Raw genomic sequence first — 111,670 nt, 5'->3', positions numbered from 1 at the left:
GACCGCCTGGGTTCCCGACGCGGTGCCCGAGCCGCCGTCCGTCTCCGCAGCGGGTGCGGGAGCCGGAGCGGGGGCCGGTGCCGGAGCGGGGGCCGGGGCCGGAGCCGGGGCCGGTGCGGGAGCCACCGCATCGCCGAGCACGGAGATCGCGTTGTCCACGACCGTGATCGGCGCCGTGATGGGTGCCACCGCCTGGGTGCCGGAGAGCAGTCCGTCGTCTCCGGATGTCTCGGCCGCATTGGCGGCCGTCGCGCCGAGCAGGGTGATCCCGCCGGCGAGGAGCGCGCCCCACAGGGCTCGCTTCGCGTAAGTACGCATGATGGTTCTCCTGACATGACTGGGGTGTCTGATGGGTGCACGCGATGAGGTGCGCGCGCAGCACGGCATCTGCCATCCGCGGGGATGGCGCGACGGTCAGTCAGTCAGGAGAGACGTCGGTGTCGGCGACGGGCGAGCCGGGGAGGGCATCGTCCGAGGCGCCGGCAACCCGCTCCCAGGCACGGAGCGGGAGCACGCCGTCGTCGCCGAGGCGAGCGTGGGCGTACGGGGTGCCTCCGCCGGAGGTGGCGGAGGAAGACGGGGCGGCGGGGGCACCGGGGGGTGCGTTGCCGGGCGTGGGGGTGTGATCGCCCTCGGCAGGGTCGGCGGGCGGCGTGGCCCCCTCGGCGCGTTCGTCGGAGGCGCCGGAGATCGCGGCGGACACGCCGGGCGTCGTCGCGCCGGGCAGCGCGGACGCGGGCGCGGAGGTGAGAGCCACCGCGGCGGCGGGGAGCGATCCGTCGCTCACCGGCGGAATTCCGGGCTGGAGGCCGTCGATCACGGGCGGCACGGTCTCGTCGACGGTGCCGCCGATCACGCCGGTCACGTCATCGACCACGCCCACCACCTCGGTCACGAGGTCGGACGCGCCGGAGTCCACGACGATCCCGCCGACGATCGGAAGGCGGCCGACGGCGTCGAGGATCGGTGCGGTCACGCGCGAGATGGGCGAGTCCGCGAGGAGGTCGGTGGTGGTGTCGACGACCGACGAGGTCGCGTCCGTCACCGTGCCGAGCACGGGCGCCGCGACCGACCCCACGACCGGCACGCTCTCGACCGTCTCCGTGACCGTCTCGACGACGGCGGGCGCGGCCTGCACGGGGGCGACCGCCTGCGAGACGACGGGGGCGACCACCTGCGTCACCACCGGGGCGACCACCTGCGTGACGACGGGCGCGGCCACCTGGGTCACGACCGGGGCGACGACCTCGTTCACGACGGGTGCCGTCACGGCGGTCACCGTCTGCGTGACCGCGGTGGTCAGGGAGTCGAGCGGGCCGGGCTTCTGCTCGTCCGCGTGAGCGGATCCGCCACCGGTGAGCACCGTGAGTGCGGCCCACGCGAGCGCGCCGAGGCCACCCCAGAGAACGACGGCGGGTACGCCGCGTCGGGTCGCTCGAGCGCTCACGTCGTCCTCCCCCTCTGAAGGCAACGCCATATCGATACGGGTGTGTCGATGGGGAGCAGAATACTCGCGGGGTCCCACCCTGTCCAGGCCCATTTACAACCGCGACGGGTGGTGTCAGATCGTGACGCGCCCGGCGGATTTCCGGCTTGACTTTCCCCAAGTTCTACACATGTCGCTCCGGCAGGGGAAACCTTCAACGCGCGATTTAAGCTCGTTTCCATCCACAGGGTGGGGAAACGAGAAATCCCAGTTCAAGCGTCATAAAAAAGTTCTTCTTCACCACACTCCACCGGGTTATCCACACCCGTTCTGCACAGACACTCCGCGTTTCTCCGCACGCTCTCCACATGGTTATCCACAGGCTGTGTTGCACCGTGTGGAGACCGCTCATAGCGTGGTCGAGCGACCGAATGTCGGGGGCCCCTGTTTGTCTGGAACCGGCCGCCGCGCGGGCGTGGAACCACCGACGACCACTCGTCATCCGCTGTCGGAGTTCCGCATCGGAACCGTCGCATCGAAGGGAACACTGTGTCGATCGCCGACATCTCGGAGGAGCGCCTGGGAGGGCAGCGTCCGCCCGAGCGCACCCCGCCGCACGACCTCCTCGCCGAGCAGAGCGCCCTGGGCGGCATGCTGCTGTCGAAGGACGCGGTGGCCGACGTGATCGAGACCCTCAAGGGCGCCGACTTCTACATCCCGAAGCACGAGCTGATCTTCGAGGCGATCCTGTCGCTCTACTCGCACGGCGAGCCGACCGACGTGGTCGCCGTCACCGACGAGCTCATCAAGACAGGCGAGCTGAGCAAGGCCGGCGGCGCCGACTACCTGCACACGCTCACCTCGATCGTGCCGACTGCCGCGAACGCAGGCTACTACGCGGGCATCGTGTCGGAGCGGGCCATCCTCCGCCGGCTGGTCGACGCGGGCACCCGCATCGTGCAGCTCGGCTACGACGGCCAGGGCGACGCGACCGACATCGTCAACAACGCGCAGGCCGAGATCTACTCCGTCACCGGTTCGGAGACCGCCGAGGACTACGTGCCGCTGACGGTCGCGGTCGACGCGGCGGTCGAGGAGATCGAGGCGGCGAACGGCCGCGACGGCTCCATGACGGGCATCCCGACCGGTTTCCGTGAGCTCGACGAGCTGACCAACGGCCTGCACGGCGGCCAGATGATCGTCGTCGCCGCCCGACCGGCCATGGGAAAGTCGACGCTCGCGCTCGACTTCGCGCGCGCCGCCTCCATCGGCCATGACTTCCCCTCCATCTTCTTCTCGCTCGAGATGGGCAAGAGCGAGATCGCGATGCGTCTGCTCAGCGCCGAGGGAGCCATCCCGCTGCAGAACATGCGCAAGGGAACGCTCGACCCGCGCGACTGGACCACGGTCGCCGCGACCCGCGGCCGCATCAACGACGCGCCCCTCTACATCGACGACAGCCCGAACATGACGCTCGTCGAGATCCGCGCCAAGTGCCGGCGGCTCAAGCAGCGTGCCGGGCTGCGCATGGTCATCATCGACTACCTGCAGCTGATGACCTCGGGCAAGCGCGTCGAGTCCCGTCAGCAGGAGGTCTCGGAGTTCTCGCGAAGCCTCAAGCTCATCGCCAAGGAACTGCAGGTGCCGGTGATCGCGCTGTCGCAGCTGAACCGTGGTCCCGAGCAGCGGCAGGACAAGAAGCCCGCCATCAGCGACCTGCGTGAGTCGGGCTCGATCGAGCAGGACGCCGACATGGTGATCCTGCTGCACCGCGACTCCGTGTACGACAAGGACGTGCGTCCGGGCGAGGCCGACCTGATCGTGGCCAAGCACCGTAACGGCCCGACGGCCACCATCACGGTCGCGTTCCAGGGCCACTACTCCCGCTTCGCCGACATGGCCCCCGGCGGCGACTTCAACTGATCTGCGCACGGAACGCCGGTCGCCCGGGCCCGTCGCGCTGGCGCGGGCGGGCGCATCCTGACAAGCTGACGGGATGAACCGCACCCGCGCCATCGTCGCCGTCGTCGCGGGGGTGGCGGTCGCCGGTGTCGCGGCCCTCGCCGTCCCGGCTGTCGTCTCCGCCGTCTCCGCGCCATCCGAGACGTTCACGCACGCGCCGGCACCGGCCCCCGCCGCGGTCGACGAGTCGGAGTCCGCACCGGGCGAGGGCGACCTGGTCGATCTCGGCGACGGCGTCTCCGTGCCCGCGGGCGGTCCGGGGGAGTGCACCACGAACTCGCTCATCAACATCGTCGCCCAGGACGGAGAGGCACCGCATGCGAAGCTGCTCGGCGACCTCGTCGAGATGGGGGCGTCCGACCTCGCGAACGGCACCCCCGTGCTCGGCGGCGACGGCACGGTCGTCGCCTACGAGGTCGCCCCGGGCGACAGCCTGATCGCGATCGGCCAGCGGTTCTGCATCGACTACGTCACCGTCTCGATGTACAACCACGTCGACGGCATGACCGTGCACCCGGGCGACGTGCTGATCCTCCGACCCGACCCCGCCCTCCCGTGGATCGACCAGTACGGGCCGTTCCAGGCGGAGGCTGGCACCTCCACCATCCCCTACGCCAACGCGTTCATCGAGTTCTCGAACGCGATCGCCGCGGGCGACCTGGGCGCGGCGCGCGTCGTGTGGCAGCGCCTCGGCCCCGACGTCTCGCCGGAGGGGCAGGCCGTGGTCACGCAGGCCCTCGCCGACGAGGACTGGGACGTGCTGCACCAGCTCTTCCCGTGACCTCGCGCCACAGGCCCTTGTGGCTCCCGCCCCGGCGGGTGTAAGACGGAGCCAGTCGATGGACTGGGGTTCGACATGGGGACGTGGACGCGCGCACGGCGTCGTGCGCTGGCGGTGGTCGGAGCGACCGTGATGCTGGTCGGCGCGCTCGTGCCCGCCGTCGCCTCCGCCGCCGACGAGACCTTCACGATCGTGGTGCTGCCCGACACACAGGGCTACACCGTGTCGAGCACGTACGAGCAGACGATGGCCGCGCAGACGCAGTGGATCGTCGACTCCCGCGCGCAGCTCAACACGAAGTTCGTGATCCAGGTGGGCGACCTCGTCGAGTCGTGGCCGAACGTGAACCACTGGGAGCGCGCGAGCCGGTACATGAAGACGCTCGACGACGCGGGCGTGCCGAACTCGGTGCTGCCGGGCAACCACGACCTCGACATCACGACCGGCGAGTCGAGCACGTACGACAGCTACTTCCCGCCGAGCCGGTACTCCGCCGCCTCGTGGAACAGCCCGACGGTGTCGTACGGCGGATACCTGGGGCAGAACCAGTTCGGGCCCGACGGCATCGACCGCAAGAACAAGGACAGCTACAGCCTGCTCACGGTCGGCGACACGAAGCTGCTGCTGCTGAGCCTCGAATTCGAGTCGCCCGCCTACACCCTCGCGTGGGCCCAGCGCGTGCTCGACGCCCACCCCGACCGCAAGGTCATCCTCGCCACGCACGGCTTCATCAACACGGGGGGCACGCGCGCCACGCACGTCATCCGCACCGACGTCACCCCGGTGTCCGCGGTGACGCTGTGGAACGACTTCGTGTCGCAGAACTGCTCCATCTTCCTTGTCGTCAACGGCCACTGGCACGACGGCGACATCGGCGAGGCGCGACGCACCGACCCGAACTCCTGCGGCACGCCCGTGCACCAGATCCTGTCGAACTACCAGAGCCGCGCGAACGGGGGCAACGGCTGGCTGCGGTACTACACGTTCGATCCCGCCGCGGGCACGGTCGACGCCTTCACCTACTCGCCGACCCTCCAGCAGTACGAGACCGACGCCGGGAGCCGCTTCACCCTCCCGGTCGACCTGGAACCCGGCACGGACGAGGTGCTGCTCGCGGGCGGGTCGACGTGGAAGTGGCGCAACTCGACGCAGGCGTGGCCGACGGGGTGGACGACCCTCGGCTTCGATGATTCCGGGTGGGGTTCGGGGAGGGCCCCACTCGGATGGGGCACCGGTGCCGTCACCTCGATCGACCTCGGGCCGCCGAGCACCAACCGCGCCCGCGCGATGCTCTTCCGCACCACCGTGACCCTCGCCGACATCGACGAGCTCAGTGGCGTGACCGTGAGCACCCGGGCCGACGACGGGGTGGCGGTGTGGGTCAACGGCACGCTGCTGGGCACCTCGCACCTGCAGTCGACCGCGCCGACCAGCGCGACCTATGCCGACGCGGTGCGCTCGACGAGTGTCGCGACCGCCGACCCCGCCGTGTTCGCGGTGCCGTCCGGACTGCTGCGCGAGGGGGCGAACGTGATCGCCGCCTCGGCCCACGTGAACTACCGCGGCACGCCGGACAGCACGTTCGACCTGGTGATGACCGCACGCCGCACGACCGTCGACCCCCCGCAGGACCCTCCGGGCGCCCCCGCGGCCACCGCGACCGCCACGTCTCCCACGAGCGTGGACATCGCGTGGTCGCCGGGCCCCGGAGGTGCGGTGAGCGGTGTGGAGGTGTCGCGCCCTGGCATGACGACGCTCACGGGGACAGGGGCGACGGGGGTGGTGACGGACGCGGCGGCACCGGCGGGGAGTGCGGTGTCGTACGCGGTGGTCGCGATCGGGCCGGACGGTGCGCGGTCCGCCGCGACCACGGTCTCCGTCACCACACCTCCCGCGGCGACGCCCGTGCCGGTCACGCTCGTGCGCAGCGACGCCGCCTGGCGCTTCCGCTACGCGGCCGGAGCCTGGCCGACCGGATGGACGGGCGTCGCGTTCGACGACACGGCGTGGGGGCAGGGCGCCGCACCGCTGGGCTTCGGCAGCGGCATCACGACGGTCGTCGACGTGCCACCCCCCACCACGCAGCGCCCCATCAGCATGCTGTTCCGCACGTCGTTCACGGTCACCGACCCCGCGAAGCTCTCCGAGCTGGTGCTCACGGCGCGCGCGGACGACGGGGCGGTGGTGACGGTCAACGGCGTCGAGGTCGGCCGGCTCCGCATGCCGACGACGACCGTCACCTCGACCACGTACGCCACCGCGGCGCCGAACACGGCCGCCGCGGTCGCCTCACCGCTCGTGATCCCGATCCCCGCGTCGTCGCTGCGCGCCGGCGTCAACGTGATCGCCGTGTCGACGCACCTGAACTACCGCTCGACTCCCGGCGTCTCGTTCGTCGCGACGCTGGAGGGCAAGACCCTTCCCTGAGCCGCGTGCTCGCGCAGGGCGAGGTGCACGCGACAGGAATGCGCGTCGGTGAACGGCAGCACGCGATCGATCACGACCGGTCCGCCCGCGCGCTCCAGCAGTGAGCGCAGCAGCTCCTCGTGCACGCGGCAGGCGACCGGTCCGTCGTCGGCGAGCAGGGCGTGGAAGCGGCACGGTGCGAGCTCGATCGTCAGCGCCTCCTCGTCGACCTCGGGCTCCAGCCCCACCTCGTCCAGGTGGTGGTAGAGCGCGTCGAGCTGGTGCGTCGCGTCGGTCGGCAGGGTGGACTCGGTCGCCGGGAGCACCGCGCGCATGAGATCGCCGTGCCGGATCGCCTCACGCAGATGCCGCTCCGCGACCTCGTTGCGATCGGTCGCTGTCACCACCGCGAAGCGCAGCCGGGGTCGTCCACGGCGGCCGGTGTGCTCGACCTCGGAGCGCACGTGCCCCTCCTTCTCGAGGATCCGGAGGTGATCGCGGAGGGTGTTGACGTGCAGGCCGGTGATGGCGGACAACTCGGCGAGACCGATCCCCGGGGTGTCGAGCAGGGCGTCGAGGACCCGCAGGCGACTCGACTGGGCAAGACCGCGGTAGGCGTCGATAGGACGTGGCATGTTACCTATTATCCGCGCAGGTCGGAAAACCGGCGAATTGCACGGCCCGCGTCTGCGCAGGCTCCCGGCCGCCTGGGTAGCGTGGGGCCATGACCGGCGGACGTCTGACCACAGCACTGCGACTGCTGCTGCCCGCGTTCCTGCTCGGCGCGATGGTCGCCATCTCGTTCCTCGAGGCGCCGCTCAAGTTCCTGGCGCCGGGCGTGACCATCCCGATCGGACTCGGCATCGGGCGCCTGGTCTTCACCGCGCTCAACGTGCTCGCGGGTGTCGTGCTCCTCGTGCTGACGGTCGTCACGGTGCGGGCGCGCGCCGGGCGCACCGTCGGGGTGCTGCTCACCGCGATCTGGGTCGTGTTCGCCGTCGAGGTCGCGGTGATCCGTCCCGTGCTCAACCGCCGCAGTGATCTGGTGATCGCGGGGTCTGCCGCTCCCGGGACCGACGGGGCGCACTATGCCTACATCGCGGCCGACACGGTCCTGGTCGTGCTGCTCGTGGCGCTCACGATCGTCACCGTGCGCTCGGTGCTGCCCGATCCTGCGGCGACGCCGGCTCCAGGAGCGTCCGCGCGCAGTCCCGGGCCACGAGGAACGGACCGTTGAACGTCCCCATCCCGACCGTGACGATCGCCCCTTCGTAGAGCAGCATCATCGCCTCGGCACGCCGGTCCGGATGGTCGAAGCCCGCCTCGGCGAGCAGCTCGTGGAACAGCGACAGCAGCCACGTCTTCTGCCGCGACGCCTCGGCGAGCACGAGGCGCTCGTCGTCTCCGCCGTCGATCTCCGCACGGGCGTTGATCGCGCTGCACCCCTTGGGGCTGTTCTCGTCGGACCAGGTGATGGCGGCATCGAACACGGCGAGCACGCGGTCGACGCCCGGTTCCGGCACGCGGGCGAGGTGCGCGGCGACGTGATCGCGCCAGCGGGCGTCTCGGTGCTGGAGGTAGGAGACGACGAGCGCCTCCTTCGAGCCGAACCGGTCGTACAGCGTCTTCTTCGTCACTCCGGCGGCCGCCGCGATGGTGTCGACGCCGACGGTGTGGATCCCCCGTTCGTAGAACAGCCGGGACGCCGCGTCGAGCACGCGCTGTGCTCCCGGGGTCAGGGGGACGAGTTGCGGGGTCTCCTGGGGCATGACACGAGTATACCGCCCTGTATAGTCAGGATCATGAGTAAACAGATCGGTGTACTTCACGGGGCGTTGACCGTCGCCGCCGCCGTCGCCTTCGTCGCCACGTGGAGCTCGGGTTTCGTGATCGCCGCCTTCGCCACGGCCGATACCTCCGCCCTCACCCTTCTCGTCTGGCGGTTCGTCCTCCTCGCGATCGTGCTGCTCCTTCTCGTCGGCGCGACCCGGGCGGCACGGGGTGTCACGCCGCGCGAACTCGGCGTCCAGGCCGCGATCGGGTTGTTCGCGCAGTTCGGCTACTGCGCCGCCGTGTGGGGCGCCGTCGCGGCCGGCATCGCCACCGGGACGGTCGCCCTCATCGACGCCGTGCAGCCGCTCGTCGTCGCCGCCCTGGTCGGCCCCCTCCTCGGCCTGCGCGTGCGCGGCGCCCAGTGGGCGGGGCTCGGGGTGGGTGCCATCGGCGTGGCCCTCGTCGTGCACTCCCAGCTCGGCTCCGCCGCGGCCACTCCCGCGGCCTACCTGCTGCCCGTGACCGCGATGGTGTGCCTCGTGATCGGCACGTTCCTCCAGCGGCGGTCGTCCGCGCACACGGGGGTCCTCGTGACCCTCGCCGTGCAGGTCACCGTCACGGCCGTCGTGCTGCTCGTGATCGCCCTGCTCGCCGGAGCGCTCGTCCCTCCGGCCACGGCGGGGTTCTGGACCTCGGTCGCGCTCGCCGCCGTGTTCCCGACGCTCGGCGCCTACGGCCTGTACTGGTGGCTGCTGCGTCGCGTGGGCATCACCGCACTGCAGGCACTGCTGTTCCTCATCGCACCGGCCACCGCACTCGCCGGGGCACTGCTGCTGGGCGAGCCGTTGACCGTGCTCACCGCCGCCGGCTTCGTCCTGTGCGCCGGGGGTGTGACGCTCGTGCTCGCGGGCGAGCGGGAGGCGCGGACCGAGGGGGCGGAGGCTCAGGGCCGGACGCGCACCGCCCGGCCCTCGAACGCGACCACGTCGCCATCGTGCAGTTGACGACCACGGCGGCGGTCGACCTCACCGTTCACGGTCACGAAGCCGTCGATGATGACCTCCTTCGCGTCGCCGCCCGAATCGAGCAGACCGGCGAACTTGAGGAACTGGCCGAGGCGGATGACCTCACCGCCGATGGAGACCTCGTCGATCGGATCGGAGTTCGTCATGCCTGCATCGTATCGGCCGCCCGCCGCGTCTCAGTCGTCGAGGTCCGTGCCGACCACGGCGAAGGAGGCATCGAACTCGATGTCGACCGAGCGGTTGTCCGCCGTGAGCACGGAGGCGTCGTAGGGGCTCACATCGTCGGCGTCGACGTCGAGGTCGGTGATCATGCCGTCGGCCTCCGCGAGCGCGGCCTCGACCAGCGCCCGGATGGTCTCGTCGTCGAGCGTGAGCGTCGGCCCCGTGTCGTCGTCGTCCGCCTTCTCGGTCGCCACGACGGACGCCTTCAGGTCGTCGTCCACGCGCACGTCGCTCTCGTCGCCCGTGGCCGTGGTCAGCTGCACCTCCCACGTGCCGTCGCGCTTCGCGTCGATCGAGGTCACCTCGCCGTCCGCGGCTCCACGCGCCGCCTCGGCGATGTCGAGCAGCTCGTCGATCGAGGCCGTGCCGATACCGGTCACCGGTCCACCCGCACCGGCCGGCCGGTCGTCGCGGTCGCCCTCGCGCGGACCGTCGTCGTCGCGGGGGCCGTGGTCGCCGTCGCGGTGGTCGCCGTGGCGCGGTCCCTCCATCGACGGGTGGTCGTCGTCGCCGAACTCATCGCCGATCGCCGCGCCGACAGCCACTCCGCCACCCGCGAGCAGCACGGCCGCGGCGATGCCACCGCCGATGAGCAAGGCGCGCTTGCGTCCGGGCTTCGCCGGGGGAGTCGCCTCGCCTGCGGGCGCCGTGGAAGCGGGGGCGGGCTGTGCGGCGGCGGGCGCGGTCGGCTCGACCGGAACGGTGGGGGCGTCGGCGGCGGGGGTCGCGTCGGGCTGCGCGGGGGCCGGGCTCTGCGCGGCGGCGGGCTGCTCCGGGGTGCCGGGCTGCTCCGGGGTGGGGTTCTCGGGGGTGGGGTTCTTGTCGTCCATGTCCCGATGGTCTCGCGGGGGCGCTGAAGCCACCCTGAAGCGTCCTGAAGCGCTCTTCAGGAATGCCGTGCGGCGTCTCAGTCCGCGGAGGGCAGGGTCACGACGAACCGCGCCCCGCCCCATCGCGAGTCGTCCACCGTGACGGTGCCGTGCGCCGCGGTCGCGATGCTGCGGGCGATCGCCAGGCCCAGACCGCTGCCGCCCGCATCACGGCTGCGCGCCTCGTCGAGTCGCACGAACCGCTCGAAGATCCGCTCCCGCTCGGCCGCCGGCACGCCCGACCCGTCGTCCTCCACGGTCAGGAACACGTGCTGCTGCACCGTGGTGACCCCGATCGCCAGACGACCGCGGGCGTGGCGGGCGGCGTTGTCGGCGAGGTTGCGCACGAGCTGCGCGAGCAGCCGGGGGTCGCCCGACACCCGGGCGGCGCCGATGCCCGACCCGTCCACGTCGAGCCCCGCCGCGCGCAGGCGTCGCACCTCGGTGAGGGCGATGTCGTCGAGGTCCACCGGCTCCGCGGCACCCGCCACCCCCTCGTCGAGGCGGGCCAGCAGCAGGAGTGACTCGACGATGCCCTGCAGGCGCAGGCCCTCCTCCGACGCCACGTCGGCGAGCTCGCGGATGCTCGTGACCTCGGGGTGCGACTGTGCCAGCTCGGCGTGCTGACGGATGGTCGCGAGCGGCGACCGCAGCTCGTGCGAGGCGTCGGACACGAAGCGGCGCTGGGCGGTCGCGGCGGCGTCGAGCCGGTCGAGCATGCCGTTCATCGTGGTCGCGAGGGACGCGATCTCGTCGCCCGTGTCGGGCACGGGCACGCGGCGGTCGAGGCGCTCCGCCGTGATGCCGTCGACCTCCGTGCGGATGCGCGAGACCGGACGCAGGGCCCGCCCCGTGACGAGCCAGGTGGTCGCGGCGACGAGCACCAGCAAAGCGGGGACGGCGACGGCCAACAGCGTCGCGACCGTGGCGAGCGTCTCCGCGTCGTCCTCCATCGGCACCGCCAGCACCAGGCTCTCACCGTCGTCGAGGTCGTCCGACACGACCACCATCCGCTCGCCGTCGATCACGAAGCTGCGCGGGTCGTCGTGCACGGGCAGCGACCCCGATCCGAGGAGCTCCTGCGCCTCCTCGCTCGCGCGACGCACGGTCCCGTCGCGTCCGATCAGCTGCACGATGTCGTCGTCGAGCAGCTCGGGACCGGGGCGCCCCGGACCCTCGAAGCGCTGCACCAGCTCCTCCAGGCGCTGCTCGGCGGCGCGCTCCCTGGCGCCGTGGATGCTCGCGCTGAGCACGCCGTAGAAGGAGAAGGCGCCGATCAGCAGGGCCACCGCCACGACTACCGTCGCGCCGAGCGTCGTCCGGCCGCGCACCGAACGGAGGAACCGGCTAGCCACCGTCGGCCGCCAGCCGGTAGCCCGCCCCGCGGATGGTCTCGATAGCCGCGCGCCCGAACGGCTTGTCCACCTTGCGCCGCAGATGGCCGACGTACACCTCGACGATGTTCGGGTCGCCGTCGAAGTCGTCGTCCCAGACCCCCGCGATCAGGTCGCGCTTGGAGAGCACCTGGCCGCGGTGCCGCATCAGGTGCTCGAGCACCGCGAACTCCCTGGCCGTGAGGCTGATCGGCGTGTCGCCGCGCCATACGTGATGCGCCGCGGGATCCAGGCGCAGATCCCCGGCCTCCAGCACGGTGGGACGGGCAACGGCCCCGCGGCGCACCAGGGCCCGCAGCCGTGCGACCAGGATCGCGAACGAGAACGGCTTCGTGACGTAGTCGTCGGCGCCGGTCTCGAGGGCCTCGACCTGATCCCACTCGCCGTCCTTCGCGGTGAGCATGAGCACGGGCGTCCAGTTCTCCTCCGCCCGCAGCGCCTCGCACACCTTCCAGCCGCTCATGCCGGGCATCATCAGGTCGAGCACGATCGCGTCGTACCGCGTCTCCCGTGCCCGCCACAGTCCGTCGACCCCGTTGTGTGCCACGTCGACCGCGAAGCCCTCGGCCTCGAGCCCCCGACGCACGCCCTCCGCCAGGCGCACCTCGTCGTCCACCACCAGGATCCGCATCACCCCAGTGTGGCGGCTCGACGCTGAATCGCCGCTGAAGCGCGGCGTGCAGCGGGGTCAGGCGAGTGCGGCCTGCACCCGCCGGATCACCGCGCCGAGGTCGCCCGCGGCCAGCAGCCCGGGGCCGAGCGGTCCGACGGTGTCGGTGCCGAGGAGGGGCAGGGAGCGCAGGGCCGAGGCTGCGGCGGGGGAGAGGAGGGCGAGCTGCTGCGTCACCTCCCGGTCGCGGGCGCGGGGGTCGTCGGGATGCGCGAGCCCCACGGCGACCGCGGCATACGCGGCCGCCCCGAGTGCATGCGCTCCCATGTGCGCCACCCCCGCGGCCTGGGCGGCGGCACGCGCGGCCGCTCGTCCGGCCGGGGTCGCGGCACTCCCCGCCGCCCGGCCTGCCACGAACCGCCGCCGGATCTCACCCGCGGCGGAGAGCTCCCCGCGTGCGAAGGCCCTGGTCCTGGCGATGGCGTCGCGTGGGCGGTCATCGCCGGGGGCGTCCGCCTCGAACAACGGCAGCACGCGGTCGGCGCAGTCCGCGGCCCACACGGCGACGGTCCGGCGCTGCCCCTCGGTCATGCCCTGAGCGGTGCCCACGGTCACCGCCCTCGGCCCCACGACAGCTCAGGGAACTCGCTCCCCGGCTGCGGTGTCATGGCGAGCGCGCCGTCGAACGATCGCACGGCCTCGATGATCTGCTGTCTGTCCATGCTTCAATGGTCCGGTTGCAGTGCCTATGGAGTCTTGGCTGCGGAGAACAGGGGGTTACGGGTGAGCAACCCTCCAGAGCGGGTCAGGAGCACGGCGGAGATCGGTCGGAGCGTCGGCTACTCGGTGCAGCAGGTCCGCGACCTGGAGCGGCTCGGCATCATTCCCCCGGCGGTCCGCGCGGCGAACGGCTACCGGCGCTACGGTGCACGGCACGAGACCGCGGCGCGGGCGTACCGGGAGCTGGCCGCGGCCATCGGTCCGGTGGCGGCCCGCGCGCTCATGCCGATGCTCATCCGGTCCTCGGTCGAACGGGCCGCCGAGCGCGTCGACGCCCTCCACGCCGACCTCGCCGACGAGCGCAGCCGGCTGCGGGAGGCGCTGCGCGGTCTGGAGGTCGCGGTGTCCGACGCCGACGACGTGTTCGACGACGCCGACGAGATGACGGTCGGTGAGCTCGCCCAGGCCCTCGGCGTGCGGACCTCGGCGCTGCGCCACTGGGAGCACGAGGGGCTCATCCGCCCGATGCGCGACGGCAGGAGCGCCCGCCGCTACGGCTCGGGCGCGATCACCGAGGCCCGCGTGGTCGCCGCACTCCGGTCGGGCGGCTACGGGATCCCGGCCATCACCCGGATCCTGGAGGAGCTGCGGACGCACGGCGAGAACGGAGGGCTGCAGAGCATCCTCGCCGCCCGGCTCGACGCCCTCACCCGCCGCAGCGTCGCGCTGCTGGCGGCGGCGGGCAGCCTGCATGCACTGCTCGCCGACACCGACCGCGCGGGCGGCGCGGACACCGCGACGCCCGCCGGAGCCGGCGGTCCGGGAGGGGAGGATCCCGCGGCCCGCGCCCCTAGGCTGGACGTATGACCAAGAACATCTGGACCGTGCTCGGCGTGATCCTCGCTGTCGTGATCGCGTGGTGGATCGTCAGCGCCCTGTTCTCGGTGCTGTGGTTCATCGCGAAGCTCGCGATCGTCGCGGTCGTGGCCGTCGTGGTGTTCCTCGTGCTGCGGAACCTGTTCTCCCGCGACGCCGACTGACGCCGCTCAGGCCCGCGCCGCCGCCCCCACGCGGTACTGCGCGGCGCGGTGCGTGTCCTGCACGCGGTCGCCGCGCCCGTGGAGCTTGTGGCGCAGCGTGCCGGGCGTGTACTCCTCGGGGTACGCGCCGCGCTCGCGCAGCACCGGGATCACGTGCTCGATCACGTCCTGCCACGTGCCGGGCGTGACCGCGTAGGCGAGGTTGAAGCCGTCGATGTCGGTCTGCTCCACCCACGACTGCAGTTCGTCGGCGATCTCCTCGCCCGAGCCGACGACCGTGGGTCCGAGTCCGCCGATGGCGTTGTGTCGCCCGAAGTCGCCGACCGTCCACTCCCGGCCGAGATCCGCCTCCTCCTTCAGGTGCTGGAGCACCGACTGGATCGCGTTGGACTCCACGTTCCCCACGGGTTCGTCTTCGCCGTACTGCGACAGGTCGACGCCCATCCAGCCCGACATGAACGTGAGGGCACCCTCGGGACTCGCATACGACAGGTACTCCGCGTGCTTCGCGGTCGCCTCCTCGCTCGTGGCCGCGGTGATCACGGTCAACAGCGTGTAGATGCGGGCGTCGTAGCGGTCGCGTCCCGCCGCCTCGAGGGCGTCGCGGATGCGCTTCACGGTGCCGGCCAGCACCTCCTTCGACGGGGCGGCGACGAAGATCGCCTCGGCGTTCTCGGCCGCGAACCGCACGCCGCGGGGGCTCGCACCGGCCTGGTAGATGACGGGGGTGCGCTGCGGCGACGGCTCGGAGATGTGGATGCCCGGCACGCGGAAGTGCGTGCCCTCGTGCCGGATCGGGTGCACCTTGGCGGGGTCGGTGAAGATGCCGCGCTCGCGGTCCTCGACCACGGCGTCGTCCTCCCACGACCCCTCCCACAGCTTGTACAGCACCTCGACGTACTCGTCGGCGTGGTCGTAGCGGTCGTCATGACCGAGCTGATCCTCCTGGCCCATGTTGCGGGCGGCGCTGGGCAGGTAGCCGGTGACGACGTTCCAGCCGATGCGGCCCTGCGTGAGGTGGTCGAGCGTGCTGAGCCGCCGTGCGAACGGGTAGGGGTGCTCGAACGCCGTGCCGGCCGTGATGCCGAAGCCGAGGTGCTCGGTCACCGCGGCCATCGCGCTCACGAGCAGGATCGGGTCGTTCACCGGCACCTGGGCGCCGTTGCGGATCGCGGCCTCGTTGGTGCCGCCGTACACGTCGTAGGTGCCGAGCACGTCGGCGATGAAGATGCCGTCGAAGGTCGCGCTCTCCAGCAGTGTCGCCAGCTCGGTCCAGTACGAGATCGTGTTGTACTGCCGCGACCGGTCGTCGGGGTGCCGCCACAGCCCGGACGACTGGTGGGCGACGCAGTTCATGTCGAAGGCGTTGAAGCGGATCTGTCGGGTCATGCGACCCATGAAACGGGACACACGGGGCCGCGGTCGAGCACCGCCGACACGCACCGAAACAATCGCGAGGGCGGCGGGCGGGGTCAGCGGTCGTAGACGTCGCGGCGGGTCAGGGGGCGTCCTCGTCGAGGCGTCGGGGGCTGGGGTCGGGAGGCAGGATCTCGATCCCGTGGTCGGCACGGCGCTGCGCCCGCCACCAGATCACGAACCCGACCGCGGTGAACACGCCGTAGAACACGTACATGAGGCCGGTCGCGTAGTAGCCGGAGCTGAACAGCAGCGGCACGCCGACCACGTCCACGGCGATCCAGATGAGCCAGAACTCCGTCCACCCCTTCGCCATGCCGTACGTGGCCAGGAGCGAGCCGACGAACGTCCAGGCGTCGGCCCACACCGGCTCCCACGACCCGAGCGCGCGGAACACCGGGGTGAGCGCGACCGTGCCGGCGATCATCACCAGCACGATTCCGACGCGGGCGCTCGTCGGCGCCCACCGCGGCACCACGCGGCCGCCCTCGGCGTTGCGCCAGCGGATCCAGCCGTACACCGCGACGGCGATGAACATGACCTGCCGGCCGGCCTGGCCGAGCAGGTGGGGGAGCGAGGGGTCGGGGCTGAGCGCCGAACCGAGGAACACGGTCAGCAGCAGCAGGTTGCCGACGATGCCGACCGGCCACGCCCACACCTTGCGCCGCATGCCGCCGAGCGCGCTCGCCAGCCCGAACGCGTTGCCCACCACTTCGCGCACCAGCAGGGTCTGCCCGCCCGGCAGCAGCCACTGCGAATTGAAGGCGTCGACGAGCCACTGCAGCAGGTCCACCGGCGTCAGTCCTCGGTGCCGGGGCGCGCGTCGGGCGAGGGGCGGTCGTCGAGCACGAGCTGCAGCATGCTGAGGTCGAGCCAGCGGCCGAACTTCGCGCCCACCTGCGGCATGCGTCCGACCTCGCGGAAGCCGAGGCGCTCGTGCAGGGCGATCGACGCCGCGTTCCCGCTCTCCACCCCGCCGATCATCACGTGCATCCCGGCGGTGCGCGCGTGTGCGATGAGCTCCTCCATGAGCGCTCGGCCGATGCCGCGGCCGCGCTGATCACCCCGCACGTAGACGGAGTGCTCGACCGTGAGCCGGTAGCCGCTGTGCGGCCGCCACTGCGCGTACGACGCGTAGCCGAGCACGCCGGTGTCGTCGGCGGCGACGATCACCGGGTATCCGCGGGCGGTCCGGTCGGCGAGCCACGCGGCGCGGTCGGCGCGGTCCACCGCCTCCTCGTTCCAGATCGCCGTGGTGTGCACGACGGCGTGGTTGTGGATCTCGGTGATCGTGTCGAGGTCGGCATCGTGGGCTGGCCTGAGCTGCACGGCGGTCATGGGGCGCTCACCAGCAGGGTCGAGACGGGGATGCAGTCACGTTCCGCACTCTATCGGGGGTGACCAGCGCGTCGCGTCATGGACAGGGTGGGGAACAGGCCCGCGGGGTCGAGGCCGACCGATTCGGCGCGGCCCGCCGGGGGTGAAGCGCAGCGCCCGGGCTGGTCGGGCGACCCGCCGTGGCCCCGGCGGTCAGCCGATGCGCTCGGAGTCGGACAGCGCAGCGCGGACGAGGATCGCGCGTCGTATGTCGGCCACGATCGGTTCCGAGAAGCGGGCGCGGTAGCGGCTCTCGCTCACGGCCGAGAACACGAACGGCAGCGCCGAGACGATGGCGACCAGCGTCGCCGCCTTGAGGAGGTTGACCGTGAGCGGAAGTGCCACGCCCTGCACCACGAGCGGCTGCACCACGAGCGCATGCACCGACGTGGGATCACCCAGCCAGGTCTGCGCGAGATCCGGAGGAACGGCGATCACCCCGATGAGAACGAGCAGCACGGCGAGCAGCAGAGCGAAGACGGCCGCCTGGACGAGGTGCGCGAGGGTCATCGCGAGCAGCATGTTGATCCGCTGCGGATGGCCGACGGTCGACGCCGGATCCGTCGACGCCGGGCGACCCTCGGCCGGTGTGCCCCGCAGCAGGTCGCGCTCCTCGTCGACGGTGAGCGCGAGCGTCGCCGGGTCGACCTCGGTCGCGCTCACCTGCAGCACGACCGCGCCGGCGAGCGCGGCCACCACCAGTGCCAGGAGCCCGAGCGCGGACCACGACAGCACGGATGCCATCTGCCAGACCTCGACCGAGAAGAACGCGAACAGCACGAGCATGAGGATGACGGGAAGTGCGATGGTCGCCATGTGCCCGATCGCGGCGAGGTTGCGGGCTGCGAGCCTCGTGGCCCACGACAGCAGCGCGCCGCCGCCGAACGCGACCAGCAGCACGCTCCCCGCGACGATCGAGAGGGATTCCGCGACCGGCGCTGCGGGCGCGCCCTCGGTGACGCCTCCTTCGAGCATCATGCCGGCAGCGCAGAGAGCGATGACCACCATCGCGGCCGCCGTGCGTCGAACCCCGCGCAGGTGGCGGAGCGTGACGCGCACCACGGCGAACCCGGCCCAGGCGAGGACGAGACTGGTCAGCAGCGCGGCGAGGATCGCGAACGCGAGGCCCGTGCCGTCCTTGGTCTCCACGAGCAGGTGCAGGGCGAACGAGAAGTCGTCGATCCCGTCGCCCGCGAGGGTCCAGTAGACGGACGCGGCGGCGATGAGCGGCGCCGACCGCGGCACGATGTCATGGAACCAGCGACGCCAGGGCACGAAGGTCGGGAGCCCCTGCGCCCGGAACCACCGGTCTGCAGCGAAGGAGGTGACGGTGATCGGCGACGGCGGACGTGGGCGCATCGGTGAAATCTAACATTTCACCCCTGCCATCCCCTGGTACGACCGGTCTCCCCGGGTGCGATCCGCTCAGGCGTGGACGTCGGCGGGGGAGGTCTCGCCCTCGTGGAAGCTCGGCTTCTTGCCGAAGAGGCGCGCGATGCCCAGCACGATCCCGACGATCACGAGGCCCCACACGAGGCCGGCGATCGCGGAGATGAGGGTGTCGACGATCCACACCACGACGCCGCCGAGGGGTTCGAGCGCGTGCTCGACCGCGTGCAGCAGATCGGCGGGGGCGTGCAGGCCGACCTCGCCGAGGTTGATCAGCACCAGGTGACCGCCGACCCAGAGCATCGCGACCGTGCCCAGCACGCTGATGAAGCGGAACACCGCCGGCATCGACCGCACGATCCGGGTGCCGGTGTGGCGCACCCGCTGCACCGGGTTCTTCGCCATCTTCAGGCCGATGTCGTCGATCTTCACCAGCAGCGCGACCACCCCGTACACGGCCACCGTCATCAGCAGCGCGATCACGGCGAGGATCGCCAGTGTCGACCAGACGTCGAGGCCCTTGTCGAGGCTGGCCAGCGAGATGAGCATGATCTCGGTTGACAGGATGAGGTCGGTGCGGATGGCGCCGAACACGAGCTTGCGCTCGTCGCGCGCGCCCTCGTCGGCATGACCGTGCTGCACCCCGAACCACTCGAGCACCTTCTCGGCGCCCTCGAAGCACAGGTACGAGCCCCCCAGGATCAGCAGGTACGGGAGCACCCACGGGGCGAACGCCGTGAGCAGCAGCGCGATCGGGATGATGATGACGAACTTGTTCACCAGCGACCCGAGCGCGATCTTCCCCACCACCGGGAGCTCACGCGCCGGCGTGATGCCCTGCACGTACTGCGGGGTGACGGCGGCGTCGTCGATCACGACGCCGGCGGCCTTGGCGGAGGCCTTCATGGCCGCGCTCAGGATGTCGTCGACGACGGCGAGCAGTCCAACGGACATGGCAGTCCTCTTTCCGGTGGGGGGAAGGTCAGACTACCGACTCCCGGGGTCAGGCCCGTGCGTCCTCCGCGGTGGCGAGTACGCGCTGCAGCGGCTGGTAGTGCTCGATCACGGCCCGGCGGTACCGCTCCACGTCGCCGGCGCGTGCCGCGTCGAGCATGTCGCCGTGCGCCTGGGCGGTCTGGGTGATGTCGTCGGGCTGGGCGATGCCGAGCTGCGGGAGCACCGCGGTGTGCACGTCCCAGAACGCGCCGACGAGCTGTCCGACCAGGCGGTTGTCGATCGCGCCGAACAGCCGGGTGTGGAAAGCCCTGTCCTCTTCGAGGAAGTACTCGCCGCGCCCGGCCTTGTCGACCATGTCGGCCACGAGCTCGTCCAGCTCCGGATCCTCCTGTGCCTGGGCGGCCTCGACCACGCGCTCGGCCATCGACAGGTCGAGGGCGAGGCGCACCTCCACCACCTCGCGCAGCGCCTGCAGCGACCCCTCGGGCGAGAGCACGCCGCGGAACACGAGCGCCTCCACCATCGGGTCGAGCGACATCGGGCCGACGTAGGTGCCGTGGCCGTGGCGGACGTCGACGATGTCGAGCGTGGAGAGCGTGCGGATGGCCTCGCGGACGGAGGAGCGCGACACGTCGAGCTCCTCGCACAGCTCGGCCTCGGTGGGCAGCGGGTCGCCGGGGGTGAGCCCGCGCGTGAGGATGAGCTGCTTGATCTGGTCGGCCGTCGTGGCACGGCGCATGCGCGATGCCCTCCCCGTGGTGGACTTCATGGGGCCCCTCTCGTGCCTGACAGAAAACGCTCCGATCATCTCACTCTTGTGATCTGATCGAACGTGTGTTTAGAGTACATCAGACATCAGATGTCCTCAAGATGTCCCCCCTTCACCCTGGAGCACACATGAACCGACACATCACCCGCCGCCGCGCGGGTCGATTCGCGATGGCGGTCGCCGGCACGGTCGCCGCGTCCCTCGCCCTCGCCGGCTGCGGCGGCGGCGCCGCCAGCACGCCGGACGAGAGCCCCGCCGCGAGCGAGGTCGACCCCGACGGCATCATCGAGGCCGGCATCTCCTACACGCTCAACGGCAGCTTCGACCCGATGGTCGCCTCCGGCGCGGTCACGGTCTCCGCCAACTGGCACATCTTCGAGGGCCTCGTCGACCTCGACCCGGTCACGCAGGAGGCCGCCCCCGCGCTCGCCGCCGACTTCCCGACCAAGGTCGACGACACCACCTACGAGATCGACCTCCGCGAGGGCGCCACGTTCCAGAACGGCGACCCGGTCACCGCCGACGACGTGGTCTTCAGCTACGAGCGCGTGCTCGACCCGGCCAACAACTCGCTGTTCCGCTCGTTCGTCGACTTCATCGACACCGTCACCGCCGTCGACGAGGACACCGTCCGCATCACCACCGACTACCCGTTCTCGCTGATCGACGACCGCCTCGGCGTCGTCAAGATCGTGCCGAAGGCCGTGGTCGAGGCCGACCCCGAGGACTTCGGTGCGAACCCCGTCGGATCCGGCCCGTACTCCCTGGTGTCCGCGGTGCCCGAGGACAAGCTCGTCTTCGAGCGCTACGACGACTACAACGGCCCGCGCCCCGCGCTCGCCGCCGGCATGAACTGGAACCTGCTCGCCGACGCCTCCGCCCGCGTCACCGCGATGTCGACCGGCACCGTGCAGGCCATCGAGGACGTGCCCTACATCGACGCCGACGCGCTCGCCGCCTCCGCCGACGTGGAGAGCGTGCAGTCGTTCGGCCTGCTGTTCATGATGTTCAACACGAAGGCCGCGCCCTTCGACGACGTGCGCGTGCGCCAGGCGCTGCACTACGCGCTCGACATGGACAAGATCATCGAGACCGGCATGCTCGGCAACGCCACCCCCGCCACCTCGTTCCTGCCCGAGGACTACCCGAACTACCACGAGGCGTCCACCGTCTACACCTACGACCCCGACAAGGCGAAGGAGCTGCTCGACGAGGCCGGGGTCTCCGACCTCGCCATCACGCTCCGCATGACCGACACCGGCTGGGTCAAGGAGGTCGCCCCGCTCATCAAGGAGTCGCTCGACGCGATCGGCATCGACACCACGCTCGACATCAGCCAGTCCGCGTCGATGTACGAGAAGATCGACTCCGGCGACTACACCGTCGCCATCGCCCCCGGTGACCCGTCGGTGTTCGGCGTCGACCCCGACCTGCTCATGAACTGGTGGTACGGCGAGAACGTCTGGACCCAGACGCGCACCGCCTGGGCCGACTCGCCCGAGTACGCCGAGCTGCGCACGCTGCTCGACACCGCCGTGACCCAGGAGGGCGACGAGCAGCAGAAGACCTGGGACCAGGCGTTCGACCTGATCTCCGACCAGGCCGTGCTGTACCCGCTGTTCCACCGCAAGCTGCCCACCGCCTGGAGCAGCCAGGAGCTCGTCGGCTTCCAGCCCGTCCCCACCACCGGCCTGTCGTTCCTCGACGTCGGCGTGGCGGCGAAGTAGCCCCGGCCCCACCCCGCGGGGGCGCGCTCGCCCGAAGAGCGCGTCCCCGCCACCACCCCCACCCGGAAGGAGCGGCACGTGTCCAACACGCTCCGCCTCATCGGCCGGCGACTGCTGCAGCTGCCGCTGATGATCCTCGGCATCACGTTCCTGGTCTTCTTCGTGATGTCGTTCTCGCCCGTCGACCCGGCGCGCACCGCGCTCGGCGAGACCGCGTCCCCCGAAGCCCTCGAGGCCTACCGCGAAGAGCACGGACTGAACCTTCCGCTGTTCGTGCGCTACGTGAACTTCCTGTTCGGCCTCGTGCAGGGCGACCTCGGCACCTACTCCGCCCGCAGCCTGCCCGTGATCGACGAGGTGGCCCGCGCGTTCCCCGTGACCCTGGCGCTGACCTTCCTCGGCCTGCTCATCGCGGTGATCGTGGCGTTCGCGATCGGTGTGCTCGCCGCCGTCTACCGCGACCGCTGGCCCGACCAGGTCATCCGCGTGTTCGGCGTCGCCGCCCTCTCCACGCCCTCGTTCTGGCTCGCGATCCTGCTCATCCAGCTCTTCACGCTCGGGCTCGGACTGCTGCCGGCGTCCGGCCCCCTGCCCGACTTCTGGACCGATCCGTCGGGCTGGCTCGCCCGCATGACGCTCCCCGCCGTCGCCCTCGCCGTCCCCGTGATCGGCCAGCTCTCGCGCGTCGTACGCACCTCGATGGTCGAGGAGCTCGACCGCGACTACGTGCGCACCGCGCTCGGCGCCGGGATCCCCCGCGTGATCGTGGTCGGCCGCAATGTGCTGCGCAACGCCCTCATCACCCCCGTCACCGTGCTCGGCCTGCGCATCGGCTACCTGCTCGGCGGGGCCGTGGTGATCGAGATCATCTTCGCGATCCCCGGCATGGGAACGCTGATCCTCAACGGCGTCACCAACAACGAACCCAACCTCGTGCAGGGAGTGACGCTCGCGGTCGCCCTCGCGTTCGTCGTGATCAACATCATCGTCGACCTCCTGTACGTGCTCATCAATCCTCGAATCCGGGCGGTGTGACATGCGACGCAGACTCACGGAACGACTCTCCGTCCCCGGCCTCCGCTGGGGCCGCCTCTCCCTCGGCTCGATCATCTGCCTGACGGTGCTCGCGCTCATCGCGCTGGCCGCCGTCCTGGCGCCGCTGATCTCGCCCTACGACCCGCTGGCCTCGGGCACCCCCGTGCAGCCGCCGAGCCCCGAGCACTGGTTCGGCACCGACCGTCAGGGCCGCGACATCTTCTCGCGCCTGGTCTACGGCGCCCGCTACTCGCTCGTGATCGGCCTGGGCGCGACCCTCGTGGCCCTCGCCGTCGCCTGTGTGCTCGGCACGATCGCCGCGACCGCGCCCAAGTGGATCTCCGAGACGCTGATGCGCGTCATGGACGTCATCATGTCGTTCCCCGGCATCGCGCTCGCCGCCGTGTTCGTGGCCGTGTTCGGCAAGTCCCTCCCGGTGCTGGTCCTCACCATCGCGTTCCTCTATGTGCCCCAGTTGACCCGCATCGTGCGCGCCAACATCCTCGACCAGTACGGCGAGGACTACGTCTCCGCCGTGCGGGTGATGGGAGCGGGCACCCCGCGCATCATCGTGCGGCACGTCGCCCGCAACGCGATGGCCCCCGTGCTCGTGTTCGCCACGGTGCTCGTCGCCGACGCGATCGTGTTCGAGGCATCGCTGTCGTTCCTCCAGGCCGGGGTGCCCGACCCCGAGCCGTCCTGGGGCAACGTGATCGCCGCCGGCCGCAACCTCCTCATGAGCGGTGCGTGGTGGGCGACCTTCTTCCCCGGCATCCTCATCATGATCACGGTCCTGTGCCTCAACATCCTGTCCGAGGGCATGACCGACGCGATGGTGTCGCCGCGCGCCCGCAAGGTCACCGCGGACGCCGCGAACACCGAGGAGTCGACGCAGGAGCTGGAGGCCGCGGCCGCCCCCGACGACACGCACGTGATCCCCACCGTCGACACGTCCGTGAACCTGTCCGTGCCCAGCGGCGTGCCCGACGTGCTCGTGCCCACCGCCGAGGCCGTGCCGCTCGCCGCGCGCCTGGCCGAGCTGCGCGCCCGCGAGCTCGACCGCACCGACCGCCTCGTCTACACGGGCGACCAGGCCCCGCTGCTCGAGGTGCAGGACCTGTGCATCTCCTTCCCGCGACACGGCGACGTGAACGTGGTCGACCACGTCAGCTTCACCGTGCGCCCCGGCGAGACGATGTCGCTCGTGGGCGAGTCGGGCTGCGGCAAGTCCATCACCTCGCTCGCGATCATGGGCCTGCTCGACCCGAAGGCCGACCTCCGCGGACGCATCCTGTTCGACGGCAAGGACCTGCTGCAGATGTCCCCGAGGGAGCGCAACGCCCTCCGCGGACACGACATCGCGATGGTCTACCAGGACGCACTGAGCTCGCTGAACCCGGCGATGCTGATCCGCTCGCAGATGAAGCAGCTGACCTCGCGCGGCGGCACCCGCACCGCCGAGGAGCTGCTGGAGCTGGTCGGGCTCGATCCGCAGCGCACCCTCGCCTCGTACCCGCACGAGCTGTCGGGCGGTCAGCGGCAGCGCGTGCTGATCGCCATGGCCCTCACGCGCGACCCGCGCCTGGTGATCGCCGACGAGCCCACCACGGCCCTCGACGTGACCGTGCAGGCCCAGGTCGTGGAACTGCTGATGCGGCTGCAGCGCGAGCTCGGCTTCGCGCTCGTGTTCGTATCCCACGACCTCGCCCTGGTCGCGGAGCTGTCGCACCGCATCACCGTCATGTACGCGGGGCAGGTGGTCGAGCAGGGCACCACGCGCGAGGTGCTCACGCAGCCGGTGCACGAGTACACGCAGGGCCTCCTGGGGGCCGTGCTGTCGATCGAGGCCGGATCCGACCGGCTGCACCAGGTGTCGGGCGTCGTGCCGTCGCCACGCGACTTCCCCGCAGGCGACCGCTTCGCGCCGCGCTCGTCCGACCCCGCCCGGTACGCGGGTGTGGAGCCCGTGCGGCGGCACATCGAGGGCACAGAGCACTACTACTCCGCGCATCCCGACGATGCGCCCGTCGAGGCGATCGGAGCAGGACGATGAGCGACCCCGTCATCCAGCTGCAGGACGTGCACGTCCGCTACAAGACCCGGGCGTCATCGCTGTTCCGGCCCCGCTACGTCGACGCGCTCGACGGCGTCTCCCTCACGGTGCGCCGCGGCCAGACCCTCGGCATCGTGGGCGAGTCCGGATCGGGCAAGTCGACCTCGGCCAAGGTGCTGATCGGACTCGAGAAGCCCACCAGCGGGCAGGTCGTGTTCGACGGCGAGCCCGTGCGCTCGTTCACCCCCGCCGTGCGCAAGCGCCTCGGACGCATCCTCTCGGTGGTGTTCCAAGACCCCGCGACCGCGCTGAACGCCCGCATGACGGTGCGCGACGCGCTGCTCGACCCGCTGCAGGTCCACCGCCTCGGCACCGCCGCGACCCGGTCGCGGAAGGTGCGCGACCTGGTCGGGCTCGTCGGGCTCCCCGCCTCCGCGCTCGACGCCCTGCCCAGCCAGCTCTCGGGCGGGCAGCGGCAGCGCGTCGCGATCGCCCGTGCGCTGGTGCTCGACCCGCAGGTGATCGTCGCGGACGAGCCCACCTCCGCGCTCGACGTGTCGGTGCGCGCGCAGATCCTGAACCTGCTCACCGACCTGAAGGAGCAGCTCGGCCTCGGCATGGTCTTCATCTCCCACGACATCCAGACCGTGCGCTACCTCTCCGACGAGATCGCCGTGATGAACAGGGGGAAGGTCGTCGAGTTCGGCGACGCGGCCCGCGTGTTCGACGATCCCGCCGATCCCTACACCAGAACGCTGCTGGGCGCCGCGCCCTCGCTGCTCGAACCCCACCACTGAAACGACCGGAACACACACATGTCCTCTGCTTCCCCCGCCCCTTCGTTCTCCGGCGTCGTCCCTCCCGTCGCCACCCCGCTCCTGCCGGACGGCACGATCGACCACGCCTCCCTCACCCGGCTGGTCGAACGGCTGATCGACGAGGGCGTCTCCGGCCTCTTCGCGCTCGGCTCGACCGGGGAGACCGCGTACTTCACCGACGACCAGCGCGTCGAGCTGCTGCGCACGATCGTCGCCGCGAACGCCGGCCGGGTGCCGGTGATCGCGGGCGCCATCGAGCTGACCGCCCCGCGCATCATCGAGACCGCCCGCCGCCTGGTCGAGGCGGGTGCGCAGGCCATCGTCACCACCGCCCCGCTGTACACGCTCAACTCGGCCGCCGAGGTCGCCGACCACTTCCGCACCATCGCCGCCGCGATCGACGCCCCGCTGTGGGCCTATGACGTACCCGTCCGGGTGCACACGAAGCTCGGGGTCGACCTGCTCGTGCAGCTGGGCACCGAGGGCGTGATCCAGGGTGTGAAGGACTCCTCGGGCGACGACGTGTCGTTCCGCCGCCTGGTCGCCGCGAACGAGGCGGCCGGCCGCCCGCTGCAGCTGCTCACCGGGCACGAGGTCGTGGTCGACGCGATGGCCCTGGTCGGCGCGGCCGGCGTGGTCCCGGGCCTCGCGAACGTCGAGGCTGCGGGCTACGTGCGCCTGTGGAACGCCGCGCAGCAGGGCGACTGGACGGCCGCCCGCGCCGAGCAGGAGCGCATCAACCGCCTGTTCGACATCGTGTTCCAGCCGCGGGGCCTCTCCGGCGACGCGACCGGGGTCGGCGCGTTCAAGGCGGCCATGCACGCCCGCGGCATCATCGACCACGCGACCATGGCCGACACGGTGCAGGCGCTCGACGCCGACGCGGTCGCCGGCATCCGCGCCATCCTCGACGAGCTCGGGCTGCTCCCGGTCGCGGTGTGATGGGCGAGGTCGTCCTCGCCGTCGACATCGGCGGCACCAAGACGGCCGCGGCGGTCGCCGACCGTTCGGACGTGCTGCTGCGCACCGAGGTGGCCCCCACGCCCGCCGCCGAGGGGCCGGCCGCGGTCGTCGCGACCGTGGCCGCGCTGGCCGAGCGGCTGCTCCCCGATGGCACGACGCTCGCGGGTGTCGGCATCGGCACGGCCGGGGTCGTCGACGCGTCGACGGGCACCATCGTGTCGGCCACCGACACGTTCGCCGACTGGCCGGGCACCCCGCTCGCCGCCCTCGTGCGCGCGGCCCTCGGTCCGCGGCTGCAGCCCGACGCCGTGGTCGCCGTGCAGAACGACGTCGACGCCCATGCCGCCGGGGAGCACCGCCACGGCGCGGCGTCCGGGGCCGCGAGCGCCCTGATCGTCGCGGTCGGCACGGGCGTCGGCGCCGGGCTGATCCTCGACGGCCGCGCGGCGCGCGGCGCCCATCACGTGGCGGGCGAGATCGCGCACCTCCCGACACCCGGGGCCGAGCATCTGCGCTGCCCCTGCGGTCGCCGCGGTCACCTGGAGGCGATCGGCTCCGGCATCGGCATGCACCGGCACTTCCTGTCGCTCGGTGGCGACCCCACGATCCGCGACGCCCGCGGTGTCGCGACCGCGGCCGCCGCCGGAGACCCCGTGGCCCGGCGCGCGCTCGAGGAGTCCGCGGCCGCCGTGGGCCGTGCGCTCGCGGGTGCCGCCACGATCCTCGACCCGGAGCGCTTCGTCGTCACCGGGGGCGTGCCGAACATCGGCGAGGCGTGGTGGGGTCCGATGCGCGCCGCGTACCGCGCCGAGGCCATCGACGCGCTGCAGTCCACCCCGATCCTGCCGGGTGCGCTCGGCGATGACGCACCGCTGCGGGGAGCCGCCGCATCGGCCTGGAGGAACTCATGAGATTCACCGACACCATCGACCGGCTGCGCGGCGGCCTGATCGTCTCGTGCCAGGCCTACCCCGGCGAGGCCATGCGCGACCCGCGCACCATGGCGCAGGTCGCCGCGGCCGCCCTCGCCGGCGGTGCTGCGGGCATCCGGGTGCAGGGCATCGACGACATCCGCGCGGTCGCCGACCTCCCGGTGCCGGTCGTCGGCCTGTGGAAGGACGGCGAGTCCGACGTCTTCATCACCCCGACCCTGGCACACGCGCAGGCCGTGGCGGATGCCGGGGCCGACATCGTCGCGATCGACGGCACCCGTCGACCGCGGCCGGACGGCCTCACGCTCGCGCAGACGATCGCCGGGCTCCGCGCCCACACCGACGCGCTGATCATGGCCGACTGCGGCTCGCTCGACGACGCGGTCGCCGCGGAGGAGGCGGGGGCGGACCTGCTCGGCACCACGCTCTCCGGGTACACGGGCGAGCGGCCGAAGACCGACGGGCCCGACCTGGAGCTGATCGAGCTGATCGCCGGGCGCTGCACCCGTCCGATCGTGGCGGAGGGCCGCGTCCACCGCCCGGAGCACGCCGCCGCGGCCCTCCGCGCCGGTGCCGCCTCCGTGTGCGTGGGCACCGCGATCACGCACCCGTCCACCCTCACGTCGTGGTTCGTCGACGGCATCGCGGAGGCCAGGGCGTGACCGCACCGCTGCTCGTCAGCGCCTACCCGCTCTCGCCCGCCCACGCCCAGTGGGATCCGGCGCTGGAGGCCGAGCTGCTGCCGGCGCTCTGCGCCCTTCCCGGGGTCGCGGGGCTCGAGGTGCCGTGGATGGGCGGCCTCCACCCGCACGACGACGACTGGTTCCTCGCGCACGTGCCCGGGGTGCCGCTCGCGGTCACGCCCGTGCCGTTCGTGATGCGCCGCGTGGGGGAGGACCCCCGCTACGGTCTCGCGTCGCCCGACGCCGAGGGCCGCGCGGCCGCGGTCGCCGATCTGCGCCGGGTGGCCGCCGACGTCGTCCGGCTCCGCGACGAGAGCGCCGCCCACGTGGCGGTGGTCACGCTGCACACCGCGCCGCGCGCGACCGGAGACGCCGCCGCCCTCGCCCGGTCGCTCGACGAGGTGACCGCGCTCGACTGGTCCGGAGCCGTCCTGGCGATCGAACACTGCGACGCGCACGTGCCGGACCGGACGCCCGAGAAGGGGTTCCTGCCCCTCGCGGACGAGATCGCCGCGATCCGCCTCGCCGACGTCCCGGTGGGGCTGTGGCTGAACTGGGGGCGCTCCGCGATCGAGCTCCGCGATGCCGACGCGGTCACCGCGCAGATCGCCGACGCCGCGGCGTCCGGCCTGCTGACCGGGCTCGCCCTCTCCGGCGCCGCCCCCGTGGAGAGCCCCTACGGCTACCCGTGGATCGACGCGCACCTCCCGATCGCGGAGACCCACCCCGCGTCGCGCTCTCTGCTCGACCGCGCCCACGTCGCGGCGGCCCTCACCGCCGCCGGCGACGTCGCGTGGCTCGGCCTGAAGGTCGCGCGCCGCCCCGACGACCGCACGGTCGCCGACATCCTCCGCACCGCCTCCGCGAACCTGGACCTCGTGCGCGCCTCCGCCTGAGCCGTCGAAAACTCACAGCCCGCTCCCAGCCCCGCGGGACCGAAACGGGGACGGTACGGGTTCTCCTCTATGACGCCGCAGCCAGCGGCGCCGGACAAGGAGCCACTCATGTCGAACGACTACGGCAAGACCCCCGAGGCGGTCAGCGCCCTGACGAACCTGCAGTACGAGGTGACGCAGCAGGACGCCACCGAGCCGCCCTTCCGCAACGCCTACTGGAACACCCACGACGACGGCATCTACGTCGACGTGGTCTCCGGGCAGCCGCTGTTCTCGTCCCGCGACAAGTACGACAGCGGCACCGGCTGGCCGAGCTTCACGCGCCCGATCGACGCCGAGGCCGTGACCACCAAGACCGACCGAACGCTGTGGATGACCCGCACCGAGGCCCGCTCGACCGGAGCCGACAGCCACCTGGGTCACGTGTTCGACGACGGACCGGCGGCCGAGGGCGGCCTGCGCTACTGCATGAACTCCGCGGCCCTGCGCTTCATCCCGGCTGACAGGCTGGAGGAGGAGGGGTACGGTCGCTACAGCCGCCTCTTCGCCGCGGACCCCACCACGACACCCGACACCCCCGACACCGCTGAGGAGCAGTCATGACCGACACCGGAACCATCACCCGCACCCCCGGGACCGAGACCGCCGTGCTGGCGGGCGGCTGCTTCTGGGGCATGGAAGACCTGATCCGCCGCCAGCCCGGGGTGCTCGACACCCGCGTGGGCTACACCGGTGGCGAGAACGACCACGCCACCTACCGCAACCACCCCGGTCACGCGGAGGCGGTCGAGATCGTGTTCGACCCGACCCAGACGACCTACCGCGACATCCTCGCGTTCTTCTTCCAGATCCACGACCCGTCGACGCTGAACCGTCAGGGCAACGACATCGGGTCGAGCTACCGCTCCGCGATCTTCCCGCTCACCCCCGAGCAGGAGCAGGTCGCGCGCGACACGATCGCCGACGTCGACGCCTCCGGGCTGTGGCCGGCGAAGGCCGTCACCACCATCGAGCCCGCCGGGCCGTTCTGGCAGGCCGAGGAGGAGCACCAGGACTACCTGATCAAGTACCCGAACGGCTACACGTGCCACTTCCCGCGCGCGGGCTGGGTGCTGCCGAAGCGTGAGGACGCCACCGCGAGCTGACCGCGGTCAGCCTTCGGCGAAGAAGGCGAGCGCGGCTTCCTTGAAGTCGCGCGAGCCCGGCGCGTTGAAGTGATGCCGGTTCGGGATCTCCACGAACCGGCCGTCGGGGGCCGCGGCCGCCAGCGCCCGCGAGCCCTCGATGATCGCGTCTTTCGACCCGGTCGCGAACAGGATCGGCCGGGTCGGGGCGTCGGCCGGGTCGGGGTCGATCGTGCCGGAGCCGCGCAGCCCCTCCGCAAGCGCGACCAGGGCCCGCAGGTCGTTGCCGGGCACGCGCTCGGTCAGGGCGATGTAGTTCTGGGTGGTGCGGTCGGTCACCGGCGTGCCGTCGGCGAGATACGCCCGCACCTCGTCCAGGTCGAGCCGGGCCAGGGGGATGCCGTCGGGAACCCCTCCGAGCACCGCCCGGCCGATCCGGTGCGGGAGCTCCCGCACGACCTCCCAGCCGACGCGCGCACCCAGCGAGTAGCCCAGGTAGAAGGCGTCGTCGACGAGGTAGGTGTCCATCACCGTCTCCACGTCGGTCGCCAGGGCGCGGATCGCGTAGGCGTCGGCCTCGTGCGGCTTGTCGCTCTGGCCGTGCCCCCGCTGGTCCAGAGCCAGCACGCGGTAGCCGGCCGCGGTGAGCTCGCGCACCCAGCCCGTGAGCACCCAGTTGTCGCGCGCGCTCGACGCGAAGCCGTGCACCGCCACCACGACCGGGGCATCGAGCTCACCCCACGTGTAGGTCGCCAGCCGGGTGCCGTCGGGGGCGTACACGTGCTGGGGAGCGGGCATCGCGGTCAGGTCGGAGAGGGGAACGGCCACCCCTCCATCCTGCTCCCTCTCGCGCGGCAACGGCCGCACCGGCGACGAACCCCCTCCTGCGGGCACGGTGCAGAAGGGGGCGTTCGTCGGGGTCCCCGCCGGCGGCGCCCCTCCCCGGATGACGGAGGGAGGGGCGCCGACCCGGGTCAGACCCGGTCGCGGAGCGCGGCGCCGAGCTCGGCGTCCACGTTCGTCCAGTACTGGAAGAAGCGCTCGCGGATCGCGTCGATCGTGATCGAGCGGCCCTGGCCGGTCAGCGTCTCCAGGAAGCGGGCGCGCTGCTCCCCGTCGAACACCTCGCGGTAGAGCGTGCCGGCCTGGCCGAAGTCGTCGTCCTCGGCGTGCAGGGTCGCCGCGGAGCGCGTCAGCTCGCCGTCGGCCGCCCAGTTCGCCTCGACACCCTTCGCCGGGTCGGCCTCGGGGCCGCCGGCGGGGCCGAACGAGTTCGGCTGGTAGGTGCGGTGCGCGGCGTCGTTGTACTGATACCGCATCGAGCCCTCGTGCTGGTAGTTGCGCACCTCGGCCGCGTGCGGCTGGTTGACCGGCAGCTGGTTGTAGTTCGCGCCGATGCGGTGACGCTGCGCGTCGGGGTACGCGAAGATGCGGCCCATCAGCATCTTGTCGGGGGAGATGCCCGTGCCGGGCACCTGGTTGCCGGGCGCGAAGCCCGCCTGCTCGATCTGCGCGAAGAAGTTCTCCGGGTTGCGGTTCAGGGTCAGCGTGCCGACCTTGATGCGCGGGTAGTCCTTCTTCGAGATCGTCTTGGTCAGGTCGAACGGGTTGAAGCGGTAGTCCTTCGCCTCGTCGTACGGCATGATCTGCACGTACAGGTCCCACTTCGGGAAGTCACCCTGGGCGATCGACTGGAACAGGTCGCGGCGGTAGTGGTCGGCGTCGGTGCCGGCGAGCTTCTCTGCCTCCTCCGGGCTCATCGCCTCGACACCCTGGTGCGCCAGGAAGTGGTACTTCACCCAGAACAGCTCGCCCGCGGCGTTCACCCACGAGTAGGTGTGCGAGCCGTAGCCGTTCATGTGGCGCCAGCTGCGGGGGAGCCCGCGGTCGCCCATGAGGTACGTGACCTGGTGGGCGGACTCGGGCGAGAGCGTCCAGAAGTCCCACTGCATGTCGGCGTCGCGCAGACCGGAGTCGCCCAGGCGCTTCTGCGAGTGGATGAAGTCGGGGAACTTGATGGCGTCGCGCAGGAAGAACGTGGGGGTGTTGTTGCCCACGATGTCGAGGTTGCCCTCGGTCGTGTAGAACCGCAGCGAGAAGCCGCGCACGTCGCGCCAGGTGTCGGGGGAGCCCTGCTCGCCCGCGACGGAGGAGAAGCGGATCAGCGTCTCGGACGTGGCACCGGGCTGGAACACCGCGGCCCTGGTGTACTGCGACACGTCCTCCGTGACGACGAACTCGCCGAACGCGCCACCGCCCTTGGCGTGCGGGTTGCGCTCCGGCACCCGCTCGCGGTTGAACGAGGCGATCTTCTCGACCAGGTGCTGGTCGTGCAGCACGGTGGGGCCGTCGGCACCGACCGTGAGGGAGTGGGTGTCGCTCGCGATGGGCGTACCCGTCTGCGTCGTGGTGGCCGGACGGTTCGACCCGGTGGGGTTCGACATGGTGTTCTCCTTCTGCGCGCGGGCACGCCGAACAGCGCCGTCGGGGGACGGGCGGTCGGAGGCGGGCCTACGCGGCGTTCTGGCAGCTGGGGCACAGGCCCCAGAAGGTGACTTCGGCTGTCTGGACGGTGAATCCCCCCGTGGAGGAGGGGGTGAGGCACGGCGCCTCGCCGACGACGCAGTCCACGTCGCCGATCGCACCGCAGGAGGTGCAGACGACGTGGTGGTGGTTGTCGCCGATGCGCCGTTCGTAGAGCGCCGCGGATCCTGCCGGTTCGATCCGGCGGATGAGCCCCGCCGTCGTCAGGTCCGCGAGGATGTTGTGCACCGACTGGATCGACGTGGTCGGCAGCGACTCGGAGACCGCGCGGTAGACGCGCTCCGCATCCGTGTGGGCCATGGAGCCGAGAGCCTCGAGAACGGCGACGCGGCCCGCGGTCGCACGCAGCCCGGCGCCTCGCAGCGCCGAGTCGAGGTCTGTCTCCATGTCCTCGACTCTACACGTTCTTTTGAGTGACTCAAAAAGAGCATGCCGGCATGGCGAGTCGCCCCGGCGGCCGCGGGCCTCAGCGCCGCGTCACCGTGAAGCCCCGCCCCCGCACGCGCACGCGGCCGCCCGGGGTGCCGTTCCCGCGCGGTGCTCCGCTCTCGTCGTAGGCCGTGCCCGCTCCGGGCGCCAGGGGTGCCACGCGCTGCTGCTCCGCGGTCGCGTTGGCGTACAGCACCGCCGCGCCGCCCGTGGTCGCGTACACCGCCGTGGTCACGCGGGGTTGCACCACCAGCGCGTCCAGGCGCAGGTCGCCGCGGCTGGTGCAGCGCACGGTCACGGGGCCGTCCGGGAGTCCGCCGCCGAGAAGCTGCGGCACGAGCATGCCGTCCGCCTCCGTGAGTCCGCGGTCGCCCGTGCCCCCGGCCGCGGTCTCGGTGCTCCACAGCCGCCGTCCGCCGCGCCGCGCCTCCCACACCGCGGTCCCGGCGTCTGCGGCCTGCCGCCACACGAGCCCGTGCAGCACCCCGCCGGGCTCGGTGAGGTCGAACTCGACCCACTCGCCCTCGGGCACCCGCACGAACGCGCCGCCCGCGAGGTTGCCCTCGCCGGTCCACGCGCCGTCCGCGGGACGCTCGACCGTGCACCCGGGCGAGAGCCGTGCGGCCTCGGCGTCGAGCGCCCGCAGTCCCGCGAACGACGACAGCCCCGTGATCGAGGTCGCCAGCCGCGCCACGTCGGGGTTCGCGTCGAGCAGCTGCATCGTGAGCAGGCCGTGGATCGTCGACTCCGCGCCCGAGTTGCGGTTCACGCGGCCGTCGGTCTCGACGCCGTCGAAGGTCACGCCGGTCGCGGGGTCGTACACCGGCACGCCCGCGGTGTTGGCGCCGAAGAACCATCCCGCCGCGAGCCCCGCGATCACCCGCAGTCCCTCGCCGCCCGCGCTCGCCGCCTGCAGCGCCCCGGCCACGCGGCCGTGTGCGCCGTAGGCGATCTGCGCCTCGGCGGGCAGCGGCGCCCACGCGTTGTGCGGTCCGCCCGAGGTCAGCACCTGCGGCGTGAAGCGGGCCGCGTCTGCCACGGCGGCGGCGGAGAGGTCGGGGCGTCGCAGCACACCGCCCGCCCTGGCCAGCGCCTCGGGAGCCGCCGCGCCCCACGCGTGCCAGAACCCCAGCGAGCCCGTCCACGGCAGCACGGCCCCGAACGGCCAGCCCTGATCGGGGTCGGTCGCCATGGCCGCCACGCCCTCGGCGTACGTCTGCAGGGCCGTGCGACTGCGGTCGTCTCCGGCCTCCGCGGCGGCGGCGAGCCCGAGCATCGCCTCCGCGGTGGCGTCGGCGCCGCCCGCGATGAGCCACGCCGGCAGGTCGCGTCCGTCGCTGCGGACCCACTGCCCTGCACGGCCGAGCGACTCGCGCGCCAGCGCGTCCAGGCACAGGTGCAGCCGCGCTCGCAGGAACTCCGCGAAGGCGGGATCCTCCGTGCGGTACGCGGCGTATCCCTCTCCGAAGGCCCACACGGTGCGGGCCAGCCAGTACGACTCCGCCGAGTCCGAGGGGTCGGGCAGCTCCACCGGGATCGCGCTCGGCGTGAGTGTGCCGTCCTCCTGCTGCCACAGCACCACGCGTCCGGCGTTCGGCCCCGACACGGTCTGGAGGAACGCGAGGGAGCGGAGCACGTCGCGGGCGTCGTCGCGGCTCTGCGGGTCGCCCGTGGCGCGCCAGTCCCGCAGGAACACCACCGCGGCGCGGGCGATGTCGTCGGCGTTGTACGCGCCCTGCGACCAGTAGCCGGTGGCGGCGTCGCGCGTGCCGCCGCCGACGGGACGGTAGCCGCCCGCGCCGTCGGTGTCGGCGTAGGTCCACGGCGCCCGCACGACGGGGCGCTCCGCGATGCCCTCGGTGGTGTGCGTGTCGCTCGCGACCACCGGCACGTCGGCCAGCAGGAACCGCAGGTGCGCGAGGTTCGTGAGGCGGCGACCGCGGGCGCTGGCCGGGCGGAGGGCCGATCCGGCCGCGGTGCCCTGGGCCACCGCGGCGTCGACGGGCAGCAGCGCCAGGGCGGACGTGGTCGCGGCGAGCGTCAGGAAGGTGCGGCGCGTGGTCTCCATGGCCTCACTCCTCGCCCTCGGCCTCGCGCAGCGCGCGGCCCCACGGCTCCGCGGGGTCGTGGATCGCGACGGCCAGGGTCGTGTCGGACTGGCCGTAGTACGCGAACCACTTCCCGTGGAACTTCACCAGTCCCTCCACGAAGGTCACGTTCGACACCAGTCCGTGCAGATCCTCGAAGCTCTGCGGGCGCAGCCACGGCTCCTGCATCCGGGCGATGACCTTCGTCGGCTCGTCCGGGTCGATGGCGATCTGCCCGCAGCGGTAGTCGACGTCGACCGTGCCGTCGTCGTGCACCGTGCGTGTGGCGCCGTTGGTGAGCATCACCAGCAGCCCGTTGTCGGTGACCACGGGCGAGGTGCCGATCTCCACCAGCGCCTCGTCCCAGGTGCCGGGCGTGGGCGTGTACATCGGCTCGGTGTCGGGGGTGCCGGGTGTCCAGTGGATGAGGTCGTCGCTGGTCGCCCAGTAGATGCCGCCCTCGCCGAAGTACATCCACCACTTGCCGTGCATCTTCTGCGGGACGATCACCCCGGCCTTCGACCAGTTGAACCCGCGCGGGTCCATGGTCTTGAAGGTGTCGAAGTCGTCGAACAGCGGCCCGTGCCTGGTCCAGGTGCGCAGGTCGGTCGAGGTCGCCAGGCACAGCTGCGCGCTGTGACGGTCCCAGCCGGTGTAGGTGAGGTAGTAGGTGCCGTCGATCAGCGCGATGCGCGGATCCTCGCAGCCGTAACGCTCGTAGTCCTCGGCGGGGGAGAGGATCGGCGCGTCCTCGCGCGTGAACGTGACCCCGTCGCGGGAGCGGGCGAGCCCGATGTGCGACACGATGTCGTCGGCGTGCGCGCGGTACAGCAGCAGCACCTCGTCGCCGTCGACCAGGGCCGCCGGGTTGTAGAGGTTCGCCGACTCCCAGCTGTCGCCGCGCGGACGCAGGATCGGGTTCCCCTCGTAGGGGGTGAACGGACCGAGGGGGAAGGATGCTCCGGTGAACATGGATGCCCTTTCTGGCTAGCCCTTGACGGCCGCGCCGAGGTCGGTGGCCTTGAAGAAGCGCTGGAAGACGATGAACAGGATGACGACGGGGAATGCGAGTGCCGTGGCGCCCGCGAGGATCGCCCCGTTCGGGTTGGCGGTGGACTGCGCGACGTTGGAGATGTAGTTCGCGAGCGACACGGCGAGCGGCTGCAGCGACGCGTCCTTCGTGATGAGGAACGGCCACAGGAACTCGTTCCACGGGCCGATGAAGGTGACCAGCACCACGGTCACCAGCACGGGGCGGATGAGCGGGATCGCGACCGAGGTGAGCAGGCGGATCTCGCCCGCGCCGTCGATGCGCGCGGCTTCGAAGATCTCCGTGGGCAGCGCCCGGAAGAACTGCACGAAGATGAACACCGCGGTCGTGTTGATGAGGAACGGCAGGATCATGCCCAGGTACGAGTCGCCCAGACCGTAGTTGCGCGTGATCTGCACGTACAGCGGGATCATCAGCAGCTGGAACGGCACCATCTGCACGAGCAGCATCAGCACCCAGATCACGCCGCGGCCGCGGAAGTCGAGCCGGGCGATCGCATAGCCGGCGAGCAGCCCGAACACGACGGTGCCCAGCAGCACGCCGAGCGTGAAGATCATCGAGTTGACGAGCGAGCCGACCAGGTCGATGCGCGAGTCGATCGCGACGAAGTTGTCGACCGTCCACCCGCCCGTGGGGATGAGCTGGCTGGGCGAGTTCGTCGGGTTCTCCTGGAACGCGCCGACCAGCATGAAGTAGAACGGGAAGGCGAAGCCGATCGCCGCGATCGTGAGCGCGATCACGCTCAGCACGCGGGGCAGGGTGTTCTTCCGGCGCATCATCGCTCCCTCGTCGCGCGGTTGGCGGCCAGCGACAGCATCCCCACGAGCACCACCAGGATCATGCCGATCGCGGCCGCGGTGTCGGGGTTCTGCTGCTGGATGCCCAGCTGGTAGATGAGCAGCACCGGCGTGGTGGACGCGCCGTCCGGCCCGCCGCCGTTGGTGAGCAGGTACGGCTCGGTGAAGAGGTTCGCCCCGGTGATGATCGAGAGGATCAGCACGAGCGTGGTCGCACTGCGCACGCCGGGGACAGTCACGTTCCAGAACCGCGCGAGGGCGCCGGCGCCGTCGGTCTCCGCCGACTCGTACAGCTCCTTCGGCACGTTCTGCAGCGCCGCCAGGTACAGCAGGATGTAGAAGCCGAGCTGCTTCCAGGTGACGTAGAGCGCGATCATCGGCATGGCCAGCGCGCTGTTCACGAGCCACGACGGGTCGGGCGCGAGCGGCCCCAGGATCGTGTTGACGAGCCCGTTGCCCGAGAACAGCAGCATCCACACGCCCACCAGCGAGACGCTCGCGGTGAGGTACGGCACGTAGAAGGCCACGCGGTATGCGGCCACCCAGCGGATGCCGGTGTTCAGGGCGGCTGCGAGCACGAGCGCCAGCACCGCCGTGAGCGGCACGTTGATCACCAGGAACACGAGGGTGTTGCGGAACGCTCCGAGCACGCGCGGGTCGGTGAGCACCGTGACGAAGTTGTCGAAGCCGACGAAGGGCCGGTCGACTTCGGCGCCCGGCGCGGTGAAGAAGTAGTCGTGGAAGGCGATGTAGACCGCGAAACCGAGCGGATACGCGAAGATCGCGATCACGAACACGAGGTACGGCAGCGCGAAGAGGCCGCCGATCGGCTGCGCACCCAGCCACCGGGTGCGCAGCCGTCGGTTGTCGGTGGTCATGTCACTCGGCGACGAGCTCGTCGACCTTCGCGGCGGCGTTCTTCAGGAAGTCGGAGGTCGACTCCTTCGCGAAGATCACCGCGGACGAGTACTCGTCGCGGAACGCCTGCCAGGCCTCCACCGAGTTCGGGATGCTGGGCACGTCGGCCGTGTTCTCCGCCTGCTCCGCGAACGCCACATAGTTCGGGTTGGCGGAGAAGTAGTCGGCGTACGTGTCGGTGAGGTCCGTGCGCATCGGCATCTGGCCGGTCGCCTCGAGCAGCTGGCCGTCGGCCTCCTCGCTCGTGGAGAACTTCAGGAACTCCCACGCGGTCGCCTGGTTCTCGCAGGCGGTGAACATCGACACGCTCTTGGAGTCGGCGAACGTGGTGGGGTTCTCCCGGCCGTCGCTGGTCGGCACGGGCATGAAGCCCACGTCGACCGTCTCGGCGTACGACGGGATGGCCCAGGGGCCGGCGAGCTGCATGGCCGTGGTGCCGGCGGACATCGCGTCGTCGGTCGCCGCCTCGTTCGGCGCGAGCTTCTCCTCGTACACGGTGGCCCAGAAGTCGGCCACGGTCTTGCCGTCGTCCGAGTCGAACGTGGCCTTGCCGTCCTCCACGAGCATGGTGCCGTCGGTCTCGGCGAGGTACAGCGGATAGAAGTCGAACCACGGCTGGTAGAACTCGCTCGTCGGCGCGGGCCAGATGGCGCTCTGCACGCCCGAGTCGACGATGGCGCGCGCCCCCTCCAGGAACGCGTCGTACGTGTTCATCTGCGGGTCCTCGGGGTCGAGCCCGGCGGCCTGGAACAGGGTCTTGTTGTACATGACCATGACCGGGTTCGACTTCCACGGCAGCTGGTAGTACTTGCCGTCCGTGGCGTAGGGCTCGACGTCGCCGCTGCGCTCGGTGATGTAGTCGCTGCCGCCGTCCATCGAGCTGAGGTCGACCAGGCCGCCCTGCTTGACCCAGCCCGACACGGCCGCCGGCGCGACGTTGTAGACCAGGCACGGGGCGGTCCCGGCGGTGATCGCCGCGGTGATGGCCTCCTCCGAGGACGAGCCTGCCGGGATCTCCTGCGCGGTGACCTTCTCGTCGGGGTGCTCCTCGTTCCAGGCGTCGACGACCGCCTGACCCCAGGCGACCTCCTGCTCGTTGTTCGACAGCCAGATGTCGATGGGGCCGGTGCCCTCGGCGGAGCCTTCGCCGCCTCCGCCGCCGGACGAGCATCCGGTGACGACGAGCGCGACGGCGCCCACGAGTGCTGCTGCGCGGATCTTCTTCATGGTGTCCTCCTTGACGCGATGGGTGGTGCGGGGGGCTCAGGAGCCGGTGCTCTCCCGGAAGTGCACGACGTTGCAGTCCACGACCTCGGTGCGCGGTTCGGCGCCGAGGATGCTCTCCTGCAGCAGCCGGGCGGCCGCGCGGCCTCGGGCGGCCGGGTCGGACGACACGCTCGTGAGCGCGGGGGAGAGGTGGGCGGAGAGGTGGTCGTCGTCGAAGCCGGAGATGGCCAGGTCGCGGGGGATGGCGAGACCCTGCGAGCGGGCGAGGGAGAGCCCGGCGATGGCCATGGTGTCGTTCGAGTAGAGGATCGCCGTGGGGCGGTCGGGCAGCGCGAGCAGTTCCTCGGTCACGTCGCGCCCGCTCGCGGCGGTGAAGTCGCCCTCGCGCAGCAGCTCGTCGGAGCCCGCGGCCTCGGTGTAGGCGGCGGCACGGGCGGCCGAGTGCACGTAGTCGAGCGGGCCGGACACGTGGGCGATGCGGGTGTGCCCTGCGGCGCGGAGCCGGTCGAGGATCTCGCGCATCGGCGCGGCGTCGTCGGTGCGCACGCACGAGAACGGGCTGGGCTGGTCGTAGGCGCCGACGAGCACGGTGGGCAGCCCGAGCTCGTCGAGGAAGGGCACGCGCCAGTCGTCGGTGCGCAGGTCGAGCAGCAGCGCGCCGTCGGCCCGGCCGCGGGCGAGCGTGCGGTACGCGCGCTCCTCGGCCTCGCGACCCTGCACCACCTGGAGCACGAGCGCGGTCTCGGTCTCGGCGAGCACCGACTCGACCCCGGCGATGAACGCGGGGAAGAACGAGTCGTTCGCGATGACCTCGGGGTCGCGCGCGAGGACGACGGCGATCGCGTTGGCGCGGCGCGTGGCGAGGGCTCTGGCGCTCTGGCTCGGAGCCCAGTCGAGCTTGCGGGCCGCGGCGAGCACCTTCGCCCTGGTCTCCTCGGAGATGGGGCGATTGCCGCTGAGCGCGTGCGACACGGTGGCCTTGGTGACGCCGGCCTCGCGGGCGACGTCGGCGATCGTGGTGCGGCCCATGCCGCCTCCTCGCGGGTGTCGGGCTCACTCGGGTGCGTGAACCGGTTTGACGAGTGTAAACCGGTTTGACGACAAGCGTCAAGAGCGGGATCGCGGACGAGCGGAGGTCAGACGAACCGGACGGTCTGCTGCAGGCGCGTGCGCACGTCGAACAGCTCGTTGCCGCCGATCGCCCTGGCCCCCGGCACCCCCTGGCGCAGCACCATCGCCAGCGCACTGCGCCGCACCACCACGACCGGAACCCCGCGGCTGCTGCCGAGCGGGGTCACCGCCTGCGCCAGATCGTCGTCCGGCAGCACCACGATCGCGCCGCCGAACCTGACCTTCGCGGCCTTCGCCACCTGACGCATCCGGCCGAGCGCCGCCGTCACCGGAGCCCTGGTGCCCAGACTCGGGCCGGTGATCTCGCCGCGGCGGAAGCCCACCACCCCGCCGAAGTCCTCCGACATGATGCCGTACAGGCCCGAGGGGCTGAGCACCACGTGGTCGAGCTTGTCGTCGGGCGTCTGCCCGGCCGCGACGTCGTGCCACACGGTGAAGCCCATCCCGAGGTCGGACACCGTGCGCGCGGTCGCCTCCTCCGCGAGGGCGTCGGCCAGCATGCGCCGCAGCTCCCGCGGCGCGGCCCGCACGAGAGCCGGCGCGTACGGGTCGGGCACCTCCACCCCGTGGCCCGCCCACTCCCGGATGAGCGTGAGGTAGCGCTCGCGGCGCCATCCGCCGGGCTGTCCGTACGACCGCGCCCGCGGACGGGTGTCGGTGCGCGCGGTCTGCGGTCGCCAGCCGCTCCACTCGGCGCCGTCGTCGGTCACGCCCGTGCGGCGGTCGTAGGCCGCGCGACCCTCCGCCGTGCCGATCAGCTCCCACGCCCGCTGCACCTGGATGAACACCGCGGCGTCGCCGCCCGTGTCGGGGTGCGTCTGGCGGAGGCGGAGGCGGTAGGCCCGGCGCAGCTCCGCGTCGTCGACGGACGGGTCGACCTCGAGGATCTCGTACGGCGAGGCCGAGAGCGGACTGTCGAACATCGCTCTCCTTCCGCGACCGCGGCGTCCAGGATAGCCGCCGCGCGTATGCGCCCGCCGGGAGTGCCGGTCAGGCGGGCACGTCGACCACGCGCTCGACGCCGGTCTCGAGGCGCACGGCTCCGGCCGACGCGGCGGCGAGGTCGTCGGACAGTCGCGGCAGCTCCTCCGCAGGAACCCACAGCTCTAGGCGCGCAGCCTCCCCGTAGCGCGGCGTGCCGAGGGTCGCGCCGTGCTGCTGCGCCCACTCCCGCAGCAGGTTGTCGTAGCGCCCGGCGTCGGCGTGGGGCACCTCGACCGTGGTCTGGGTCAACGCCCGTCGGTGCACGAGCGCCGCGCGGTCGAGGGCTTCCGACACTGCGGAGCCGTACGCGCGCACGAGCCCGCCCGCCCCGAGCTTCACCCCGCCGAAGTAGCGCGTCACGACCGCGACCACGTCGGTCAGTTCCCGCCGGCGCAGCACCTCCAGCATCGGCACTCCCGCGGTGCCCGACGGCTCGCCGTCGTCGGAGGAGCGGGCCTGATCGCCGCGCAGCCCCGTGACCATGGCCGTGCAGTTGTGGTTCGCGTCCCACGCGCGCTTGCGCACGGCCGCGATCACGGTCTCCGCGTCGGCCACCGACGCCACGGGCGCGACCAGCGTCAGGAAGCGCGACTTGCGGATCACGAGCTCGTGCTCCACCGGGGCCGCGATCGTCGCGGGGTAGGGGTGGGCGGCGGTCACGGCCTCACGATACCGAGGTCGTCCGCCGCCTCCGTCGAACGATGGACGCACGGGCGGGCCGTCGGGGGAAGAATGTGAGCATGTCGTCGCCAGAGCCCGCACCGCGCCCCGGCACCGGTCGGTGGTCGTGGGCGACACTGGTGGGCTCGATCCGCGTGGGTCAGGCGGTCATCACCGCGGTGCTGCTCGCGGTCGGCGTGGTCAGGGCGGCGATCGACGGCGTGCCGCTGCCGTGGGTGCTCGCCCTCGGACTGGTGTTCCTCGGGTGGTACGGCGGCGGGCTGCTGCTCGGCGAGCGCACGGCCGACCGGAGCCTCGCGACCTGGTGGCTGCTCGGCCTCACCCTCATCTGGCTCGGGGCCGTGGTCGTGTCGCCGGAGTTCGTGTGGCTGGCGTTCGCGCTGTGGCTGCTCGCCGGGTTCATCCTGCCGCTGCGGTGGGCGGTGCCCCTCAGCGTGCTCGTGCTCGCGGTGGTGATCCTCGCCCCGGTCGTGCACACCGGAGAGACGACGTACGCCAACGTGATCGGTCCTCTCGTGGGCGGGGTCTTCGCGCTCGGCATCTCCCGGGGCTACCTCGTGCTGGTGCGCGACGGCCGGGAGCGACGGCGGCTGATCGCCTCGCTCGTGGCCACGCAGGAGGAGATGGCCGCGGTGCAGGACGAGCTCGCCCGCATGCAGCGCGAGTCGGGGGCGAGCGCCGAACGCACCAGGGTGTCGCGCGACCTGCACGACACCGTCGCGCAGAGCCTGTCGTCGGTGGGGATGCTGTCACGCGCGGCGCTCGCGGGCGACGACCAGGAACAGCGCACCAGGGCGCTCGAACAGATCGGTGCGCTCGCAGCCGAGGGGCTGGCCGACGCGCGGCGCATCGTGAACGACCTGATGCCCGCGGAGCTGGAGTCCACCGCGCTCGCCGACGCCCTCGCGCGGATGCTCGACCGCCTGTCGGACGAGACCGGCATCGACACGACCCTGCACGCCGACAACGAGCTGCCGCCGCTGGGCATCGACGCCGAGATCGCGCTGCTGCGGACGGCGCAGTCGGCCCTCGCGAACGTCCGCACGCACGCCGGCGCCTCCCGCGTCGTGGTGACCCTGGCGGATGCGGGCGACGCCGTGCGGCTCGACATCGTCGACGACGGGGCGGGTTTCGACGCGTCCCGGTGGGATGCGCGCGGCACGACGGGGGCGGGCGGCGGCTACGGGTTGCGCTCGATGCGGGCGCGGCTGCGGGAGCTCGGCGGAGGCCTCGACGTGGAGAGCGCCCCGGGCGACGGGACGGCCCTCTCGGCGCACGTGCCGCTGCGGACCGCGGGCCCCCGGGAGACGGGAGCGCTGCGGTGACCGCGGTGCGGGTGCTGCTCGTCGACGACCACCCCATCGTCCGCGCGGGGGTGCGGTCGCTGTTCGACCACCGCGACGACGTGGAGGTCGTGGGCGAGGCGGCGTCGGGGGAGGAGGCGGTCGCCCTCGCGCGGCACCTGCACCCCGACGTGGTGCTATGCGACCTGCGGCTGGGCGCGGGCATGGACGGCGTGCAGACCACGGCGGCATTGCGTGCGCAGGACCCCGCCCCCGCCGTGCTCATCCTGACCACGTTCGACCGCGACGCCGAGATCCTTGGGGCGGTCGAGGCGGGCGCCGCGGGCTACCTGCTGAAGGACATCGCCCCGGACGACATCGTGCGTGCGGTGCGTGCGGCCGCGTCGGGCGGGCTCGTCCTCACGCCGGAGCTCAGCGAGCGCGTCGGCCAGGTGCTGCGGGCACCCCGGGTGCGTCTGACCGACCGGGAGCTCGACGTGCTGCGGCTGCTCGCCACGGGCGCCTCGAACCGCGAGATCGCGAAGACCCTGTTCGTGACGGAGGCCACGGTCAAGACCCACCTCGTGCACGTGTTCGAGAAGCTCGGCGCGGACAGTCGCGCCAGGGCCGTGGCGATCGCGCGCGAGACGGGCGTGATCTGAGCCCCGCATCTCCACCGTTCGATGGATCCGCGGATTCCCGGCCCGACGGAGGCTGGGGGTGACCCGAAAGGAACACCCATGCGCCGACTCTTCTACGCCGCGTTCGCCTCCATGCTCGCCGGGGTCGCCTCCGGCCTCTTCTACCGCGAGTTCACCAAGCTCAACGACTTCCCCGAGGGCGCCCCGACGCAGCTCGGGCTCGTGCACACCCACCTGCTGGTGCTGGGCTTCGTGGTCTACCTGATCGTGCTGCTGCTGGAGCGGGCGTTCACGCTCTCCGCGAGCCGCCTGTTCGGCTGGTTCTTCTGGCTCTACACCGCCGGACTCGTGCTCACCTCGGCCATGCTGCTGTGGCACGGCTCCCTGACGGTGCTCGGCCTGGAGTCGTCCAAGATGATCGCCGGCATCGCCGGACTGGGCCACATGCTGCTCACGGCCGGGATGGTGCTGCTGTTCCTCGCTCTGCGCAAGCGCCTGCCCGCCGCGCGACCCGTCGCAGCACCCGTGTCCGCCACCGCGAGCGTCTGACCTCGCCGCAACTCCCCAGAACCGCGGCGTCACACGCGAATCGGCGGGCTCCCCTCCCGGGGGCCCGCCGATTCTGCGCAGTCGCGTGCGTCTAGTGTGCGTCGATGGTCTCGTCGCGCAGGTAGGCGATGTGCGCCTCGTGCCGGGCGATGTGATGGGGCGACTTGCGCACGAACACCCACGCGACGATGAGGATCGCGAACCAGATCGGCGTGACCAGGAGGGCCGTCAGCGTGTCGGGCTGGGTGGTGAGCGCCCACAGGATGAAGACGAAGAAGGCGAGCACCACGAGCACCATGAACACGCCGCCGGGCATCTTGAACGCCGAGGCCGCGGCCTTCTCCGGACGGGTGCGCCGGTACTTCAGGTAGCTGCACAGGAAGATCGTCCACACGAACATGAAGCACACCGCCGACACCGTGGTCACCATGTCGAACGCGGTGCCGATGTCCTTGCCCGCATAGAGCAGCACCACGCCCGACAGCAGCAGGATGCAGGAGAGGAACAGGGCGTTCTGCGGCACGCGGCGCTTCGACAGGCGGGCGAACATTCGCGGCGCATCGCCGTCCTGCGCGAGGCCGAACACCATGCGCGAGGTCGAGTAGATGCCCGAGTTCGCGCTCGACATGGCCGAGGTGAGCACCACGAGGTTGACGACGGTCGCGGCGATGCCGAGGCCGGCGAGGGCGAACATCGCGATGAAGGGGCTCTCCCCGGCCACGTACTCGGTCCACGGGGTGACCGCCATCAGCACGATCAGCGCGCCGACGTAGAACAGCAGCACGCGGATCGGGATCGCGTTGATCGCCTTCGGGAGGTTGCGCTTCGGGTCTTTGGTCTCGGCGGCGGCGGTGCCCACGAGTTCGATCCCGACGAACGCGAACACCGCGATCTGGAAGCCCGCGACGAAGCCCATGAACCCGTGCGGGAACATGCCGCCGTGCTCCCACAGGTTCGAGAAGCTCGCGGTGCCGGCGTCGTGCTGGAAGCCGGTGAACACCATCACCAGACCCGTCGCGATGAGCGCCACGATCGCCACGATCTTGATGAGCGCGAACCAGAACTCCATCTCGCCGAACGCGGCGACGGTCGGCAGGTTCAGCGCGAGCAGGATCACCACGACCAGCAGGCCGGGGATCCACAGCGGGATGCCGGGGATGAGCGCATCCGTGTACCCGGCGATCGCGATCACGTCGGCGACACCGGTGACCACCCAGCAGAACCAGTAGGTCCAGCCGGTGAAGAACCCGGCCCAGGGCCCGAGCAGATCGCTGGCGAAGTCGCTGAACGACTTGTACTTGAGGTTCGACAGCAGCAGCTCACCCATCGCCCGCATGACGAAGAAGAGCATGAACCCGATGATCATGTAGACGAAGATCACCGAGGGCCCGGCGACCGAGATCGTCTTGCCGCTTCCCATGAACAGGCCGGTGCCGATGGCGCCGCCGATGGCCAGCAGCTGGATGTGCCGGTTGCTCAGTGCCCGCCGCAGGTGCTGCTCGCTCCCCGCATCGGCGGTGGCCCCCGTGCTGTTGATCGCCCCCGTGTCTTCCTTCGTCACGCTGTCTCCTCCGGTCTTCGTCGACACGCCGCGACACTCGCGTGCCGGCGACTGATGCAGAGTAACCACCGCGGTGCGCTCGCCCGAAATCGGCAGAGAAGCTCCGGCATTCCGCCCCCCGGTGTTCCCTCGTCCCGAAACGATTCGATAAACTGGTCGCTCCCCGATCCGCCCTTCGTCTTCTGCGAGCCGCTCTTCATGGCCACCACCCTCACCACGGGCCGTCCGTGGCGTGTCATCCTCGCCTTCTCGATCCCCCTCCTGCTCGGCAACGTCGTGCAGCAGCTGTACCAGTTCGCCGACGCGATCGTGGTCGGGCGTCACCTCGGCGTCCAGTCGCTCGCGGCGGTCGGCGCGACCGGCAGCCTCCTGTTCCTGCTGCTCGGGTTCGCGTGGGGCCTGACGAGCGGTTTCGCGATCCCGGTCGCCCAGGCCTTCGGCGCCCGAGACGATGCCGCCGTGCGCCGCTCGGTCGCGACCGGGGTGCTGCTGAGCGGCATCACCAGCGTCATCCTCACCGTGGTCGCGCCGCTCATCGCCGGGCCGATCCTGGCGCTGCTGCAGACCCCGTCCGAGCTGATGCCCGAGGCGACGGTGTTCACGCAGATCAGCTTCCTCGGCGCGGGCGCGACCATGTTCTTCAACTACCTCTCCGCGATCATCCGCGCGATCGGCGACTCCAAGACCCCGCTGGTGTTCCTCACGGTGTCGTGCGCGCTCAACGTGGGGCTCGTCGTCCTGATGGTGGGGCCGCTGGAGTGGGGCGTCGCGGGGGCCGCCCTGGCGACCGTGGTCGCGCAGGCCGTGTCGGTGATCCTGTGCCTGGAGTTCGTGCGGCGCCGCCTGCCGATGCTGCACCTGCGCCGCGCCGACTGGCGCATCACCGGCTCCGACATCGCGGAGCATCTGCGTCTCGGCCTGCCGATGGGCTTCCAGGCGTCGATCATCGCGATCGGGACGCTCACGGTGCAGGTGGCACTGAACACCCTCGGCGCCGACGCGGTGGCGGCGTACACCACGGCCTCGCGCGTGGACAGCCTCGCGGTCGCCCTGCTCTCGTCGCTCGGGCTCGCCGTGTCGATGTATGCGGCGCAGAACCACGGCGGACGGCGGCCCGACCGCATCCGCCGCGGCGTGGTCGAGGCGACGTGGATGGCGGTGGCCGCCGCGATCGTGCTCGGCGGACTGCTCATCGCGTTCGGCGCTCCCATGGTGCGGCTGTTCGTCGGAGAGGGCTCCGACGGCGTGGTCGACATGGCGCACCGGATGCTCATCATCAACGGCTGCGGCTACTGGGCACTGGGCATGCTGTTCGTGCTCCGCGGTGCGCTCCAGGGGCTCGGGCACACGCTCGTGCCGACCGTGACGGGCGTGATCGAGCTGGTGATGCGCGTCGGGGCGGCCGTGGTGCTCGGGGCCATGATCGGCTTCGACGGCGTCGCGCTCAGCAACCCGCTCGCCTGGGTCGGAGCGATCCTGCTGCTGGTGCCCGCGTACGTCCGTGCCCACCGCGGTCTCGCGAAGCTCCCGGTCGCTCCGGCCGAGGCGACCGAGACCTCGGCGATCGCGATCGTCGGGCCCACCGACGGCTCGATGGTCGTCGACGCCGTGGTCACGCAACCGGTGCGGGTCGTGCGCCCTCGGCGCCTGCGCTGGCCCGTTCGCCGCTGACCGCATGCCTCCGGAGCGCCCCGCGGTCCTCGCCAGGGCCGCGGGGCGTTCGTGTGCGTTGCCGATCCAGCCGATATATCCCTCTGGAGGATGATGCGGATCGGACTTGAGACGGATGGCCCGGAGGGGACACACTTCTAGTGTCGAGAATGCGGGAATTCCGCAGACCGGGGGGTCAACATGACGACATTGAGGGTGGCCAGCGAGCTGGCAGCGGTCCTGATTCCGATCGGATACGTGGGCGCGGCGATCGCCGTGATCTGCGCGATCGTCGCCGGGATCGCGATCGCGCGGGGTGCCGGTGGTCTCACCGGCGGGGCCGTCGGGGTTTGGATCGTCGGGGCGCTGCTGAGCGTCACCGCGTCTTTCGGCAGCCAGTGGCTGCCGCTGATCATCTCGGGCTCCGCGCTCGTGCTGATGCTCACGATCGGCGGCGTCGTGCGCGGCATGGTGGGCGCCGCGGGGCTGACGCGCCGCAGCGAGGCGCCGGCCGAGGCGCTTCCGGTGGCCGCGGCTCCCGCGAAGACCGGGACGCCGAAGGTCGCCGCGGTCGTCAAGGCGGCGACGTCGTCGACGCCCACGTCGCCCGTCGCCGTCGTCTCCTGAGCGCTCAGCGGTAGTCGCGGTCGCGGTGCTGCCGTGAGTCGTCGCCCGACGCGACGCGCTCGGCCTCGCGCGCCCGCAGCTCCACGCGACGGATCTTGCCCGAGATGGTCTTCGGCAGCTCCGGCACGAACTCGATGATCCGCACCCACAGGTGCGACGACAGGCGCTCGTGCGCGTACGCGAACACGGATCGCGCCGCGGCCGTCTCGTCCGCCGCATCCGCGGTCAGGCACACGTACGCCTTCGGCACCGCGAGCCGCGTCGGGTCGGGGCTGGGGATCACGGCCGCCTCGACCACGAGCTCGTGCTCCAGGAGCACCGACTCGAGCTCGAACGGCGAGATCTTGTAGTCCGAGGCCTTGAACACGTCGTCGGAGCGCCCGATGTAGGTGAGGTAGCCGTCGTCGTCGCGCACCGCGATGTCGCCCGTGTGGTGGTAGCCGCCGGCGCGTGACTCCGCCGTCTTCTCCGGGTCGTCGTAGTACCCCGCCATGAGTCCGAGCGGCGCGCGCGACAGGTCGAGCGCGATCTCGCCCTCCCGCTCGACCACCGCGCCCGTGGCGGGGTCGAGCAGCACCACCGGGTATCCCGGCAACGGGCGGCCCATCGAGCCGATCTTCACCGGCTGCCCGGGGGAGTTGCCGATGCACGCCGTCATCTCGGTCTGGCCGAAACCGTCGCGGATGGTGCCGCCCCACGCCTCCCGCACCCGGTCGATGACCTCGGGGTTCAAGGGCTCGCCGGCGCCCACCAGCTCGCGCGGAGGGTGCGTCAGGCGGCCCAGGTCGGCCTGGATGAGCATGCGCCACACGGTCGGCGGGGCGCAGAAGGTCGACACGTGGTGGGTGTCCATGACCTGCATGAGCGTGTTCGCGTCGAACCGGGCGTAGTCGTAGACGAACACGGTGGCCTCGGCCAGGAACGGCGAGTAGAAGCTCGACCACGCGTGCTTCGCCCACCCGGGCGATGAGATGTTGAGGTGCACGTCGTCGGGGCGGACCCCGAGCCACCACATGGTCGACAGGTGCCCGACCGGATACGAGACGTGGGTGTGCTGCACGAGCTTCGGCCGGTTCGTGGTGCCCGAGGTGAAGTACAGCAGTGCGGTGTCGGACGCGGGGGTCGGGCCGTCCGGCTCGAACGCGGCGGGCGCGGCGGCGGAGTCGGCGTAGCGGGCCCAGGCGGGCGGGGCTTCGCCGACGCCGATGCGGAGGATGTCGGGGCCGAGACCGTCGACCCGTTCGGCGAGAGTCCCGAGGGTGACGACGGCGCTGGCGCGGCCGTGCTCCACGCGATAGGCGAGGTCGGTGGCCGACAGCAGCGTGGACGTCGGGATCGACACCGCCCCGATCTTGGTGATCGCCAGCATCACCTCCCACAGCTCGATCGTGTTGTTGAGCATCACGATCACGTGGTCGCCGCGGCGGATGCCGAGCCCCGTGAGCCAGGACGCGACCTGGTCGGAGCGGGCGGAGAGCTCGCCGTACGTCCACGACCGCAGGCGAAGGTCGGCGTCGACGATCTGCACGGCGGGGCGCTGCGGATTCTCGGCGGCCACCACGTCGAACCACTCCAGGGCGAAGTTGAATTCGTCGACCTGCGGCCACGCGAATCCCGCCCGCGCGGCGGCATAGTCCGTGGCGTGCTCGAACAGGAAGTCGCGCATCTCGCGGACGGCGTTCGTGGCGGCGGTGGCACTGCGGCTCATGGTGCTCCTTTGCTGGCGTGCACTCCATCTTTCCGCGTCGGCCCGCCGGACGGCACGCCCCGCGCCGCTGAGCTAGCGGGGGAGCAGGCCGGTGCCGTCGCGGAGCTCGAACACGAGCTGGGTCTCGGTGCCGCGCACGACCGGGTGGATCGTGATGTGTTCCAGCACGATGTCGCGGAGCGCCGTCGCATCCTCCACCGCGACGTGCACCAGGAAGTCGTCGACGCCCGCGACGTGGAACACCTGCAGCACGCGGGGCACCGCGACGAGGGCGTCGAAGAGCGCCGTCACCTTCGGCCCGGTGTGATTGGCGAGGCGCACCTTGATGATCGCCTGCAGCGGGTATCCGAGCGCCGCGCCGTCGACCCGCACACGGGTGTCGCGGATGATGCCGCGCTCGCGCAGTGCCCGCACGCGGTGCGCGCACGTGGACTCGGCCAACCCCAGCCGATGCGCGAGAGCCTTGTTCGTGATCTCCGCGTCGCGGGTCAGCGCCGCGAGCAGCTCCAGATCGGTCTCGTCGAGTTGCGCTTTCGCCAAGGTGCCGCCCTCCCACCCGCCGCATGTTGCACAGAATATCGAATGAGGCCTCCGTTCCCGCGGATGCTGTCGAATTCCGGCGATTCTCTCACGTTTCCGGCAACGTTGACGCATGACCGCACCGCTGCATCCCGACACGATCGCCGTCCACAGCGGCCGCTCCGACCTGGAGGGGCTCGGCGTCCACGCGCTGCCGATCGACCTGTCCACCACCAACCCGCTGCCCGATGTCGAGCGCGGGGGCGACTCGTACGAGGCCATGGCCACCGGGGGCCGTCCGCCCGCCGACGGCAGCATGGTCTACGCCCGACTCTGGAACCCCACGGTCGCGCGCTTCGAGGAGGCCCTCGCCGAGCTCGAGCACGCGGAGGCCGCGGTCGCGTTCGCGTCGGGCATGGCCGCCATGACCGCGGTGATCCTCGCCCGCACCGGTGCGACGGGCACCCGCCACGTGGTCGCGGTCCGTCCGCTGTACGGCGGCACCGACCACCTGCTGGGCTCGGGGCTGCTCGGCGTCGACACCACGTACTGCCGCCCCGAGGAGGTCGCCGCGTCGATCCGTCCCGACACCGGGCTCGTGGTCGTCGAGACGCCCGCCAACCCCACGCTCGACATCGCCGACATCGCCGACGTGGTGCGCCAGGCCGGCGGCGTCCCGGTCGTGGTCGACAACACGTTCGCCACCCCGGTGCTGCAGAACCCGATCGACCTGGGCGCGGCGATGTCGCTGCACAGCGCCACCAAGTACCTCGGCGGCCACGGCGACGTCATCGCCGGTGTCGTCGCCTGCGACGAGGAGACCGCAGAAGCGCTGCGCCGAGTGCGTGCGGTGACCGGGGGGCTGCTGCACCCGCTCGGCGCATATCTCCTCCACCGCGGGCTCACGACCCTGCCCGTGCGCGTGCGGCAGCAGCAGGACACTGCTCGCCGCCTCGTGCAGTGGCTGATCGACCGACCAGAGGTCGCCGAGGTCTTCTACCCGGGGCTCGACGGGGATCCCCGCGGGATCCTCGGCCGGCAGATGCGCGGCACGGGCGCCATGATCGCGATGCGGATGCGGGGCGGGTACGCGGCGGCGTCGGCGGTGGCGTCGGCGACCTCGCTGTTCACGCACGCCGTGTCGCTCGGGGGCGTGGACTCGCTGATCCAGCACCCTGCCGCTCTCACGCATCGTCCGGTGCCCCCGGAGGCACGACCCGCCGCCGACGTGCTACGGCTGTCGATCGGCCTCGAGAATGCGGACGACCTGATCGCCGACCTGGACCGCGCGTTCGCGGTGCTCGCCGAGCGCTCGACGGGCGAGGGCGCCGGCCCGGTCGCGGTGGCCGGCCGCGGCGCCTCCCTGCCGGGCTAGCGGCGACGGCGCGGGGCGGCGTTCGCGGGGTGGGGGCGCGGACGCCGCTTTGTGCATCCACCACAAGAAACTGAGTCCCGCGTGCGCTGGGACTTGGTATCGTCCGGCAATTCCGGTGCGGCGAGGGACCGGGGCCCTACAGTCGCCCGTGGCAACGACGCCACACACCACCCGGGAGTCCTCAATGACGAGTGCAACACCCCACGCGCACGGCCTCGGCATGCGCATCGCCGTGATCGTGCTCAGCCTGCTGCTGGCCGCCATGATCCTGCTGTTCTTCGCCACCACGAGCAAGATCGCCGCCGGTGCCGCGGAGCTCGCCGACGGCACCACCGCCGCGGAAGACGGGTCGGCGCAGCTCGCGGCCGGTGCCGCCGAACTGTCCGACGGCGCGCAGACCCTCGCCGACGGGACGCAGGACCTCGCCGCGGGTGCCGCGAGCGCCGAGGACGGCTCGCAGAAGCTGAGCGATGGTGCCACCACCGCGGCGGCGGGAGCCACGGCCCTCGCTGCGGGTGCGGGCGACCTCGCCGCGGGCGCCGCGAACGCCGAGGCCGGTGCGAGCCGCCTGAGCGGTGGCGCGCAGACCGCGCTCGCCGGATCGCAGGACCTCGCGGCCGGTGCCGCCGCAGCCGATGCGGGCGCGCAGCAGCTCGTCACGGGCGCCACCCGGCTGTCGGCGGGCGTGACGGGCGCGCACCAGTACACGACCGGCGTGCTGGCGGGTGCCACCACGCTGAGCGACACCCTCCGCGCCGGAGTGACGACCTCGGTGCAGACGCTCGCCCATCCCGACACGAAGACCGCGCTGCAGAACGCCGCGACGGCCGCCCCCGGTCGATCGCAGCAACTCGCGGACAGCCTCGCCGGGATGCTCGCCGCCGACCCGACCAACGTGCAGCTGCAGCAGCTCGCGCAGCTCGCGGCCGGAGTCGATCAGGCCGTCGACGCCCTCGCGGCCCCGGCCGCCGCCGCACCCTCGCTCGCGCAGGGACTCATCGGCGCGGCCGACGGTGCCGCGCGCGTGACGGCCGGGGTCAACGCCATCGCCAACGGCGACCCCGCACTCGGCTGGCCCGGAACGGTCGCCCTGGTCGCCCCGGAGGGTGCCCCCGCGCTCGTCGCCGGCACGCAGGCGCTCCAGGCCGGAACCGCCCAGCTCAGCGCCGGAGCGACGAAGCTCACGCAGGGCCTCGGCACGCTCTCGACCGGTGCTTCCACGCTGCACGCCGGCACCGTGCGACTCGACGACGGCGCCGGGCGGCTCGACGAGGGCGCCAGCACCCTGGCCACCGGCATCGGCACGCTGCAGTCCGGCGCGAGTGCCCTCCACACGGGCATGGGCGAGCTGAGCGCCGGAGCCGACGCGGTCGCGGACGGATCGGGCGACCTGGCCGCGGGCGGCGGGACGCTCGAAGCGGGCGCGGCCGACCTCGCCTCCGGCAACGGGCGCATCGCCGACGGCTCCGGCACGCTCGCCACCGCCACCGCGGGCGCCGCGCCGTCGATGCTCCCGTGGATCCTCGGGGTCGCGCTCGCCGGGCTCATCGCGATCGGGTTCTGGGTGGGGCACCGGATCACCCACCGCCGCGCGCTCGCCCTGGCCGCCTGACCCCTGACCCCTTCTCTTCTGAGCGGACGCCGTTCCCCCCGGCGGCGTCCGCTCAGAGCTTCGGCAGCCGGACCGTCCCGGTGGCGATGCGCTCCGTGGGCATGCGATCGCGGTTGTAGGTGATCTCGCGATAGCCGTGCGGGGTCGGCATCCCGTCCTCGTCCAGGCTCACGAACACGATCTCGTCGATCGTGAGGATGCGCTTGCGGGTGATCATGTTGCGGGCGACCGCGCGCATCGTCAGCGACGTGGTGCCGAACCGCGTGGCCTGCAGGCCGATCTCGATCAGGTCGCCCTGCACCGCCGACGCCTCGAACGTGATCGCGGAGATGTGCTTCGTCACGGCGCGGTAGTTGCCCAGCTGCACGATCGCGTAGATCGCCGCCTCTTCATCGATCCACTTCAGCAGGCTGCCGCCGAACAGCGTGCCGTTCGCGTTGAGGTCTTCGGGGCGCACCCACTTGCGGGTGCGGAAGTTGATCCCGTCTTCCGACCACTGCCATTCCGGTGCCTTCTGTCTCGCCATGTGCTCGAGGCTAGGAGCGTCGTGAGTCGGGGGTGTTACGCGCGGCTTTCGGGCAGCGCACACGTCCTCCGCCCACGGCGGATCCGCCCACGGCGGAGACCGACCCACCGGCTCCCGGAGCGGCGGAGGCTGGGGTCATGAGCGACGAGAAACCCATACCCCAGTTCAGCCAGGAAGCCCGGCGCGCGCTCTTCCACGAGCGCGTGCTCGTGCTCGACGGCGCCCTCGACGACGACAACGGCACGCTGCTGATGACGCAGCTGCTCAGCCTCTCGGCAGAAGACCCCGTCGCCGACATCGCCCTGTGGATCCACTCTCCCGGCGGGTCTGTGCCGTCGATGCTCGCGATCCGCGACCTCATGCGGCTCGTGCCCAACGACGTCTCGACCCTCGCGCTCGGCCTCGCGTGCAGCGCCGGACAGTTCCTGCTGTCGGCTGGCACACCGGGCAAGCGTCGGGCGCTGCCGCACGCGCGCATCCTCATGCATCAGGGCTCAGCGGGAATCGGCGGATCCGCGGTCGAGATCGAAGCGCAGGCGGACGACCTCCGTCACATGCGCGACACCGTGCTCGGACTCATCGCCCACGACACCGGTCAGCCCGTGGAGCGGATCTTCGAGGACTCCCTGCACGACCGCTGGTACACCGCCACGCAGGCGCAGGAGTACGGCTTCATCGACCGGATCGTGGAGTCGACGGCCGACATCATGCCGCGACGCCGCGCGCGCGTGGGACTGGGGGCGGACGCATGAGCAGCTACACGATCCCCAACGTGATCGCCCAGCACCCCCGCGGCGAGCGGGTCATGGACGTGTACTCGCACCTGCTGGCCGAACGCGTCACCTACCTCGGCACCGGCATCGACGCAGGCGTGGCGAACGCGCTCATCGCACAGCTGCTGCACCTCGACGCCGACAGCCCCGACTCCGCGGTGCAGTTCTACATCAACAGCGAGGGCGGCGATCCCGGGGCGGCGCTCGCGATCTACGACACGATGCAGCACATCCGTCCCCGCATCGCCACGACCTGCGTCGGCCAGGCCATCGGTCCGGCGGCGCTGCTCGTCGCGGCAGGGGCGCCGGGGGAGCGGGCCGCTCTCGCGCACGCGCGCATCGTGTTGCATCAGCCCGCCGGGCAGTCGCGGGGTGCGATCCCCGACCTCATCCTCGCGGCCGACGAGGTGGTGCGGGTGCGGTCCGACATGGAGGCGATCCTGGCCAGGCACAGCGGTCGCACCCTCGAGGAGCTCCGCGTCGACACCGACCGCGACCGGGTGTTCACGGCCGTGGCGGCGAAGGAGTACGGCCTGATCGACACCGTGCTCGGGCCGCGCGACGCGGGGTGACGCCCGGACCCGGGGCCGGCGCCGCGGTGCCGCGTCGGCCCCGGGGCTCCACCGGGCGGCGCGTGCGGGCGGGGCAGGCGTCGCGGGCGACGGCGAACCCGGGCTCCACCGGGGAGGTCAGGCCGCGAGGGCGAAGGCGCCGCGCGAGGCCGAGACCGCAGCCGATGCCGATGCCGAGGCCGCAGTCGCGCGCAGGTCGTCGGCCACGGCGCTGGTCAGCTCGACCAGGCTCGTGTCGAGGGCTCCGGCGATCGCGGCGATCATCTCGCTCGACGGCTCCTTGAGCCCGCGCTCGACCTCGGAGAGGTATTGCGGCGACACCCCGGCCTTCTCGGCGGTGGCGGTGAGGGTCTCCTCGCGGTCGTGCCGCCGACGGCGGAGCTGGTCGCCCAGCAGCTGCCGCCACAGCGGCTCGGGGTCGCTCGGCTGGGGACGGGCGGGACGGGGAGCGCGGGGGAACGGGACGATGTCGGCCATGCCTCACGATAATCCGGGCGCTCGGCGGGGTTCGAGGCGTTCTGCTCAGAGCAGAACGCCTCAGAGCGCCGCGGTCACACCCGGGAGCAGCTTCGTGAGGATCGACTGGAGCTGTTCGCGTTCCGCGGGGGTGAGCGGGTCGAGTACCAGCTCGCGCACCTGCTCCACGTGCACGGGGGCGGCGGTGCGCAGCATCTCCCTGCCCGCGGGGGTGAGCGCGGCCGACAGCGTGCGCTTGTCAGTACTGCACGACGTGCGCTCGACCCAGCCCCGCTCCTCGAGGGAGTCGAGCGCGTGACTCAGCCGCGAACGGCTCAGACCGGCGATGCGTGCGAGTTCCGTCATGGTGACCGCGCCGTCGTCGCGCCCCGCGAGCGTGACCATGATCGCGTAGCGCGCGTGATTCAGGCCCACCTCGTCCTTGAGCGTGCGGTCGAGCACCTGGGGCAGCAGCTGCACGAAGCGGATGACGGGCAGCCACGTCGTCATCTCCGTGTCGTCGAGCCGACGCTCCGAGCGCTGGGCCGTCATGGTGTCCTCCCCGCCGGTCACGCCGCCGACAGGTCGATCGTGTGCGCGGTGTGGTCGCGCTTGGCCTGCAGGTAGCGCGAGTTCGACTCCGACAGGTGCACGCCGGTGGGCACGCGCTCGGTCACGCGGATGCCCAGCGCCTCGAGCTGCACGGCCTTGTCGGGGTTGTTGCTCAGCAGACGGATGCCGTCGACCCCGACGGCGCGGAGCATCTGGGCGGCGACCGTGTAGTCGCGCTCGTCCTCGCCGTGACCCAGGGCGACGTTCGCCTCGTACGTGTCGAGACCGGCGTCCTGCAGCGCGTAGGCGTCGAGCTTGGCGTAGAGGCCGATGCCGCGACCCTCCTGGCGCAGATACAGCAGGAACCCGCCCTGCTCGGCGATCCGCTCGACCGCTTCGCGCAGCTGGGGGCCGCAGTCGCAGCGCTCGGAGCCGAACACGTCGCCGGTGAGGCACTCGCTGTGCGGGCGGACGAGCGGGGCATCGCCGCCCTCGGCCGCGCGGTCGAGCGCCGCGCGCCAGTCGCCGAGGCCGAGCAGCAGGTGCTCGCGTCCGTCGACCAGTCCGTCGAAGGTCACGACGTCGGCCGTGGTGGTGTACCCGTCGCCGAAGCGCAGCGGCACCCGCACGCGGGTCCGTTCGGTGGCAGCCGGCGCGACGGTTGAACTTTCAATCATGCGGGGTGCAACGCCCGCCGCCCGCTTCTATTCCCGACGGGGTCCGCGAATAAACCCGGGCATCTCGCTACTCGAAGGAGAAGCGACGTGACATCATCGGCCCCCGACGGCGGAACCGAGGAGCGGATGGTCGGGGTGGAACGCGGAAGCATCATGCTCGGAGCGGGCACTCTTGCTTCCCGGGTAACCGGTCTCCTGCGGACGGTCGTTCTCGTCGGTGTGGTCGGCTCGAACAGATCGGCGGTCGCCGACGCGTTCTCCGTGGCGAACCAACTTCCTAACAGCATCTTCGGGCTGATCTCCGTCGGTATCCTCACGGCCGTGATCGTGCCCCAGATCGTCCGAGCATCGCGGCGCCAAGACGGCGAGGAGTTTGTATCGAAGCTGGTCACGATGGGCGGAGCTATTTTCCTGCTGATGACGGGCGCGGCCGTCGTTGTGGCACCCTGGCTGGTCTCCTTGCAGTTGCGCCCTGAGAACACCGCTCAGATCGCCCTCGCCACCGCGTTCGCGTATTGGTGTCTCCCGCAGATCTTCTTCTACGGCTTGTATGCGCTGCTCGGTGAGGTGCTGAATGCCAAGGGCATTTTTGGCCCGTTCGCCTGGGCGCCGGTGGCGAACAACATCTTGTCGATCATCGGATTCCTGCTCATCGGTATGGCATTCGGCGAGAACCTTGCGCGAGTGGCGGAATGGAGCCCGGGCATGATCGCGTCACTAGGCGGCGTAGCGACCGGCGGCATTGCCCTGCAAGCGCTGGTCCTCCTTCTCTTCTGGAGGAGAACCGCTATCCGGCTGGAGATCGACTTCCGGTGGCGGGGCGCCCAGCTGGGCGATCTTGGCCGCGTTGCGAGCTGGACTCTTCTTATGGCATTGGTCAGCCTCGGCGCGGGCTTCTATCAGAGCTGGGTCGCAAACGAGGCATCCGGCCAGGGCGCCGCATCGGCCGTGATGAGCAATGCCTGGCTCGTCTTCATGCTGCCGTATTCGATCATCGTGCTGTCGATCGGAACCCCCTATTACACGCGATTGTCCGAGCACGCGTCGCTCGGCGCATATCCCGAGATGAGGCGGGACATTTCGCGGAGCATCAGAACACTGGGGTTCTTCTTGTTCGCAGCACTGTCGGCCTTAGTCGCGGCTGCCGTGCCCGCTTCGCGCGTCTTTACGAATTCACCACACGATGCAGCGGAGGCCTCTCTCGTCCTTTGCTGCTACTTGTTGAGTTTGGTACCGCTCGCCGTTCTATTTATCGTGCAGCGGACCTTTTATGCGCTCGGAGATACACGTACGCCGTTCTGGTTCACGCTCTTCCAGACCGCAGTCGTGATCGCGACCGCCAGCCTCGCGTGGCTGCTCCATGAGCTGCATATCCTCCCGGTCACATCACTTGCAGCAGCCGTCGCTCTGGGGCAGTCGGTCGCGTCGATCGGCCAGAGCGCAATCGCGGTGGTGTTGCTCCGGCGGAGACTCGGCGGTCTTCACGTCCAAGATTGGGTTCGCCCACTGGCGCGGTGTCTCTTGGCAGCAGTGCCAGCGACACTCGCGGGGTGGGCGTTGTATCTCGCACTCGGCGGTCAGGCTGGTTGGTTCGTCAGTGACAAGCTCCCGGGTGTTCTCGGGACGTTCGCGATCGGTCTGCTCAGTGGGGCGGTCTACGTCTCGGCATTGGCGATGTTCCGCGCACCTGAGCTTGCCGCTGCGCTGGCGCTGATTCGTGCGCGCTTCCCGCGACGCTTCTCGGCCGTGTCGTCGGATGACGCGACGAACCGAAGACGCACGGGGAGTCGGTAGCCTCGCAGCATGAGCGACCTCGTCTCCGCGACCGAACTGCACGACCTCCTCGCCGGTGAGGCGCCCGTCCGCGTGATCGACGTGCGCTGGCGTCTCGATCGACCGGAGGCCGGGCACGCCGACTACCTCACCGGTCACATCCCCGGCGCGGTGTTCGCGGCTCTGGACACGGAGCTGTCCACGCACGGCGAGCCGGACGCGGGGCGCCACCCACTGCCGTCGACCGCCACGCTCCAGGCGGCCGCGCGCCGGTGGGGCGTGCGCGAGGGCGACACGGTCGTGGCGTACGACGACACGAAGGGGCTCGCGGCGGCTCGCGCGTGGTGGCTGCTCCGGCAGGCCGGTGTTCGTGTGCGCGTGCTCGACGGCGGGCTCCGCGCCTGGACGGCCGCCGGGTACGGCACCGCGACCGACGACGTGATCCCGGAGCCGGGCGATGTGGTGCTCGACGAGATCGGCGACGACGCCCTCACGATCGACGAGGCCGCTGCGTTCCCGGAGTCGGGCGTGCTCCTCGACGTGCGCGCGCCCGAGCGCTACCGCGGCGAGACCGAGCCGCTCGACCCGGTGGCCGGACACATCCCCGGTGCCATCAACCTCCCGACCGGTCTGCATCTCGATGCGGACGGCCGGGTGCTCGACCGCGACACCGTGCTCGCCACGCTCGAAGGGGTCGGCGTCACCCGCGGCACCCCTGTTGCGGCGTACTGCGGCTCCGGCGTCACCGCGGCGCACACGGCGCTCGTGCTGCACGAGGTCGGCATCGACGCCCGGGTGTTCCCCGGCTCGTGGAGCCAGTGGTCGAACACCCCCGGTCGTCCGGTCGCGACGGGCGATCAGCCCGGCTGAACCTCCGCGTCCGCGGGCCCGTACCCCCAGCGCAGCTGGAGGGCGCCCGGGCCGAACGCGCGCCGCACCTGGTGCACGGAGGTGCCGCGGGTGAGCGGGACGGGCGAGACCGAGCGGCCGTCCGGGGTCTCCACGACCTCTTCGCACCAGTCGGGCACCGCGTCGGGGTGGAATCGCGTCCACACCAGCAGCTCCCGGCACTGGCGGCCCACCGCGTGCCCGGTGTCGCGCGACGGCGGCGACCCCGGCGGGTACTCCACCGACCACTCGACCATCGCCGTGTCGGGCGCCTCGAGCGGCACGTCCAGCTCGAACAGCGCGCCGTGCACCTCGCCGCCCGGGTGCGAGTAGTGGCGGGTGAAACGGCCGCCCGACACCGCCCGCAGGATGGGGGCAGGGGAGGGCAGCCCCGGCATGATCTCCAGGAACGGGATCGCATGGATGGTGCCGGTCGTGGACTGCACGATGCTCCTGGTGGAGCAGAAGGACACGTTGCCCCGCTCGTCGACGTCGGTGACCGAGTGCGTGGTCAGCTCGCGTGACGTGTCGGGGTACGGGCTGCCCATCGCCGTGTAGGCGTCGATCACGGCCTGCTCGATCTCGCGGTGGTCGATGGGGAAGCCGCTCACCCCGAGCGGTCCGGTGCGGTTGGGGCGGAGCAGACGGCTGAGCGCGGCGTCCTCCAGCCCGAGCAGGTCCTCGATGTCGGCCAGGGCCGCGAGCGACTGCGCGCCCTCCGGCCGGCGAGACCCGGAGCGCCAGTAGCTCAGCGTGGCCATCGACACCCGGTTGCCGCGTGCCTTGAGCTGGCGTTGCAGCCAGGAGAGCGTCACGGGTCTCGCGTTGATCGCGTCGCGCAGTGCCCTGGCGAAGGCGCTGCGCCCGGGTGGGCGCGGCACGCCACCGTTCGTGTACTCCATCACAACCCCCCGTCCGGTATGTGAAGAACACTTCCCTAGAGTGAGCATAAGACCGTGCGAGCACGCTTCAGGGGACCGAGCGAGCACGTGGGTCACTGGGCTCTGACGTGTGGGGGAGGTGCCCGACCCCGCGACCGTCCGGCCCGACGCAGTGACGCCCCCCGTGCTGCGTATGTCGTGAAGCCCGGCAATCGATCTGGGGAGATCCGCCGGGCTTCACGCGCATCCGCCCGGCGCTGGCGTCTCCCGCCCCCGCGTAGACTGGGGGGAAACCCCGGAGGACTCTGCATGTCTGCCCCTGCTCGCGCGTTCACCATGCGCCACGTGCAACTGCTGCGCGCACTGTTCGCGGCCGTCGCCGCCCTCATGATCACCTTCTCGTCGGATCACTCCGCCCCGGTGGGGCTGTCGGTGTTCAGCGGGTTCGTGCTGGTGACGGCGCTCGTGCACGTGCTGGCCGCCTGGCTGGTGCTGCCCGCGGGTTCGCGCTGGTCCTCCATCCTGCTCGCCGTGGTGAGCGCCCTCGCCGGCATGGCGAGCGGCGTCCCCGCCTGGCGCACGGACGACGTGTTCTTCGTGGTGGTGATCTCGTGGGCGGTGCTCAGCGGCGGGATCGAGCTGCTCGCGGGCATCCGGGCGCGTCGCGTGGGCGGGATGCTCGCCCGCGACGCGATCACGGTCGGCGCGCTGACGCTCCTGCTGGCGGTGGTGATGCTGCTGATCCCGGCCGGGTTCGTGCAGGAGTACACGATCGACGCGGCGGGCACGTTCGTGCTCTCCGGCATCATCCTGGGCGTGGGCATGTTCGGCGGTTACGCGGCGATCGTCGCCGTCTTCCTCGGCATTGCGGGACTGACCCCGAAGCGCGCCGACGCGCCGGAGGTCCCCCACGACGACCAGAGCGAGCCGGTCCAGCACGGAGGAGAGCGATGAGCGACGAGAAGCCCACCCGGCGGGACATCCTGCGTCCGCTCCACCTGCTCGGCATCGCGCTGGGCTGCGGCGTGTTCGCGATGGTGGTCACGCTGGTGTCGACCGGTGCCTTCACCCTGCGCGTGAACACGGCCATCGCGAACGGCACGTACGAAGGGCTCACGCCGCTGGCCCTGAGCCTGGTCGTGGGCGGCTCCGCGTTCATCGTGACCCTGCTGATCCTCGCGATGCTGATCCTCGCGGTCGACCCGGCCGATGTGACCAAGACCATCGACCGGCCGGTGCTGTACGACGCGGAGCCGGGCGAGAAGCCCGACAGCGACGACCAGGCCCCCGGGCGCTCCGGCACCGCGAAGTGACGACCCTCAGCCGCCCGTCCGTCGGAATACTCCGGCGGGCGGGCGGCTTGTGCCTGACGTGAGCACCCCCATCGATCGCGCCTCCGTCGGACTCCGCTCGGAACGCGGACCGGTGCTCGCGGCGCTGATGCTCTCGACGGGTCTCATCGCGATCGACGCCACGATCCTGGCCACCGCCGTGCCCAGCATCGTGCGCGACCTCGGCAGTTACCAGCAGTTCCCGTGGCTCTTCTCGGTGTACCTGCTCGCCCAGGCCGTGAGCGTGCCCATCTACTCGCGCTTCGCGGACACGGTCGGACGCAAGCCCATCATCCTGCTCGGCATCGCCCTGTTCCTGCTCGGCTCGGTCCTCTGCGGTCTCGCGTGGAGCATGCCGGCGCTCATCGCGTTCCGGGTGGTCCAGGGGCTCGGCGCCGGAGCCGTCGCCCCCATGTCGATGACGATCGTCGGCGACATCTACACGGTCGCCGAGCGCGCGAAGGTGCAGGGCTACATCGCCAGCGTGTGGGCGGTGTCGTCGGTGGTCGGACCGGCCCTCGGCGGCGTGTTCGCCCAGCTCGACGCGTGGCGCTGGATCTTCCTGATCAACATCCCCCTGTGCCTGCTCGCCGCGTGGGTGCTGCTGCGGCGGTACACGGAGCAGAAGCAGACGCAACGGCACCGCATCGACTACCTCGGGGCCGTGCTGCTGACGGTCGGCCTGACCGGGGTGATCCTCGGACTCCTCGAGGGCGGCAACGCCTGGGAGTGGCTGTCGGCGCCGAGCGTGCTGTGCTTCGGGGCGGGGATCGCGGCCCTGGTGCTGTTCGCGCTGGTGGAGCGGCGGGCACCGGAGCCGATCGTCGACCTGCGGCTCGTCTCGCGCCGGCTCATCCTCACCACGACCCTGGTCTCGCTCGGCGTGGGGGCGCTCATGATCGGCGTGACCAGCTTCGCGCCCACCTACCTGGAGGGCTCGCTCGGCATCGTGCCGCTGCTGTCGGGCCTCGCCGTGGCCGCGCTCACGCTCGGGTGGCCCATCGCTGCGGCCAACGTGGGGCGGTTGTACCTGCGCATCGGCTTCCGCCGCACCACGCTGATCGGCATGAGCATCGCCTCGGTCGCGGCGATCGTCCTGGCCTCGGTCGCGTCGTGGCCGAACCCGTACGTGCTCGCCGTGATCGCGTTCGTGTTGGGCTTCGGCCTGGGGTGGAGCGCGGCGCCGACCCTGATCGCCGCGCAGTCGTCGGTGGAGTGGGGTGAGCGCGGCGCCGTGACCGGCATGAACGCGTTCGCCCGCTCGGCAGGCAGCGCGGTCGGGGTGGCCGTGTTCGGGGCGATCTCGAACGCGATCATCTCCCAGGGGGCAGGGCCGGACGACCCCGGCACGATCGTGCACGCGTCGGTCGGGGTGTTCATCGCGGTCGCCGTGACCGCGCTGCTCACCCTGCTCGCGGCGTCGTTCATGCCGCGCGACCGCGTGGAGTCGTACTCCGGCTGACCGCGCGCGGGCTCAGCGGGCGAGGCGCTCGGCGATACCCGTGTAGGTCGCGGGGGTCAGGGCGAGCAGGCGCTGCTTGGCGGCGTCGCCGATCTCCAGACCCTCGACGAATGCCGCGAGCTCGGCCGCGCCGACGCGGTGCCCGCGCGTGAGCTCCTTGAGCAGCGCGTACGGGTCGGTGATGGTGGAGCGCCCGGCGACCACCTCGGCCCGGATGACCGTCTGGATCGCCTCGGCCAGCACCTCCCAGTTGCCGTCGAGGTCGGCGAGCAGCACGTCGCGCGAGAGCGAGATCGCGTTGAGTCCCCGGCGCAGGTTGTCGAGCGCGAGCAGCGAGTGCCCGAACGCGACACCGATGTTGCGCTGCGTGGTGGAGTCGGTGAGGTCGCGCTGCAGGCGGCTCGTGACGAGGGTCTGCCCGAGCGACGCGAACAGGGCGCCGGAGATCTCCAGGTTCGCCTCGGCGTTCTCGAAGCGGATCGGGTTGATCTTGTGTGGCATGGTCGACGAGCCCGTGGCACCGGCGACCGGGATCTGCGCGAAGTAGCCGAGCGAGATGTACGTCCAGATGTCGGTGGCGAGGTTGTGCAGGATGCCACCGGCGTGCCGCACGCGGTCGTAGAGCTCGACCTGCCAGTCGTGCGACTCGATCTGCGTCGTCAGGAGGTTGAAGCCGAGCCCCAGGCCCTCGATGTACTCGCGGGCGATGGTGGGCCAGTCGGCGTCGGGGTCGGCGGACAGGTGTGCCGACCAGGTGCCGGTCGCGCCGGAGAACTTCGCGAGGTAGTCGGTGCCGGCGATCTGCGCACGGACGCGCTCCAGCCGCCACGCGAACACCGCGAGCTCCTTGCCCATGGTCGAGGGCGTGGCGGGCTGGCCGTGCGTGCGGGACAGCATCGCGGCGTCGGCGTGCTCGACCGCCAGCTCGCGCAGCTTCGCGATCACGGTGTCGAGGGCCGGGAGCCAGACCTCCTCGACCGCGCGCTTGACGGTGAGGGCGTAGGAGGCGGAGTTGATGTCCTCGCTCGTGCAGGCGAAGTGCGTGAGCTCGGCGATCGCGTCGAGTCCGAGCGTCGAGAGACGGTCGCGCACCAGGTACTCCACGGCCTTCACGTCGTGCTGCGTGACGGCCTCCTTCTCGGCGAGCCAGTCGATCTCGGCCTGGCCGAAGTCGCGGTACAGCGCGCGCAGGCGCTCCTTGTCGGCGTCCGACAGCGGGCTCGTCTCGAAGAGCGAGCGGTCGGTGAGCGCGATCAGCCATTCCACCTCGACCTCGACGCGCGCGCGGTTGAGCCCGGCTTCGGAGAGGAAGTCGGCGAGTCCGGTGACGGCACCGCGGTAGCGACCGTCGAGGGGGCTCAGGGGCTGCGGCGGGAGCGAGGGCTGGAAAGTCAGGGGAGTCCTCCTGATCGGGCCCCTCAGAGTCGGGGCGTGCGGGGCGGGCGCAGAGCGGGTTCGAGCTGGCGGAACAGCCCCCGCGTGGCGGTCTCAATCATACCGAGCACCGAATCGAACATCTCGGCGCCCGCGTAGTAGGGGTCCGGCACGTCGGGGCTCGGCGCGTTCGGGTCGAACGAGAGCAGGAGCGTGACCTTGCCCTCCTCGTCTTCGTCGCGCGCCCACTCCCGCAGGATGCGCTCGTGCGTGCGGTCGAGCGCGACCACGAGGTCGTTCTCCGCGAACGACGCGAACGTGAACTGCTTGGCGCGGTGCTGCGAGCCGTCGTAGCCGCGGCGCGCGAGCGAGTCGATCGTGCGGTGGTCGGCGCGCTCGCCCAGGTGCCAGTCGCCCGTGCCCGCGCTGCGCGAGACGATCCGCGCACCGAGGCCCTGGCGTTCCGCGAGGTCGCGGAACACGACCTCGGCCATGGGGGAGCGGCAGATGTTGCCCGTGCAGACGAAGATCACGCGGAAGGGATCCTGGGCTGTCACGGTGACCATTCTGCCGGTCGGGGCGCCTCCTGCACAGCGGCGGCCTCGCGGGACCCGCCCTTCCTGCACGTCTGTGCATCCGCGCGATCTCTTCACGGGCGCTGCGAACCGGGTCGGGAGCCATGTCGGCACCGGCGCAGGGTGGAGCCATGACCGCGTTCACCGCCACCACCTTCGACACTCCACCGCACGTCTGGGCCCGCATCCGCGCCTCGAGCCATCTGGGCGATGCGCTGCACGCGCTGAACGACGCCGTCGGCACGCTGCGCGCGGTGGTCGACGACACGGCGTGGGAGTCCGCAGCGCTCCGGGCGCTGCACGAGTGGATCGAGCGGCAGCACCACGCCGCGTCTGCCGAGGTCGAACGGCTCCGCGGTGTGCGCGACCACTGCCTGGGAGGCGACCGGTGGGCGGGCTGAGCATCGACCACGGCGGAGTGATCGCCGTCGACACCGAGGAGCTGCGGGCCGTGGCTGCGCGGATCGCCGCGGCCGCGGGGGCGTGCGGACGAGCGGCGACGGCGGTCGAGCAGGCCCGAGTCGCGGTGTCGTCCGATCCCGAGGCCTTCGAGGGGGTGCCGCTCCCCGCGCTGCGCGCCGCGGCCCAGGTGCTGCACGAGGTCGCCGCCGAGCTCGCACACGCGGCGGACGGAGCGCGACGCACGGCCGACGTGTTCGAGATCGTGGAGCTGCGGGCGAAGGTCGAAGCGCTCGCTCACACGGATGCGGGCGCGGCCACGGCGGCGCAGGCTCGGCTCGACCGTCTCCTCGCCGCCGACCCGGCTCTCGGCCTCGTCGCGACCGCGCTCGTGCTGCAGTGGACCACCCGTCCGCTCCTCGGCCCCGGGGTGCTCCTCGGCGGGCTCGGGCCGTCGGTGGCTCCGGCGGCCGCGGTGACCCAGTTGCTCGGCTCGACCACCGGTTTCGCGAAGGTGCAGCCGGGGGAGCGCCTCCGGGGTCACGCCGATCCGGTGCGCGTGACGGCGGTCGCCCGGTCCGCGCCGCGGGCTCCTACCGACCTCACCGCGGCGCTGCGCCGCCTTCCGGAGAGCGGCGGCGCCCAGGTGGCCGTCGAGCGCTACACGATGAAGGACGGTGCGACCCGCTACGTGGCGTATCTCTCCGGCACGCGGTCGGTGTCGCTCGCCCCGACCGGGACGGAGCCGTGGGACATGCGCTCGAACGTGCAGCTGTACGCCGGTACCCGGTCGGCGTCGTACCAGGCGACCCTCGATGCGCTCGCCGCGTCGGGGGCGCAGCCCGGGGATCGTGTGGACGTCGTGGCGTACTCGCAGTCGGGCATGATCGCCGCGCACGTCGCGATGGAGAGCGACTTCGACGTGGAGCTGCAGATCACGGCGGGCAGTCCGTCGGAGCCGACGCTGGACGACGATCAGACGCTCGTGCAGCTGCGCCATGCCGACGATGTGGTCTCCCGGCTCGCGACGGGCGGCTCCGCCGAGGGTACGGGTTCGGCCGACAGCTTCACGGCCAGCAGGCTCGTCGAACCGCTGCCCGGCCCGGACGACCTGGGACTGGGGTCGCACGGGATCGAGGAGTACGAGGATACCGCCCGCCTGGTGGACGCGTCGTCTGACCCGCGCGCCGAGGCCCTCGGCCGGTACTGGACCGAACTGGGCGAGGCCACCGAGGTGGAGCGCACGGAGTACCGTGCCGAACGCGTCGGATGAACTGCTGCGTCCGCCACGGTGCGGCTAGGCGAACGCGAACGACTCCACGAGCGCGTACCCCTGGTCGTTCGACACCCGCACGGTGAAGTCCGTCTGCGGGGCGGGGTAGGGCAGGGCGCGCTCCTCGCCGGGCGCCAGCACCACGGTGTCCGTGGACTCGGGGCTGCCGTCGCTGCCCAGGTCGAACGCGATGGTCACGGTCATGGGCGCCGTCGAGTCGTTGCGCACGTGCACGGTCAGCACGCCGGAGCCGTCGTCCGGGTCGATCCGCGCGGTCAGTCCGAGCGGAGCGCAGTCGAGCTCCACGCGCTGCTGGAACCGGAGCCCCCCGTCGGTGCTCGCGCGGATCGTGTATCCGCCGTTGGGCACGAGTCCGAAGCCGAACGGGCGGGTCTCCCCCGGGGAGAGCAGGGGGCCGGGGCCCGCGTCCGGCTGAGCGCCGTCGGCGGTGAACTCGAGGTACGTCTGGAGGGGATCCGCGGTGTCGTTGCGCAGCATGAGGGTGATGCGGTCGGCGGACTCGCACGCGGTCGCGGTCCAGGCCGTCAGCTCCGGGGTCGCGCTCGCCGCGGCGACCGGAGCCGCGGCGACGGCCGCGACCACGGGAACACTCCAGGCTGCGGCGACCACGGCGCGCCGCGTCACGCCCGCCGCCGCACCTCGTCCCTGCCGCTCGCCGAGGGGCTGCGGCTCGAACGGCCCCACGTCAGTCGCGGCGCGAGCGCTTGCTCTGCGGACGCAGGATGGCGCCGAAGATCCCGTTGATGATCGAGATGATCAGGGCGGCCAGCACGCCCCACCAGAATGAGCCGACCGACAGTCCCCAGCCGAAGCTGCTCGTGATCCAGGCCGTCAGCCACAGCAGGAAGCCGTTGATCACGAAGCCGATGAGCCCGAGCGTGAGGATGTACAGCGGGAAGGCCACGACCTTCACGACCGTGCCGATGATGGTGTTCACCAGGGCGAAGATCGCGCCGACCGCGAGCAGCGTGAGCACGAGCTGCAGGGTCTCTCCCGGGGGGAAGGCGGTCACGGTCACCTGAAGGACCGGGATGAGGGTGACGACCCAGATGGCGAAGGCGTTGACGACGACGCGGATGATGAAGCGCATAGTCCGTTCAGTGTCCCACGGCGACCGCGAGCTGTCAGCCTAGACTCGACGCGTGACCGAGCCCATCCTGCCCCGCATCCGTCCCGCCATCGCCGCCCTCGCGCCGTATCGGCAGGGGAAGCAGGCGGGGCCCGAGGCCTTCAAGCTGTCCAGCAACGAGAACCCGTTCGAGCCGCTGCCCTCGGTCGTCGACGCGCTGCAGCGCACCACCCCGATCAACCGCTACCCGGACGCCACGGCCGGGCGGCTGCGGGAGCGTCTCGGTGCGCGCTACGGCGTGCGGCCCGACGAGGTGCACGTCGCCTCGGGGAGCGTGTCGATCCTGCACCAGCTGATCCTCGCGACCGCGTCGGCCGGCGACGAGGTGGTCTACGCGTGGCGGTCGTTCGAGGCGTACCCGAGCCTGCCGCTCGTGGCCGGGGCGACCGGCGTGCAGGTGCCGCTCACGGCCGATGCGCGGCACGACCTCGACGCGATGGCCGCGGCGGTGACCGACCGCACGCGCGCCATCATCCTGTGCACGCCCAACAACCCGACCGGCCCGATCATCACGGCGTCGGAGTTCGACCGCTTCATCGACCGCGTTCCGGCCGACGTGCTCGTGATCCTCGACGAGGCGTACGCCGAGTTCGTGACCGCACCCGACGCCGTCGACGGTCTCGCCGCCCGCGTGTTCGAGCGGCACCCGAACGTGGTCGTGCTGCGCACCTTCTCCAAGGCGTACGGCCTGGCCGGTCTCCGCGTGGGCTACGCGATCGGGCACGAGAAGGTGCTCGACGCGGCACGCACCACGGGTATCCCGCTGTCGGTCACGTCCGCCGCCGAGAGCGCCGCGATCGCCAGCCTCGACGCCGAGGACGAACTGCTCGAGCGCGTCGCGGTCATCGTGGAGCGCCGTGAGCGCCTGGTGGCCGGGCTCCGCGCGCTCGGCTGGGGCGTGCCCGACTCGCAGGCCAACTTCGTGTGGCTGCCCACCGGGGAGCGCACCGACGAGGTGGCCGCCGCTTTCGTGGCCGCCGACCTCATCGTGCGGCCTTTCTCGGGCGACGGGATCCGCATCTCGGTCGGCGAGGAGGAGTCGCTCGACCTCGTGCTGGAGGTCGCCGCAGCGCAGCGCTGACACCCCGGGATCCGCGGAATCTCGGGCTTCCGCGAAGATACGAGGGGGCCCTAGGTATGCGTGACCCGGAATGCCGGCACGGGTAGCGTGGGGCCCGTGAGCACCCCAGAGACCCCCCTCGTACGCGTGCTGGACGAGACCGGAAAGGTCGCGCCCACGGCGGAGGCCGAACAGTATCTGCCGCTCGTCGAGGCGATCCCCGACGCCGAGCTCGAGCAGTTCTACCGCGACATGGTGAGCATCCGGGCCATCGACACCCAGGCGACGAACCTGCAGCGCCAGGGGCAGCTCGCCCTCTGGCCCCCGAGCCGCGGCCAGGAGGCGGCGCAGGTCGGCTCCGGTCGCGCCGCCCGCGCGCAGGACACGATCTTCCCGTCGTACCGTGAGCACGCGGTCACGCGCATCCGCGGCGTCGACCCGCTCGACATCATCAAGCTGATGCGCGGTGTCTCGCACGGCGGCTGGGACCCCACCGACCCGAAGAACGGCAACACGCGGCTGTACACCCTGGTGCTGGGCTCGCAAGTGCTGCACGCGGCGGGCTACGCGATGGGGGTCGCGTTCGACGGACGCTCGGGCACCGGCGACCCCGAGCGGGACGAGGCCGTCATCGTCTACTACGGCGACGGAGCCTCCAGCCAGGGCGACGTGCACGAGGCCATGGTCTTCGCCGCGAGCTACCAGGCTCCGACGGTGTTCTTCCTGCAGAACAACCACTGGGCGATCTCGGTGCCCGTGACCACGCAGTCGCGCGTGCCGCTCGTGCAGCGCAGCGCCGGATACGGCATTCCCAGCGTGCGCGTCGACGGCAACGACGTGCTCGCCAGCTACGCGGTGTCCCGCGTGGCGCTCGACGAGGCACGCGCGGACGGCGGTCCGCGCGCGATTGAGGCCGTGACCTACCGGCTGGGTGCGCACACCACGAGCGACGACCCCACCAAGTACCGCGGCAACGACGAAGAGCTGATGTGGGAGGGACGCGATCCGATCGTGCGCATGCGCGCGTTCCTGGAGAATCGCGGCGCCTCAGCGCGGTTCTTCGACGAGGTCGACGCGGAGGCGGCCGACGCCGCGGAGGATCTGCGCGCGCGCACGGTGACCCTCGGCATGCCCGACCCCGACGAGATGTTCGACCACGTCTACAGCGACCCGCACCCGCTGATCGATCAGCAGAAGGCGTGGCGTGCGCAGTACGAGGCCTCGTTCGAAGGAGACGCCCGGTGACCCTGGAGACGATGCCGCTCGGCAAGGCGCTGAACGCGGGGCTGCGCAAGGCGATGGAGGACGACCCGAAGGTCCTCCTGATGGGCGAGGACATCGGGAAGCTCGGGGGTGTGTTCCGCATCACCGAGCACCTGCAGCGCGACTTCGGCGACCGGCGGGTGCTGGACACGCCGCTGGCGGAGTCGGGCATCGTCGGCACCGCGATCGGCCTGGCGATGGCCGGGTTCCGTCCGGTGGTCGAGATCCAGTTCGACGGGTTCGTGTTCCCGGCGTTCGACCAGATCACGACGCAGCTCGCGAAGCTCACCAACCGCCACGCGGGTTCGCTCAGCCTGCCGATCGTGATCCGCATCCCCTACGGCGGGCACATCGGCGCGGTCGAGCACCACCAGGAGAGCCCCGAGGCGTACTTCACGCATACCCCCGGTCTGCGCGTGGTGTCGCCGTCGACCGCGAACGACGCGTACTGGATGATCCAGGAGGCCATCGCGTCGAACGACCCGGTGGTCTTCCTCGAACCCAAGAGCCGGTATTGGCCCAAGGGGGAGGTCGAGCTCGACGCGTCGGCCGTGCCGCTGCACTCGTCCCGGGTGGTGCGCACCGGCAGCGACGTGACCCTCGTGGGCCACGGCGCGATGGTCACCACGCTGCTGCAGGCCGCGGCGCTCGCGGAGGCCGAGGGCACGAGCTGCGAGGTCGTCGACGTGCGGTCGCTGTCGCCGGTCGACTACGACCCCATCCTGGGCTCGGTGCGCAAGACCGGCCGCATGGTCTACGCGCAGGAGGCTCCCGGTCACACGAGCCTCGGCAGCGAGATCGCGGCGACCGTGATGGAGCGCGCGTTCTATGCGCTCGAGGCTCCCGTGCTGCGGGTGTCGGGTTACGACACGCCGTTCCCTGCCGCCAAGCTGGAGGGCGCGTACCTGCCGGATGCCGACCGCATCCTCGAGGCCGTCGACCGCTCCCTCGCCTACTGAATCCGGTCCACGAGAGGATCACGCATGAGCACGCAGAACTTCCCCCTTCCCGATGTCGGTGAGGGTCTGACCGAGGCGGAGATCGTCGCGTGGAAGGTGGCACCGGGCGACCGGGTCGCCATCAACGATGTGATCTGCGAGATCGAGACCGCGAAGTCGCTGGTCGAGCTGCCCTCTCCGCACGCGGGCGTCGTGGGTGAGCTGCTCGTCGACGAGGGAGCGACGGTCGAGGTCGGGACCCCCATCATCACGTTCGTGACGGACGCCCGCGATGACGCCGGTCCCGGCGCCGTCGTCACGGCCGAAGCACCCGCTCCCGAGGAGGGTGGCGGCTCGGTGCTGGTCGGCTACGGTTCGGGCGGCGGGGCGACGTCGCGCCGCAAGCGTCCGGCCGAGCGCCCCGTGCGGTCGTCGGTGGGCGTGATCGCGAAGCCGCCCATCCGCAAGCTCGCCCGCGACCTCGGCGTCGACCTCACCACGGTCACCCCGACGGGTGCGGACGGCGAGGTCACCCGGGACGACGTGGTGAAGCACGCCTCGCAGGCCAGCGTGTTCCGCAACATCGAGACGCCCGAGTGGGGGAGTGTGCGCGAGGAGACGGTGCCCGCTCCATCGGCGGCGCCGTCCGGGTTGGCGCGGGGCCTCACGGCCACCCGGCCCTCGGCGGCGGGCGACGACCGCACCGAATCGATCCCGGTGAAGGGCGTGCGCAAGGCCACGTCGTCGGCGATGGTGCAGAGTGCGTACTCGGCCCCGCACGTGACGGTGTGGAAGGAGGTCGACGCGACCCGCACGATGGAGCTCGTGAAGCGCCTCAAGGCGTCGCCGGACTATGCCGACATCAAGGTCTCGCCGCTGCTGCTCATGGCACGCGCGGTGATCTGGGCGGTGCGACGCACCCCGATGGTCAACGCCGCGTGGATCGATACGGAGGCCGGGGCCGAGATCGCCGTCCGTCACTACGTGAATCTGGGCATCGCGGCCGCCACGCCGCGCGGCCTGCTCGTGCCGAACATCAAGGACGCCCAGGACCTCAGCATGAAGGAGCTCGCCCGAGCCCTGAACCGGCTGACCCTGACGGCGCGGGAGGGCAAGACGCCTCCGGCCGACCAGCAGGGCGGGACCATCACCATCACGAACATCGGTGTGTTCGGGATGGATGCGGGAACGCCGATCATCAACCCGGGCGAGGCGGGCATCGTGGCGATGGGCACGATCAGTCAGAAGCCGTGGGTCGTCGACGGTGAGGTGCGTCCGCGCTGGGTGACCACGGTCGCCGGCTCGTTCGACCACCGTGTGATCGACGGCGACGGCATGAGCCGCTTCGTCGCCGACGTCGCCTCCGTCCTGGAGGAGCCCGCGCTCCTCGTGGACTGATGTGGTTCGTCGGCCTTGTCATCGAGATCTTTGCGGTGCTCGCGTTCGCTGGAGTGGCGGTCGCTTCGAAGAAGGTGAGCCAGGTCGATGCGTGGAAGTACAGTGCATCGAAGCACGCCGCCCGCAAGGAGTTGCGGGAGCACGTCATTGCCACGCATGCGACCTCACGTACTCGCCGGGGAGCGGTAACTGTGTTCAGAGACGCGTTCGTTATAGCCCACGTGGGACTTATCCCACTTGGCATCGCTCATGTGACGCGATGGGCAACTCCAGTACCGGACGACCCGCCCGTTGTTGTCCGTGCGGTGGTTCCTTAGTCTGTCCGATGTGCCTGCTGGCAGGATCGACGATCTGGACGCTAGGCCCATGTCTTCGGCGCGGGCTACACCGGATCACATAGTTTGACGCTCCCGGCCGAACGGGGTTCTCAGCGACTCCAGTGTTTGCCTGGCTCAGATATGACGAATCTGGATCAGGACAAAGGCTGACCCATAACTGATGTTGGAGCGCCTTCGGAAGGCGACGGGCTCCGGCGCCAGCGCGGAACTCGAGTACGAAGCACGCGAGCTCGCGGACGCGTCTGTCAGTGCCGTCGCTTCTGCGGACGGCAAGGGGCCCCCGCGCGAGACATGCGAGCCTCGAAACACTGTATGGCTGCCGCGCTCAGGGCGTGTCGATCCGAATGTCATCGCAATGACCAACGCCTGGGACCGACTAGAAGAAACCACCCTGGACATCGACGAATGCTCGGGTTCAGCGACAACCACTCACGCAACGTCGCCGCGGTCGTCGAGGCCCTGAGCGAACGGGGCGTGGTGACCACTGAGGTGAGGAGAATTGCTCTCCACTTGCATAACCTGCAGAAGGAGCATCTTGGTCTCGGATGTACTGACGCTCCCTTCGCGCGCAATAGCAGAGAACTTCGTGCACGCCGCGGGCAACCTCTTTGAGCTTCTCGATGAAGTCAGGCAGGGATTGAAGGCGGAGTTGTATCCCGACAGCCAGGCCCCCACGTGTAGGGCCGCATCAGCAGGCAGGGCACGCTGGCCGCTGCACCCATATCGTTATATCAATTCACTGTGAAACGTCTGAGTCCGCCGCTACGTTGAAGGTGCCCGACTGGGCTTTGGGGGTTTCACGGGGGCCGCGGTCCCGCGCCATTCGCGCGCGCCCCCGCGAGAACACAGCCATAGGAGAATCATGACCAACGTCCCGCCCCCGGCCCCCGACCCGCAGCCCGCACCAGTCGCCCCCACGCACGGCCAGGCCCGGCACGATGCGCCAGCATACGTACAGCCCGCACCAGGCGTTGCCTACCCGCCGGCCCCCGTCAATCAGCGCAACGTCCTGGCGCTGATTGCTCTGATTGTGTCGGCCGTCGGCTTCGTCTTCGCCTGCATCCCGGGCGCTCTCATCGTCGGTTGGGTGCTCCTTCCCATCGGTTTCATTTTGGGGATCGTGTCCCTGTTCCTGAAGGGCAAGGTGAAGTGGCAGGGTGTCACTGCCATCATCGTGTCCATCGTGGGTACCATCGTCGGCGTCATCGTCTTCACCGTCGTCGTCGCGACGGCCTTCACGGACGCATTCGGCGGATCCGATGTCCAGGTCGGTGCACCGACCACCGTCACGGAGGAGACGGGTGCCGCGGCGGCTGAGGAAGAGAAGCCGGCCGAGGCTGGCACTCGCGAGAACCCGCTTCCGCTGGGTGTCCCGTTCTCCTCCGACGAATGGACCGTCATCGTGAACTCCGTCACGCTTGGTGCGACGGATCAAATCGTGAACGAGAACATGTTCAACGAGGCGCCCGACGCGGGTACCGAGTACATCCTCATCAACTACACGGTCACGTTCATCGGCGACGACCCCGAAGGCGGGATGCCGACGTTTGTCGGTATGGAGTACGTCACCGCCGCGGGCGTGACGGTGAATCCGTTCGACAAGCTCGTCGTCGCCCCCGACGCCCTCGACACCATGTCCACCCTCTACACGGGTGCTTCCGCGACGGGCAACAACGCCATCCAGGTGCCCACCCCTGCTGACGGCGTCCTCGCCATCAACCCCGGCATGTTCGCCGACACCGTCTTCGTCACGATTAAATGACGCGCGAGCAGGGGAGGGCCGGGTCGCACATGCCGGCACTCCCGCCCCAGCTACCCCTGGACCTAAGGAGCAACGGTGGTGGATGAGTCTTCGGGAGCAGGACCCGACAAGCAGGTACCCAGTGACGATCCGGAAGCACAAGCCACTGAACGCGGCACGCTCTTGCGCCGCATTCGTTCCCGGATCCGTAAGCGCTCGATCCTTATCGGCGGAGTTATCGTCGTAGGAGTGGTCGCGCTCGGGCTCGTCGCGTTAATCATCGTCGACCAAGTCACCCGGGTGTCGGTCCCCGTCGTCGAACAGCAAAGCCTCGCGGACGCGACGGCGGCGCTTGATGGCGTCGCGCTCCGGAGCGTCTTCCACTCGGACTCTTCGTTCTGCGAAGACGACGACCGCGGGCCGACGTTCTGCGTGGTGACTTCTCAAATCCCAGCCGGTGACGAGCGTGTTCATGCGGACCAGGTCATAACACTTGAGGTGGTTCCTTCCGAAGTGTCGATCCCGGACATGGAAGGGATGACCTATGGCGATGCGGTCGACGCAGGCGCCGAAGTCGCACTCGAGGTGCTCCCGTCTGACATCTCCGACACCGTCGTCGACGGACACGAGGACTGGACGGTCCTCACCCAAGCCGAGCGCGGAACCTCGACCGCCGGATCAAACGTTAAGGTCACACTCGAGCGCCCCCGCGTCGACGCCCCCGCGGTTATCGGTACTAACCTGCAGGGAGCGATGGACACGCTCACGGCCGCCGGGTTCCTGGCGGTGGTGACCTCTGACCCTGGCGACCCGTACGACCCCTCCTGGGTCGTGACGGCGACCGAACCGGAGATCATTGACGGCAAGCTTCCCGTGGCCAGTACGGTCACACTGTCCTGGGGGGTGCAGATACCGAGCGTCGTCGGGATGCCGGACCTCGCCGCGACCACTAAACTCTCGAACGCCAAGCTGACCGTGACTGGCTCGAAGTCCAGCTCGCAGGCGGTTGCGGGTCAAGACCCTGCCGCGGGCACCGTCGTCGAACCAGGCAGCACTGTGACCATCACACTCGAGCCACCGTCCACCGTGTACGAAGTTATTTCGAACGGGAGTCGCGGCACAGTCACCTGGGTTCCGCCGAATAGCTTTAGTATCAGCCAGGCGGGTGACACCCCACTTCCGTGGCGGATGTCTTGGCCGACGGCCTCAGGGTACCGAAACTTCAACGCGCAGATCATGGACGGCGACAGCATCACCTGCAACATCTACGTCAATGGCCAACTCGTAAAGACGGCGACGTCAACCGGCCGCTACGCGGTCGTCAGTTGCGGCTAGTCTGAGGCGCTGCTCTGATCGGCGAATGGTCTTCAGTTGCGGCGCCGGACGACGTTACCGCGTCGATCCCCGATTCTACTGTCCTGTTCGAGCTAGCTGAGCTGATGTTATCGGCGAGGCCGGTTGATTCTCACGTGAGGGGAGTGCCCGGCTCTTCTCCGAGAGCGTCGCTGGCCGGTTCGTGTTCGGCGGCTTCGTTGAGCCGCAGGGGCTGAGGGGCGCTTACTGACGAGGCAGAGGATGATGCGATCTCCGCCTGGGCAGCCATCGCGGCGCAGATCGTGACCCTGAGTCTCATCCCGGTAGTGATTCCGGATACCTAAGCGGTGGACTCCAGTGCCCCGAAGCGAGCAGGCGTCGCATCGGATCACTTAGTTTGACGATCCCGCCGACATGGTATTCCTGACGAGCTCAGTTTGCGCCTGGCGCAAATGCGACGGATCTGGATCAGGATTAGGGCCGACTCATAACTGAGTCAGGCCTCGGGTCTCCCGCCGGCGGGAGCGCTTTGCGCAGGAGCGCGGTGAGGAGGCCCTGCTCCTCGTCGGACAGTCGCGCGAGCGCCTCCCGTGCGAACGAGAAGGCACGCCCGAAGTCGCGGTCGAGAGCGTCGCCCTTCGGGGTGCGGGCCACCATCCGGACGCGCTTGTCCTCGGCGGCGGCCTCTCGGTAGGTGAGGCCCGCGCCGTCGAGGCGACGGACGATCTGCGTGATGTTCGATGCGTCGCACTCGAGCTCGACCGCGAGCCCGCCCATCGACCGGGATCGGGAGAGCCGCCCGAGGACGCAAGCCTGGGCAGCGCTGAGTCCGACGGATTCGGCGGCGCGGTCGAACGCCTGCTCGTACGCGTTCACCAGGTCGAGGAGAACCTCTTCTGCCTCCGTGGTCGCGGTCGCGACGCGGTGGGTGACTGCCATGCCCCGATCCTAAACGCTTGAGGTGATCAATCAATCGCGAAGCTCGGGAGCCTCCGCGGGCAGCAGTGGGCGCATGAAGGTGCGCTCGTAGCGGAGGACGCAGCCGCTCTCGTCGCGGATCCGGTCTGCGGCGATGAACTCCGGATCGACGCCGAAGCGCTCGCGGTAGACCTCGTAGGCTGCGAGCGAGGGGAACGTGAACAGCGCCAGCGCCTCGTCGCTCTTCCCCTCCGACGGCAGGAAGTACCCGTGGTGGATGCCGCCGTGGCGAGTCACGAGATCCATCCACGCGCGGGCGAACCTCTCGAATGCCTCGATGCGGGCGGGGTCGACCGTGTACGTCACGACGCAGGTGATCACGGACACACCTTACGGCCGACCCGCGACCGCCGGCGGGAGGAGCCCGTGGTCGCGGATGATCAGCGCCAGTTTGCCGACGTAGTGATCGCGGAGCGCGCGGTGGGCATCCCGCACCTGCGACAGCGGGAATCGCCGGGCGACGTGGGGCGTGAACGACCCCGACTCGATGACGGCGTTGAGGCGGTCGAGCGCGGCTCGCGAGCGGTCGCCGTCGAACGAGAGGATCGGCACGGCAGGCGCGGTGACGGGCAGCGGATGGACCCCGTGCGGCCACGCCACCCGCCCCGACGGCGCGAGGGCCTGCAGGGCGCGCTCCGCCATGGGGCCGCCCGCCGTGACCAGGGCGCCGTCGATGCCGTCCGGGGCGAACTCCTTCGCCGCGACCAGCACGTCCTCCGCGCGACCGTCGACGACCGCGTCGGCACCCTGCTCGCGCGAGAGGGCGACACCATCCGCGCCGGACGACGCCGCGAGCACACGCAGGCCACGCTGGCGTGCCAGCTGCACCGCCATGTGCCCCATGCCGCCGCTGGCGCCGAACACCAGGAGCGTCTGTCCGCGGTCGAGGTCGAGTGCATCGAGGCCGCTCTGCGCGGTGAGGGCGTCCCACGCCACCACGCCCGCCTGCTCGAGGGATAGACGCGCGGGTACGTGCGCGACGTGCTCTTCGTCGACGACGCCGTACTCTGCGTAGAAGCCCCCGCGCGGCACCGGGGTGGATGCCGCATAGACCCGATCGCCGACCGCGAAGCGCGTGACCTCGCTGCCGACCGCCGCCACGGTCCCCGCCGCGTCCCACCCGAGCACGTAGGGAAAGCGCGACGGGATGCCGAAGACTCCGTCGTAATCGCCGCGGCGCTCGAGCGCGTCCCACGAGGCCACGGCGGCGACGTGCACACGGAGGAGCACGTCGCTCGGGCCCATCTCGGGGACGGCGATCTCGCGCGACCGGAGTTCGTCCTCGTCTCCGAACTGGTCGAGCACGATCGCGTTCATGCGCGGGGGAACGGTCGGCGATGCGGGCATGGGTGCTCCTTTACTTGAGTGACTCAACTACATCACAAGTGCTTTAGCCGATCAAGCACTAACGCCGACCCTTCGTGCGGGTCCGCCTGCCGGTGGATGTGCGTGCCCGCAGGCCCTCCCTACGGTGGAAGCACAGCGCACGACCACACGGCAGGGGATGATCGATGCAGCGCAGCGAGGGGTTCGCAGACCCGGCGACGGAGCTGGCGACGCTCGCCGGCTCGGCTGAGGCTTCCGTCGCGGCAGCCCTCCGCGGGAGCTCCGGGGAGTGGACGCAGGTGGCCTATCCGGTGGAGGCGACACGCGCGCGCTTCGAGATCGGCTCGGTGAGCAAGGCGCTCACGGGCTCCCTGTTCGGCGTGCTCCTCGCCGCCGGCGACGTGGACGCGGAGCAGCCGATCGACGACGCGCGCGGTGAGCCCCTTCCGTGGCGAGGGGCCGCGCCCACGCTGCTCGACCTGGCGACCCATCGCTCCGGACTGCCGAACACGCCGCGGCGGCTCGCGCGACGCGAACTCGCCACCGCGCTGGGGTTCAGCGTCAAGGACCCGTGGCGCGGTGTGGACGACGACCACTACCGCGAGCTGCTGTCGGCCAGCGCCGGACGCGCGCGTCGAGACGGCCGCTTCCGCTACTCCAGCATGGGCGTCGGGCTCCTGGGCGACGCACTCGCCGCCGTGACCGGGGTGCCGTTCGCGGAGCTGATGCGCGAGCGGCTCCTCGATCCGCTCGGCATGACCAGGACCGGACTCGATCGGCCGACCGCGGGTCCGGATGTGGTGGAGCGGCCCACGAACGGCAAGGGCGTCGGGCTGCCCTACCTGAAGGACGCGATGCCGGCCGCGGGCATGTACGCCTCCACGCTCGACGACCTGCAGCGGCTGGCGGACGCGTTGCTCGGCCCGGCGCCCGCGGAGGTCGCCGAGGGACTGCGCCTGGCCGTCACCCCGCACCACCGCCTCAAGGACGACCTGCAGCTCGGGCTCTGCTGGTTCCTGGTGGGCTCGGGTCCGGCGCCCGTGATCGAGCACACCGGGGGCACCTGGGGGTCGCAGGCTCAGTTCACGGTGCAGCCGGGCACCGGCCGGGCGGTCGTCGCGCTCACGGCCACCCCTCGCCGCATCGACTCCTTTGCCGCCCGCTACCTGGCCGCCGAGGCGTCGGCGGTCGAGTCGCGCGCGGACGAGACCGCCGAGGCGCACACTCCCGAGCCGCCGGAGGCGACGGCGGCGTCGCCCCGCACCCCGTGACCTGGGCGGTCGCGCTCTAGGCGGTCGTGCGCAGGCGCCGGGCCGCGAGCAGCGGCACGGCGTGCTCCCGGGCGGCGCGGCGGGCGGTCGCGACGGCGCCCACCGACACGACCTCTGCACCGAGCGACGACGCGAGGATCTCGGGCGCCGGCAGGTGCAGTTCCGCGGGGAGGATGCGGCGGGCGGCGGCGAGCACCGGCTCCACGCTCTCGGCCACCGCGCCGCACACGATCACGCGGGCGGGGTCGTACATGCTGCCGAGCACGCCGACCACACGGGCGACCGTGGCGCCCACCCGCTCGGCGACCCGCAGCGCGTCGGGGTCGCCGGAGGCGGCGAGGGTGAGCACGAGCCGTGGCTCCACGGGGCCGTCCGCCACGAGCCGTCCGAGGGAGCCGTCGGTCGCGGCCTCTCCCGACTCGACGGCGGCGCGTGCCTGGTCCTGCAGGGCATAGCGGAGCCCGAACGCCGAGCCGACGCCGACGATGTGGTCGAACACCACGCCCTCGCCCACGCCGCCGTGGGCCCCGTGCAGCACGTGCCCGTCGACGACGACTCCGCCGCCGAAGCGTTCGCTGGCGAGCAGGGCCACGTAGTCGCGGCAGTCCTGCGCGGCGCCGAGCGTGCCCTCGGCGATCGCGGCGAGCTGGGCGTCGTTCTTCACCTCGACCACGGGTGCCCAGTCGTGCAGGGCCGCGGCGAGGCCGGGGTTGGTGCGCTCCCAGAAACCCTGGGGGTGCGGCGGGGAGATGCCGTCGCGGTCGACCGGGGCGGCGACGCCGACGCACACCGCGAGCACGTGGTCCGCGTCGACCCCGGCCTCGCTGCGGGCGGCCTGCATCCGCTCGACGATCGTGGCCCGGCGGGCCTCGGCGCTCTGGGTCGGGTCGAGCTCGGTGCGGTGATGCACGAGCGTGCGGTCGAGCGGGTCGGCGACCGTGACCGCGAGGTGGGTGTCGCCCGCGTCGACGCCGATCACCACGCCGAGGTCGGGGGAGAGGGCGAACCGTCGGGCGGGGCGTCCGGCGCGGTAGTCGCCCGTGGCCCTGGCGTTGGGCAGCTCGCGCAGCACCTCGGCGCCCACGAGGGTGTCGATCGCGTCGATCGCGGTCGAGCGGGTGAGGGAGGTGCCGGCCATGGCCTCGGTGGCGGTGAACTCGCTGGCGGTCCAGGCGAAGTCGAGGACGGCGCCGACGCTCGCGCGCCCGGTGCCCAATCCCGCCGAGACCTCCGCCACTCCCCTTGACCTTTCTGTCGCCCAGATGAGACAGTACCTCCTGACGGACTAGATTCGCTCACTAGATTTAGTCCGCAGATCTACCGACGGAAGGACAACGGTGTCTGCACGACGAACACGCCCGCTGCGCGGGATCGCCGGAGCGCTCGGCCTGGTTCTCGCCGGTGTCGCGCTCACGAGCTGCGCGGCAGGGGACGGGCCGGAGACCATCCGCTTCACCTTCAGCAAGCGCGAGGCCATCCCGTTCATGACCGACCTGGTCGCGGACTACAACGCCTCCCAGAACGACGTCCGCGTCGAGATCGACACCTCGGGCGTCGACGTCGTCTCTGCCAGCTTCGTCCGTGGCAACCCGCCGGACATCATGCTCGCGAACTACAACTACGAGGTCGCCCGGTTCGTGCAGCGCTGCGCGCTCACCGACCTCTCCGACACCGAGACTGCGGCGGGCATCCGCGACGACCTGCAGCCGCTGATGGACCAGTACGGCTCGTGCGAGGGCCGAACGAGTGCCCTGCCGTACTCGGTCATGGCCGCCTCCGTCATCTACAACACGCAGATCTTCGACGAGCAGGGGCTCGAGGTGCCGCAGACCTGGGACGAGCTGATCGCCGTGTGCGACCAGCTGCGCGAGGCGGGCATCGACCCCTTCTACGGCACCTTCAAAGACGACTGGACCGTGGCGCAGGGCTGGTACGACTACGCGGTCGGCGGTTCCCTCGACGTGCTCGAATTCTTCGACGCCCTCGCCGCCGAGGGCACCGACGTCGGTCCCGACTCCGAGGTGTCGTTCCAGAAGGACTTCGCCGAGCCGATGGACAAGATGATGCAGCTCGCGAACGACTACACCAATGACGACGCCGCGAGTCGCGGCTACGGCGACGGCAACCTCGCCTTCGCGAAGGGCGAGGCGGCGATGTACCTGCAGGGGCCGTGGGCGTTCAGCGAGATCGCGAAGACCGCTCCCGATCTGCCCCTGGGCACCTTCCCGCTGCCCATGACCGACGATCCCGACGACCTCGCGGTGCGGGTGAACATGGACCTCGCGGCGATGATCCCCGTGGAGTCCCGGCACCAGGAGGCCGCCCGCGACTTCCTCGAGTACCTCTACCTCCCCGAGAACATCGAGGAGTACAACGCCTCGCAGCTCGGATTCACCCCGACGACCGACGCGGCAGCGCCGGACGACCCGCGCATCGAGGGCATGATCCCGTACTACGACGACGGCAAGATCTACCAGGGCCCGTCCGTGCTCGTTCCGAAGACCCTGCCGATCTTCAACTATGCGCAGGCCATGGTGCTCGGCGCCGCGCCGTCGTCGATCCTCCGCACGATGGACGCCGACTGGGCCCGTATCGCCTTCCGCGCTCCCATCCCGACCTCGCAGGATTCCGCATCGGCCGAGACAGAGGAGTCCGCGCCATGACCACCACCACCGCCACCGACACCGGTGCCAGCACCACCGCGATCGTGACGGGCGGCGAGCGGAAGCTCCGCCGGCACACCCGCCGCGTCGAGCCGATCTACTACCTCTTCCTGCTGCCGACCCTGGTGATCTTCACGCTCGCGATCACCGTCCCCGGCGTGATCGGCATCTTCTTCAGCTTCACCGACTCGATCGGCATCGGTGAATGGAGCTTCAACGGCCTCACCAACTACATCGCCCTGTTCAGCGATCCCGCGATCCTGCAGAGCTACCTGTTCACGTTCGGCTTCTCCATCGCGACCGTGATCGTGGTGAACGTGATCGCGTTCCTCCTCGCGGTCGGGCTCACCTCCCGCATCCGCTTCAAGACCGGGCTGCGGACGATCTTCGTGATCCCGATGGTGATCTCGGGCATCATCATCGCCTACGTCTTCAACTTCCTGTTCTCCAACTCGCTGCCCGCGGCGGGGGCCGCGACGGGGATCGAGTGGCTGCAGACCAGCCTGCTCGCCAACCCCGACCTCGCGTGGGTCGCGATCGTCATCGTCACCGCGTGGCAGGCCGTGCCCGGCACGCTGCTCATCTACATCGCCGGTCTGCTGTCGGTGCCGGGCGAGGTGTACGAGGCGGCCAGCATCGACGGGGCCAGCCGCACGCAGCAGCTCACCCGCATCACCATCCCGCTCGTCGCCGGGTATGTCGTGATCAACGTGATCCTCGGGTTCAAGGGCTTCCTCAACGCCTACGACATCATCGTCGGCCTCACGAACGGCGGACCGGGCACCGCCACCCGCAGCGTGGCCATGACGATCATCGCGGGCTTCAACGGCGGCGACTACGCCTACCAGATGGCCAACGCCACGATCTTCTTCATCGTGGCCGTGCTCATCTCGGTCTTCCAGCTCTCGCTGACCCGCGGAAGGAACACGTTCTGATGACCACGCAGACCCTCACCACGGCCCCGGCCGGCGGCCGGAAGAAGCGCGAGAAGATGGAGCGCGTCAACTGGTCGGGCACCATCATCCTGATCCTCTGCACCGCGACGGTCCTCATCCCGCTGTACGTCACGATCTCGATGGCGTTCAAGACCACCGGTCAGGCCGTCGACGGCAACGCGTTCTCGTTCCCCGCGCCGTTCAGCTTCGACGGATTCGTGCAGGCCTGGAACCTCACGAAGTTCCCCGTCGGTGCCGGCATCTCCCTGCTCGTCACGGCGGGAACGGTCGTCGCCACGATCGTGCTCGCGGCCTTCGCCTCGTACGCGATCGTGCGCAACTGGGACCGCCGGCTGTTCCGGTACTCCTTCTTCTACCTGCTCGCGGCGATGTTCATCCCCTTCCCGGTCGTGGCGCTGCCGCAGATCCAGCTCACCGGACGCGTCGGACTCGACAACCCGTTCGGCGTGATCATCCTCGCCACGATGTTCCAGCTGAGCTTCAGCGTGCTGCTGTTCACGGCGTTCCTGCGGTCGATCCCGATCGAGCTGGAGGAGAGCGCCCGCATCGACGGGGCGACCACGTGGCAGACCTTCTGGCGGCTGATCTTCCCGCTGCTCGCGCCCATGAGCGCGACCGTCGGCATCTTCGCGTTCCTCTACGCCTGGAACGACTTCATGATGCCGTCGCTCATCATCTCCGACCCGGCACTGCAGACGCTGCCGGTGCGGCAGAACCTCTTCCAGAACCAGTTCAGCAACAACTACAACGTCGCCTTCGCCTCGTACCTCATGGCGATGGCCCCCGCGATCGTCGCCTACCTCTTCACTCAGCGCTGGGTGATGGAGGGCGTCACGCAGGGTGCCGTCAAGGGCTGACACCGACCACCGCAAGAAAGCAAGGAGTTCCAACCCCTCATGACCGATTCGCTGCTCACCGAGACCCGCGAAGACGACAAGACCGCGACCTGGTGGCGCCAGGCCGCCGTCTACCAGATCTACCCTCGCAGCTTCGCCGACGCCGACGGCGACGGACTGGGCGACCTCCCCGGCATCGTCTCCCGTGCCGACTACCTCGCCGAGCTCGGCATCGACGCGGTGTGGCTGAGTCCCTTCTACCCGTCCGAACTCGCCGACGGCGGCTACGACGTGGCCGACTACCGCAACGTCGACCCGCGCCTGGGCACGCTGGCCGACTTCGACGCGATGGTGGAGGCGCTGCACGCGCGCGGCATCCGCGTCGTGGTCGACATCGTCCCCAACCACACCTCCGACCAGCATGCGTGGTTCCAGGAGGCGCTCGCCGCGGGGCGTGGGTCGGCCGCGCGGGAGCGCTACATCTTCCGGGAGGGCACGGGGCCCGACGGTGCGGAGCCGCCCACCGACTGGATCTCGATCTTCGGTGGCAGCGCCTGGGAGCGCGTAGCCGACGGTCAGTGGTACCTGCACAACTTCGCGGTCGAGCAGCCCGACCTCAACTGGGACCACCCCGAGGTGCGCGCGGACTTCCTGACGACACTGCGCTTCTGGTCGGACCGCGGCGTCGACGGGTTCCGCATCGACGTCGCCCACATGCTCACGAAGGACCTCACCGAGCCGCTGCCGTCGCGCGCCCAGCTCGACGCGATGGACCGCTCCTCGGGCACCCACCCGATGATCGACCGCGACGACGTGCACGAGATCTACGCCGAGTGGCGTCGGGTGTTCAACGAGTACGACCCGCCGCGCACCGCCGTCGCCGAGGCGTGGGTGGAGACGCCGGAGCGCCGGGCGAAGTACGCCTCCGCGGAGGGGCTGGGCCAGGCGTTCAACTTCGATCTGCTCGTGGCCGACTTCGATGCGGGCGACTTCCAGCGCATCATCGCCGACAACCTCGCCCAGGCGCACGCGGCAGGGTCGTCGACCACCTGGGTGCTGTCCAACCATGACGTGACCCGCCACGCCACGCGGTACGGCCTTCCTCCGCTGCGCGGTCGCGCGGTGAAGCAGGGCACGGAGTGGGTGCGTGCCGGCGGCCCGGAGGACGGACTCGACCGCGAGGGCGGACTGCGCCGGGCGCACGCCGCGACCCTGCTGCTGCTCGGCCTGCCCGGCAGCGCGTACCTGTATCAGGGCGAGGAGCTCGGGCTGCACGAGGTGGCCGACATCGCGCCGGAGCAGCGGCAGGACCCCGGGTTCTTCCGCGGGGCCGACTTCGATGGTCTCGGTCGCGACGGGTGCCGTGTGCCCCTGCCGTGGACGGCGTCGGGCAGCTCGTACGGGTTCGGCGAGGGCGGCGCGCATCTGCCTCAGCCCGCGTGGTTCGCCGCGGCTGCGGTCGAGGTGGAGGATGCCGACCCCGGTTCCACGCTCAACCTCTACCGCGAGGCTCTGCGGCTGCGGCGGTTGCTGCAGACCGGCGAGAGCCTGGAGTGGAGGGAGACGGGTCGTGCGGACGTGCTGCGGTTCCGTCGTCCGAACGGCTGGGAGGTCGTGACGAACTTCGGCACGGAGCCCTTCGAGCTCGGAGCGGCCGCGGAGGACGCGGTGCTGTCGACCGTGGCGCTGGACGGCTCCGCGCTGCCCGCGGAGGCGACCGCATGGATCGCGCCGCGGGGGCTCGTGGGGTGAGTCGGGGGTGACGAAAGGCGGAGGGCGTGGTCGCACGCTCTCCGCCTTTCCCGTCCGCGGAGCGTTCGATTTGATAATGGTTCTCATTAGCGTTTACGCTGGCATCATGAAGAAGCCCGCGCTCGCTCTCGCCCTCGCCTCCGTCGCCGCCCTCTCGCTGGCCGGATGCTCCAGCCCCGCCGCGTCGGGACAAGGCGACGACGGAACGATCACCGTCGTGGCGAGCACCAACGTCTACGGCGACATCGCCGCGCAGATCGGCGGCGACCGCGTCGACGTCGAGTCGATCATCACCTCCGCCTCCCAGGACCCGCACTCCTACGAGGCCAGCGCCCGCGACCGGCTCACGCTCCAGAAAGCCGACCTCGTCGTCGAGAACGGCGGCGGCTACGACGCCTTCATCGACAGCCTGCTGCAGGACGCCCAGGACCCGCACGTCGTCACCGCCGTCGAGTACTCCCACGACTTCCCCGGCAACGAGGGCCATGAGGAGGACGCCCACGCCCACGCCGACGACGACGCCGCCGCCGAGTCGCACGACCACGAGCATGCCGAGGGCGAGGAGGCTCACGACCACGATGGCCACGACCACATCGAGGGCTTCAACGAGCACGTGTGGTTCGACCCGCACACGATGATCCACGTGGTCGAGGCCATCGCCGACGAGCTGACGGCGCTCGACCCCGACGGCGCGGACACGTTCGCGACCAACGCCGACGAGCTGGTCGCCGAGCTCGAGGGCTTCGAGTCCGACCTCGAGACGCTCAAGGCCTCCGCCGAGGGCAAGACGGTGTTCCTGACCGAGCCGCTGCCCGGCTACCTCGCCGCGGCCGCCGGTCTCACCGACGTGACGCCCGAGGGCTTCGCCGAGTCGGTCGAGGAGGGCAGCGACGTCGCGCCGGCGGTACTGCTCGAGTCGCTCGATGTGATCGCGTCCGGACAGGTGACCGCCCTGCTGACCAACGCCCAGACGGGCGGTGCCGAGACCGAGCGGGTCGAGAAGGCCGCGGACGACGCCCGAGTACCGGTGGTCGCCTTCACGGAGCTGCTGGAGGACGGATCGTCGTACTCTGAGTGGATGCGTGACGCGATCCAGAGCCTCGCCGCCGCCGTCCAGTCGTGAGCGGCGCGGTCGACCGCGCGGCGCCCGTGCTCGAGATCGCCGACGGGGCACTGCACCGCGGAGACCGCGAGCTCTGGTCGGGCCTCGATCTCACGGTGCAGCCGGGGGAGTTCATCGCCGTGCTCGGACCCTCCGGGTCGGGCAAGACGACACTCCTGCGCAGCATCCTCGGCCTCCAGCCCCTCTCCCGCGGCACGATCCGCGTGGCAGGTGAGCCCGTGCACCGCGGCAGCGCCCGCATCGGCTACATCCCGCAGCAGCGCGCGATCGCTCCCGACACCAGCATGCGTGCCAGGGATCTCGTGGCGCTCGGCGTGCAGGGCAGCCGGTTCGGCCTCCCGTTCCCGCACCGCGGCGACCGCGCGAAGGTCGATGCACTGCTCGACGCGGTCGGCGCCGTGCACTACGCCGACCGTCGGGTGGGGTTGCTGTCGGGCGGAGAGCAGCAGCGGCTCCGCGTGGGACAGGCGCTCGCCGACGAACCGGCCCTGCTGCTGTGCGACGAGCCGCTGTCGAACCTCGACCTCGCGAACCAGGTGGGCGTCACCGACATCATCGACCGCCAGCGGCGCGAGCGCGGTGCGGCGGTGCTGTTCGTGACGCACGACATCAACCCGATCCTCGGCCGGGTCGACCGCATCCTCTACATCGCCGGCGGGCGCTTCCTGCTCGGCACCCCGGACGAGGTGCTGCAGACGCGCGTGCTCAGCGACCTGTACGGCACACCCGTGTTCGTGCTCCGAGCGGGCGACCGGCTCGTGGTCGTGGGTGTCCCCGACGCCGAGCCCCACCACCTGCACGACGACCACGACCACGGAGGGACCGCATGACCGCCGCCGCCCTCCTCGTCCCTGCCGTCGGGTGGGACGACATCTTCTCCTTCCAGGACTACGGCGAGCTCGTCGCCCTGCTCGCGAACTCGATCATTGCCGGTGCGGTGCTCGGTATCGTCGGTGGCCTGATCGGCGTGTTCGTGATGCAGCGCGACCTCGCCTTCGCGGTCCACGGGGTCAGCGAGCTCTCCTTCGCCGGTGCCGCGGCCGCGTTGCTCTTCGGCGGCAGCGTGGTGTTCGGCTCACTCGGCGGGGCACTGGTCGCGGCGATCCTCATCGGCGTGCTCGGTGCGAAGGCGCGTGACCGCAACTCGATCGTCGGTGTGCTCATGCCGTTCGGCCTCGGCCTCGGCATCCTCTTCCTGTCGCTGTACGACGGACGCAGCGCCAACCGCTTCAGCCTCCTCACCGGTCAGATCGTGTCGGTGTCGAGCCCTGACCTGGGGTGGCTCATCGGCATCAGCCTCGTCGTGCTGCTCGGGCTGCTGGTGATGTGGAACCCGCTGCGGTTCGATTCGCTCGACCCGGAGTCGGCGGCGGCCCGCGGTGTGCCGACCCGCGCGGTGAGCCTGCTGTTCATGGTGCTGCTGGGCCTGATCGTCGCGGTGAGCGTGCACATCATCGGAGCTCTGCTGGTGATGGCGCTTCTGGTGACACCGGCCGCCGCGGCCATGCGGGTCACAGCGGGTCCGGTCGCGGTGCCGCTGCTGGCCGCGCTGTTCGGCTTCGTCTCGGCGGTCGGCGGCATCCTGCTCGCCCTCGCCGGCACCCTCCCGGTGAGCCCGTACATCACGACGCTGTCGTTCACGATCTACGTCGTGTGCTGGATCGTGCAGAAGACCCGGTCGCGCGTCCGTCGCGTCTCCGCCTGAGCCGTCGGCGAATGGTGCCGGGCCGTCGCCCTGACGGACGACGGCCCGGGCTGGAGTCACTCGTCGGACGGGGGCCGGTTGCGGCGCACGAGCCACCGTGTGACGTCGAACACGAGGCCACCGGCGAGGAAAGATCCCGCGATCAGCATCATCATGCGCAGTCCTTCGTCGGCGGTGGTGGCCGCGGTGCTGAAGGCCATCCACATGCCGATGGCGACGAACACCCACCCCGCGATGGAGCGCCCGGACGGGCGGCCGGAAGCGGCCTTGGGGTGCGTGTCCACGCTCTGTTTCGTCAGCATGCGAACTGCCCATCACTCGTGTACGTCTCTTGACTCATGGCGCCGAGGTATGCCCAGAGCAGGCCGGGGAAGGCCCACGGCGCAGTGACGCTCGAACCGATCACTCCGATGCCGCCGCCTACGACCCGCCCAGCCTGAGCCCAGCACGGGCCGAGGTCGCGAGCGGGCACGTTCATCGTGCTCATGATCGAGGTCGGCGGTGCCGAGGCGATTGCCGCGGCCGGTGATGCGATCAGCGCCGTGGCGAGTGCGGCGGTCAGCACAATAGGTGTCTTCATTGCTTCTCCTCTTGTACCCCGCTCGCCTCAAGCGTAGTCATATGACCCCAGATGCGCCTCGAGAGAGAACACATATGCCGATACAGGGCACGCCGACGCGGACCACGCTCTCGTTCACTCGCCGGGAGCCTCGGTGCGCGGGCGCTCCCAGCCCTCGCCAACCCCCTCCGGCCTAGAATCGAAGGCATGGCTCAGCGGAACACCTGGCAGCGCGAACGCGTGCGCGAAGCACTCGCCGACGCCCGCGGTTTCGTCAGCGCACAGAGCCTGCACGCCTCCCTCCGCGACGACAACACCGGCATCGGCCTCGCCACGGTCTACCGCGCACTGGCAGGGCTCGCCGCCTCCGGTGACGCCGACTCGCTGCAGAGCCCCGAGGGCGAGGCGCTGTACCGTGCCTGCTCCACGCAGGGGCACCACCACCACCTGATCTGCCGGTCGTGCGGGCTCACGGTCGAGATCGAGGCGAAGGACGTCGAGCAGTGGGCGCACCGCACCGCCGCTCTGCACGGGTTCACCGACGCCGCGCACGTCGTCGACATCTTCGGGCTGTGCACCCCGTGCGCCAACAAGCGCGAGGCCGGCAGGACAGCGACAGCGTGAGTTCCCCGGCACGAACGGCCTCCCGTCCGGGCCACACGCACCGACACGCGACACCGCCGCGGTCGCCCTGGATCGGCCTCGGTCTCGGCGCCGCGATCGTGGCGGCGCTGTTCCTGATCGACCTGCTGCTCCCGTCGCTGTACCCGGCATCGCTGCCGACCAGGGCGCAGGACGGCCTCACCCTGGCGCTCAGCGTGCTGATCGAAGCACTGCCGTTCGTGATCCTCGGCGTGCTGCTGTCGATCGTCGTGCAGGTGTGGCTGCCCGCCGACGTCATCCACCGCTGGCTGCCACGCCGCGCGTGGGCCCGGCGCGCGGTGCTGTCCCTCCTCGGGATGCTCATCCCGGTGTGCGAGTGCGGCAACGTCCCCTTCGCGCGCGGTCTGATGATGCGCGGCCTCGCCCCGGCGGAGGCCCTCACCTTCCTGATCGCCGCGCCCATCGTCAACCCGATCGTCATCCTCACCACGCACGCGGCCTTCGGTTGGGACGGCGGCATCCTCGTCGCGCGCCTGGTCGGCGGCTACCTGATCGCGAACCTGATCGGCTGGATCTACAGCCTGCACCCGTCGCCGGACTCGCTGCTCACCCAGCGCTTCGTCGACACGTGCGAGCGCGTGACGCACGAGCCGGGCACCCCGATCCGCCGCAGCCTCACGCAGTTCCTGGTCGAGCTGCGGGCGGTGATGCCGGCGCTCGTGATCGGCTCAGCGCTCGCGGGAGCCGTGCAGGTGCTGATCCCGCGCGACGTGCTGCTGGCGATCGGGTCGAACCCGGTGCTGTCGATCGTGGCGATGATGCTGCTCGCGATCGTGGTCGCCATCTGCTCCAACGTCGACGCGTTCTTCGCGCTGTCGTTCGCGTCCACCTTCTCGAGCGGGGCGATCGTGGCGTTCCTGCTGGTCGGACCGCTCGTCGACATCAAGATGCTGGCACTCATGCGTACGACCTTCACGGCGCGCACGCTCGTCGGGATCACCGCGGTCGTGCTGGCCGCGGCCTTCGCGATCGGGATCGGGGTGAACGTCTTTGTCTGAGCAGCAGACACCGCGCGCTCGAGCCGTCGCGACTCGATGGCTGGGCGTCGGACTGGCCTCCGCGGTCGCGGTCGTGACGCTCGGGCTCGCGGTCACCGGGCGCCTGACGCTCTACATCAGCCCCGAGTCGGTCTGGTTCGCGAGTGCGGCCGCCGTGGTCACGCTCGCCGGGGCGGTGTGGTCGTGCACCCTGCCGCTCGGGGCCGAGGACGACCACGGCCACGACCACGGCGACGCCACCGCGGAGCCCGAGCACGCGGACGACGAGGCGTCGCGCACGACCGTGACTCCCCGGCGGACCCTGGCCGGAGTCGGCGCGGTCGCGGGCGGTGTGATCGCCACCGGGGTCGTGGCCGCAGCGCTCGTGCTGCCGCCCGCCTCGCTGTCGGTCGAGCTCGCGATGTCGCGTGCGGGGGAGCAGGCCACGCTGTTCGCCGGGGCGGACACCGTGGCCCTCGGCGTCGCGGACACCTCGACGTTCGGCATCGGCGACTGGGCCAGTGTCTTCGCTGGGGCCACGAACACCGCGGCGTACGACGGGGCCCCGGTCACGCTCACCGGCTTCGTCACCCCGGCGGGGAAGGGCGACGGCGTGAACCTCACCCGGCTCGTCATCACGCACTGCGTGATCGACGCGCAGACCGCGGCCCTGCCGACCGACGTCGACCCCGGTGAGTATGAGACGGGGCAGTGGGTCGAGGTGACGGGCACGGTGCGCGCCGACGCCGACGGCACGCTGCGCATCGAGCCGACGGACGTCGTCGCGATCGACGAGCCGAAGGACCCCTATGAGTACTGACGACGAGCGCCGCGAGACGCCCGCCGTCCCGCGCACGCGCGCCGAACTGCGCGCCGCGCGGGAGGCGGCGGAGCGTGCGGCAGCCGAGTCGGTCTCCCTGGTCGAGGGGGAGGGCCCCGCCCCCGCCCCCGAGGCCCCTTCCGCCGAGCCGGATGCGCCCGCGTCGCCCGCGTCGACGGAGCCGTCTTCGGTGGTGCCCGCGACTTCCCCCGCCGTGCCTGAGGCGCCCGCCGCTCCTTCCGTCGAGCCGGATGCGCCCGCCGCGGTCCCGTCGACGGGATCCTCCGCGTCCGCCTCCGCGATCCCGTCCGCCGGATCGTCTGTGCCCGCGGTGCCGCTCGCCCCCGAACCCGTGTCCGCCGCCGCCGCGCCGCCCGCGACCCCGACGCCGCCCGCGGCCGAGTCGTCAGAGGGTGCCGCGCCGGGCTGGCGTCCCGCCGATGGCCCGCCCGCGGCGAGCGACCGCGCCGGTGCGGCGGCCGGGCCGCGGATGTCACGCCGGTTCCTGCTGACGATCGGTGCCGTGCTGGGTGTGCTGGTGCTGGTCGGCACCGGCTTCGGCGTCGTGAGCCTGCTGCAGGGTCCGCGCATCTCAGAGGTGCAGGTCGACGCGGCCCAGGCGATCGAATCGTCCGGCAGTCGCCTGATCCTCACCGCGAACCAGCCCCTCGCCGCGATCGAGGCGGACCAGGTGTCGGTCGAGCCGGCGGTGCCGTTCACGGTCGACGCGGCCGGCCGCGGGATCGGTGTGCGCTTCACGGTGCCGCTCGACGACGACACGACGTACACCGTGACGGTGTCCGATGCCGTCGGTGCGAGCGGTGGTCCGTCCGCCGAGCTCACGACGAGCTTCACCACGCCCGCTTCGACGATGTTCCTGCTGCGGCGCGACGTCGACGGCGACGACACGATCTTCCGCACCGACCTCAGCGGCGAGAAGGCGGTGCCGGTGTTCTCGCATCCGCGGATCAACGACTTCCGCGCCACCTCCACGCGCCTCGTGGCCTCGGTCGAGGAGGACGACGGCTCGCACCTGCTGGTGATGGACCGCGACGGTGAGGACCAGCGCGAGCTGACGCTGCCCGGCGACGGCTATGTCCGAGAGATCCAGGTCTCCGAGCGCGGCAACCTCGTCGGCTACAGCTACTCCGACCGCGAGCTCGGCGACAGCGAGGGCCGCGCGAGCGTGCTCGTGACCCAGTCGCTGAGCGGCGACGACGAGCCGCAGATCATCGAGGTCGCGGGCGAGGAGGCGAGCGTCTTCGTGTGGCAGTTCGTGCCGGACAGCGCCGCCGTGCTCTTCATCGACTTCGACGGCGCGCTCGCCCTCGTCGACCGTTCCAGCGACGCGGGAGTGCATTCGCTCGGGCTCGCCACCACCATTCAGGGCATCTCGCGCGGCACCTACACCGCGATCGTGGAGCGTCTCGACGGCACCGTGGTCGAGCTGAACCTCACCGACGGCTCGGAGCAGCCGCTCGCGGCCTCGACGCCCGACTACGGCACGGCCACGACGATCACGCCGTTCCCCGGCGGCACGCTGCGGCACGTGGTGTCGCGCGACGACTCGGGTCTGCCGATCGGGCAGGCGGTGGTCCGCGTGGACGACGACGGGGTCGCAGAACCCCTGGTCGAGGTGGGGTCGAGCGACGCCATCCTCCAGGCGTGCGCGTCGCCGAGCGGGCAGTACGCGGCCGTCGTGGTCGCCCCCGACATGGCGAACAACCCCTACGACGGCATGCTGCTGCCGCTTCCGGGGCGGCTGGAGACCCACCTGATCGACCTGGACTCCGGGAAGGAGCTCGTGGCCCTCACCGGCTTCGACGCCTCCTGGTGCCAGACGGCGCCGCGGTTCTGACGTGTCGGCCGTTCCGCTGCGACGCGTGACCCGCGACGACGTGATGCGCTCCGCCGTCGAGGTGGCGCCCACCCTGCTCGGCGCGGAACTGCGCACCGTGGTGATCGAGGGCGGTGTGCCGGTGGAGGTCCGCGTGCGCGTCACCGAGGTCGAGGCGTATCACGGGCAGGGCACGGGCGACCGCGTCGACCCCGGCTCGCACGCGCGCATGGGTCGCACCGCCCGCAACGCCACGATGTGGGGCGAGCCGGGCCACCTGTACGTCTACCTGAGCCACGGGATCCACTCGTGCGTGAACGTGGCGTGCGGTCCGGAGGGGCAGGGTGACGGGGTGCTGCTGCGCGCCGGAGAGGTGGTGGCCGGTGAGGACGCTGCGGCCGTCCGCCGCGGTGCCCCGCTCCCGCTGGGGCGAACGGCCCGACGCGACCTCGCCAGGGGGCCGGGGCGACTGGGCCAGGCGGTCGGCCTGCGCCACGCGCTGCACGATGGGATCGACGCGGTCACGGGCGCGGAGCACAACGGCGCCCGCGCGGAGCTGTGGCTCGGGGCGCCGGTCGCGGATGTGTCGCAGGGGCCGAGAGTCGGGGTCGCGGGGCTCGCGGGGACGGACGCCTTCCCGTGGCGGTTCTGGATCCCGGACGACCCGACCGTGTCGGCGTTCCGGTGGGGGCGCGGTGCCGCCGAGGCCGCGGCACTGGGGGCGACCCTGCCCGTGCTAGACTGACTCTTTGTCTGCGCACGCTCCTGTGCGTAGTTCGCATGCTTCCCCTTCCGCGGCCGAGAGATCGGCGGGTCGAGGTTGCGTGCAGACAAGGGATCTTGGGTGGGGCCGTCCGGCCTCACGGTAATGAAGGAGTCATCATCATGGCAGCAGTGTGCCAGGTGACCGGAGCTGTTCCCGGCTTCGGTCACAACGTCTCGCACTCGCACCGCCGGACGAAGCGCCGCTTCGACCCGAACGTGCAGAAGAAGACCTATTTCGTGCCCTCGCTCGGTCGTAAGATCACGCTCAACGTGTCCGCCAAGGGCATCAAGGTGATCGACGCGCGCGGCATCGAGAACGTCGTCAAGGACCTCCAGGCGAAGGGTGTGAAGCTCTAATGGCCAAGAAGGCTCAGGACGTCCGTCCGATCATCAAGCTGCGTTCCACGGCGGGTACGGGTTACACGTACGTGACCAAGAAGAACCGCCGCAACACCCCCGACCGCCTCGTGCTGAAGAAGTACGACCCGGTCATCCGTCAGCACGTCGAATTCCGAGAGGAGCGTTGATCCATGGCTAAGAAGAGCAAGATCGCGCGCAACGAGCAGCGCAAGGTCATCGTCGAGCGCTACGCCGAGCGTCGTGCCGAGCTGAAGAAGACCCTGGTCGACCCGAACGCCACCGACGAGGCCCGCGAGGCCGCTCGCGTCGGCCTGCAGAAGCTGCCGCGCAACGCCTCGCCGGCTCGCGTGCGTTCGCGCGACGTCATCGACGGCCGCCCCCGCGGTGTCCTCACGAAGTTCGGCATCTCGCGTGTCCGCTTCCGTGACATGGCACACCGTGGCGAGCTGCCCGGCGTGACCAAGTCGAGCTGGTAAATCACCGCCGTCGACAGGGGCGAGGATCTTCGGATCCTCGCCCCTTTCGCGTACCCCCGCGTCTCCGTCGTCTCGCGGTCCGGGTGAGCGCCCACGCGCTCCGGCAATCGGGGGAGCGCCGCGAGATCGGGACAGACCGACAGGGGTGGGTGGCGCTCGCGAACGCCGATCCCGTGATCGTCGGCACCGTCTCGCGCGGGGGCATGAGCCTCCCGAATTCTGTGACACGTGTGACCAAAGTGGCGCGACACGCCGGGTAATTGGTCAAAACCCGCGAAATGACGCGGAAATCCGGGTGGTGGTTGGTACATTCAAGGCGGTCACTCGACCAACGGGAGGCACCCGCCTCTCGCACCCACAACGATGCGACGGTCCTTCGTCGCTGGAGGATGACATGGCTGACAAGTCCATCACCAAGACCGAGCTCGTCGCGAGCATCGCTTCCGCCACCGGCCAGAGCCAGGCCACCGTCTCCGGTGTCCTCGACTCGCTGTTCGCCACGGTCTCCGACGCTGTCGCCAAGGGCAGCAAGGTCTCGATCCCGGGCTGGATCTCCTTCGAGCAGGTCGACACCGCTGCTCGCACGGGCCGCAACCCGCAGACCGGCGCCGAGATCAAGATCCCCGCTGGCAAGCGCGTCAAGGTGACCGCCGGCTCCAAGCTCAAGGCTGCCGTCAAGTAAGACCGCACCCGTTCGAAGGCCGCTCCCGATCCGGGAGCGGCCTTCGTGCTTTCCCCCCGTCCAGCGCGCCTAGGCTGGAGGGGTGAGTTCCCGCACCGAGACGCCGAGCACGACGTCGGCGTATCGCGTCGCCGGCGTCGTCATCCTGCTGGCGGCGGGTCTCGTCGCCCTCGTGTGGGCGCTGCTCATCGGCGGCGGTGCCAAGCCGCCCCTGCTGCAGGACCCGGGGCCCGTGGTGCTGTGGGGCACGCCGATCGCCAAGCTGGTGATGAACCTCTCGGGCGCGCTCATGCTCGGGTCGCTCGTGCTCGCTCTGTTCGCACTCCGCGCGGGCGAGCGGTCGTTCGACAGGGCCCTGAACATCGCGTCGATCGGTGCCGCGGTGTTCACGGTCTCGGCCGGTCTCGCCGGCTTCCTCGCCTTCATGGCGGCGTTCAACCCGAAGCTCAGCATCGAGCGGGAGTTCGGTGCACAGCTCGGACGGTTCCTGCTGGAGCTGCCGCTCGGACAGTCGTGGCTCATCACCACGATCCTCGGCGCCGTGATCACGGTGCTCGCGTTCGCCTGGCGGTCCTGGACGCCCACCCTGATCACGGCCCTGCTCGCCGCGGTGTCGTTCCTGCCGCTGGCGACCCAGGGCCATGCGGGCGACCTCGACGGCCACAACATGGCGGTCAACTCGATCCTGCTGCACACCATCGGGGCCGCGGTGTGGCTGGGCGGCCTGCTGCTGCTGGTGTTGCTGCGCGGAGAGCCGGGCATCGACCGCGCCCGCCTGGTGTCGCGCTACTCCTCGCTCGCCATCGCCGCCTTCGCGGTCGTGGCGCTCTCCGGCTTCACACGGTCGATCGTCGCGGTGGGGTCCTGGGAGGCGGTGTGGTCGACGCCATACGGCACGATCGTCATCGCGAAGGCCGTGCTGCTGGTCGGGATGGGCCTGCTCGGCGCCTGGTACCGCGCCCGACTCATCCCGAAGCTCGACGGTGACCGCGCCAACCGCTGGTTCTGGCTGCTGGTGCTGGGCGAGGTCGCGCTGATGGGGCTCGCCTCGGGCGCCGCGGCGGCCCTCGCGCGCACCCCTCCCCCCACGGGCGAGACCGCCGCGTTCGCGCAGACCCCGGCGCAGATCCTCACCGGCTCCCTGCTTCCCCCCGAGCTCACGCTCGCGCGGTGGTTCACGGCGTGGGACATCGACGTGCTGTGGCTGGTGGCTGCCGGGTTCGGGCTCTTCCTCTACCTCGCGGGCGTGCGGCGGCTGCGGCTGCGCGGCGACCGCTGGCCGATCCACCGCACCGTCTTCTGGGTGCTCGGCATGCTGATGCTGGTGTGGGTGACGGGCGGGCCCATCAACGCGTATCAGGAGTACCTGTTCAGCGTGCACATGCTCGGGCACATGATGCTCTCGATGGCGATCCCGCTGCTGCTCGTCTCGGGTGCACCCATCACCCTGGCGTTGCGCGCGATCCACAAGCGCGACGACGGCACCCGCGGCGGCCGCGAGTGGATCATGTGGGCCGTGCACTCGCCGTTCGCGCGCGTGGTGACCCACCCGTTCGTCGCGGCCGCGATCTTCATCGTGTCGCTGTGGGCGTTCTACTTCACCGACCTGGTGCGCTGGTCGATGTACGAGCACCTCGGGCACGAGTGGATGGTCATCCACTTCCTGATCTCGGGCTACCTGTTCGTGATGAGCCTGATCGGTGCCGACCCCGTGCCGTACCGGCTGCCGTACCCCGGCCGGCTCATCACCCTCATCGCCGTGATGGCCATGCACGCGTTCTTCGGCATGGCGATCATGATGCAGGAGGGGCTGATGGTCGCCGACTGGTTCGGCGCGATGGGCCGCGACTGGGGCGCCGATCCCATGACCGATCAGTACGTGGGCGGCGGCATCGCCTGGTCGATCGGAGAGATCCCGACGCTGATCCTCGCCATCACGGTCGCGATCCAGTGGAGCCGCAGCGACACCAAGCTGCAGAAGCGTCGCGACCGGCACGCCGACCGCACGGGCGACGCCGAGCTGGAGGAGTACAACGCGCGCCTCGCCGAGCTCGCGGCGCGGGACCAGCGCGCGGCGGAGCGCCAGGCCCAGCGCGACCGGCGCTGATCCCCGGCGTCAGTCCTCGGCGGGCTCGTCGGGAGAGCCGACCCTGATCGACGCGGAGCCGTCGGGGAGGATCGCGATGGTGCCGTTCACGCGGAACGGCACGTCTTCCGACACCGGCTCGACCGAGCCGTCGAACAGCGACTGGATCTCGACCTCGACGTGGGCCACCGCATCGGCCGGCGGGATCTGCCACTGACCGTCCTCGGCGGGGACGACCGCGATCTGGGGCTGACTCGTGATCGACCAGGTGGGCGGCGCGGAGATGCGGTTCGTCACGCGCAGGCCGAACGGGCACGCGGTGGGCTGCAGCACCTCCTGGGTCGTGCACTGCGTGAGGAACTCCTCGACGCGCTGCTGCACCACCGACACGAACTCGGGAGTCGGCTCGGTCTGCACGTCGAGCGGCGTGACGGCGAGCGGCTTGTCGGCGAGCACCCCGTGGCCGGACGACGTCGAGATCGCGGTGTCGACCGTGACGGAGTAGACGCCGGGGGTGAACACGAGCAGCGGCAGGGGGTCGAGCGGCTGGGCCTCGGCCCCCGCGACGGACACCTGCCGACGATCGACCTCGAACCCGTTCACGGCGAAGCGGTCGGAGCCGCGCACGGTGAGCTGGACCACCGCGAGAGGGCTCGTGGTGAACCGCCAGTCGGGGGTGACGCCGGCCCAGCCGTCCTGCTGCACCTGGAAGGTCGTGGTGCCGTGATGGCCACCGGCCGTGTAGCCGACGGTGACGGCAGTGCCGTCGCCGGAGGGCCGTTCGGACTTCACCTCGATGTCGGTGAGGGGGCCGAGCGCGGAGCGCCGCAGCATCGCCTCCGAGGCGCGGGGGTCGATGCCGGCCTTCTCGAGCGTCTCGCGGTCGATGGCGACACCGGGCACCCGGAGCGCATCGGCCGCGCGGCCGGATGCGAGCAGGTCGAGGTAGCGGACCACGAACGCCGAGGGGCCGTAGAACTGCTGGTAGAGGGTCGCGCCGCCCGCCCCGATCGCGGCGAACAGCATCACGCCGACGACGGCGAGCATGGTCAGATCCACGCCCAGGCGCGCACGCCGGGGCGTGCTCCTCCCGGCCCGCTCCATGGCGTCAGTCTAGGAGGGAGTCCTGGGGGGACGCCGAGCGTCGGCGCCCCGCGACTCCCGGCGCGACGTAGCATGGGTGGGCGCCCCCGTCCGCCCCTGCAGCCCTGAGAGAACCGTGTCCCTTCCCGCCCTGTCCGAGGAGCAGCAGGAGCTGTTCCGCCTCATCGAGGACACCGGGGAGCACGTGTTCATCACCGGCCGCGCCGGCACCGGCAAGTCGACGCTCCTGCAGCACTTCGCCTGGAACACGAAGAAGCAGATCGCGATCTGCGCGCCCACCGGCGTCGCCGCGCTGAACGTCGAGGGGCAGACGATCCACTCGCTGTTCCGGCTCCCGATCGGGCTGATCGGCGACGCGGACATCGACCAGAACGATGCCACCCGGCGCATCCTGAACGCGATCGAGACCCTCGTGATCGATGAGATCTCGATGGTCAACGCCGACCTCATGGACGCGATCGACCGCTCGCTGCGGCAGGCCCGCGGACGCAGGGGCGAACCGTTCGGCGGTGTGCAGGTGGTGATGTTCGGCGACCCGTACCAGCTCGCGCCGGTCCCGCCGCGCGGCGACGAGGCCCGCTACGTGAAGGACCACTACCGCTCCTTCTGGTTCTTCGACGCGAAGGTGTGGGCGGGCGGCTCCGGGCTCTCCGACCAGGAGGGCCTGTTCCAGGTCGACACCAGGGCCGAGCTGCACGTGCGGGAGCTGGTGCAGATCCACCGGCAGTCCGACGACGGGTTCAAGGCGATGCTCAACGCCGTGCGCTACGGCCGGGTGACCGCGGAGATCGCCGGGGTGCTGAACGCGCAGGGTGCCCGCACGCCGCCCGACCCCGAGCCGGGCGAGGTGCCGATGATCACCCTCGCGACGCGCAACGACATCGTGAACGGCATCAACGGCCGTCACCTCGCCGCCCTCCCCGGCAAGGAGCAGACCGCGCGCGCCGAGATCAACGGCGACTTCGGACGCGGCGAGGCCGCCCTGCCTGCCGAGTCGGAGCTCAAGCTCAAGGTCGGCGCGCAGGTGATGTTCCTCCGCAACGACACCGCCATGTCGGGCGAGCCGCCGCGCTGGGTCAACGGCACCATCGGCACCGTCACCCGCATTCTCGGCGGGGCCGTGCGGGTGGAGATCGACGGCGAGGAGGTGGAGGTCGAGCCGGCCGTGTGGGAACGATTCCGTTACGCCTACGACCCGAACACGAAGAAGCTGTCCCGCGATGTGGTGGCGGAGTTCACGCAGTTCCCGCTGCGGCTCGCGTGGGCCGTGACCATCCACAAGTCGCAGGGCAAGACCTATGACCGCGCGATCATCGACCTCGGCTCCGGGGCGTTCGCGCCGGGGCAGACCTATGTGGCGCTGAGCCGTCTGACCTCGCTCGACGGGCTGTACCTGTCGCGACCGTTGCGGCCGAGCGACATCCGGGTCGACGAGGACGTGCGGCGCTTCATGCGCGACGCGTGGCTGGCGGCGTCGACGCCGGAGCTTCCCACGGGCTGAACCGCGGTGGACGCCCTTCGTCTCGCGGGCGCTCGCTCAGGGACAGGTGAGGGCGCTCAGGCGGCGGCGCGGGCGCGGTCGAGGTCTTCGAACAGCTCCGTGTTGAACCGGTAGGCGAGCAGCACCTCGTCGATCACGCGCTCGCGCTCCGCCTCGTCCCACGGGGCGGCGTCGAGCTGTTCGCGGTACACGTCCTTGAAGGCGGACGGGTCGGCGATGTCGTCGAACAGGTAGAAGCCGACGCCGTTGGTCTCGAAGCCGAAGCGGCGGGACATGACGCGGCCGATGAAGATGCCGCCGGAGAGGTCGCCGAGGTAGCGCGTGTAGTGGTGGGCGACGAAGCCCCCGGCCCAGGTCGCGCCCACCTGGCGGATGCGCTCCACGTAGCGCTGCGTGGTGGGCAGCGGCGTGATCCGGTCGCGCCAGTCCGCGCCGAGCAGGAACTCGAGGTCGGCCTCGAGCGCGGGGAGGCGGGTGAGCTTGTCGCTGAGGAACACGGAGGCGACGGGGTCGGTGCGCATGCGGTCGCCCGCGCTCTCGAGGGCCTCGTAGATGAAGTAGTGCTGCGCGACGAGCGCGATGTAGTCCTCGCGGGAGCCCTCGCCCTTGAGCAGGTCGGACATGAAGCCGGCCGTCTCGCTGCGCGAGTGCGACCCGGAGGAGCGCTCGCGGAGGGCGGCGGAGAAGGAGAGGATCTCGGGCATGGCCCCAGTGTAAGGGCAGCCTAACCTTGGACGGAAGTCCGAGTCGGTGCGGAGTCAGTCGTGCGGCCGCGGCTCGACGCCCAGGCGCGCGCACGCCGCGTCGTACAGCGCCACGACCTCGCGTCGTACCTCGGGGCGCTCCGTGATCGGGCCGCCGGGCCACGGCACGCGCAGCGTCGAGGTGGAGCCGCCGCGGGTGACCTCCCACACGCCGGCCTCGCCGTCGAAGCCGGTCATGACGGACGCCGTCGGCTCCTGGTCGGCGGGCTCGGCGAAGGCGCGGGCGATCAGCAGGTTGTCGTCGGTGTGGTCGCCGTTCATGTGGCGGAGCACGGCGGCGATCACGTCGGGAGCGAAGTCGTGGGGCACCCTCACACCCTACGGGCCGCGATCGGCGCGGTCCCGCGAGGCGGACTTCCAGCATCCTCGCTCTAGACTCGGGAGATACGTCCTCGGGGGTTCCTTCACATGCAGCTTCTCTCGTCGCGCCGGTGGCGCGCCGCAGCGGCCACGGCCGTCGTGCTCGGGCTCGTCCTCACCGGTTGTTCGTCCGAGGACTCCTTCAGCTACACGCCGCCCGACCAGGTCGACGCCTCCCTGCCCGACGACACCGTCGCGGCGATGCAGACCGCGGTCGACAACGCGCTCACCGCGTCGGGTGCGTCCGGAGCCATCGTCGGCGTCTGGGTGCCGTGGAGCGGCAGCTGGGTCGCGGCGGCCGGCACGCAGGACAAGGAGGGCGGAGCCGAGCTGACGACGGACATGTCGTTCCGCATCGCCGACGTCACGCGCCTCATGACGTGCGACGTGCTGTACGCGCTCGCCGACGAGGGCACCGTGGAGCTCGACGCGAAGGTGCCCACCTACGTCTCCGGCGTCGCGGACATGACCGACGTGACCCTGCTCGACCTCTGCAACGGCACGAGCGGCGCCGGGTCGTCCGAGGAGACCGCCAAGGCCGCCTGGATCAACACCCCCGAGCGCGTGTGGGCTCCGCTCGAGCTCGCCGGCTACGGCCTCGGCCGCGCCAGGGTGGCCCCGCACACGACCTTCCGCGACTCCGACGCGGGCTACCTGCTGCTCGGCCTGGCGCTCGAGCGCGCCACCGGCATGACCGCGCGCGAGCTCATCGCGGAGTACGTCACCGAGCCCCTCGGCCTCACGCAGACCGAGCTGCCCACGCCGCAGGCCGCCCCGCCGGTGCCCGAGCCCGCCATGAACGGCCACTACATGTCGGCTGTCGAGGGCGGCTTCAACTGCGCGGCCCCGGTCGACATCACCACCCTCTCGTCGAGCTCCGGCTTCACCGACTCCGGTGTCGTGTCGACCATCACCGACCTCGGCCGCTACGCCCAGGCGGAGGCCGCGCAGGCGCTGCGCACGAAGGAGGAGCCCGCGCGCTTCGGCTCGCCGCTGCCCGTGTCCGACACCGCCGCGTCGTGGTTCCAGGCCACCGGCGGTGCCTACCTCGTCGGCTCGATGGTCGGCCAGCACGGCTGGACCCCCGGCTATGCGACCGCCGCCTACTCCGACCCGGCCACCGGGTTCACGGTCGCCGTGGTGCTGAACGACTCCACCGCCGGGGCGCTGTTCGCCCAGCAGCTGTCGTGGGAGCTCGCGGCCATCGCGTCGAAGGCCCCCGCCGCGTCCGGGCAGACCGCCCCCGACTTCGGGCTGCCGTTCACCGCGGAGCAGTACCACCAGGCCACCACGGACGCCGCGCTCCCGTGCGTCGCCCCCGCGGAGGAGTGAGCACCGGCTGATCGGAAGGGGTCGTCGTGGCGATCGTCGACAACGCGATCTACGTGGACGGCGTCCGCACGGAGAACCCGCGGACCCTCAGCGAGACGTTCGAGCGCATGCGCGAGCGACGCGGCATGAGCTGGATCGGGCTGTACCGGCCGAGTCCGGAGGAGATCCGCGCCGTGGCCGACGAGTTCGCCCTCCACGAGCTCGTGGTGGAGGACGCGCTGTCCGGCCACCAGCGCTCCAAGCTCGAGCGCTACGGTGACGTGCTGTTCATGGTGCTGCGACCCGCCCGCTACCTCGACGACCTGGAGGAGGTCGAGTTCGGCGAGGTGCACGTGCTCGTCGGGCCGGACTTCGTGGTGACCATCCGCCACGCGGAGGCCCCGGATCTGGCGCGGGTGCGCCGCCGCCTCGAGGCCAACCCCGCGCTGCTCTCCCACGGGCCGGAGGCCGTGCTGTACGCGATCCTCGACGAGGTGGTCGACGAGTACGCCCCCGTGCTCGCCGGCCTCGAGAACGACATCGACGAGATCGAGAGCCAGCTGTTCGAGGAGGATGTGGACGCCACGCAGCGCATCTACGACCTGGGCCGCGAGGTGATCGACTTCCAGCGCGCCACCCAGCCGCTCGTCGGCATGCTCGAGGCGCTCCTGCGCGGTTCCGACAAGTACCGGGTGAGCGAGGAGCTGCAGCGGTACCTGCGCGACGTGCTCGACCACACCTTGCGCGCGAGCGACAGGGCGACCACGTTCCGCACCGTGCTCGACAACGCGCTCACGGTCGAGTCGACCATCGTCGCGCGCCGCCAGAACGAGGAGATGCGGCGCATGACCGAGCTCAGCATCCGGCAGAACGAAGAGGTGAAGAAGATCTCCGGCTGGGCGGCGATCCTGTTCGCCCCGACCCTGGTCGGCACGATCTACGGCATGAACTTCGACCACATGCCCGAGCTGCACTGGCTGCTCGGCTATCCGATGGCGCTCGCGCTCATGGTCGCGATGGGCCTCGGACTCTACGCGGCGTTCAAGAACAAGGGATGGCTCTGACGCCGTGGGATGATCGCAGGATGGAACTCGTGGCGGGAATCGACTCCTCGACCCAGTCCTGCAAGGTCGTCATCGCCGACGCCCTCTCCGGTCGGGTGATCCGCGAGGGGCGTGCACCGCACCCGCCGGGCACCGAGGTCGACCCGGAGGAGTGGTGGCGCGCGCTGCAGGCCGCGATCGCCGCGGCGGGCGGGTTCGACGACGTGCGGGCCTGGGCGATCAGCGGACAGCAGCACGGCATGGTCGCGCTCGACGGCCGGGGACGGGTCGTGCGACCGGCCCTGCTGTGGAACGACCTGCGCTCCGCAGACGCGGCGGCCGCCCTGATCGCGGAGCACGGCGCCGCCGCCCTCGCCGAGCGCACGGGCCTGGTGCCCGTGCCGTCGTTCACGCTCACCAAGGTGCGGTGGCTGCGCGAGCACGAGCCGGAGCACGCCGCGCAGGTGCGAGCGGTCGCCCTGCCCCACGACTGGCTCACCTGGCGGTTGCGCGGCTTCGGACCGGACGCGCCGCGCGGAGCCGACCTCGACGAGCTGATCACCGACCGTTCCGAGGCCTCGGGCACCGGCTACTGGACGGACGCGGGCTACGACCGCGAGCTGTTCGGCGCCGCGCTCGGCCGCGACGCGATCCTGCCCCGCGTGCTCGCGCACGACGCGGCCGTGACCGATGCGGACGGGCGCCGCGTCGGCCCGGGGTCGGGCGACAACGCCGGTGCGGCGCTGGGGCTCGGCGCGGCCGTGGGCGACGTGGTGGTGTCGATCGGCACGAGCGGCACGGTGTTCGCCACGAGTGCCCACCGCACGATCGACCCGTCGGGCATGGTCGCGGGCTTCGCCGACGCGGCCGGGGGCCACCTGCCTCTCGTCGCGACCGTGAACGCGGCGCGCGTGCTCGACACGCTGGCCACGCTGCTCGCGGTGGACCACGTGGAGCTCGGGCGGCTCGCGCTCGCCGCCGACCCGGGTGCCGGGGGACTGGTGCTGGAGCCGTACTTCGAGGGGGAGCGCACGCCGAACCTGCCCGACGCCACGGGCACCCTGTTCGGCATGACCCTCGCGGCCACCACGCGCGAGAACCTGGCGCGTTCCGCGTTCGAGGGCGTGCTGGGCGGCCTGCGCTACGGCCTCGACGCGATCCGCGCGCTCGGGGTGCCGACGGCGCGGGGCATCCTGATCGGCGGCGGCGCCCGGTCGGCGGCGGTCAGGGAGATCGCGCCGCTCATCCTCGACATCCCGATGACGGCACCGCCCGCGGGTGAGTTCGTCGCCTGGGGCATGGCGCGTCAGGCCGCCCGCACGCTGGGGCGCGAGCTGCCGCCCGCGGCCTGACCCGCGCGGCTCAGACGTCGGCGGCGGGCCGCAGCAGGTCGGACCACGCCGCGGTGCCGTCGAACACGAGGTCGGTGCCGACCACGGCCCAGTCGGCGCCGGCCGCGGACAGGGCCTCCGCGTGCTCACGGCGCACGCCGCCGTCCACGCCCAGGGGTCGTCCGGGTGCGGCATCGCGGAGGGCCGAGAGCTTCGCCAGCACCCGCTCGTCGAACGTGCTCCCGGCCTGCCCCGGCACGATCGACATGCACAGCACGGGCAGGTCGAGCGGCACGGCCGTCGCGGGCGTCTGCGGGGAGACGGCGAGCCCGGCGCGCACGCCCCGGCGTTCGATCCGCGCGACCGCATCCTTCCAGTCGTCGCTCTCGACGTGCACGATCACGAGGTCGCAGAAGTCGGCCCACGCGTCGACCTCGCGCGCGGAGCGGTGCGCCATCACGTGCGCCTCGGCCGTCATGCCCGTCTGCGCGGCCAGCGCGGCGGCGTCGTCCGGAGTGAAGCCCCCGGCCGCGGCGAACCGCCCGTCGGTGGTGTCCCAGTGCAGCCGGCCCAGGCCCGCGTCGCGCAGTCGCAGTGCGGTGTCGAGGCGGTCGTCCGGGGACACGGACCACAGCGACCCGGCGATCCGCATCACTCGTCGTCCGCCAGCACGGCCTGGGCGAGCGCGTGGTCGGTGAACAGCTCGCTGATCAGTCCCACCCGCGACACCGTGCGGATCGCGTCGGCCTTCGCTGCTCCTCCCGCGACGGCGACCACGCGCGGCACTTCCTGGAGCTGCTCGTACGAGATGTTGATGCAGCGGTCCTGGAACTCCGTGTCGACGGGGGTCCCGTCGCTGCGGATGAGGATGCCGGCGATGTCGGCGACGCACCCCTTGCTGAGCGCGTTGGCGAGGTCGTCGATGGGCAGCACGTCGCGCACCTGCGACACGGGCGGGTCCCATGCTCCGACCGACAGCAGCGCCGTGGTGACGGAGGGGAACAGGTCGATCGCCGAGCGGATGTCGGGGTGCCGGCGCAGGCTCATCGCGGTCTCGCGGTCGTCCACGATGAGCGGCGAGAAGATCGGGTACACCGCGCCTCCCGCGCGACGCGAGGTCTGTCGCACCACCTCGATCGGGGAGGAGGCGAGGTCGCCCGCCACGACGCCGGTGAGCTGCACGATCGACAGGCGCGGCAGGTGCGCGAACTGGCTCGCGGTGGCGGTGAGCGTGCGGCCCCAGGTGACGCCGAGCACCTCGTCCTCCTGCAGCGTCTCGCTGAGCGCGCGGGCGGCGGCGGCGCCGATCTGGCGGCGCACGTCATCGTCGTCTCCGTGTGAGCGCACGACGAGGCAGCGCTCCAGCCCGAGCTTGTCCTGCAGGCGCTGGCTCAGCTCCACGTCGGGGAGACCCCAGTCGTGGATCTCGATCGTGACGATGCCCTCCTCCTTGGCGCGGCTGAGCAGGCGGGCGACCTTGAAGCGCGAGATGCCGAGGGCGTCGGAGATGTCGACGCGGGAGCGGTCCTCCAGGTAGTGCGCCCGGGCGACGGCCGCCATGAGGGCGCGGTCCTGATCCACGCTCTTCGTCGCATCGCTCATTTGAGCGTTGAAATCACGAAACTGTGACATATGTGACGGCTGCCTTTCCTCCGGCTCGCGACGGTTCCTATGCTCAAACGTACATCCAAGCATCACAGATGAGCGCAGCATGTGCGAGGCGCGATCGAGGGAGAACGTGTTGAACGTCGATGACGACATCCTGGCGGTAGCGCGCGGGCGGCTCCAGGCCGAGGCCGAGGCGGTGCGCGCACTGATCGACACGATCGACGGCACCCTGGTCACCGCGGCCTCGATGATCCTGTCCGCCACGGGCAAGCTGTTCATCGGCGGCTCGGGCACCTCCGGCACGGTCGCCCGGCGCATGGCGCACATCCTGTCCGTCACCGGCACGCCGTCGCTGCCGTTCTCCCCGATGGACGGGCTGCACGGGGCCTCCGGCGCCATCACCGCCGACGACCTCGTGCTGCTGATCTCCAACGGCGGCGCCTCCGACGAGGTCGTGCAGCTCGCCCGCATCGCCCGCGGCCGCGGCGCCCGCGTGATCGCCCTCACCCGCAGCCACGACACCCCCCTCGCGCGGCTCGCCGACCACAGCGTCGCCGTGGCCGTGCACCCCTCGGCCGACATCGGCGGCATCGTGGCCACCGGCATCACGATCGCGCAGTCCGCGTGGGGCGACGCGCTCGCCGAGGTGCTCATGCGCGGTCGCGGCTACACGTGGGCGGAGTTCATGACCACGCACCCCGCGGGCGCCGTCGGACGCCTCGAAGACCTCCCCGCCGACCCCTCCCGCCTCACCGTTCCGCCGCTCGAGGAGGTCGCGCGATGATCGACGTGGTCGCCGGAGTCGACAGCTCCACCCAGTCGTGCACGGTCGAGCTGCGCGACGCCGCCACCGGGGCGCTCGTCGCCACCGGGCGCGCCCCCCACCCCGTGACCCACCCGCCCGTCAGCGAGCAGGACCCCGAGGCGTGGTGGGCGGCCCTGGTCGCCGCGATGGCCGATGCCCGCCGCGGCGCCGACGTGCGGATCGTCGCGGTCGGCGTCGGTGCGCAGTGCCACGGCCTCGTCGTGTCGGATGCCGACGGACGCGTCCTGCGCCCCGCGCGACTGTGGAACGACACCACCTCCGCCCCGCAGGCCGCGGCGCTGCTCGCGCGTCACCCCGCCGCCTGGTGGGCGCAGCAGATCGGGATCGTGCCGTCGGCGGCCATCACCGTGTCGAAGCTCGCGCTGCTGGCCGAGACCGAGCCGGAGACCCTCGCCCGCGCGCGTCACCTCTCCGTGCCGCACGACTGGCTGACGTACCGCCTCACCGGCCGCCGCGTGACCGACCGCTCCGACGCCTCGGGCACCGGCTACTACTCCGCCGCGACGGGACGCTGGCGCACCGACATCCTCGACGAGGCGGTGGGCGAGCGCGACTGGGCGCCGCTGCTGCCCGAGGTGCTCGGACCGGACGAGGCGGCGGGACGCATCCTCCCCGCCGCGGCCGACGCGCTCGGCATCGACCGCGACGCGCAGGTCAGCGCGGGCGGCGGCGACCAGCACCTCGCCGCCCAGGGCATCGGGCTCGGCGAGGGCGACGTGGCGTACAGCCTCGGCACCTCGGGCGTCGTGTTCGCGACCACGCCCGACCCGGTCGCCGACGTGACCGGGGCCGTCGACGGTGTCGCCAACGTGACCGGCGGCTACCTGCCGCTCGTCTGCACGCTCAACGCCACCAAGGTGACCGACACGATCGCGCGGCTGCTCGGCGTCGACCACCGCGAGCTCACCGACCTCGCCCTCGCCGCCCCGCTCGACCCTGAGCGACCCGTGCTGGCCGCCTACCTCGACGGGGAGCGCTCGCCCCGACTCCCGTCCGCCCGGGGCATGCTCGCCGGACTCACCACCGCGACCGGACGCGAGCAGCTCGCCCTCGCCGCGTTCGAGGGCGTCGCGCTCGGACTCGTCCGCGGGGAGCGGTCCCTCGCGGCGCTCGGCATCCCCACCACGGGCCACACCATCGCGATCGGCGGCGGCGCCCGCTCGCTCGCCTACCGGCAGGTGATCGCCGACCTCACGCAGCGCCCCGTGCACACCGTCGACGCGCCGGAGGGCACCGCACGCGGCGCCGCGATCCAGGCCGCCGCCGTGCACCGCGGCGAGACGGTCGCCGCCGTGACCGCGGCCTGGCGCCCCGCCACCACCTCGGTGACCGAGCCCGCCGCCGACCGCAGCGACGTGTGGGACCGCTACCTGCACCTCGCCGACCTGCAGGCCGAGCCGGCCGCGGTCCACCCGCTTTCCCCCGAGAGAGAGGACACTCATGTCTGAGATCCCGTCCACGATGACCGCCAGCGTGCTGCGGGGGGTGAAGGACCTGGTGCTCGAGGAGCGCCCCGTCCCCACGCCCGCCGCGGACGAGGTGCTCGTGGAGGTCGCGAGCGTCGGCGTCTGCGGATCCGACGTGCACTACTACGAGCACGGACGCATCGGACCCTACGTCGTCGAGAGCCCGCTGATCCTCGGCCACGAGGTGAGCGGCCGGATCGTCGCGGTCGGCGCCGACGTCGACCCCGCCCGCGTCGGGCAGCGCGTCGCCATCGAGCCGCAGCGCCCGTGCCGCCGCTGCGACTTCTGCCGCGCCGGCGACTACAACCTCTGCCCGCAGATGGAGTTCTACGCCACCCCGCCGATCGACGGCGCCTTCTGCGACTACGTGCTGATCCAGGACGACTTCGCCTACGAGGTGCCCGACGCCATCAGCGACAACGCCGCCGCGCTCATGGAGCCGCTGTCGGTCGGCATCGCCGCCGCGCAGAAGGGCGGCATCAAGGTGGGCGACACCGTGCTGATCGCCGGCGGCGGCCCCATCGGCATCATCGCCGCGCAGGTCGCGAAGGCGTTCGGCGCGGTCGACGTCGTGGTCGCCGACATCAACCCGGCCCGCCGCGAGCTCGCCGCCTCCTACGGCGCCCGCGTGGTCGACCCCGCCGCGGAGTCCACCGTCGAGCTGGCGGCGAACGTCTTCATCGACGCCTCGGGCGCCACCCCCGCGATCGTCAACGGCATCCGATCCACCCGCGCGGGCGGCACCGTGGTGCTGGTGGGCAGCGCTGACGAGTTCCCGCTCTCGGTGCCCGAGGTCGCGATGCGCGAGCTCAACGTCACCGGCATCTTCCGCTACACCGGCACCTGGCCCATCGCCCGCGCCCTGCTCGAGTCCGGCCAGGTCGAGCTCGACTCGCTCGTCACCCACGTGTACGGCATCGAGCAGGTCGAGGAGGCGCTGTCGGGCGAGGGGTCGATCGACTCGCTCAAGCGCATCGTCCTGCCCCGCACCCGGCGCGTGGACGAGCCGTCGGTCAAGGCGGCGTCATGAGCGAGACGCTGCTGTCGGTCGAGGGGGTGTCGAAGTCGTTCCCCGGGGTGAAGGCCCTCGACGACGTCTCCTTCGACGTGCGCCCCGGCACCGTGCACGCCCTGTGCGGCGAGAACGGCGCCGGCAAGTCGACGCTCATGAAGATCATCAACGGCATCTACCAGCCCGACGCCGGGACGATCCGGGTGCGCGGCGAGGAGGTGCGGATCAAGAACCCCATCGACGCCCGCGCCCGCGGCATCGCGATGATCTCGCAGGAGCTCAACTACGTGCCGGGCATGACGATCGCGGAGAGCTTCTTCCTCGGCCGGCTGCCGATGAAGTACGGCAAGGTCGACTGGCGGTTCATCCGCAGCGAGGCCCGCCGTATCCTCGCCGAGGAGGGCCTGGACTTCTCGATCAACCGGCGCCTGGGCACCCTCACCGTGTCGGAGATCCAGACCCTGGAGATCCTGCGCGCGGTCTACCACAGCGCCGACGTGCTGATCATGGACGAGCCGACCTCGGCCATCGCGCACAAGGAGGTCGAGTCGCTGTTCGCGAAGATCCGCGACCTGCGCGCCCAGGGCAAGTCGATCATCTACATCTCGCACAAGATGGACGAGGTCTTCGAGCTCGCCGACGACATCAGCGTGCTGCGCGACGGCACCGTCGTCAGCTCGCAGCCCGCCGCGGACATCACCTCCAGTCAGGTGATCGCGCAGATGGTGGGCCGCGACCTCGACCACCAGTCCTACCCCAAGGAGCGGGTCGAGATCGGCGACACCGTGTTCCGCGCCACCGGGCTCTCCGCCGCGCACATGTTCGAGGACATCGACCTGCACATCCGCGCGGGCGAGATCGTCGGGCTCGCGGGGCTCATCGGCGCCGGACGCAGCGAGGTCATCCGTGCGGTGTTCGGGCTCGACAAGCTCGACGCGGGCGAGATCGAGGTCGACACGAAGACCGTGAAGATCAAGAACCCCACGCACGCGATCAAGGCCGGCGTCGCGATGCTCTCGGAGGACCGCCGCCTGGTCGGCATCGTCCCGCAGCT

114 protein-coding genes (2 of these 114 running past the window's edge) are annotated in these 111,670 nt (G+C 71.1%); 65 read left to right on the top strand and 49 right to left on the bottom strand.

What is annotated here, in order from left to right; translation table 11 throughout:
• Both KZC56_RS04730 and KZC56_RS04725 read right to left on the bottom strand, forming a co-directional pair.
• Positions 1-318: the 5' portion of a beta strand repeat-containing protein gene (locus KZC56_RS04730; RefSeq protein WP_247638891.1), read on the bottom strand. Its footprint begins 1,737 nt before the window's first position; only the first 318 of its 2,055 coding nucleotides appear in the window; it begins with the start codon at positions 316-318; the stop codon falls past the left edge of the window.
• 100 nt (positions 319-418) lie between these two features.
• Positions 419-1,447, bottom strand: a complete 1,029-nt coding sequence (locus KZC56_RS04725; RefSeq protein ID WP_247637988.1) for a hypothetical protein — start codon at positions 1,445-1,447, stop codon at positions 419-421.
• Positions 1,448-1,975: 528 nt separating this feature from the next.
• Between KZC56_RS04725 and dnaB the strand changes: the two genes are divergently transcribed.
• From dnaB to KZC56_RS04710, 3 genes are all read left to right on the top strand, one after another.
• Positions 1,976-3,349, top strand: coding sequence for a replicative DNA helicase (dnaB, locus tag KZC56_RS04720; RefSeq protein ID WP_062637804.1), 1,374 nt, complete (start codon positions 1,976-1,978; stop codon positions 3,347-3,349).
• Between the two features lie 73 nt (positions 3,350-3,422).
• Positions 3,423-4,169, top strand: coding sequence for a LysM peptidoglycan-binding domain-containing protein (locus KZC56_RS04715; RefSeq protein ID WP_247637987.1), 747 nt, complete (start codon positions 3,423-3,425; stop codon positions 4,167-4,169).
• A 75-nt stretch (positions 4,170-4,244) separates the two neighbouring features.
• Entirely contained in the window at positions 4,245-6,596 is a 2,352-nt protein-coding gene (locus KZC56_RS04710; protein WP_247637986.1) for a metallophosphoesterase, read from the top strand.
• Here KZC56_RS04710 and KZC56_RS04705 read toward each other — a convergent pair.
• On the bottom strand, positions 6,536-7,210 hold the full coding sequence (locus tag KZC56_RS04705; RefSeq protein ID WP_136028494.1) for a winged helix-turn-helix transcriptional regulator: 675 nt from the start codon (positions 7,208-7,210) through the stop codon (positions 6,536-6,538). The genes KZC56_RS04710 and KZC56_RS04705 overlap by 61 nt on opposite strands.
• A gap of 89 nt (positions 7,211-7,299) precedes the next feature.
• Here KZC56_RS04705 and KZC56_RS04700 point away from each other — a divergent pair, with 89 nt between their 5' ends.
• The gene (locus KZC56_RS04700; RefSeq protein ID WP_247637985.1) at positions 7,300-7,812 is read left to right on the top strand and encodes a hypothetical protein; all 513 of its coding nucleotides are present in this window, start codon (positions 7,300-7,302) and stop codon (positions 7,810-7,812) included.
• Here the strand turns inward: KZC56_RS04700 and KZC56_RS04695 are convergent.
• A complete protein-coding gene (locus KZC56_RS04695; protein WP_247637984.1) occupies positions 7,721-8,344 on the bottom strand; it encodes a TetR/AcrR family transcriptional regulator in 624 nt (207 codons plus the stop codon). The genes KZC56_RS04700 and KZC56_RS04695 overlap by 92 nt on opposite strands.
• Before the next feature lie 33 nt (positions 8,345-8,377).
• On the opposite strand from KZC56_RS04695, the gene KZC56_RS04690 reads away from it, so the two are divergent.
• The gene (locus KZC56_RS04690; protein WP_247637983.1) at positions 8,378-9,352 is read left to right on the top strand and encodes a DMT family transporter; all 975 of its coding nucleotides are present in this window, start codon (positions 8,378-8,380) and stop codon (positions 9,350-9,352) included.
• Here the strand turns inward: KZC56_RS04690 and KZC56_RS04685 are convergent.
• The 5 genes from KZC56_RS04685 to KZC56_RS04665 form a co-directional block, all read right to left on the bottom strand.
• A complete protein-coding gene (locus KZC56_RS04685) occupies positions 9,292-9,519 on the bottom strand; it encodes an RNA-binding S4 domain-containing protein (protein ID WP_136028492.1) in 228 nt (75 codons plus the stop codon). The two genes, KZC56_RS04690 and KZC56_RS04685, sit on opposite strands and share 61 nt — an antisense overlap.
• A 30-nt stretch (positions 9,520-9,549) precedes the next feature.
• Entirely contained in the window at positions 9,550-10,425 is an 876-nt protein-coding gene (locus KZC56_RS04680; RefSeq protein WP_247637982.1) for a hypothetical protein, read from the bottom strand.
• Positions 10,426-10,502: 77 nt separating this feature from the next.
• Positions 10,503-11,819 (bottom strand): sensor histidine kinase, encoded by a 1,317-nt coding sequence (locus KZC56_RS04675; protein WP_247637981.1) that lies wholly within the window; start codon positions 11,817-11,819, stop codon positions 10,503-10,505.
• Positions 11,812-12,489, bottom strand: a complete 678-nt coding sequence (locus KZC56_RS04670; RefSeq protein ID WP_136030477.1) for a response regulator transcription factor — start codon at positions 12,487-12,489, stop codon at positions 11,812-11,814. The genes KZC56_RS04675 and KZC56_RS04670 overlap by 8 nt, the downstream gene beginning before the upstream one ends.
• A 57-nt stretch (positions 12,490-12,546) precedes the next feature.
• The gene (locus KZC56_RS04665; protein WP_247637980.1) at positions 12,547-13,077 is read right to left on the bottom strand and encodes a putative immunity protein; all 531 of its coding nucleotides are present in this window, start codon (positions 13,075-13,077) and stop codon (positions 12,547-12,549) included.
• A 174-nt stretch (positions 13,078-13,251) separates the two neighbouring features.
• Between KZC56_RS04665 and KZC56_RS04660 the strand changes: the two genes are divergently transcribed.
• Both KZC56_RS04660 and KZC56_RS04655 read left to right on the top strand, forming a co-directional pair.
• The gene (locus KZC56_RS04660; protein WP_247637979.1) at positions 13,252-14,055 is read left to right on the top strand and encodes a MerR family transcriptional regulator; all 804 of its coding nucleotides are present in this window, start codon (positions 13,252-13,254) and stop codon (positions 14,053-14,055) included.
• Positions 14,052-14,228 carry a hypothetical protein gene (locus KZC56_RS04655; protein ID WP_168443063.1) on the top strand — a complete coding sequence of 59 codons (177 nt, stop codon included), beginning with the start codon at positions 14,052-14,054 and terminating at the stop codon, positions 14,226-14,228. The genes KZC56_RS04660 and KZC56_RS04655 overlap by 4 nt, the downstream gene beginning before the upstream one ends.
• 6 nt (positions 14,229-14,234) lie before the next feature.
• On the opposite strand, the gene KZC56_RS04650 is transcribed toward KZC56_RS04655, so the two are convergent.
• From KZC56_RS04650 to KZC56_RS04625, 6 genes are all read right to left on the bottom strand, one after another.
• Complete coding sequence (locus KZC56_RS04650) at positions 14,235-15,617, bottom strand: LLM class flavin-dependent oxidoreductase (protein ID WP_247637978.1); 1,383 nt, start codon at positions 15,615-15,617, stop codon at positions 14,235-14,237.
• Between the two features lie 109 nt (positions 15,618-15,726).
• Positions 15,727-16,437, bottom strand: coding sequence for a nicotinamide riboside transporter PnuC (gene pnuC, locus KZC56_RS04645; RefSeq protein WP_247637977.1), 711 nt, complete (start codon positions 16,435-16,437; stop codon positions 15,727-15,729).
• 5 nt (positions 16,438-16,442) lie between these two features.
• Complete coding sequence (locus KZC56_RS04640; protein WP_136031939.1) at positions 16,443-16,982, bottom strand: GNAT family N-acetyltransferase; 540 nt, start codon at positions 16,980-16,982, stop codon at positions 16,443-16,445.
• Positions 16,983-17,174: 192 nt separating this feature from the next.
• Positions 17,175-18,380 (bottom strand): hypothetical protein, encoded by a 1,206-nt coding sequence (locus tag KZC56_RS04635; protein ID WP_247637976.1) that lies wholly within the window; start codon positions 18,378-18,380, stop codon positions 17,175-17,177.
• A 66-nt stretch (positions 18,381-18,446) separates the two neighbouring features.
• Positions 18,447-19,364, bottom strand: a complete 918-nt coding sequence (locus tag KZC56_RS04630; protein ID WP_247637975.1) for a DUF808 domain-containing protein — start codon at positions 19,362-19,364, stop codon at positions 18,447-18,449.
• Between the two features lie 49 nt (positions 19,365-19,413).
• Complete coding sequence (locus KZC56_RS04625; protein ID WP_240745299.1) at positions 19,414-20,136, bottom strand: FadR/GntR family transcriptional regulator; 723 nt, start codon at positions 20,134-20,136, stop codon at positions 19,414-19,416.
• 128 nt (positions 20,137-20,264) lie between these two features.
• Here KZC56_RS04625 and KZC56_RS04620 point away from each other — a divergent pair, with 128 nt between their 5' ends.
• The 10 genes from KZC56_RS04620 (at position 20,265) to msrA (ending at position 30,388) form a co-directional block, all read left to right on the top strand.
• A complete protein-coding gene (locus KZC56_RS04620) occupies positions 20,265-21,863 on the top strand; it encodes an ABC transporter substrate-binding protein (RefSeq protein WP_136031946.1) in 1,599 nt (532 codons plus the stop codon).
• Between the two features lie 78 nt (positions 21,864-21,941).
• Complete coding sequence (locus tag KZC56_RS04615) at positions 21,942-22,898, top strand: ABC transporter permease (RefSeq protein WP_136031948.1); 957 nt, start codon at positions 21,942-21,944, stop codon at positions 22,896-22,898.
• Between the two features lies 1 nt (position 22,899).
• On the top strand, positions 22,900-24,951 hold the full coding sequence (locus KZC56_RS04610; protein ID WP_247637974.1) for a dipeptide/oligopeptide/nickel ABC transporter permease/ATP-binding protein: 2,052 nt from the start codon (positions 22,900-22,902) through the stop codon (positions 24,949-24,951).
• Positions 24,948-25,748 carry an ABC transporter ATP-binding protein gene (locus KZC56_RS04605; RefSeq protein ID WP_136035577.1) on the top strand — a complete coding sequence of 267 codons (801 nt, stop codon included), beginning with the start codon at positions 24,948-24,950 and terminating at the stop codon, positions 25,746-25,748. The genes KZC56_RS04610 and KZC56_RS04605 overlap by 4 nt, the downstream gene beginning before the upstream one ends.
• A gap of 18 nt (positions 25,749-25,766) precedes the next feature.
• A complete protein-coding gene (locus tag KZC56_RS04600; RefSeq protein ID WP_136035578.1) occupies positions 25,767-26,711 on the top strand; it encodes a dihydrodipicolinate synthase family protein in 945 nt (314 codons plus the stop codon).
• Positions 26,711-27,643, top strand: a complete 933-nt coding sequence (locus KZC56_RS04595) for an ROK family protein (RefSeq protein WP_247637973.1) — start codon at positions 26,711-26,713, stop codon at positions 27,641-27,643. Before KZC56_RS04600 ends, KZC56_RS04595 begins: the two co-directional genes overlap by 1 nt.
• A complete protein-coding gene (locus KZC56_RS04590; protein ID WP_247637972.1) occupies positions 27,640-28,326 on the top strand; it encodes an N-acetylmannosamine-6-phosphate 2-epimerase in 687 nt (228 codons plus the stop codon). Before KZC56_RS04595 ends, KZC56_RS04590 begins: the two co-directional genes overlap by 4 nt.
• The gene (locus KZC56_RS04585; RefSeq protein ID WP_247637971.1) at positions 28,323-29,243 is read left to right on the top strand and encodes a DUF4862 family protein; all 921 of its coding nucleotides are present in this window, start codon (positions 28,323-28,325) and stop codon (positions 29,241-29,243) included. Before KZC56_RS04590 ends, KZC56_RS04585 begins: the two co-directional genes overlap by 4 nt.
• A 108-nt stretch (positions 29,244-29,351) precedes the next feature.
• Positions 29,352-29,846: a peptide-methionine (R)-S-oxide reductase MsrB gene (gene msrB / locus KZC56_RS04580; protein WP_136028559.1), complete on the top strand. Its 495-nt coding sequence runs from the start codon at positions 29,352-29,354 to the stop codon at positions 29,844-29,846.
• Complete coding sequence (gene msrA / locus KZC56_RS04575; protein WP_136028560.1) at positions 29,843-30,388, top strand: peptide-methionine (S)-S-oxide reductase MsrA; 546 nt, start codon at positions 29,843-29,845, stop codon at positions 30,386-30,388. Before msrB ends, msrA begins: the two co-directional genes overlap by 4 nt.
• Before the next feature lie 6 nt (positions 30,389-30,394).
• Here the strand turns inward: msrA and KZC56_RS04570 are convergent, their stop codons facing one another.
• The 11 genes from KZC56_RS04570 to KZC56_RS04520 form a co-directional block, all read right to left on the bottom strand.
• Positions 30,395-31,195 (bottom strand): alpha/beta fold hydrolase, encoded by an 801-nt coding sequence (locus KZC56_RS04570; RefSeq protein WP_136028561.1) that lies wholly within the window; start codon positions 31,193-31,195, stop codon positions 30,395-30,397.
• A 146-nt stretch (positions 31,196-31,341) separates the two neighbouring features.
• On the bottom strand, positions 31,342-32,811 hold the full coding sequence (locus tag KZC56_RS04565) for a catalase (protein ID WP_136028562.1): 1,470 nt from the start codon (positions 32,809-32,811) through the stop codon (positions 31,342-31,344).
• Positions 32,812-32,878: 67 nt separating this feature from the next.
• On the bottom strand, positions 32,879-33,298 hold the full coding sequence (locus tag KZC56_RS04560; protein WP_136028563.1) for a Fur family transcriptional regulator: 420 nt from the start codon (positions 33,296-33,298) through the stop codon (positions 32,879-32,881).
• 79 nt (positions 33,299-33,377) lie between these two features.
• Positions 33,378-35,408: a hypothetical protein gene (locus KZC56_RS04555; protein ID WP_247637970.1), complete on the bottom strand. Its 2,031-nt coding sequence runs from the start codon at positions 35,406-35,408 to the stop codon at positions 33,378-33,380.
• 4 nt (positions 35,409-35,412) lie between these two features.
• On the bottom strand, positions 35,413-36,399 hold the full coding sequence (locus KZC56_RS04550) for a glycoside hydrolase family 130 protein (protein WP_247637969.1): 987 nt from the start codon (positions 36,397-36,399) through the stop codon (positions 35,413-35,415).
• Between the two features lie 15 nt (positions 36,400-36,414).
• Positions 36,415-37,257: a carbohydrate ABC transporter permease gene (locus KZC56_RS04545; protein ID WP_136028565.1), complete on the bottom strand. Its 843-nt coding sequence runs from the start codon at positions 37,255-37,257 to the stop codon at positions 36,415-36,417.
• A complete protein-coding gene (locus tag KZC56_RS04540) occupies positions 37,254-38,153 on the bottom strand; it encodes a carbohydrate ABC transporter permease (RefSeq protein ID WP_136028566.1) in 900 nt (299 codons plus the stop codon). The genes KZC56_RS04545 and KZC56_RS04540 overlap by 4 nt, the downstream gene beginning before the upstream one ends.
• 1 nt (position 38,154) lies before the next feature.
• Entirely contained in the window at positions 38,155-39,420 is a 1,266-nt protein-coding gene (locus KZC56_RS04535) for an ABC transporter substrate-binding protein (protein WP_206252255.1), read from the bottom strand.
• Positions 39,421-39,456: 36 nt separating this feature from the next.
• Positions 39,457-40,449 carry a LacI family DNA-binding transcriptional regulator gene (locus KZC56_RS04530; RefSeq protein ID WP_247637968.1) on the bottom strand — a complete coding sequence of 331 codons (993 nt, stop codon included), beginning with the start codon at positions 40,447-40,449 and terminating at the stop codon, positions 39,457-39,459.
• A gap of 107 nt (positions 40,450-40,556) precedes the next feature.
• Positions 40,557-41,474, bottom strand: a complete 918-nt coding sequence (locus tag KZC56_RS04525) for a J domain-containing protein (protein WP_136028569.1) — start codon at positions 41,472-41,474, stop codon at positions 40,557-40,559.
• Positions 41,475-41,541: 67 nt separating this feature from the next.
• Positions 41,542-42,195: an IMPACT family protein gene (locus KZC56_RS04520; protein WP_247637967.1), complete on the bottom strand. Its 654-nt coding sequence runs from the start codon at positions 42,193-42,195 to the stop codon at positions 41,542-41,544.
• 80 nt (positions 42,196-42,275) lie between these two features.
• On the opposite strand from KZC56_RS04520, the gene KZC56_RS04515 reads away from it, so the two are divergent.
• The 3 genes from KZC56_RS04515 (at position 42,276) to KZC56_RS04505 (ending at position 44,689) form a co-directional block, all read left to right on the top strand.
• The gene (locus tag KZC56_RS04515) at positions 42,276-43,541 is read left to right on the top strand and encodes a sensor histidine kinase (RefSeq protein WP_247637966.1); all 1,266 of its coding nucleotides are present in this window, start codon (positions 42,276-42,278) and stop codon (positions 43,539-43,541) included.
• On the top strand, positions 43,538-44,161 hold the full coding sequence (locus KZC56_RS04510) for a response regulator (protein WP_136028572.1): 624 nt from the start codon (positions 43,538-43,540) through the stop codon (positions 44,159-44,161). The genes KZC56_RS04515 and KZC56_RS04510 overlap by 4 nt, the downstream gene beginning before the upstream one ends.
• 78 nt (positions 44,162-44,239) lie before the next feature.
• The gene (locus tag KZC56_RS04505) at positions 44,240-44,689 is read left to right on the top strand and encodes a DUF2871 domain-containing protein (protein ID WP_136028573.1); all 450 of its coding nucleotides are present in this window, start codon (positions 44,240-44,242) and stop codon (positions 44,687-44,689) included.
• 91 nt (positions 44,690-44,780) lie between these two features.
• On the opposite strand, the gene cycA is transcribed toward KZC56_RS04505, so the two are convergent.
• Positions 44,781-46,226, bottom strand: coding sequence for a D-serine/D-alanine/glycine transporter (cycA, locus tag KZC56_RS04500; RefSeq protein WP_247638857.1), 1,446 nt, complete (start codon positions 46,224-46,226; stop codon positions 44,781-44,783).
• A gap of 222 nt (positions 46,227-46,448) precedes the next feature.
• Between cycA and KZC56_RS04495 the strand changes: the two genes are divergently transcribed.
• The gene (locus KZC56_RS04495; protein WP_136028574.1) at positions 46,449-47,921 is read left to right on the top strand and encodes an MATE family efflux transporter; all 1,473 of its coding nucleotides are present in this window, start codon (positions 46,449-46,451) and stop codon (positions 47,919-47,921) included.
• A 180-nt stretch (positions 47,922-48,101) separates the two neighbouring features.
• Positions 48,102-48,527, top strand: coding sequence for a hypothetical protein (locus KZC56_RS04490; protein ID WP_136029013.1), 426 nt, complete (start codon positions 48,102-48,104; stop codon positions 48,525-48,527).
• 4 nt (positions 48,528-48,531) lie between these two features.
• Here KZC56_RS04490 and KZC56_RS04485 read toward each other — a convergent pair whose 3' ends face one another.
• The gene (locus tag KZC56_RS04485; protein WP_241115073.1) at positions 48,532-50,235 is read right to left on the bottom strand and encodes an AMP-binding protein; all 1,704 of its coding nucleotides are present in this window, start codon (positions 50,233-50,235) and stop codon (positions 48,532-48,534) included.
• Between the two features lie 72 nt (positions 50,236-50,307).
• Positions 50,308-50,775 (bottom strand): Lrp/AsnC family transcriptional regulator, encoded by a 468-nt coding sequence (locus tag KZC56_RS04480; protein ID WP_136029008.1) that lies wholly within the window; start codon positions 50,773-50,775, stop codon positions 50,308-50,310.
• Positions 50,776-50,887: 112 nt separating this feature from the next.
• On the opposite strand from KZC56_RS04480, the gene KZC56_RS04475 reads away from it, so the two are divergent.
• Positions 50,888-52,129, top strand: coding sequence for a trans-sulfuration enzyme family protein (locus tag KZC56_RS04475; protein ID WP_136029006.1), 1,242 nt, complete (start codon positions 50,888-50,890; stop codon positions 52,127-52,129).
• 184 nt (positions 52,130-52,313) lie between these two features.
• On the top strand, positions 52,314-53,741 hold the full coding sequence (locus KZC56_RS04470) for a hypothetical protein (RefSeq protein WP_247637965.1): 1,428 nt from the start codon (positions 52,314-52,316) through the stop codon (positions 53,739-53,741).
• A gap of 52 nt (positions 53,742-53,793) precedes the next feature.
• Here the strand turns inward: KZC56_RS04470 and KZC56_RS04465 are convergent, their stop codons facing one another.
• Positions 53,794-54,267, bottom strand: coding sequence for an acyl-CoA thioesterase (locus KZC56_RS04465; protein ID WP_136029001.1), 474 nt, complete (start codon positions 54,265-54,267; stop codon positions 53,794-53,796).
• A gap of 137 nt (positions 54,268-54,404) precedes the next feature.
• On the opposite strand from KZC56_RS04465, the gene KZC56_RS04460 reads away from it, so the two are divergent.
• Positions 54,405-55,019, top strand: coding sequence for a ClpP family protease (locus KZC56_RS04460; RefSeq protein ID WP_136029000.1), 615 nt, complete (start codon positions 54,405-54,407; stop codon positions 55,017-55,019).
• Positions 55,016-55,612 (top strand): ClpP family protease, encoded by a 597-nt coding sequence (locus tag KZC56_RS04455; protein WP_136035529.1) that lies wholly within the window; start codon positions 55,016-55,018, stop codon positions 55,610-55,612. The genes KZC56_RS04460 and KZC56_RS04455 overlap by 4 nt, the downstream gene beginning before the upstream one ends.
• A 117-nt stretch (positions 55,613-55,729) precedes the next feature.
• On the opposite strand, the gene KZC56_RS04450 is transcribed toward KZC56_RS04455, so the two are convergent.
• From KZC56_RS04450 to KZC56_RS04440, 3 genes are read right to left on the bottom strand one after another with little or no spacing between them, the layout of a single operon-like run.
• Complete coding sequence (locus KZC56_RS04450) at positions 55,730-56,089, bottom strand: helix-turn-helix domain-containing protein (RefSeq protein WP_136036392.1); 360 nt, start codon at positions 56,087-56,089, stop codon at positions 55,730-55,732.
• A gap of 60 nt (positions 56,090-56,149) precedes the next feature.
• Complete coding sequence (locus tag KZC56_RS04445; RefSeq protein ID WP_136036391.1) at positions 56,150-56,620, bottom strand: MarR family winged helix-turn-helix transcriptional regulator; 471 nt, start codon at positions 56,618-56,620, stop codon at positions 56,150-56,152.
• Positions 56,621-56,637: 17 nt separating this feature from the next.
• Positions 56,638-57,297 carry a GTP cyclohydrolase II gene (locus tag KZC56_RS04440; protein WP_136032021.1) on the bottom strand — a complete coding sequence of 220 codons (660 nt, stop codon included), beginning with the start codon at positions 57,295-57,297 and terminating at the stop codon, positions 56,638-56,640.
• 87 nt (positions 57,298-57,384) lie between these two features.
• On the opposite strand from KZC56_RS04440, the gene murJ reads away from it, so the two are divergent.
• Together murJ and KZC56_RS04430 are read left to right on the top strand one after the other, a co-directional pair.
• On the top strand, positions 57,385-59,091 hold the full coding sequence (gene murJ, locus KZC56_RS04435) for a murein biosynthesis integral membrane protein MurJ (protein WP_247637964.1): 1,707 nt from the start codon (positions 57,385-57,387) through the stop codon (positions 59,089-59,091).
• Between the two features lie 9 nt (positions 59,092-59,100).
• Positions 59,101-59,940 carry a sulfurtransferase gene (locus tag KZC56_RS04430; RefSeq protein ID WP_136036390.1) on the top strand — a complete coding sequence of 280 codons (840 nt, stop codon included), beginning with the start codon at positions 59,101-59,103 and terminating at the stop codon, positions 59,938-59,940.
• On the opposite strand, the gene KZC56_RS04425 is transcribed toward KZC56_RS04430, so the two are convergent.
• Positions 59,928-60,860 (bottom strand): hypothetical protein, encoded by a 933-nt coding sequence (locus KZC56_RS04425; RefSeq protein ID WP_136036389.1) that lies wholly within the window; start codon positions 60,858-60,860, stop codon positions 59,928-59,930. The genes KZC56_RS04430 and KZC56_RS04425 overlap by 13 nt on opposite strands.
• A 288-nt stretch (positions 60,861-61,148) precedes the next feature.
• Here KZC56_RS04425 and KZC56_RS04420 point away from each other — a divergent pair, with 288 nt between their 5' ends.
• The 3 genes from KZC56_RS04420 to KZC56_RS04410 all read left to right on the top strand — a co-directional run bounded on the left by KZC56_RS04420 (position 61,149) and on the right by KZC56_RS04410 (position 63,632).
• On the top strand, positions 61,149-61,793 hold the full coding sequence (locus KZC56_RS04420; RefSeq protein ID WP_136036388.1) for an acyl-CoA synthetase: 645 nt from the start codon (positions 61,149-61,151) through the stop codon (positions 61,791-61,793).
• A complete protein-coding gene (locus tag KZC56_RS04415; protein ID WP_136032030.1) occupies positions 61,790-62,152 on the top strand; it encodes a hypothetical protein in 363 nt (120 codons plus the stop codon). Before KZC56_RS04420 ends, KZC56_RS04415 begins: the two co-directional genes overlap by 4 nt.
• A gap of 127 nt (positions 62,153-62,279) precedes the next feature.
• On the top strand, positions 62,280-63,632 hold the full coding sequence (locus tag KZC56_RS04410) for an MFS transporter (protein ID WP_281733308.1): 1,353 nt from the start codon (positions 62,280-62,282) through the stop codon (positions 63,630-63,632).
• Positions 63,633-63,644: 12 nt separating this feature from the next.
• Here KZC56_RS04410 and purB read toward each other — a convergent pair whose 3' ends face one another.
• Positions 63,645-65,027, bottom strand: a complete 1,383-nt coding sequence (gene purB / locus KZC56_RS04405) for an adenylosuccinate lyase (protein WP_136032033.1) — start codon at positions 65,025-65,027, stop codon at positions 63,645-63,647.
• Positions 65,028-65,050: 23 nt separating this feature from the next.
• Positions 65,051-65,572 (bottom strand): low molecular weight protein-tyrosine-phosphatase, encoded by a 522-nt coding sequence (locus tag KZC56_RS04400; RefSeq protein ID WP_205812681.1) that lies wholly within the window; start codon positions 65,570-65,572, stop codon positions 65,051-65,053.
• Positions 65,573-65,712: 140 nt separating this feature from the next.
• On the opposite strand from KZC56_RS04400, the gene KZC56_RS04395 reads away from it, so the two are divergent.
• Entirely contained in the window at positions 65,713-65,982 is a 270-nt protein-coding gene (locus KZC56_RS04395; RefSeq protein ID WP_247637962.1) for a hypothetical protein, read from the top strand.
• The gene (locus tag KZC56_RS04390) at positions 65,970-67,253 is read left to right on the top strand and encodes a hypothetical protein (protein ID WP_247637961.1); all 1,284 of its coding nucleotides are present in this window, start codon (positions 65,970-65,972) and stop codon (positions 67,251-67,253) included. Before KZC56_RS04395 ends, KZC56_RS04390 begins: the two co-directional genes overlap by 13 nt.
• A 24-nt stretch (positions 67,254-67,277) precedes the next feature.
• On the opposite strand, the gene KZC56_RS04385 is transcribed toward KZC56_RS04390, so the two are convergent.
• Both KZC56_RS04385 and KZC56_RS04380 read right to left on the bottom strand, forming a co-directional pair.
• Positions 67,278-67,958, bottom strand: a complete 681-nt coding sequence (locus KZC56_RS04385; protein ID WP_247637960.1) for a hypothetical protein — start codon at positions 67,956-67,958, stop codon at positions 67,278-67,280.
• A 1-nt stretch (position 67,959) separates the two neighbouring features.
• Entirely contained in the window at positions 67,960-68,364 is a 405-nt protein-coding gene (locus KZC56_RS04380; protein ID WP_136032042.1) for a phage holin family protein, read from the bottom strand.
• Positions 68,365-68,416: 52 nt separating this feature from the next.
• Between KZC56_RS04380 and KZC56_RS04375 the strand changes: the two genes are divergently transcribed.
• The 6 genes from KZC56_RS04375 to KZC56_RS17780 all read left to right on the top strand — a co-directional run bounded on the left by KZC56_RS04375 (position 68,417) and on the right by KZC56_RS17780 (position 76,476).
• Positions 68,417-69,484, top strand: a complete 1,068-nt coding sequence (locus KZC56_RS04375; protein ID WP_247637959.1) for a histidinol-phosphate transaminase — start codon at positions 68,417-68,419, stop codon at positions 69,482-69,484.
• A 96-nt stretch (positions 69,485-69,580) separates the two neighbouring features.
• Positions 69,581-70,708, top strand: coding sequence for a thiamine pyrophosphate-dependent dehydrogenase E1 component subunit alpha (locus KZC56_RS04370; RefSeq protein ID WP_247637958.1), 1,128 nt, complete (start codon positions 69,581-69,583; stop codon positions 70,706-70,708).
• An 11-nt stretch (positions 70,709-70,719) separates the two neighbouring features.
• Complete coding sequence (locus KZC56_RS04365) at positions 70,720-71,685, top strand: alpha-ketoacid dehydrogenase subunit beta (RefSeq protein WP_247638856.1); 966 nt, start codon at positions 70,720-70,722, stop codon at positions 71,683-71,685.
• A 24-nt stretch (positions 71,686-71,709) separates the two neighbouring features.
• The gene (locus tag KZC56_RS04360) at positions 71,710-73,062 is read left to right on the top strand and encodes a dihydrolipoamide acetyltransferase family protein (protein WP_136032052.1); all 1,353 of its coding nucleotides are present in this window, start codon (positions 71,710-71,712) and stop codon (positions 73,060-73,062) included.
• 1,200 nt (positions 73,063-74,262) lie between these two features.
• Positions 74,263-75,162: a hypothetical protein gene (locus KZC56_RS04355; protein ID WP_247637957.1), complete on the top strand. Its 900-nt coding sequence runs from the start codon at positions 74,263-74,265 to the stop codon at positions 75,160-75,162.
• 75 nt (positions 75,163-75,237) lie between these two features.
• The gene (locus tag KZC56_RS17780) at positions 75,238-76,476 is read left to right on the top strand and encodes a PASTA domain-containing protein (protein ID WP_247637956.1); all 1,239 of its coding nucleotides are present in this window, start codon (positions 75,238-75,240) and stop codon (positions 76,474-76,476) included.
• 453 nt (positions 76,477-76,929) lie between these two features.
• On the opposite strand, the gene KZC56_RS04345 is transcribed toward KZC56_RS17780, so the two are convergent.
• The 3 genes from KZC56_RS04345 to KZC56_RS04335 are packed head-to-tail and all read right to left on the bottom strand — an operon-like array spanning position 76,930 to position 78,780.
• A complete protein-coding gene (locus KZC56_RS04345; protein ID WP_247637955.1) occupies positions 76,930-77,394 on the bottom strand; it encodes a MarR family winged helix-turn-helix transcriptional regulator in 465 nt (154 codons plus the stop codon).
• Positions 77,395-77,424: 30 nt separating this feature from the next.
• A complete protein-coding gene (locus tag KZC56_RS04340) occupies positions 77,425-77,754 on the bottom strand; it encodes an NIPSNAP family protein (RefSeq protein ID WP_247637954.1) in 330 nt (109 codons plus the stop codon).
• A 9-nt stretch (positions 77,755-77,763) separates the two neighbouring features.
• Positions 77,764-78,780: a quinone oxidoreductase family protein gene (locus KZC56_RS04335; RefSeq protein ID WP_247637953.1), complete on the bottom strand. Its 1,017-nt coding sequence runs from the start codon at positions 78,778-78,780 to the stop codon at positions 77,764-77,766.
• 164 nt (positions 78,781-78,944) lie between these two features.
• Between KZC56_RS04335 and KZC56_RS04330 the strand changes: the two genes are divergently transcribed.
• A complete protein-coding gene (locus KZC56_RS04330; protein ID WP_247637952.1) occupies positions 78,945-80,030 on the top strand; it encodes a serine hydrolase domain-containing protein in 1,086 nt (361 codons plus the stop codon).
• A 16-nt stretch (positions 80,031-80,046) separates the two neighbouring features.
• Here the strand turns inward: KZC56_RS04330 and KZC56_RS04325 are convergent, their stop codons facing one another.
• The gene (locus tag KZC56_RS04325) at positions 80,047-81,267 is read right to left on the bottom strand and encodes an ROK family protein (RefSeq protein ID WP_247637951.1); all 1,221 of its coding nucleotides are present in this window, start codon (positions 81,265-81,267) and stop codon (positions 80,047-80,049) included.
• A 100-nt stretch (positions 81,268-81,367) separates the two neighbouring features.
• Between KZC56_RS04325 and KZC56_RS04320 the strand changes: the two genes are divergently transcribed.
• The 7 genes from KZC56_RS04320 to KZC56_RS04290 all read left to right on the top strand — a co-directional run bounded on the left by KZC56_RS04320 (position 81,368) and on the right by KZC56_RS04290 (position 89,065).
• Positions 81,368-82,693 (top strand): ABC transporter substrate-binding protein, encoded by a 1,326-nt coding sequence (locus KZC56_RS04320; RefSeq protein WP_372490555.1) that lies wholly within the window; start codon positions 81,368-81,370, stop codon positions 82,691-82,693.
• Positions 82,690-83,628 carry a carbohydrate ABC transporter permease gene (locus KZC56_RS04315; protein WP_205814395.1) on the top strand — a complete coding sequence of 313 codons (939 nt, stop codon included), beginning with the start codon at positions 82,690-82,692 and terminating at the stop codon, positions 83,626-83,628. The genes KZC56_RS04320 and KZC56_RS04315 overlap by 4 nt, the downstream gene beginning before the upstream one ends.
• Complete coding sequence (locus KZC56_RS04310; RefSeq protein ID WP_136036820.1) at positions 83,628-84,506, top strand: carbohydrate ABC transporter permease; 879 nt, start codon at positions 83,628-83,630, stop codon at positions 84,504-84,506. The genes KZC56_RS04315 and KZC56_RS04310 overlap by 1 nt, the downstream gene beginning before the upstream one ends.
• Before the next feature lie 39 nt (positions 84,507-84,545).
• A complete protein-coding gene (locus KZC56_RS04305; RefSeq protein WP_247637950.1) occupies positions 84,546-86,237 on the top strand; it encodes a glycoside hydrolase family 13 protein in 1,692 nt (563 codons plus the stop codon).
• 106 nt (positions 86,238-86,343) lie between these two features.
• Positions 86,344-87,360 carry a metal ABC transporter solute-binding protein, Zn/Mn family gene (locus tag KZC56_RS04300; RefSeq protein ID WP_247637949.1) on the top strand — a complete coding sequence of 339 codons (1,017 nt, stop codon included), beginning with the start codon at positions 86,344-86,346 and terminating at the stop codon, positions 87,358-87,360.
• A complete protein-coding gene (locus tag KZC56_RS04295; RefSeq protein WP_136032075.1) occupies positions 87,357-88,190 on the top strand; it encodes a metal ABC transporter ATP-binding protein in 834 nt (277 codons plus the stop codon). The genes KZC56_RS04300 and KZC56_RS04295 overlap by 4 nt, the downstream gene beginning before the upstream one ends.
• Positions 88,187-89,065 (top strand): metal ABC transporter permease, encoded by an 879-nt coding sequence (locus tag KZC56_RS04290; RefSeq protein WP_205828273.1) that lies wholly within the window; start codon positions 88,187-88,189, stop codon positions 89,063-89,065. Before KZC56_RS04295 ends, KZC56_RS04290 begins: the two co-directional genes overlap by 4 nt.
• Positions 89,066-89,121: 56 nt before the next feature.
• Here KZC56_RS04290 and KZC56_RS04285 read toward each other — a convergent pair whose 3' ends face one another.
• Together KZC56_RS04285 and KZC56_RS04280 are read right to left on the bottom strand one after the other, a co-directional pair.
• Positions 89,122-89,367, bottom strand: coding sequence for a hypothetical protein (locus tag KZC56_RS04285; protein ID WP_136032077.1), 246 nt, complete (start codon positions 89,365-89,367; stop codon positions 89,122-89,124).
• A complete protein-coding gene (locus KZC56_RS04280; protein WP_136032079.1) occupies positions 89,361-89,645 on the bottom strand; it encodes a hypothetical protein in 285 nt (94 codons plus the stop codon). Before KZC56_RS04280 ends, KZC56_RS04285 begins: the two co-directional genes overlap by 7 nt.
• A gap of 186 nt (positions 89,646-89,831) precedes the next feature.
• On the opposite strand from KZC56_RS04280, the gene KZC56_RS04275 reads away from it, so the two are divergent.
• The 10 genes from KZC56_RS04275 (at position 89,832) to KZC56_RS04230 (ending at position 98,311) form a co-directional block, all read left to right on the top strand.
• On the top strand, positions 89,832-90,248 hold the full coding sequence (locus KZC56_RS04275) for a Fur family transcriptional regulator (protein WP_136032082.1): 417 nt from the start codon (positions 89,832-89,834) through the stop codon (positions 90,246-90,248).
• Positions 90,245-91,285, top strand: a complete 1,041-nt coding sequence (locus tag KZC56_RS04270; protein WP_136032084.1) for a permease — start codon at positions 90,245-90,247, stop codon at positions 91,283-91,285. The genes KZC56_RS04275 and KZC56_RS04270 overlap by 4 nt, the downstream gene beginning before the upstream one ends.
• Complete coding sequence (locus KZC56_RS04265; RefSeq protein WP_247637948.1) at positions 91,278-92,084, top strand: TIGR03943 family putative permease subunit; 807 nt, start codon at positions 91,278-91,280, stop codon at positions 92,082-92,084. Before KZC56_RS04270 ends, KZC56_RS04265 begins: the two co-directional genes overlap by 8 nt.
• Positions 92,074-93,942, top strand: a complete 1,869-nt coding sequence (locus KZC56_RS04260; RefSeq protein ID WP_247637947.1) for an Ig-like domain-containing domain — start codon at positions 92,074-92,076, stop codon at positions 93,940-93,942. The genes KZC56_RS04265 and KZC56_RS04260 overlap by 11 nt, the downstream gene beginning before the upstream one ends.
• 25 nt (positions 93,943-93,967) lie before the next feature.
• Positions 93,968-94,666, top strand: a complete 699-nt coding sequence (locus KZC56_RS04255; protein WP_372490554.1) for a DNA-3-methyladenine glycosylase — start codon at positions 93,968-93,970, stop codon at positions 94,664-94,666.
• Positions 94,667-94,806: 140 nt separating this feature from the next.
• Complete coding sequence (rpmB, locus tag KZC56_RS04250) at positions 94,807-95,043, top strand: 50S ribosomal protein L28 (RefSeq protein WP_025102729.1); 237 nt, start codon at positions 94,807-94,809, stop codon at positions 95,041-95,043.
• Positions 95,043-95,213, top strand: coding sequence for a 50S ribosomal protein L33 (rpmG, locus tag KZC56_RS04245; RefSeq protein ID WP_017203558.1), 171 nt, complete (start codon positions 95,043-95,045; stop codon positions 95,211-95,213). The genes rpmB and rpmG overlap by 1 nt, the downstream gene beginning before the upstream one ends.
• A gap of 3 nt (positions 95,214-95,216) precedes the next feature.
• Complete coding sequence (gene rpsN, locus KZC56_RS04240; RefSeq protein WP_017829734.1) at positions 95,217-95,522, top strand: 30S ribosomal protein S14; 306 nt, start codon at positions 95,217-95,219, stop codon at positions 95,520-95,522.
• A 394-nt stretch (positions 95,523-95,916) separates the two neighbouring features.
• Complete coding sequence (locus KZC56_RS04235) at positions 95,917-96,204, top strand: HU family DNA-binding protein (protein ID WP_017203554.1); 288 nt, start codon at positions 95,917-95,919, stop codon at positions 96,202-96,204.
• Between the two features lie 82 nt (positions 96,205-96,286).
• Complete coding sequence (locus KZC56_RS04230; RefSeq protein WP_206252308.1) at positions 96,287-98,311, top strand: bifunctional copper resistance protein CopD/cytochrome c oxidase assembly protein; 2,025 nt, start codon at positions 96,287-96,289, stop codon at positions 98,309-98,311.
• Between the two features lie 9 nt (positions 98,312-98,320).
• Here KZC56_RS04230 and KZC56_RS04225 read toward each other — a convergent pair whose 3' ends face one another.
• Positions 98,321-99,394, bottom strand: coding sequence for a hypothetical protein (locus tag KZC56_RS04225; protein ID WP_136044270.1), 1,074 nt, complete (start codon positions 99,392-99,394; stop codon positions 98,321-98,323).
• 115 nt (positions 99,395-99,509) lie between these two features.
• Here KZC56_RS04225 and KZC56_RS04220 point away from each other — a divergent pair, with 115 nt between their 5' ends.
• Positions 99,510-100,895: an ATP-dependent DNA helicase gene (locus KZC56_RS04220; protein WP_136036976.1), complete on the top strand. Its 1,386-nt coding sequence runs from the start codon at positions 99,510-99,512 to the stop codon at positions 100,893-100,895.
• Positions 100,896-100,951: 56 nt separating this feature from the next.
• Here KZC56_RS04220 and KZC56_RS04215 read toward each other — a convergent pair whose 3' ends face one another.
• Positions 100,952-101,599 carry a biliverdin-producing heme oxygenase gene (locus KZC56_RS04215; protein WP_240744512.1) on the bottom strand — a complete coding sequence of 216 codons (648 nt, stop codon included), beginning with the start codon at positions 101,597-101,599 and terminating at the stop codon, positions 100,952-100,954.
• A gap of 54 nt (positions 101,600-101,653) precedes the next feature.
• Positions 101,654-101,968 carry a DUF2470 domain-containing protein gene (locus KZC56_RS04210; RefSeq protein WP_136044268.1) on the bottom strand — a complete coding sequence of 105 codons (315 nt, stop codon included), beginning with the start codon at positions 101,966-101,968 and terminating at the stop codon, positions 101,654-101,656.
• A 99-nt stretch (positions 101,969-102,067) separates the two neighbouring features.
• Between KZC56_RS04210 and KZC56_RS04205 the strand changes: the two genes are divergently transcribed.
• The 3 genes from KZC56_RS04205 to KZC56_RS04195 are packed head-to-tail and all read left to right on the top strand — an operon-like array spanning position 102,068 to position 105,725.
• Positions 102,068-103,351, top strand: a complete 1,284-nt coding sequence (locus tag KZC56_RS04205; protein ID WP_136029698.1) for a serine hydrolase domain-containing protein — start codon at positions 102,068-102,070, stop codon at positions 103,349-103,351.
• 26 nt (positions 103,352-103,377) lie between these two features.
• A complete protein-coding gene (gene corA / locus KZC56_RS04200) occupies positions 103,378-104,394 on the top strand; it encodes a magnesium/cobalt transporter CorA (RefSeq protein WP_247637946.1) in 1,017 nt (338 codons plus the stop codon).
• Positions 104,395-104,414: 20 nt separating this feature from the next.
• The gene (locus tag KZC56_RS04195; RefSeq protein ID WP_247637945.1) at positions 104,415-105,725 is read left to right on the top strand and encodes an FGGY family carbohydrate kinase; all 1,311 of its coding nucleotides are present in this window, start codon (positions 104,415-104,417) and stop codon (positions 105,723-105,725) included.
• Between the two features lie 10 nt (positions 105,726-105,735).
• Here the strand turns inward: KZC56_RS04195 and KZC56_RS04190 are convergent, their stop codons facing one another.
• Positions 105,736-106,356 (bottom strand): beta/alpha barrel domain-containing protein, encoded by a 621-nt coding sequence (locus KZC56_RS04190; protein ID WP_247637944.1) that lies wholly within the window; start codon positions 106,354-106,356, stop codon positions 105,736-105,738.
• The gene (locus KZC56_RS04185) at positions 106,356-107,306 is read right to left on the bottom strand and encodes a sugar-binding transcriptional regulator (RefSeq protein WP_168443166.1); all 951 of its coding nucleotides are present in this window, start codon (positions 107,304-107,306) and stop codon (positions 106,356-106,358) included. The genes KZC56_RS04190 and KZC56_RS04185 overlap by 1 nt, the downstream gene beginning before the upstream one ends.
• 139 nt (positions 107,307-107,445) lie before the next feature.
• Here KZC56_RS04185 and KZC56_RS04180 point away from each other — a divergent pair, with 139 nt between their 5' ends.
• The 4 genes in view from KZC56_RS04180 to KZC56_RS04165 are tightly spaced (each overlapping or abutting the next) and all read left to right on the top strand, a layout consistent with a single transcriptional unit that may run on beyond the window.
• Positions 107,446-108,096, top strand: coding sequence for an SIS domain-containing protein (locus KZC56_RS04180; protein WP_168443167.1), 651 nt, complete (start codon positions 107,446-107,448; stop codon positions 108,094-108,096).
• The gene (gene xylB / locus KZC56_RS04175) at positions 108,093-109,586 is read left to right on the top strand and encodes a xylulokinase (RefSeq protein ID WP_247637943.1); all 1,494 of its coding nucleotides are present in this window, start codon (positions 108,093-108,095) and stop codon (positions 109,584-109,586) included. The genes KZC56_RS04180 and xylB overlap by 4 nt, the downstream gene beginning before the upstream one ends.
• A complete protein-coding gene (locus tag KZC56_RS04170) occupies positions 109,579-110,634 on the top strand; it encodes an NAD(P)-dependent alcohol dehydrogenase (protein ID WP_136029711.1) in 1,056 nt (351 codons plus the stop codon). The genes xylB and KZC56_RS04170 overlap by 8 nt, the downstream gene beginning before the upstream one ends.
• Positions 110,631-111,670 carry the 5' portion of a sugar ABC transporter ATP-binding protein gene (locus KZC56_RS04165; RefSeq protein ID WP_136029713.1) on the top strand. It continues 460 nt past the right edge of the window, so 1,040 of the gene's 1,500 nt are visible here — the first part of the coding sequence; its start codon is at positions 110,631-110,633; the stop codon falls past the right edge of the window. Before KZC56_RS04170 ends, KZC56_RS04165 begins: the two co-directional genes overlap by 4 nt.

The organism is Microbacterium sufflavum (assembly GCF_023091155.1).
Lineage (GTDB): Bacteria > Actinomycetota > Actinomycetes > Actinomycetales > Microbacteriaceae > Microbacterium > Microbacterium sufflavum.
This window is presented reverse-complemented; position numbering and strand designations above follow the sequence as displayed.

Excerpts from the sequence above, each read along its gene's own strand:
- KZC56_RS04715 (WP_247637987.1), top strand. The coding sequence starts at position 3,423 with ATGAACCGCACCCGCGCCATCGTCGCCGTCGTCGCGGGGGTGGCGGTC.
- KZC56_RS04710 (WP_247637986.1), top strand. The coding sequence starts at position 4,245 with ATGGGGACGTGGACGCGCGCACGGCGTCGTGCGCTGGCGGTGGTCGGA.
- KZC56_RS04705 (WP_136028494.1), bottom strand. The coding sequence starts at position 7,210 with ATGCCACGTCCTATCGACGCCTACCGCGGTCTTGCCCAGTCGAGTCGC.
- KZC56_RS04700 (WP_247637985.1), top strand. The coding sequence starts at position 7,300 with ATGACCGGCGGACGTCTGACCACAGCACTGCGACTGCTGCTGCCCGCG.
- KZC56_RS04695 (WP_247637984.1), bottom strand. The coding sequence starts at position 8,344 with ATGCCCCAGGAGACCCCGCAACTCGTCCCCCTGACCCCGGGAGCACAG.
- KZC56_RS04690 (WP_247637983.1), top strand. The coding sequence starts at position 8,378 with ATGAGTAAACAGATCGGTGTACTTCACGGGGCGTTGACCGTCGCCGCC.
- KZC56_RS04685 (WP_136028492.1), bottom strand. The coding sequence starts at position 9,519 with ATGACGAACTCCGATCCGATCGACGAGGTCTCCATCGGCGGTGAGGTC.
- KZC56_RS04680 (WP_247637982.1), bottom strand. The coding sequence starts at position 10,425 with ATGGACGACAAGAACCCCACCCCCGAGAACCCCACCCCGGAGCAGCCC.
- KZC56_RS04670 (WP_136030477.1), bottom strand. The coding sequence starts at position 12,489 with ATGCGGATCCTGGTGGTGGACGACGAGGTGCGCCTGGCGGAGGGCGTG.
- KZC56_RS04655 (WP_168443063.1), top strand. The coding sequence starts at position 14,052 with ATGACCAAGAACATCTGGACCGTGCTCGGCGTGATCCTCGCTGTCGTG.
- KZC56_RS04650 (WP_247637978.1), bottom strand. The coding sequence starts at position 15,617 with ATGACCCGACAGATCCGCTTCAACGCCTTCGACATGAACTGCGTCGCC.
- KZC56_RS04640 (WP_136031939.1), bottom strand. The coding sequence starts at position 16,982 with ATGACCGCCGTGCAGCTCAGGCCAGCCCACGATGCCGACCTCGACACG.
- KZC56_RS04635 (WP_247637976.1), bottom strand. The coding sequence starts at position 18,380 with ATGCGCCCACGTCCGCCGTCGCCGATCACCGTCACCTCCTTCGCTGCA.
- KZC56_RS04630 (WP_247637975.1), bottom strand. The coding sequence starts at position 19,364 with ATGTCCGTTGGACTGCTCGCCGTCGTCGACGACATCCTGAGCGCGGCC.
- KZC56_RS04625 (WP_240745299.1), bottom strand. The coding sequence starts at position 20,136 with ATGAAGTCCACCACGGGGAGGGCATCGCGCATGCGCCGTGCCACGACG.
- KZC56_RS04620 (WP_136031946.1), top strand. The coding sequence starts at position 20,265 with ATGAACCGACACATCACCCGCCGCCGCGCGGGTCGATTCGCGATGGCG.
- KZC56_RS04610 (WP_247637974.1), top strand. The coding sequence starts at position 22,900 with ATGCGACGCAGACTCACGGAACGACTCTCCGTCCCCGGCCTCCGCTGG.
- KZC56_RS04605 (WP_136035577.1), top strand. The coding sequence starts at position 24,948 with ATGAGCGACCCCGTCATCCAGCTGCAGGACGTGCACGTCCGCTACAAG.
- KZC56_RS04600 (WP_136035578.1), top strand. The coding sequence starts at position 25,767 with ATGTCCTCTGCTTCCCCCGCCCCTTCGTTCTCCGGCGTCGTCCCTCCC.
- KZC56_RS04595 (WP_247637973.1), top strand. The coding sequence starts at position 26,711 with ATGGGCGAGGTCGTCCTCGCCGTCGACATCGGCGGCACCAAGACGGCC.
- KZC56_RS04590 (WP_247637972.1), top strand. The coding sequence starts at position 27,640 with ATGAGATTCACCGACACCATCGACCGGCTGCGCGGCGGCCTGATCGTC.
- msrB (WP_136028559.1), top strand. The coding sequence starts at position 29,352 with ATGTCGAACGACTACGGCAAGACCCCCGAGGCGGTCAGCGCCCTGACG.
- msrA (WP_136028560.1), top strand. The coding sequence starts at position 29,843 with ATGACCGACACCGGAACCATCACCCGCACCCCCGGGACCGAGACCGCC.
- KZC56_RS04565 (WP_136028562.1), bottom strand. The coding sequence starts at position 32,811 with ATGTCGAACCCCACCGGGTCGAACCGTCCGGCCACCACGACGCAGACG.
- KZC56_RS04560 (WP_136028563.1), bottom strand. The coding sequence starts at position 33,298 with ATGGAGACAGACCTCGACTCGGCGCTGCGAGGCGCCGGGCTGCGTGCG.
- KZC56_RS04555 (WP_247637970.1), bottom strand. The coding sequence starts at position 35,408 with ATGGAGACCACGCGCCGCACCTTCCTGACGCTCGCCGCGACCACGTCC.
- KZC56_RS04550 (WP_247637969.1), bottom strand. The coding sequence starts at position 36,399 with ATGTTCACCGGAGCATCCTTCCCCCTCGGTCCGTTCACCCCCTACGAG.
- KZC56_RS04545 (WP_136028565.1), bottom strand. The coding sequence starts at position 37,257 with ATGATGCGCCGGAAGAACACCCTGCCCCGCGTGCTGAGCGTGATCGCG.
- KZC56_RS04540 (WP_136028566.1), bottom strand. The coding sequence starts at position 38,153 with ATGACCACCGACAACCGACGGCTGCGCACCCGGTGGCTGGGTGCGCAG.
- KZC56_RS04535 (WP_206252255.1), bottom strand. The coding sequence starts at position 39,420 with ATGAAGAAGATCCGCGCAGCAGCACTCGTGGGCGCCGTCGCGCTCGTC.
- KZC56_RS04530 (WP_247637968.1), bottom strand. The coding sequence starts at position 40,449 with ATGGGCCGCACCACGATCGCCGACGTCGCCCGCGAGGCCGGCGTCACC.
- KZC56_RS04525 (WP_136028569.1), bottom strand. The coding sequence starts at position 41,474 with ATGTTCGACAGTCCGCTCTCGGCCTCGCCGTACGAGATCCTCGAGGTC.
- KZC56_RS04515 (WP_247637966.1), top strand. The coding sequence starts at position 42,276 with ATGTCGTCGCCAGAGCCCGCACCGCGCCCCGGCACCGGTCGGTGGTCG.
- KZC56_RS04505 (WP_136028573.1), top strand. The coding sequence starts at position 44,240 with ATGCGCCGACTCTTCTACGCCGCGTTCGCCTCCATGCTCGCCGGGGTC.
- KZC56_RS04495 (WP_136028574.1), top strand. The coding sequence starts at position 46,449 with ATGGCCACCACCCTCACCACGGGCCGTCCGTGGCGTGTCATCCTCGCC.
- KZC56_RS04490 (WP_136029013.1), top strand. The coding sequence starts at position 48,102 with ATGACGACATTGAGGGTGGCCAGCGAGCTGGCAGCGGTCCTGATTCCG.
- KZC56_RS04485 (WP_241115073.1), bottom strand. The coding sequence starts at position 50,235 with ATGAGCCGCAGTGCCACCGCCGCCACGAACGCCGTCCGCGAGATGCGC.
- KZC56_RS04475 (WP_136029006.1), top strand. The coding sequence starts at position 50,888 with ATGACCGCACCGCTGCATCCCGACACGATCGCCGTCCACAGCGGCCGC.
- KZC56_RS04470 (WP_247637965.1), top strand. The coding sequence starts at position 52,314 with ATGACGAGTGCAACACCCCACGCGCACGGCCTCGGCATGCGCATCGCC.
- KZC56_RS04465 (WP_136029001.1), bottom strand. The coding sequence starts at position 54,267 with ATGGCGAGACAGAAGGCACCGGAATGGCAGTGGTCGGAAGACGGGATC.
- KZC56_RS04460 (WP_136029000.1), top strand. The coding sequence starts at position 54,405 with ATGAGCGACGAGAAACCCATACCCCAGTTCAGCCAGGAAGCCCGGCGC.
- KZC56_RS04455 (WP_136035529.1), top strand. The coding sequence starts at position 55,016 with ATGAGCAGCTACACGATCCCCAACGTGATCGCCCAGCACCCCCGCGGC.
- KZC56_RS04450 (WP_136036392.1), bottom strand. The coding sequence starts at position 56,089 with ATGGCCGACATCGTCCCGTTCCCCCGCGCTCCCCGTCCCGCCCGTCCC.
- KZC56_RS04445 (WP_136036391.1), bottom strand. The coding sequence starts at position 56,620 with ATGACGGCCCAGCGCTCGGAGCGTCGGCTCGACGACACGGAGATGACG.
- KZC56_RS04440 (WP_136032021.1), bottom strand. The coding sequence starts at position 57,297 with ATGATTGAAAGTTCAACCGTCGCGCCGGCTGCCACCGAACGGACCCGC.
- KZC56_RS04430 (WP_136036390.1), top strand. The coding sequence starts at position 59,101 with ATGAGCGACCTCGTCTCCGCGACCGAACTGCACGACCTCCTCGCCGGT.
- KZC56_RS04425 (WP_136036389.1), bottom strand. The coding sequence starts at position 60,860 with ATGGAGTACACGAACGGTGGCGTGCCGCGCCCACCCGGGCGCAGCGCC.
- KZC56_RS04420 (WP_136036388.1), top strand. The coding sequence starts at position 61,149 with ATGTCTGCCCCTGCTCGCGCGTTCACCATGCGCCACGTGCAACTGCTG.
- KZC56_RS04415 (WP_136032030.1), top strand. The coding sequence starts at position 61,790 with ATGAGCGACGAGAAGCCCACCCGGCGGGACATCCTGCGTCCGCTCCAC.
- KZC56_RS04410 (WP_281733308.1), top strand. The coding sequence starts at position 62,280 with ATGCTCTCGACGGGTCTCATCGCGATCGACGCCACGATCCTGGCCACC.
- KZC56_RS04400 (WP_205812681.1), bottom strand. The coding sequence starts at position 65,572 with ATGGTCACCGTGACAGCCCAGGATCCCTTCCGCGTGATCTTCGTCTGC.
- KZC56_RS04395 (WP_247637962.1), top strand. The coding sequence starts at position 65,713 with ATGACCGCGTTCACCGCCACCACCTTCGACACTCCACCGCACGTCTGG.
- KZC56_RS04380 (WP_136032042.1), bottom strand. The coding sequence starts at position 68,364 with ATGCGCTTCATCATCCGCGTCGTCGTCAACGCCTTCGCCATCTGGGTC.
- KZC56_RS04365 (WP_247638856.1), top strand. The coding sequence starts at position 70,720 with ATGCCGCTCGGCAAGGCGCTGAACGCGGGGCTGCGCAAGGCGATGGAG.
- KZC56_RS04360 (WP_136032052.1), top strand. The coding sequence starts at position 71,710 with ATGAGCACGCAGAACTTCCCCCTTCCCGATGTCGGTGAGGGTCTGACC.
- KZC56_RS04355 (WP_247637957.1), top strand. The coding sequence starts at position 74,263 with ATGACCAACGTCCCGCCCCCGGCCCCCGACCCGCAGCCCGCACCAGTC.
- KZC56_RS04345 (WP_247637955.1), bottom strand. The coding sequence starts at position 77,394 with ATGGCAGTCACCCACCGCGTCGCGACCGCGACCACGGAGGCAGAAGAG.
- KZC56_RS04335 (WP_247637953.1), bottom strand. The coding sequence starts at position 78,780 with ATGCCCGCATCGCCGACCGTTCCCCCGCGCATGAACGCGATCGTGCTC.
- KZC56_RS04330 (WP_247637952.1), top strand. The coding sequence starts at position 78,945 with ATGCAGCGCAGCGAGGGGTTCGCAGACCCGGCGACGGAGCTGGCGACG.
- KZC56_RS04315 (WP_205814395.1), top strand. The coding sequence starts at position 82,690 with ATGACCACCACCACCGCCACCGACACCGGTGCCAGCACCACCGCGATC.
- KZC56_RS04310 (WP_136036820.1), top strand. The coding sequence starts at position 83,628 with ATGACCACGCAGACCCTCACCACGGCCCCGGCCGGCGGCCGGAAGAAG.
- KZC56_RS04305 (WP_247637950.1), top strand. The coding sequence starts at position 84,546 with ATGACCGATTCGCTGCTCACCGAGACCCGCGAAGACGACAAGACCGCG.
- KZC56_RS04300 (WP_247637949.1), top strand. The coding sequence starts at position 86,344 with ATGAAGAAGCCCGCGCTCGCTCTCGCCCTCGCCTCCGTCGCCGCCCTC.
- KZC56_RS04290 (WP_205828273.1), top strand. The coding sequence starts at position 88,187 with ATGACCGCCGCCGCCCTCCTCGTCCCTGCCGTCGGGTGGGACGACATC.
- KZC56_RS04285 (WP_136032077.1), bottom strand. The coding sequence starts at position 89,367 with ATGCTGACGAAACAGAGCGTGGACACGCACCCCAAGGCCGCTTCCGGC.
- KZC56_RS04280 (WP_136032079.1), bottom strand. The coding sequence starts at position 89,645 with ATGAAGACACCTATTGTGCTGACCGCCGCACTCGCCACGGCGCTGATC.
- KZC56_RS04275 (WP_136032082.1), top strand. The coding sequence starts at position 89,832 with ATGGCTCAGCGGAACACCTGGCAGCGCGAACGCGTGCGCGAAGCACTC.
- KZC56_RS04260 (WP_247637947.1), top strand. The coding sequence starts at position 92,074 with ATGAGTACTGACGACGAGCGCCGCGAGACGCCCGCCGTCCCGCGCACG.
- rpmB (WP_025102729.1), top strand. The coding sequence starts at position 94,807 with ATGGCAGCAGTGTGCCAGGTGACCGGAGCTGTTCCCGGCTTCGGTCAC.
- rpmG (WP_017203558.1), top strand. The coding sequence starts at position 95,043 with ATGGCCAAGAAGGCTCAGGACGTCCGTCCGATCATCAAGCTGCGTTCC.
- rpsN (WP_017829734.1), top strand. The coding sequence starts at position 95,217 with ATGGCTAAGAAGAGCAAGATCGCGCGCAACGAGCAGCGCAAGGTCATC.
- KZC56_RS04235 (WP_017203554.1), top strand. The coding sequence starts at position 95,917 with ATGGCTGACAAGTCCATCACCAAGACCGAGCTCGTCGCGAGCATCGCT.
- KZC56_RS04225 (WP_136044270.1), bottom strand. The coding sequence starts at position 99,394 with ATGGAGCGGGCCGGGAGGAGCACGCCCCGGCGTGCGCGCCTGGGCGTG.
- KZC56_RS04215 (WP_240744512.1), bottom strand. The coding sequence starts at position 101,599 with ATGCCCGAGATCCTCTCCTTCTCCGCCGCCCTCCGCGAGCGCTCCTCC.
- KZC56_RS04205 (WP_136029698.1), top strand. The coding sequence starts at position 102,068 with ATGCAGCTTCTCTCGTCGCGCCGGTGGCGCGCCGCAGCGGCCACGGCC.
- KZC56_RS04195 (WP_247637945.1), top strand. The coding sequence starts at position 104,415 with ATGGAACTCGTGGCGGGAATCGACTCCTCGACCCAGTCCTGCAAGGTC.
- KZC56_RS04190 (WP_247637944.1), bottom strand. The coding sequence starts at position 106,356 with ATGCGGATCGCCGGGTCGCTGTGGTCCGTGTCCCCGGACGACCGCCTC.
- KZC56_RS04185 (WP_168443166.1), bottom strand. The coding sequence starts at position 107,306 with ATGAGCGATGCGACGAAGAGCGTGGATCAGGACCGCGCCCTCATGGCG.
- xylB (WP_247637943.1), top strand. The coding sequence starts at position 108,093 with ATGATCGACGTGGTCGCCGGAGTCGACAGCTCCACCCAGTCGTGCACG.
- KZC56_RS04170 (WP_136029711.1), top strand. The coding sequence starts at position 109,579 with ATGTCTGAGATCCCGTCCACGATGACCGCCAGCGTGCTGCGGGGGGTG.